This is a genomic window from Rhizobium sp. SSA_523 (assembly GCF_030435705.1).
Lineage (GTDB): Bacteria > Pseudomonadota > Alphaproteobacteria > Rhizobiales > Rhizobiaceae > Neorhizobium.
In genome coordinates, this window is record NZ_CP129381.1 from 1,209,135 (window position 1) to 1,322,872 (window position 113,738).

A 113,738-nucleotide genomic window follows, 5' to 3' on the forward strand; every position below is an offset into this window, starting at 1 on the left:
TCTGCAGGTCCGCAAACTCGATGCCGGTATGGCGATCGTTGAGCCCGGTATCGGCTCGCGAACCGTCCGACTTCAGAAAGTGGCCGACCACTTCGCAGACCGCACCGGCCGCGCGCGCGCCCTCAAGATCGTTCCTGGTAATGCCCGAGGCGTGGAAGAAGCTGCCGCTCTCTTCGCAACTGCCGCAGGAAACGACGTTGAAATCCGTCGAGCTCATTTCTGCCAGGATGGGGCGGATATAGGGATCTGCTTTGAGCGCCGCACAGGTCTGAGGAAGGCCGACAACGAAAGGGACCGGCAGGCTGCGGGCACTGCCGCCGACGGTCTGTGCCATCTCCAGACTGAGAGAATAGGCGCTCGTTCCGTCATCATTGTGCGAGGCCCCCATCAGGGCCACAATCCGCGAATCCGGCTTCGAGAGCATGCGCATGGCCTCGATCGTGCGGCGCACCGTCGTCCCGCCGCCGACACCGACCGATACGTCTTTCGTGTTCAGGATGCGCCGGCTGACGTAATTTGCCGCCGCGATGCCCACCGCATCCTTGCGCTGCGGATCGAGCAGCGGATCATCCGGATTGGCGGCATCGGCAGGCGGCGTGAGGATACAGCGGGCGAGCCCGTAAGTTGCGGCAATCCAGTCCCCCAGGGCCAGCGTTTCCGCCATCTGGTGCTCGAGGCTGATCTTGACGAGCCCGCTTTCGCGGGCGCTGGACAACATGCGCACGACCTTGGTGCGCGACACATCCAAGCGGCGGGCCACCTCCTCCTGTCCGAGCCCATGCACATAATAGAGCCACGCCGCCATCACCTGGAGGTCGTGGTCGTCTGAGCGTAGTCGCGACATCAATTCCAATCTCTCTCATTCATCACGGCCGCACTATGCCCCAACCACTCCGGCTCGGCAAACAAAACGAACATCTGTGCAACCACCGCACACTTGACAGGTGACGTCATCCCGAACATTATGCTCAAGCGCGCACAAAAGTGCATTCAGAGGGGTGAATGCCGGGCGTAGCGCTCGAACACGTAAGGGAGGACAACGTGGACGCAGTTCTAAGTGGCCTGAAGGCCGTCATCGATAGTCTGGGAGCGACTGTTCTGCTTCCCATCATGATCTTCATCATCGGCCTGGCGCTCGGCGCAAAGCCTGGAAAAGCGTTCCGCGCCGGCGTGACGATCGGCGTCGCCTTCATCGGCATCAATCTCGTCATCGGATTGATGTGGACGAATCTGAGTGATGTCGCGCAGGCCATTGCCACCAATACGGGTGTGACAAGAGACGTGGTCGATGTGGGCTGGCCTTCTTCGGCCGCCATCGCCTTCGGCTCGCAGGTCGGACTATGGGTCATCCCGATCGGTATCGCGGTCAATATCGCCTTGCTTCTCGCCGGATGGACCCGCACGCTGAATGTGGATGTCTGGAATTTCTGGCATTTCGCCTTTGTCGGCTCTCTGGTCACGGCGGCAACCGGCTCCCTGCCCTACGGCTTGGCGGCCGCGGCGCTGATGGCAGCATTGTCGCTCTTCTTTGCCGACTGGAGCGCAAAGCCGGTCCAGGAGTTCTACGGCCTGCCGGGCGTCTCAGTGCCGCATCTTCTTTCGGTTCAAATCCTGCCGATCGCCATTCTGGTGAACTGGATCATTGAACGCATTCCGGGCCTGCGCGACATCGATCTCTCAACCGATCACATTCAGAAGCGGCTGGGTGTGGCGGGCGAGCCCGTCATCCTCGGCCTCATAATCGGCATTGTCCTCGGACTGGTCGGCTTCTGGAACCCGGCGGACATTCCGGGCATGACGTCCAAGGTTCTGAAAGCGGGCATCAATCTTGCAGCGGTGATGCTGCTGCTCCCCCGCATGGTCAAGATCCTGATGGAAGGCTTGATTCCGGTGTCCGAGGCAGCGCGCGACTTCGTGCAGAAGCGTGCGGGTGACCGCCAGATCAATATCGGCCTTGATTCGGCAATCCTGATTGGCCATCCCGCAGCGATCTCGTCGGCGCTTCTGCTCGTTCCGATTGCCATCATTCTGTCCATCGTCCTGCCGGGCAACCGGGTCATCCTGTTCGCCGATCTTGCCGTCATTCCCTTTGTGGTGGCCCTGGCGGCGCCCATTGTTCGCGGCAACGTGCTGCGCATGGTGATTATCGGCACGATCACATTGGCCATCGGCTTCTATATCGCCGGCGCCCTGGCACCGCTCTTCACCTCCGCCGCAGGAAGCGCAGGCTTCCAGATGCCCGCCAATGCGACCCTGATCACGGCGATCGGTGACGGCTTCGTGTGGATCGCCTGGGTTACTGTCCAGCTGTTCAGCCAGGTCGGCTGGCTTGCGGCACCTGTCATCGCGCTGGTCGTCGGGATCTGCATGTGGCTCCTGAAAGCACGGCCTGCGGCCATGGAGAGGCTGGCTTCTGCCACGCCTGCCAAGACCTCCCAGACCACAGACGGCCGGGTATCTGCATGACGGACAGCATGAACACAACAAGCTTCCTGTCCAAAGATGATATCTTCGTTCAACTGTCGCTGCAGACATCCCATGACGTGATCGGCCGGTTGGCCGATCACCTTCTCGCAAGGGGCAAGGTTCGTCCGAGCTATCGCGGCGCGGTGGAGCAACGCGAACTGGACATGCCGACCGGCCTTCCCCTGGAAGACGGACTGGCCGTCGCCGTGCCGCATACCGATCCGCACCACGTGCTCGTCTCCAGCGCAGCCGTTGCGACGCTGAAGGAGCCGGTGACCTTCCGCAGCATGGATGATCCGGACAAGGAATTGCCGGTTCGGCTCGTCTTCATGCTCGCCCTGCACAGCAAGGAGGAGCAACTCGAAATGCTGTCGGCCATCGGCGGCCTGATCCAGGACAACAAAACGCTTCAATCTCTGTGCGAAGCGGATGATAGTACTCAGATATACACGGAAATTAACCGTTATCTCAAACTGGGAGGTTGAGACTACTATGGCGAAGAAAACTGTGCTCGTAGCCTGCGGCACCGCCGTTGCGACATCGACAGTCGTGGCCTCTGCAATCACCGAGGCGATGGGAGACCGCGGCATCGACGTGGAGACCCGGCAATGCAAGGCGACCGAGGTCCCCACCATGCTGGACGGCGTGGATCTCATCGTCTCCACCACACCTTTGCCGCCAAACCTGCCGAAGCCGGCCATCGTCACCCTCGCTTTCCTGACCGGGATCGGTCGCGAGGCCGAAATCAACAAGATCGCGGATATTCTGCGTGGCTGAGGCAGAGGGACAGCAGATGGAAATTCGCCGCGCCGTTCGCGTGTCGGTTCCGGGTGGCATCCATGCCCGACCTGCCGCAGAAATCGTGAAACTATCCAAAGCCTATAACAGCGAGCTTTTCCTGGAGCATCAGGGAAAATCGGCCACCACCCGCTCGTCCTTCAAGCTCATTCTGCTGAGCTTGAAGGAAGGCGCCGATGTGACCATCCGCGCCATTGGAGAGGATGCGGACCAGGCTGTGGAACAGATTGCCGGTTATCTGGAAGCGCGCGGGGAAGGAGCGCATCCCGAACCTCCGACACATGCGTACACGGACACTGAACGCTCTGCCGATATACAAAACCGCGCCGCCGATCCGCAGAGAGGCGACGGGGCGCAAGACGCGCTTGCCGGGGGGCTGACAGGCGTAGCCGGCGGTTCCGGGGCAGCCACCGGGCCGGCCTTTCATTTCCGGCAGCCGGTTCTGGAAGCCTTTCCGCCCCTGTGCACAGACATGCAGGGGGACATCATCGCGGCGCGCTCTGCCCGGCATCACGTCCATGAGGCGCTTTGCCGGCAGGCCGCCAGCGCCAGCGGCCAGGGCACGGCGGAGGTTCTGAATGCCATCGCGGAACTGGCGGAGGATGTGGAATGGGCCGCACGCATCGAGGCCCTGATCCGGGAGAACAAGAGCGCCGGTGCCGCCGTCCTGCAAGCGGGAGCCGAATTGGCGGATGAGCTGCGCGCCCTCGACGATGCCTATGCGCGTGCCCGTTCGGAGGATATTGCAAGCCTGACGCGCCTCACCGCATTGCAATTGCAGGGCAAGCGCCCGCTGAGCCTCTCCGACGTGCCGGCGGGAAGCGTTCTGATCGCCGATGAAATCAGCGCCGCCGAAGCCGGTGGAGCCGACCTTACCCGGCTGAGCGGCATTGTCACCCGCCACGGCTCCGCCTCCAGTCACGCCGCTATTCTTGCCCGGGCCGCAGCTGTTCCCGCCGTATTCGGCGTGCAGGATCCTGCGGGTCGCCTTCCTCAGGCGACCGCAATCGCGCTGGATGGAGATAGCGGCCTCGTCTTTCCCGATCCCGATGAGTTAACGAGGACCGCCATCCAGCTGCGGCGCCAGGCGGCCCAGGCAGAGGCCGATGCGCTCAAATCCTGGGTTGCCGTTGCGCCCAGGACAGCCGACGGCATTTCCGTGACGGTCGCCGCCAATCTGGGCTCCGCGGATGAGATCGCCCAGGCACAGGCGGTCGGCGCCATGGGCGTCGGCCTCTTCAGGACCGAGTTTCTCTTCATGAACAGGAAGGATCTTCCGGGCGAAGAGGAGCAGGTCAACATCTACAAGCGCTTGCTGCTGGCCTTTCCGGACCATCCCGTCATCATCCGGACGCTGGATATCGGCGCGGACAAGCCGGTCCGCAGCATTTCCCTGGCGAAGGAGGAGAACCCGTTCTTGGGGTTGAGAGGCATCCGCCTGTGTCTCACGCGGCCGGAACTGTTCAAGCCGCAATTGCGCGCCCTCTTGAGAGCGGCGCCTTACGGCAACCTGCATGTCATGCTGCCAATGGTCGCCACGACAGAGGAGATCGAAGCGGCAGAGCGCCTGATCGATGAGTGCCAGCGGGAGCTGGTGGCCGAAGGCAAGGAGTTCTCCGACTTCATCATGGGCATCATGGTGGAGACGCCCGCAGCCGTCTTTGCCGCGCAAGCGCTTGCCCGGAAGGTCCGCTTCTTCTCGATCGGGACCAATGACCTGACGCAATATGTCATGGCCGCCGACCGGCTCAATCCCGCCGTTGCCCATCTGTGTCGAGGCGATCAACCGGCCGTGCTGGAGGCGATACGCCATGTCTGCGCCGCCGCCCGGTCCGCGGGGATCTGGGTCGGCCTTTGTGGGGAGGCAGCAAGCCATGTCGCGCTCGCCCGCCAATTCGTGGCTACCGGCGTGACGGAACTCAGCATGTCGCCTTCTTCCATCCTGAAGATGAAAAGCGCCATCCCCAGCTTCACGGCAAGCTAGAGCAGGTCCAGCGAAACTCCGTCAGCGGTTTTGCGTCCAGACCGCGTAAAAACAAAGAGACAGAGCATTTCAGGTGATCCCGTTTTTACCGGAAATGCTTGTCTTATGATTTTCTTGCTTCTTGGTGAGATAAAGAAGCGCCGGAGAGGACGGCCCTCCTCTTCCGGCGATGGGGGACGGATCGTGGACATGCAGGCCGCCAGTCTTGCGAATGCCGGGCCGAGCTAGAGTGTGATCGCCCCCATCTTTTCCAATCGTCCTGAACGGATACCCGAGCTTTGGGCTCGGATGACAAGCATGGGAGATCAGAAAAGATGACGGATATTACCATCGGCGCAGACATCTCGAAAGACCATATCGATCTGCACAGCCTGCCGGATGGCCAATCACTGAAGGTTGCCAATGACCGCAAGGGATTTGCCGCCATTGTCAGATGGATCGGCGCAAAGACAGTGGCACGCATTGTCTATGAACCCACCGGCCCTTATCACAAGGCCTTCGAGCGCTTCATGATGGTGCAAGGCTTGGCCCTCTCCAAGGTCAATCCCCGCCTTGCAGGCGCTTCGCGCAAGCCACTGGCAGACTTGCCAAAACAGACCGGATCGATGCTGGACTGCTGGCGCGTTACGGCGCGCTTCTTCAACCGCGCATTCTTGAGACCGACACGCAAATCCGCAATGATCTGAAAGAGTTGCATATCGCTCGTCTGGCCCTGATCAAGGACAGGACCGCCGCGAAGAACAGGTCGAAGACCCTGTCCAACCTGCTCTTGAAGAGACAAAATATCGACAGGCTTCGGCAGATCGAGCGGCAGATCAAGGCCGTGGATGAGGCCATCATGGCCTTGATTATCGAAGATACGACCCTGAAGGCCAGGTTCGATATCCTTGTCTCGATCCCCGGCATATCTCAGGTCACGGCCTTCACGCTTCTTATCGAGATGCCGGAACTGGGCGAATTGGAGGAGAAAACAGCCGCAGCCCTTTGCGGTCTTGCCCCCATGAGCCGCCAGTCCGGACGATGGACCGGACGCGCTTTCATCGCTGGCGGGAGGGCCATCGTTCGGCAGGCACTTTACATGCCAGCCCTCGTTGCCTGTCGTTTCAACCCGGACCTCAGTGCCAAATACGACCAGCTCAAAGCCGCCGGAAAACCACCGAAAGTCGCCATAACAGCAGTCATGCGAAAGCTCATCGTGCTGGCAAACGCTCTCCTGCGGAAAAATCGAAAATGGACGCCAAAACCCACTTGATCAAAACGGATACTCTAGGTTCCTTTTCAAGCTGGCGCTGAAGGGGTCTGCCTGCGGCCCATGCCTGCAGCATGTTGCGGCTTATCGCAAGCGCATATCGCAAGGCGCTTGGCGTTGCTCCGCGACATCCCTCAGGCCTGCGCCCGGAAAACATCCGGCATTGCCCAATTCGGCTCATGGCCGAGAAGCCTTTGCAGAAAACCGGCAGGAAAGCCGCGGCTTTCGGCGGCGTTTTCCTTGAAGGACCACCAGCTTCGAAGGTCGTCGATGCTGGGGCTGATTTCCCGATCCAGGTTGAATTCCTGCTTTACCGTGGCGGCGTGGATCGACAGGCAAAAAAGCGTGCACGCATAACCTTCCGGCCAGAAGGCACCGGCCGACTCCGTTTCGCGGCTGGGTTCGGAGGTCCGCGAGAGCGGCAGGTCAAAGATCAACTCACGCAGCATCAGGCAGGCGGCAAAATCGAAAAAGGCCTGACGTCTGGCCCTGTCGCGCGGCTTCTGCTGATCGATCGCCTGCAACCACCGAACGAAGACTTCCGCCAGACGCGCATCATCGATCAGAAATTGGCATCCGAGGCGCTCGCCCACGGCCTCGACATGGGCCTGGAAGGCCAGCCTGAACCAACGGAAGCGACGGATGGCAAGGCGCAGCGGCTGGTTGGTCGGCGGCATTGCCTCCCGCGGGAGGATGGGACTAGACATGGATCACATACCGTTCAAACAGTCCCGACAGCGCAGCTGTGTCTTGCAGGGCCAAGGCAGGCAGCACAGTTCCCGCCAAAGCCTGGGTGAGGTCGCAAGCCGAGGTCAGGGCGAGATCGTTATCCGCATCGGATCGCTCGGCCAACAGCCATAGAAGCACGGAAAAGCAGGCCAGGGCCTCCATGTCCGCAAGGCTGAAACGCGCCTTCGTCGTCATTGCCTCGACGCGCACGACCCGCAGCCTGACCATTTCGATGAAAAGCATGGCGGCAGCGCTTTCGCTTTCCAGTCCCCGCCCGCCCGAACGGCACACGTGCCGAAAGGCGTTGCGGGCTGCCGTCTCGCTGATGAAGACATGACGGCCTCCCAGGCGCAGGACCGCCTGTTTCAGGGCCTCGTAGGTCAAATGCGCAAACAGCCGATCACCGTGCGGATGCGCAAGAAGCCTCGCAAAGGCCGTGGCCGGCGAGGCCGCGGAGGCGAAGGCCTTGTTCGCCAGCCGCGATGCCAATCCATCCACGCCGCGGGCCAGATCATCGATATTGCCGAAAAGCGATCGCGCAATCCGCGCGGCAGGCTCAGGAAGGCTTTCCGCCGCACTCAGCTCTTGCAGCGCGTCGCGCCCATTGCGCAAGACAAAGCGCACGCTGCGGAGCGCGTCCTTGAGACGAACCGGATCAGGAAGATCAGGCATCAGCATCACCACCACTCTCCTATGTCGCCAGTCCACACTCTCGATAGCCACAACACATGGCTCGTCGCGTACATCCTATCCCAAAGTAGCGGATTGTACAGATGATCCTGGCAGCTGATTCCGGAATACAGCAAATTTGAGCACGTCAGATTGAACTTTATGTTGACAAGACGCACAAATGTACATCATGACTAGCACGTCGAGGAGGAGAGTTTTGGCGCTCAAGAGGACGGGCTGGCCGAGGCATAGGCCTGCAAAGATCCCTGTCTCAGGCCGCAAGCCATTGGCGTTTGACGCAGCCTGCGGCTGCGCCGGTGAGGCTCTGGTTTTCCAGCGCCCGGATGTTCTTCCAGACCCTTGATGAAGATTTCTGCGCTCCGCAGGACGTGATGCTGGAGAGACTGACATGACCTTGCCTGACAACCGCCCCTTCGCCATCCGCACCTATTCGCCGGATCAACTGAAGGAGGCTCTAAAGCGCATGTATCTGATCCGCCGCTTTGAGGAGGGGGCCGAGCAAAGTTACATGCGCGGTCTGATCCACGGCACGATGCATCTTTCGATCGGCCAGGAGGCCAGCGCCGTCGCAAGCTGCATGGAACTCACCGATGCCGACAAGATCACATCCACCCATCGTGGCCACGGCCACTGCATCGCCAAGGGTGCAGATGTCGCGCGGATGTTCGCGGAGTTCTTCGGCAAGGAAACCGGCTATTGCCACGGTCGCGGTGGATCCATGCACATTGCCGACGTCAAGACCGGCAATCTCGGCGCCAATGGCATCGTTGGCGGCGGCTTGCCCATTGCCGTCGGCGCGGCACTCTCTGCCAAGCGCCTGGGACGAGACGATGTCACCCTCTGTTTCTTCGGTGACGGTGCCAATAATGAAGGCGCGTTTCATGAGGCTCTGAATATGGCGGCCATCTGGAAGCTTCCGGTGGTCTTCATCTGCGAGAACAATCGCTACGGCATGTCGACCTCCGTCGAGAGATCAACGGCGGTAGCACTGATCTCCGAACGTGCCGCCGCCTATACGATGCCGGGGATCACCGTCGACGGTAACGATTTCTCCGCCATCGCCGAAGCCGTGCACGATGCCATCGCCCGAGCCCGCAGCGGTGCGGGGCCGAGCCTCATCGAGAACCTCACCTATCGCTGGCGGGGGCATTCCAAATCGGACCGCAACCGGTATCGCACGAAGGAGGAGATCGAGGACTGGATGGCGCGCGATCCCATCATCCGTTTCGAAGCGGAACTCATCGCCCATGGCGTGATCGACAAAGCGCAGGCGACAGCCATTGCCGACGCCGCTGCGAGCCAGGTGGAGCAGGGCATCGAGTTTGCCCGGACGAGCGCCGCCCCGGCAATCACGGAAGTAACCCGCTACGTATATTCAGAGGCTTGATATGGACGTGACCGCACAGGAGAATTCGACCAGGACAATGTCCTATTCCGAGGCCATTCGCGAGGCCATGGTGCTGTCCATGCAGAGCGACCCCACCGTCATCCTCATGGGGGAGGATATCGGGGTCTATGGCGGCGCTTTCCAGGTCACGCTCGACCTGATCGACAAGTTCGGTCCAGAGCGCGTCATCGACACGCCGATTTCGGAACTGGGTGGCGCCGGCGTCGCCGTGGGCGCTGCCCTGACGGGGCTGAAGCCGATCTTTGAATTCCAGTTCTCCGATTTCGCGACACTGGCCATGGAGCAAATCGTCAACCAGGCCGCCAAGCTGCGCTATATGCTGGGTGGCGAGGCTTCGGTGCCGGTCGTCTTCCGCATGCCTGCCGGCTCCGGAACCGGTGCGGCGGCTCAGCACAGCCAAAGTCTTGAGGCCTGGTTCGGGCATGTGCCCGGGCTCAAGGTCGTCCAGCCTTCCACCCCGGCAGATGCCAAAGGCCTGCTCCTGGCGGCGCTTGCCGATCCGGATCCCGTCCTCGTGTTCGAGCACAAGCTGCTCTACAAGATGAAGGGGGAAGTGCCTGGAGGGCATTATGTCACGCCGCTCGGCAAGGCCGCCATTCGCAGGGCCGGCAGCGACGTGACGATCGTGGCCGCGTCCATCATGGTGCATCGCGCCCTCGACGCCGCCCAGCAATTATCGTCTGACGGCATCGATGCGGAAGTCATTGACCTGCGCTCCATCCGTCCTATCGATCAGGAGACCATTCTGGCCTCCGTTCGCAAGACGGGACGACTTCTGATCGTCTATGAGGGTGTGAAGAGCTATGGCATCGGCGCGGAGATCAGCGCCATGATCGCCGAAAGCGACGCTTTCGATTTTCTGGATGCACCCATTCTGCGGCTGGGCGGCGCGGAAGCACCCATTCCCTACAATCCCGACCTGGAGCGGGCGGCCGTCCCGCAGGTCGAGACAATCTATGCTGCCGTGCGTCGCCTGATGAGCCGGGAGGTCTGACATGCCGGTGGAAGTCATCCTGCCCAAGGTCGATATGGATATGACCCACGGGACGCTGGCCATATGGCATGTGAAGCCGGGAGATCTGGTTCAGAAGGGGGCGGCGCTCTTCGATATCGAAACAGACAAGGCCGCCATGGAGGTAGAGGCTCCATCGACCGGCCGCCTTCAGCATGTCTTAGCGCAGGCCGGCGCGAAAGTGCCCGTCGGCTCCGTCATTGCCTGGCTTTACGCGGAGGACGAAACGGTCGGCGCAGTACCGCCGGCTCCGCCCGAGACCGATAGGCGCGACGAGCCCCATCCCGGGACAGGCGATGAATTGGGACAAAGCCCGCCGGAGCCGGTCAAGGAGAGACCTGTTGACGCGCAAGCCGGCGCCATCCCGCAGACGGCGGTGCGCGCCACGCCGGCCGCCCGCCATGCCGCGCGCAATGCCGGGATAGACCTCGCCACGCTGGCCGGCAGCGGTCCCCGCGCAAGGATCCAGAAACAGGACGTGGAAGACCGGATCCTTCGCGATCGCACCATGGAATCGGCCTGCGCCGCGACCGGATGGGTGCCGGATGCCGGTGACCTCGCGGTCACACGTCGACCCGGACGGGGCGAGCCGCTTGTCGTCATCCACGGCTTCGCCGCCGACAGCACGGGCTGGCTCCCCTTCGAAAAAGCACTTGCCACCGATCGAAGCCTTATCCGCATCGACTTGCCGGGGCATGGCAAGTCGCCAAAGCGGAAGATCCGCAATTTCGCCCATCTTGCTCGCATGGTGCTGGATGCCTTTGACGAAGCGGTGCGCGGCGTGGATCGCGTTCACGTTCTGGGTCATTCGCTCGGCGGCGCCGTTGCGGCAAGCATTGCCGATATCCGCGCCCCGCGCATACTGAGCCTCACGGCAATCGCGCCAGCGGGACTCGGCCCGGATATCAACGGGGATGCGCTGCTGGGCATTGCGCGCGCCTCGCGTGCCGAAAGCCTGCTTCCGTGGTTGCAGCAACTGACCGGACACGGCGATCAGGTTACGGAGGATTATGCCAAGGCCGCCATGCGTAGCCGCGCCGATCCTGGCCTGAGGGCCTGCCAGCTGGACATGGCCGATGTGCTTTTTCCGGATGGCGCGCAGGCCTTCGACCTGCGTCCGGCTTTCGGGCGGCTTCCGATGCCAGCGGCGATAATCTGGGGCCGTCAGGACAAGATCGCGCCGTTCCGCCATGCTCTCAATGCCGATGCTGATTTAGCACTTCATTTCTTGCACGGCATCGGGCATATCCCTCACTTCGAATGCCCGGAACGGGTGGCAAGGATCGTAGAAAGACATCTTGCGGCGGCCAAGGCTTCGGGTTGAAACGCGTCACGGGAGTGTTGCGGATGCAGGAGGCGGCGAGACCGATCGGGATGCAGAGCGAGACCGAGCGTCTGCGGGCCAAGGCCGTATGGCTCTATCATGTCGAAGGCAAGACCCAGAACGAAGTTGCCTCCATATTGGGGATCAACCGGATCATGGTGGTGCGTGCGCTTGCCGAAGCGAGGCGGCGCAACGAAGTGCGCGTCACCATATCCTCTCCCCTGGCAGAGTTGACGGCCCTCGAACGCCAGGTTGAAATCCAGTACGGGGTCAACCGGGTCATCATTGCGCCCTTCGATGACCCCCAGGCGGATCCTGTCAAGGTAATTGCGGCCGCGGCAGGCGGCTTTCTCTCCGGCCTGATGAAACCCGGCATGACTGTCGGCGTCGGCTGGGGGCAGACCCTCTACAACACCCTGCCCTTCATTGCCGGCGGTCCGCTCGAGGACTTTCGCGTCGTTTCGCTCCTCGGCGGGATCGCGGCAGCCCGACGCTTCAACCCGGCCGAATTCGCATGGCAGTTTGCGGAACTCTTCCAAGGCGAAGGTTTCCTCATTCCCGCGCCGGCCGTCGTAGACAGCCCGGAGACAAAACACGCCCTTCTCGAACGCTGCGGCCTGGCGGCCATTTTCGAGATGGCGGAAAAGCTTGACGTGGCCCTGCTTTCCGTCGGCGGCATCTCGACTCTGACCACCAGCTATCGAGCCGGTTACATTTCCGAATCCGACAGACGCTCGCTGGTCGAAGCCGGCGCCGTGGGTGATGTCCTTTATAATTTCATCAACGAAAACGGCGAGATCGTTGACCATGAGGTGAATTCACGCGTGGTGTCCGCACGCCTGTCCCGCCTGAGCCGCACGCCGGAACGTATCCTTGTCTCCGGCGGCGCAGAAAAGGTTCTGGCGCTGCGCGGCGCGATCCAGATCCTGCGCCCGACAACCCTGATCACCGATGAGCAAACGGCTCTGCGTCTATTGCCAGGCAAGTGACTGCCGCGGCCTGCCAGCGTCAACCCGGACCGGCTACAGATACGCGTCTGCTGATAAAGATTTCTTATCAGGTTTATCGAAATTCGGGATTGGACACCCCTCCCGTTTTGCCTTGCAATGCAGGCGTTTTCAACGCATGGAAGGCAATTCATGAGCGATCGCAACCTGTACCTCACCTTTGTCGATGCCCAGGTAAGGGGAATAATAACTCTTTATTGGGATGTCGCACCGGAGACCTGCAAGGCAATCTGGGGTGCCCTTGAGAAGCCGATCAGGATCCCGGCGTCGCACGCCATGTTCTCCGGTCCCGAAATCATGATGGGCCTTCCCGAGGAGAACCGCAATTTCGACCCGCGCGCCCTTCCGCCGGAAAACCAGACCATCCTTCCGGAAGTCGGCGAACTCCTGTGGTTTTACCAGCCGAAGAATTTCTTCAAGATCGATCCTGAGGAATTCTGGGAGATCGGTATGTTTTACGGCGTTGGCGGCCGCACTTTCGGCCCGACGGGATGGATCCCCTGCACCTATTTCGGGCGCATGACAGAAGGCCTGGATGCGGTTGCCGACCAGTGCAGACTGATCCGCAAAGAAGGAATGAAGACCGTCGAAATCGGCCGCCTGGCGTAAACCCGGAGCGACCGGTTCTTCTGTGCGGCTGTCGGCGCAGCCTGTAGTCTGTTGATGCGAAAGAGCTGAAAGAGGCGATTCTCCAGCCATCTGGGTGGTGGTCGTCCTTTCGCATCGGCAAAACTGCAATGCATGTCTGAGACAAACGAACCTATAAAAAAGAGGGAACGATCATGACCAAATCCAAGATCTTCGCTGTGACAAGTGCCTTCGTGCTCGTTGCCACCAGCCTTCCAGCGCAACAGACCTCGGTGACAATCAACTCCTTCGGCGGGGCTTACGAGACGGCACACCGCAAATGCGTGATCGATCCTTTCGAAAAGGCGACAGGCGCGAAAGTCAACATCGTCACCGCCTATTCGGCCGATGCTTTCGCACAGTTGCGCGCCCAGAAGGCTGCTCCGCAATATGACGTCATCCACTTCTCCGGCGGGCAGGAAATCGTCGGCGCGAAGGAGGGGCTGCTCGCGCCAATCGATGCCGCCAAAATCCCCAATCTTGTCGATATCTATGATTTCGCCAAAGCCAAGCTCGCCGCCGGCGAAGGGCCCGCCTATTCGATCGCCGCGATCGGCCTTGTCTATGCGGCCGACAAGAGCCCCAAAGCACCCAGCAAATGGACGGATCTTGCGGATCCTGCCTATGCGGAACATCTCGTCCTGACTGACATCTCCAACGGTTACGGCATGCTGAGCTTCTTGATGCTCAACAAGGTCATGGGAGGCGATCTGGCCAATCTGCAACCGGGACTGGATGCGATCAAAGCCATGCTCGATGCAGGCGCTATTGTCGTCAGCAAATCTCCGGAGATCCAGCAGGAATTTGCCCAGAACGATGCCTGGGTCGCGCCCTACGCCTCCGACTATGCCTTTACGCTGAAGAAGGCGGGGCTGGATGCGAAGTTTGTCCAGGGCGCGGAAGGCACGCCGGCGAGCTTCATAACCGCCAATCTGGTCGCCGGTCGTCCAAACACCGATCTGGCGCTGAAGCTCATCGACATGACCATCTCGAAAGAGGCGCAGACCTGCTTTGCCAACGAATTGCGCTACACGCCCACCAATTCCAAAGTGGAGCTCGCGCCGGACGTGGCGGCAGACGTCGTCTATGGGGAAAAAAGCGCTGCCGGCTTGATCCGGTTCGATCCAACCGTGATCGAGGCAAATCGGTCGGCCTGGGTGGAAGCGTGGAACAAGACGATCGGACGCTGAGCGTTCGATTTTTCCTCCGCTTCGCGAGCACAGACAGTCAGCTCCCCTCCCCCTCCGACTTGGGGTCAAGCTCGCCTTGCGCTCCTTCGCTGAAAGCCTGTGCCGCCAACCCGTTTTGCGCCGCGTCCGGAATTGCTTTCCACGGTCGCGTGCCAGCCCTATGATCGGACCTCATGACGGATAGACATGAAAACTTGGCCTTGCTCGTGCCGGGGATAGCGCTTCTCGCACTGGCATTCCTGACACCCATCGCGCAGATGTTGATGCTGGCGTTCACCGATAGCGGCAATGGGCATTTCCAGCACTTCTACCGTTTCCTGTCGGACGGCTACTATCTGGGCATCCTGTGGCGCACGATCCGCCTGTCTCTGACGATCACCGTCATTTCGGCCGCCATCGGTTTTCCATTTGCCTATATCGCGTCGCGGGTGTCTCCATCATTGAGGGTCTGGCTGGTGGTCATGGTGATCTTGCCGCTGATGACCAGCGTCGTGGTGCGCACCTTCGGCTGGATGGTCATTCTCGGCCGCAACGGACCCGTGTCCGACATGCTGCGCGCGCTCGGGCTCGTGCCGCGCAACTTCGCCCTGATGCATACGGAAACGGCGATCATTCTCGGCATGGTGCAGGTTCTGCTCCCCTTCATGGTCCTGTCGCTGATCGGCGTGATCGGCGGCATCGACCGGCGGCTGGAAGAGGCGGCACGCACCATGGGCTGCACCTTCCTCGGCACGATCCGCACGGTGATCCTGCCGCTTTCGATGCCGGGTCTCATTTCGGGATCGCTGCTGGTGTTTACGCTTTCGGCAAGTTCATTCGTGACGCCGAGCCTGCTCGGCGGTGCGCGGATCGAGGTTCTGGCCGGCTCCATTTACAAGTCGGTCACCCATACGCTCGACTGGCCCTTTGCCGCTGCCCAGGCTGTCATCCTGTTCGCCGGGATCGCGCTCCTGCTTGTGCCCTACATGCTGTTGTCGGAGAAGCGCAATGGTTAAGGCCGTACCCGCCGGGCTGCGGATCGCAGCCATCATCTTCGTCGTGCTGACGGCGATCCTGCTGCTGGCACCGCTCGTGGTCGTGATCGGCGTCTCCTTGTCCGAAAGCCAGTTCATCGCCTTTCCGCCGAACGGCGTCTCGCTCGTCTGGTACAAGGCGGCGCTGACCTCGGACGCTTATCTGTCGGCGTTCTGGCTCAGCCTGAAGCTGGCGCTTGCCGTGACGGCCAGCGCGACAATCATCGGTGGCGCTGTCGCAATCGCCCTTTCGCGCCGAAGCCTGCCGTTCTCGATCCAGATGGAGACGGTGTTTCTCGCCCCGCTTATCCTGCCGTCGATCATCTACGCGATCGGCATGCTGATGCTGTGGAGCACCCTGTTCGGCGCCATCTCCTTTGCGGCCCTCTGGGTCAGCCACACCGTTATCTGCCTGCCTTACGTGGTGCGCACCACGCTTGCGGTGCTGGCCGAGAGCGACCCGTTTCTTGAGCAGGCGGCCCGCACCATGGGCGCCAATCGCCTGCAAAGGCTCATCTATGTGGTTTTGCCGCAATGCCGCCCTGGCCTGATAGCCGGCGCCTTTTTCGCCTTCAATATCTCTTTTGATGAAGCCGTTTTGTCGCTTTTCCTGCGCAACCCGCAGACCACCACGCTTCCGGTGCAGATCTATGGTCAGCTCGAATTCAGCCCCGATCCGACGGTGGCTGCCGTATCGACCATCATGATTGCCATAACCGTCATCCTGATCGTCGTCATTGACCGCATTCTCGGTCTCCAACGTTTCGCGAGTTCCTGATCCATGTCGAATGTCCGTCTGTCGTCGATCCGCAAGACCTTTGGTCAGACCCCTGTTCTGCACGGCATCGATCTGCAAATCGCCTCGGGTGAATTCGTCAGCCTGCTCGGCGCATCGGGTTGCGGCAAGACCACGCTCCTGCGCATCGTTGCCGGGCTGGAGGGGGTCTCATCGGGCAGCGTGGAGATCGATGGCCGCGACGTGACCGCGCTTCCTCCGGAACAGCGCGACATCGCAATGATGTTCCAGTCCTATGCGCTTCTGCCGCATTTGTCGGTGATTGAAAACGTCCGCTTTCCATTGCGCATGCGCGGCATCGGCTCCCGCGACGATCAGTATGATCGCGCGCGCGCGGCGCTGGAAACCGTGCAGCTCGCTCACCTTGCCGACCGGCGTCCGCGCCAGCTCTCCGGTGGCCAGCAACAGCGCGTCGCACTGGCACGCGCGGTCGTCTCAAATCCGAAAGTCCTGCTCCTCGACGAACCCTTGTCCAATCTCGATGCCCGGCTGCGCGAAGAGATGCAGCTGGAATTGATCGAGATTCACCGGCGTCTGAAATTGACGACCTTGTTCGTCACCCATGACCAGGAGGAGGCATTGAGCCTGTCGGACCGTGTCGTGCTGATGAATGCCGGTCGTATCGAACAGCAGGCCACGCCGCACGATCTCTATGCCACGCCGGCGACGCGCTTCGCCTCCTCGTTCGTCGGAGCGACCAACCTCTTGGCGGCGACGATTGCCGAGGAAGGAGGCGCCGTCTTCGCCCGTCTTGGAGAGCAACAGCATCTTCCCGTGGCGCCGAGTGTCACGCATCGTGGTCCGGCCACGCTGGCCATACGGCAGGAGGATCTGGTTATTTCGCAGGCCCGAGACACACTGGCGCCCGGCCAGCTTGCAGGCGAGATCGTCACGCGCGTCTATCTGGGATCGCGCTACCGTTACATCGTCGACCTAGGCGAGCATCGTCTCACCATACTCGCACCCAAACATCCGATCTTCGAAACCGGCGAGACGGTCGCCATCTCCGTTGATCAGGCTCATATTCGCCCCCTTGTGGAATAAACTTTTTCTTCAGGAGTCTCTTATGTCCACACCTTCATCGGCGGGGTTCGACACCCGTCTTCTCATCAACGGCTCCTTCATCAGCGGCGAGGCTCGATCTGAGACAGCCTTTGATCCGGCCCGCGGCACAATCCTGGCCGAGGTACCCTCCGCCAGCCTGGCTCAGGTGGAATCAGCTATTGCCGCAGCGTCTCAAGCGTTCACGAGTCATCGCCGCACAACGCCAAAAGAACGCAGCCTGATGCTTCTGGCGATCGCCGACCGTATCCTGCGCGAGGCCGAGGATCTTGCGCGTGTTGAATCGCTGAATGCCGGCAAACCCCTGCGGTATGTCAAGGGCGGCGAACTGGCGAATGTCGCGGATGTCTTCCGCTTCTTCGCGGGCGCCGTGCGCACGATGGAAGGCACGGTGAGCGGAAATTACCGTTCGGCTTCGATGACCAGTCTGATCCGCCGCGATCCGGTGGGCGTCGTGGCATCGATCGCACCCTGGAACTATCCGCTTCTCATGGCTGCCTGGAAACTGGCGCCGGCGATTGCGGCAGGCAATACGGTCGTCATCAAGCCCTCGGAACACACGCCCCTGTCGCTGATCGCCCTCGGCAGGATCCTCAACGACATTCTGCCGCCTGGTGTCGTCAACATTGTCTGCGGCAACGGGCCCGACGTCGGGCAGGCTTTGATCTCTCATCCGGATGTGCGGATGGTCTCGCTCACCGGAGATGTCAGAACCGGCCGCGCCGTCCTTGCCGCAGCCGCTGGCGAACGGATCAAGCGTACGCATCTGGAGCTCGGCGGGAAGGCACCGGTCATCGTGCTGAAAGATGCCGATATCGACAGCCTTGTCTCGACGCTGCGTGAAGCAAGCTTTTACAATGCCGGGCAGGATTGCACCGCTGCCTGCCGCATCCTTGTCGATCGAAGCCTCGCCGGCGATGTCGAGGCCGCGATGGAGGCTATGGTTGCGAGCCTCATCTATGGAGATCCTGAGCGCGACGACGTCGAGTTCGGGCCGGTCATCAGCGCTCGGCATCTGGAACGCGTTTCGGGCTTTGTCGACCGCGCCCGCGATCAGGGGTGCCAGATACTCGCCGGAGGTGAGCGATCCGGCACCACCGGCTTCTTCTACGCGCCCACGCTTGTGCGGGCACCCTTCGATGCCGAGATCGTCCAGAAGGAGGTTTTTGGCCCCGTCGTGACCATCACCGCCGTCGATGGTCCAGAGGACGCCGTGCGGCTGGCCAACAGTTCCGAATATGGCCTTGCATCCTCCGTCTGGTCGGCAGATCAGAAGACAGCTCTGACCGTGGCCAATGCGCTGGAGTATGGAGTGACCTGGGTCAACACGCATGGAGTCTTCGCCACGGAAATGCCCCATGGCGGCATGAAGAACTCCGGCTACGGATCGGATCTTTCGATGCAGTCGCTGCTTGAATACACGCAGACCCGCCATATCATGCTTGCTTCCTAGTGGATTGGATTCGACATTTGATCCCCGAGATCGCGGCACATGGGGATCGAATGTCACGGTCATGCCACGGTTCCTTCGACCCCGGACAGATCTGTCATTTGCAATGCGCATCATCGATATCAAAACCTTCGTGGCCATCGCGCGCAACCGTCATTTCGGACGGACGGCGCGGGAGATGAACATGACGCAGCCGGCGATATCGAGCCGGCTTGCGGCGCTTGAAGCAGAACTGGGCTACCGGCTGGTCAATCGGAACGAACGGGAATTCAGGTTGACGCCGGAAGGCGAGCGGACGCTGCAGTCCTTCGAGATGATCCTCGGTGAACTCGATCGGCTGGAATGTGGTCTGTCGGGCCAAGACGCACCGGTTCTGGTGCCGCTCCGGGTCGGCGCGATCGACTCCATTTCTTCGACCTGGATGCCGCATTTCATCGATGCGCTGCATAAGCGCTTCGTCGGCCTGAAGATCGAACTGACCGTGGACGGGACAGACCACCTGCTGCACGGCTTGCGCAAAGGCCGCTATGATATCGTGTTTGGCATCCAGCCTCTCATCGGGGAGGGTTTTCGCAGCTTTCGATCCTGCACATTACAGATGGTCTGGGCTGGCTCGCCGAAGCTGATCGAAGCGGAGCGCATCTATAGCGTCGCATCCCTTGCCGATATGCCGATCATCTCGTTTCCGAAGGATTCCCCTCCTTATCAGATGATTGCCCCTTATTTTCATGATGAGCAGGTTCTCGCCTCCAAACTGACCAGCTGCAATTCCCTCTACGCCATCATCAACCTGCTGGTCGACGGCTTTGGGATCGGCGCCATACCCACCGTCACGATCATGCGTGAGCTGAAAAGCGGTCTCCTTTGCCCGGTCAAGGTCTCCAAGCGCTTTCCTCCCATGCCCATCATTGCCACCTACCAGTCCTCGACCCATCAGGACCTCATCCGCATCGCCGTCGAGCAGGCCAATCTGAGCGCCGAGCTGTTTTGCGAAAGCGCGGAACCGGGCACGGCCTGGATCGAGTGAGCCGATCAGGATCGGGAAAGGCCCTCTCGCGGATTGCTCATTCCGCCCTGACGCAGGCACAGTGTCCGCCCCTTGCCTCTCATGCCCGAGAGGGCATGATGCGAACGCAGCCAGACCAGCGCGTTCGATACAGCGCTTCTGTTCCTATTCCGGAGAAGGATGCCTTGCGATCGCCTTTGCACCGGACGCGTCCCGGCGCGACACCAGGGTTTCGACCTCGGCCATATGCTGCGTTCCCCAGGCGCAGAGGGGCTTCAAGGCGTTGGAGAGTGTCACCCCGAATGTCGTGAGGGAATATTCCACGCGCGGCGGGATCTCCTTGAAGTCCACGCGATCGACGACCCCATCGGCTTCCAGTTCTTTCAACTGCTGTATCAGCATCTTGTCGCTGACCTTGCCGATCGCCCGGCGAAGGTCGCCGTAACGCCGCGTTTCATGCGCAAGGTGGTACAGGATCAACGGTTTCCACTTGCCGCCGATGACCGCCAGGGCAGCATCGAGGCCGCAAACGAAGCTGGATGCCATCACGAGATCTCCACGATTTAGGTACTTACCAAAACGTACATACTGGAAGAAAGAATAGCAACATCCCATCTCGACGAGATCAGTATTCAAATGGAGATCGAGATGGACAGACTTCGAGGCAAAATCGCCGTCATTACCGGCGGCAATAGCGGCATTGGTCTGGCGACCGCCCAGCGGTTCGTGGCGGAAGGCGCCGAGGTTTTCATCAGCGGGCGGCGGCAGGCGGAATTGGACCGGGCGGTGGCAACGATCGGCGCCGGCGTCACCGCGATACAGGGCGACGTGTCCCGCCTTGAGGATTTGGATCGGCTGTTTCAGACCGTCCAGGCAAAGAGCGGAAGGATCGACATTCTCTTCGCCAATGCCGGCCTTGGTACCTTCGCACCGCTCGGCGCCATCGACGAAGCAGATTTCGATCTGACATTCGGCGTCAACGTCAAGGGAACGCTGTTCACGGTGCAAAAGGCATTGCCGCTGATGCGCAAGGGCGGCTCTATCATTCTCACCGGATCGACAGCCGGCGCCACCGGAACCCCCGCCTTCAGCGTCTACGGCGCAACGAAGGCCGCCATTCGCAACTTCGCGCGAAACTGGGCCCTGGACCTCAAAGGGTCGGGCATCAGGGTCAATGTCCTCTCCCCCGGAGCCACGGAGACGCCGGGCCTCAAAGGCCTGGTCAAGCCGGGAGAAGAAGAGGCCTTTCTCGGCGGCTTTGCCGAGGACATCCCGCTGGGCCGGGTCGGCAGGCCTGAGGAGACAGCGGCCGCGGCGCTGTTTCTCGCTTCGGACGACAGCAGTTTCATGACGGGTAGCGAGATCTTCGTCGACGGTGGTTCGGCGCAGATCTGACACGTGTTCGAGAGTGTGCGGAGGGTCCCGCCATCAGCGGCGCGGAACCTCCGCAAACGCATGATCCCGGTTCCGGCCGGCGCTCCGCGCCTCAGTCTTGCGCGGATTCACTCTTCCGCTTGCGCTGCGGCAGGGCTTCGATAGCGTCGAATTCGTCCCCTGCGCGGTGCCTGTCGACAATTCCGTCGAGCGCGCCGAGTTCGGCAACCGCGAAATCGGTGAATGCCCGGACGATGGAGCTCATGAAGCGCAGCGAGGGATAAGCGAGAAAGGCCTCGGTCGGCTCCACCTCATATTCGGGGAGAATTCGCACGAGACGTCCCGCGGCGAGATCCTCATTGACCATGATCTGCTGAACCGGCCCTGCGGCATGGCCCTCAAGCAAAGTCGCCGAAATGACCGGCGCGCTGTTTGTGCGCAGAACCGGCTGGATCACGACGTCCCTTGCCTGTCCGTCGAGATCGCGAAGCCTTATCGTATCGGCCGAAGTCAGTGACCGGGAGCTGACGACAAGCGGCACCTGGGCCAGCCGCTCGATCGTGGCGACCGCTCCATATGTCTCGATAAAGCGCGGCGCCGCAACCAGGATCCTGCGGATCGAGCCCAGCCTGCGGATGATCAGCTCCTGCTGCAGGGGACGACCATATTTCACGGCGACATCGAAATTTTCGTAGACGAGATCCACGTCGCGATTGTCGAGGATGAGATCCGCCGTCACGGACGGGTGCAGTCGCTGGAAGGCCATGACGATGCGGTGCAGATGTTTGGTGCCGATACAAGACGGCGCATGTACCCGAAGATGACCCTCAACCCGTCCGATATTCTGCCTGACGCCTTCCAACGCGGCATCGATGGAGGACAGCGCCTCCCGGCTCGCCTCATAGAGAGCCTGCCCCTGAAATGTCGGCCTGACCGCGCGTGACGAGCGCTCGAGGAGCCGCGCCCCGACATGCCTCTCCAGGTTCTGGAGGTGTTTCGTCACCCCCGGCTGGGAGAGTTTGAGATCGCGCGCGGCATCGGTGATGGAGCCGCGTTCGACGGTTCGGACAAAGGCCCTCAATGCTGCTGCTATATCCACGACACAACTCCCGCGGCTCGACTTAGAGAGAGGATCAGGACCTGCATGTCAGCCCCTTTCTTGTGACCTCGGTGATGGAAATACGTCATCGAGGTGCGGCACTCCGTGGTCTACCGCCTGGAGGTGGCAAGATTGCGGTCTGAGGGTGGATGAGTCGATCGCTTCTCGATCAGACGGCAGTCGCCGGCGCCTGATGCACGACGATGCGCGCATGGTAGGGAATGCGATCATAAAGATCGACGATGTCGTGATTGGTGAGACGCACGCAGCCCGACGAGACGCTTTTGCCGATCGATTGCCATTCGGGGCTGCCATGGAGGCGGTAGAGCGTATCCTGGCGATTCTTGAAAATGTAGAGGGCGCGCGCGCCGAGCGGGTTCATGATCCCCGGCTCCATGCCGCCATTGGCGACTGAGTAGCGTTCAAGCTCGGGCTGGCGCGCGATCATTTCGGCAGGCGGTTTCCAGCGGGGCCAATGTTGCCGCCAGTGGATCGTGCCCTCGCCTTCCCAGGAAAAACCGTCTCGGCCGATCCCGACACCATACCGCATCGCGGTGCCACCCTCTTCCACGAGATAGAGAAAGCGTTCCGGCGTATCGACGACCACCGTTCCCGCCGGCTCGCCGGTGGGGTCGGAGACCCTCTGCCGGAGATATTTCGGATCCATCCGCCGGTAAGGAATGGCCGGGACCTGATGTCCGCCATCCTGAAAGGCGGCGTATCGGGCTTCAAGCTCCGGATCGGCGCCCAACGCCATGCGAGGATCGTCCGGTTTCGGCACCGGGACCGGTTGGATGGCTGTCGGGGCAGAGGTGGCGCATCCGGAGATCAGCGTGGTGGCAGACAGGGAGCCGAGCAGGAAGCGGCGGCGGGAAAAGATCGTGGGAAGTGGCTGCATATGCAAGGTTCATCGTCCGTCGGGGGCATCAGGGTGACTTGTGTTCTGGCCATCAGACCCGATGCTGCGCAGGAGGTCTATCCCGCGTCGGGCTATGGGTCCCATCACCTTTGGCTATTTGAAGCCTCTGAACCAGTGCGACATTAGGGAGCCGGCCTCAGGAGATAGCCCACACCCCTGACCGTATGGATCTCGACGCCGGCTTGTGCATCGCGCAGCTTTCGCCGAAGGCGCGACACATGCGAATCGAGCGCATTTGACTGGATTTCGTCGTCGAAGCCGTAGACCGCCTCTTCAAGAACCTCGCGCAGGACGGTGCGGCCACGCCGGCGCAACAGCGTGGCCAGAACGCTCACCTCCCGGCGCTGCAGGTTCAGCCGCATGTCCCTCACCCGGGCCTCGCCGAAGCTGGCATCGAACACCAGCTCTCCTACGGCAATTTCCTCGGAGGCGACCTCGCTCGGGCGGCGCTGGACAGCCCGGATGCGGGCGAGCATTTCCGCAAGCTCGAAAGGCTTGACCAGGTAATCATCGGCTCCATCATCAAGGCCTGAAACCCGGTCGGCCACTTCTCCGCGAGCGCTGAGGACAATGACGGGTATGCCGGGCCTGTCGGCGCGGAGCGTGGCAATCAGGCTGAGACCATCGCCATCGGGAAGGCTTCTGTCGAGCAGGACAAGACCGTGCACGCCGGCGCGCGAAGCTTCGCGCGCAAGCGCCAGGCTGTCGACCCAATCGACGACGAAAAGCTCGCGTTCCAGAGCCGCTTGCAATGGCCTGGCGAAACCTGCCTCGTCTTCAACGAGCAATATCCTCATCGTCGGCTTCCTCATCCGCAGGGTTCCGTCACCATGGCCGGCGCGATTTTCCTGCCGTGCAAATGGGTTGGTTCTGGGGCGGCGGCAAGGAAGGCGCCGTAATGTCCCTGCAATGAAGCGCCATAGAATGCCGCGATCGTGCCGGACGGCGTTCCGGCAGATAAGGAGCCCATGATGAAGTACCCAGAGACGAGACGCGAACCGATCATCGATGAGCGGTTTGGCACCTCGGTCGCCGATCCCTATCGCTGGCTTGAGAACGACATCCGTCACGATCCCGAGCTCGCCCGGTGGGTCGAGGCTCAGAACAGTCTCTCCGACGCCTATTTGGCGACACTCCCGGGGCGCGACACTCTTCACGACCGGCTGACCGCACTTTACGCGCACCAGCGCATCTCGACCCCGGAAAAGCGCGGCAACCGCTATTTCTTCACGCGCAGTTCCGGCCTGTCGGCCCAGCCGGTTCTTTATCGGTGCGGGCGGGACGGGGGCGACGAGCAAGTCGTCATCGATCCCAATACATGGTCGGAGAACGGCACGACCGCGCTCTCCGAATGGGAACCTTCCGAGGATGGGCGCCATATCGCCTTCGCCGTCCAGGACGCCGGATCGGACTGGCGCACCCTGCGTGTCCTCGATGTCGACAGCGGCATAGCGCTGGAGGACGAAATCCGCTGGGCCCGCTTCACCAGCATAGCCTGGCTGCAGGACGGATCCGGCTTCTTCTACACACGCAATCCGCAACCGGAAGAGGGCTCGGCCTTTGCGGCGCGGGTGAATGACCACGCCGTCTACTTCCACCGGCTTGGCACGCGCCAGGCTGACGACCGTCTCGTTCACGCGCCGAAAGCGACCCTTCCCCTCATTCATACGGTCGAGGGCACGCCGGACGGTCGCTACCTCCTCATCTACACCTCGGCGCTCCAAGGCGGCACGGCAGTCTCGGTGGTCGAGCTGTCGGATCCGGACTGGACGGTCCGTCCCATCATCAAGGACTTCGACAAGATCTGGACCCTTGCCGGCAACCGCGCAACGACCCTCTATTTCGTGACCCAGCATGAGGCCGAGCGCGGCAGGCTGGTCACGCTCGACCTGGCCGCTGCCGATCTGACCTTGGCGGAACTGGTCGCCGAAAGCGATGTGCGGGTTCTGCGGTTCGCGTCGCTGATCGGCGATCGCCTCATCCTCACCTATGGCGTCGACGCCAAGACCGAGATCGAGCGCTTCCGCCTTGACGGGACGTCCGAAGGACCGGTCGACCTGCCTGGCATTGGCACCGCCGGCCCCTTTCGAGGAAGGCCGGGCGACGACGAGGCCTTCTTCGTGTTTACCAGCCATGACACGCCCTTCAGCATTTACCGTTACGACGTGGCCACGAACAGTCGCAGCCTCTGGGCCGAGCCCGACACGAAACCGGATGTTGACGGTCTTCGCGTCGAACAGCATTTCTTTGCATCGAAGGACGGGACCCGCGTGCCGATTTTCGTCATCCGTTCCGCTAAGGCCAGTGGACCGGCCCCCACTTTGCTCACCGCCTATGGCGGCTTCGGCATCTCCATCGTCCCTTACTACATGCCGGATGCGATGGCCTGGGTCGAGCAGGGCGGCGTCTATGCGATTGCCAATATTCGCGGCGGCGGCGAATATGGCAGTGGCTGGCATGAAGACGGCCGCCTTGCCCGAAAGCAGAACAGCTTCGATGACTTCATCGCAGCGGCCGAATTCCTGCGAAGGGAGGGGATTGCCAAGCCCGACGGGATAGCCATTCACGGCGAATCCAATGGTGGTCTGCTGATGGGGGCGGTGGTGAACCAGCGGCCCGATCTCTTCGCGGCCGCACTTCCCGGCGTGGGTGTCCTCGACATGTTGCGCTTCGAGGAATTCACGGGCGGGTCGCTGTGGTCGCAGGAGTTCGGCAGTCCCGCAGTGGAGGCGGATTTCCGGATCATCGCGGCCTATTCGCCGCTCCACAACATCCGCGATGGCGCCACCTACCCCGCCATTCTGGCGACGACCGCGGATACGGATGATCGGGTCGTACCGGCTCATTCCTTCAAATATATCGCCACGCTCCAGGCTGCGGAGATCGGCGATCGGCCGCATATGCTGCGCATCGAAACGCAGGCCGGGCACGGCATGGGCAAGCCGATCGCCAAGGTGATCGACGAGGCCGCGGACCGGTGGGCATTCGCCGCCTTCTGGACCGGGCTTGAGGTCCATCCTCGCGGCTGAAATGCCGAGCCTTCACGATCAATCCTGCGGCCAAAATCGTTTTGATCGGCCGCAGGTCCGAACTCAAGAGAGGAATCATGTCCATGGCCTCATCAACGGTTGTTCTGGCAGCGGCGGTTGCGCTGTCGCAGGAGATCCTTGCACCGGGTCCGGCTGGAGATCTGAGCGGAACTTTCACGCGTGTGAGAGACCCGTCCGCTCCCGTCGTGCTCATCATTCCGGGTTCCGGCCCGACCGACCGGGACGGCAATAGCAGGCTCGGGATTCAGGCGGGATCCTACCGCCTGCTTGCGGAAGGACTGGCCGCCCGGGGCATTTCCTCGGTTCGGATCGATAAGCGAGGCATGTTCGGGAGTGCCGGCGCTGCCGCCGACGCAAATGCCGTGACGGTCGACGACTATGTCGCCGACGTGCGATCCTGGACAAGGTCCATCGCGGCCGAAACCGGCAGAGACTGTGTCTGGCTTCTCGGCCATAGCGAAGGCGGGCTCGTGGCGCTGGCCGCCGCTCAGGTAGAGCCATCCATCTGCGGCCTCATTCTCATCGCCACGCCAGGCCGTCCCATGGGTGAGGTGCTGAAGGAGCAGCTTGCGGCCAATCCTGCCAATGCCGCTTTCCTCGGACAAGCCAATACCGCCATCGATATGCTGGCTTCGGGAAAGCGGGTCGGGGCCGGCAGTCTGCCGGAGCCTCTGCGCCCTTTGTTCGCACCGGCTCTGCAGGATTTCCTCGCCAGCGTGTTTCGCCTGGATCCTGCCAAGCTGATTGGAAGCCTTGCAAAGCCGATACTGATCCTACAGGGCGACCGCGATCTTCAGGTCGGCGTGGGTGACGCGGAAAGACTGAAGGCCGCTGCCGGAAAGGCGATGCTTGTCCTGCTTCCCGGCGTCAACCATGTCTTGAAAGCCGTTCCGCCGAACGATCCCACGCAGAATCTTACGAGCTATGCCGATCCCGACCTGCCTCTCGCCGCGGGGATCGTCGACGCCATCCGGACATTGATCTCGGCAAAGCCCGAACGCGATGATTTGTGACGGAGCTTTGACCGCCGGCGAAAGCCGGCCCGAGAAAGGGCCGGTCATCCCGCCATGCAAAGGTCCGTCTGATCGGCCTTAGCGATTGCCCATCCGCTGGCGGTGGACGAGTTCCAGCGAGCGATCGTCCCGGATGATATAGGTCTCCTCATAGCGCGTTCCGTCGGCATAGAAACTGTGGGAGAGTGTGCTTCCGATGGGAGACTTCTGCAGCTTCGTCGCCGGCTGGCCGGTGAATGTAATGCTGCCTTGGATGGGGTCGAGCGCCGCTGCCCTGGGGGCGAATACTGCCTGTGATGCCAGGCTTGCCAGCAGCACGGTGGCGGCGACGATGGTTTGCGATGTTCGGGTCATGATATTCTCCTTCGATCTGATAGTGAGCGCGTTTCGCCCGGTGTTTCTGGTTGGGTGAGCGAGCGGAAGACCCTGTCGTCCGGTGCCTTTCAGCCCCTGCGCGCTGGATCACGCTGCCGGCCTCGTCGGTGGCGTCCGCCACCGATCGCCGGCTGAATGTCTGATGGATTGCGGTGTCTTGCAGGGGGGCCGTCCCGAGGACAGGTCGGGGCATTCCCCCCGACCCTTGACGAGACCCTCCAGCCGTAGCGTCAGATCCCCGAGCCGCCGGCGACGTCGATGACGACCTTGCCGCGCAGTCCTCTAGCCGAGCCGTTTTCCAGCAGTTCATGCGCCTCGCTGATTTGGGCAAGGGGCAGCGTCGCACCGACGACCGGCTTGACCAGGCCGCGTTCGACCAGATCGGTCAAGGCATCGAGTTTGCCCCGGTTCTGACGGGTGAACACGAAATGGTAGGCGGCATTCTTGCCCCAGGCCTCGATGAGATTTTGCGGCTTGGAGAGGTCGACAAGGCTCACCACGCGTCCGCCATCGGCGAGGGCGAGAGGGCTCCGTGTCAGCGCGTCGCCGCCAATCGTGTCGAAGATGACATGCACGCCTTCTCCGGCGGTCAGCCGGGCCACGGCTTCCACATAATCTTCCGCTGTGTAGTCGATCGTCTCGTCGGCGCCGAGCGAGCGCACGAAGTCATGGTCGCGGGCACGCGCCGTGGTGATGACGCGCGCACCGAGCGCCTTGGCGACCTGCACGGCGATCGTTCCCACGCCACCGGAGCCACCATGGATGAGGATGGTCTCGCCGGCCTGCAGCTGCGCCCGTTGGACGAAGGCCTCCCAGACGGTACCGCCGACGAGGGTCAGGCTGGCCGCCTCGATATGCGTCAGGTTGCGGGGCTTGCGCCCGACGAGGTCGACGTCGGCGACGTGCTGCTCGGCATAGGAACCCGCACCGCCAAAGATCTTCGGCGTGTAATAGACCTCATCTCCCACAGCGAACTCGTTGACGTCTGGCCCCAGTTCCTCGATCACGCCGGAAATATCATGGCCGATAATGGCAGGCAAAGGCACGTGGTCCACGTAGTCGCCACGACGGATCTGGTAATCCAGGGGATTGATGGCGGTCGCATGAACGCGCACCCGCACCTGCCGTGGCCCGACGGCCGGTACATCCACATTGCGCAACTCAAATGCATCCGGGCCGCCGAACCGGGTCAGGACGGCGGCTTTCATGGTCTTGGTCATCACGATTATCCTTTCAGCAACTTCCGACGGTGTCCGTCACGGCGCCGTCTCGATATGGCCTATGTGGACTCTCTCGATTTCTTTCGGTAGCAGCGCTATTCTTGCATCAGTTTCAAAAAAATTTTGAAAGGGCATCCGATGGATTTGGGCGATTTGAGCCTGTTCGTGCGCATAGCGCAGTTGCACAGCATCAGCGCCGCAGCGCGTGACCTGGGTCTTACGCCGGCCGCGGCAAGCGCCCGTCTGAGTTCACTGGAACGGAAGCTGAGCACGAGGCTCCTGCACCGCACGACCCGCCAAGCGACGCTGACGGAGGACGGGCTGGCTTTTCTTCCGCATGCCGAGCATGTCCTGCTCGCTGCAGATTCTGCCCTGGCGGCCCTTGGGCGGGAGCAGGCGGCGCCACGCGGCATATTGCGGGTGGCGGCACCGGCCTCTTTCGCGCGGATGCATATCGTGCCCGGCCTGCCGGATTGTTTTGCCAGATATCCTGATCTGTCTCTGGACCTGCGCATCTCCGACACGATCGTCGACCTGGTCGAGGGCGCCTTCGATGTGGCGGTCCGCTACACCGAACCGAGCGACTCATCCTTCGTGGCGCGCCGTCTGGCCCCCGACAATCGCGTCCTCGTGGCGTCGCCGGACTATCTCCGGCAGCACGGGCGGCCCGATACGCCGGACGATCTGGCGCACCACACTTGTCTCGTGGTCGGCACTCTGGATCTTTGGACATTCCGGGGCGACAATGGCGAGACGATCGAGCGGCGCGTGACGCCGAGCCTGCGCATCAATGACGGCGGAGCCGTGCGCGACGCCGCATCCGCCGGCCTCGGCATCGCGCTCATGGCGACGTGGTGCGCGGCAGACGAGATCCGATCCGGCCTTCTTGTGCCGGCTCTGCCGCGCTTTCCGCTCATCTCGACCCAGACATTATGGGCGCTTTATCCCAGCAATCGCGAACTCGCTCCCAAGGTCCGGGTTTTCATAGACTGGCTCGTCAAGCGCTTCGGCAACCAGCCTTATTGGGACGAGGGACTGGACGCGATCCTCGGCAAGGCCGGTTGAGGGCTCAGCAAGGTCCCGCCCTCGCCTGGCGCCTCACCCTTGCGGCATCTGCGCGCGCAGACGGGCATTTTCCGCCTCCAGGGATTCCAGCCTGTCCCGGATCGGCTGCAGGGCGGCTGCCATCTGGGCTTCGGTGAACCGCGGCACGATGTGCTGGGGGCAGTTCCAGTCGAAATTCTGCAGTCGCAGGCGGATGATCCTCTCGACCTTTCCCGTTGCACCGGCGAGCACTGCATCCGTCATCGCAGGATCTGCGTCGAGAGCGACGACATCTGCGTAGACATAGATTTTGAGGCGCGCCCGGCGCGGATAATCCATCAGGAAGAGACAGGCCTTGTCGTTCGCCGACAGGTTGCCAAGGCTGATATACTGGAAATTGCCGCGATAATCGGCGAAGGCCAGCGTCTGATCGTCGAGGACCTTCAAAAACCCCTGCGGCCCGCCGCGATGCTGGACATAGGGCCAACCCGTCTCGGACACCGTTGCCATGTAGAAACTGTCCCGGCTGGAAATGAAGGCCGCCTCGGCCTCCGTGAACCGGTCAAACTCCCGGTTGCCTTTGAAGTCGGCCCACATGTCGGCCACGCCAAGTTCTTCCTGCACTGCCCGCACGGCGGGCGTCACAGCAACATCGAGAAAACCGAAAGCCATTTCTTATCTCCAATCCTGCCTGCTCAACGACTATTGGTGCCGGTTGTCTGCGCGCAGAGCTTCCAGATGAAGCAGGGCGGCTCTGCGCAGGCTCGAAATATCCGATCCGGATTGCGACATCACGCGGATACCGGACATGAAGGTGGCCACCATGAGGGCAGCATCGCCCGGCGCCAGACCCTGCCGAAGCGAGCCATCAAGACACCCGGCCGTGACGGCCTCTTCCACCAGCGCAAGCTGGCTCGTCATGTAGCTGTCGAGCAGGCGCTGAATGCGGGGCTCCTTTTTGCCGATTGCCGGCGCCATCCGCGACGCGACGATCATGCAACCCGCTGCATGCCCCTCACCTTGCGCTTGCTCTTCCTCCTGAAGAATGAGCTCGAACAGCGCTGCCAGCCGGGCATGGCCGGAAAGATCGCCCCGCCGGAGGATCGCCTCCTGGTGGTCCATGGCCTCTGCGATCTGCCATTCCAGCGACCGGATGAACAATTCGTCTTTGGATATGAATGTATTGTACAGGCTGCTGCGCCGCACACCCGCCGCCTCGCATAATTGCTCCGTCGACGTATCGGCAAAGCCATGCATCCTGAACTGTTTTGCGCTCGCGGCCAGAACCGCCGTCTCATCGAACTCTCTCGGCCGTGCCATGGTGGTCCCGCATGTATTTTGTATTTTCAAGTACAGAACTACCACGCCGCCTGCCGCGGGTCAAGGATCCGGGGGATGATCGCGGCCGGCCCGCGCGGCGTTCCCCGTTTCGCGAAAGGGCTTCGCAGGATCAAGCACTATCGCAGGCCCGCCTGACATGACAGTGATCGCCGGCGGGCGCCTTTCGTCTCTGGTGAAGGAGGGTCTGCGCGATACAATTGCCAAAGGAGCGGTCATGGAAATCGGGATCGACAGTTTCGCAGCCATCCTCCCCGATCCGGCGACGGGTCGGGTTCCGTCGGCAACCGATCGGATGGCGGAACTGATCGAGGAAATCGAGGTGGCTGATCGTGTCGGACTGGACGTATTCGGCATCGGCGAACATCACCGTGCAGAGTTTCTCGACTCGGCGCCAACGATCATATTGGCGGCTGCAGCCGCCCGGACGAACCGGATCAAGCTGACCAGCGCGGTCACCATCTTGAGCGCCGCCGATCCTGTGCGCATCTTTCAGGAATTTGCAACGCTCGATCTGATCTCGAAAGGTCGTGCTGAAATCGTTGCAGGCCGCGGATCCTTCGTCGAAGCTTACCCGCTCTTCGGCCTGGACACGCGCGACTATGACGCGCTTTTTGCGGAAAAGCTCGATCTTCTGCTTGCGCTGCAAGACGAGACGAATGTGACCTGGGCGGGGCGGTTCCGACCGCCGCTCACCGGGCAAGGCGTCTATCCGCGTCCGCATCAAGAGCGCCTGCCGATATGGATCGGCGTCGGCGGCACCCCGCAATCCTTCGCGCGCGCAGGGGCGCTCGGTCTTCCCTTGATGATCGCCATCATTGGCGGAAGCTTCGATCGCTTCCGTCCCCTCGTCGATCTCTATCGAGAGGCTGGCAAACGCGCGGGACACGGACCCGACATGCTCAAGATCGGCGTTCATGCAATGGGCTTTGTCGGCGAAAGCGATGCCGCAGCAAGGGACGCCTTCTTTCCTGGCTGGGCGCATCTGACAGCGGATATCGGGCGCGAGCGCGGCTGGTCGCCGCCGACCCGGCAACAGTTCGACGTGATGGCAGGACCGGAAGGTGCATTTCTGGTCGGGGAACCGAGGACCGTCGCGGCCAAGATGCTGCAGGCGAGCGAGACCCTGGGCGGGATATCGCGGATCACCTTCCAGATGAGCACGGCTGCTCTCGATATTGCCGCGATGAAGCGGTCAATCGAGTTGCTGGGCACCGAAGTGGCCCCCGTCGTCAGGGCAGCGCAGCGCGGCTGAGACGCTAAGGCTGATGTCGGCGGCAAGATCGAAGTGAACCGGCGGCCTCCGACGCGACGCGGAACAAGCAGACGGCCGCATCGTCAAGGTGGCCGCGAAACAGCCGGGGGAGCTGCTGCTAAAATGCGATATCCGGCTTGGTCAGCATCAGCCAGACAATGCCGATGACGGAGAAGAAGGCGGGAAAACCGCATGCGAACCAGACGCGGTAGAGCCTGACCCATTGCCCGGAAAGCGGCTCGTTGCGCATCTCTGCGAGCCGCGCCAGGTTCCGCAATCGGATTTGTATCCAGATGACCGGGAGCCAGAAAACACCCGTCACGACGTATAAGACGAGGGATAGCACGATCCAGCCTTCCGTCAGGGACCAGCCGACGGCTCGGGCCAGAAGATATCCGGTCACGGGCTGCAGGACGGCAGCCGTCGCCGTGAAGAGGGCGTCGGCAACGACCACAGTGCTGGAAACGTGAGCGATCAAGGTCGGGTTGTTGGTCCGGCGCGCCATGACCATGAAGAAGGCAATACCCGCGCCGGTCCCGAGTAGAACCGTTGCGCCCAGGACGTGGACAAGGCGCAGCCAGGCTTCGAATTCCATCAACGTTCATCCAATATGGCGAGGGCGACAAGGCAGAGGGGCAGGAACGGTATCACCTTCACGAAGGGTCCGAGGGGGTCGAGCCAGAGGTCCGGGCGCAGAACGGTTCCACCCAGAAGATAAGCGACAGCCACGGCCGCCATGCCCATCAGCGCCTTCCTGGCAAAGGGCCGGATCAGCACAAGAAGCCCCAGGGCCATATCGAGCGCGCATGTGGCAAGCGTCAGAGCCAGGGCCAGCGGCGGGCTCATAAACGGCTCGAAATGCGACGCGGCACGCGACGTGTCCAGAAGGGGAATGACTCCGGACAACAGCCAGAAGAGGGACATCAACACCATGACGACCGGCTTCACCAGATATAGACGGGCGAACCAGAGGTCCTGAACCCCGGATGGATTAGCGACGAGCGCATGCTCGGCATTGCGCAGCTCAAGGCCTTCGGGGAGGCTGGCGTGATCATGCTGGCAGGTTACTCCATGGCGCATGACCAACATGGCCGTCGAGCGCAGGGGTGAGCGCCATCCGAGATGACCCGCCAGATCGGCCAGAAGCGTGACCAGGCGGCCGAATATGGGGGGAACCTCGACGACGGATGCCGGCGGAAGGCCAAGCCATCGCCGATGCAGTTGCACGAGCTGCCCCAGCGTCAGCCGCTCCGGCGCAGCCAGTTCAAGATCTGTTCCGCTCGGAAGAGCCCCTTCCACTGCCAAAGCAACGGCCTCGGCCACATCGTCCACATAGACAGTCTGAACAGGGCTATCCGCGTAGAGAAGCGGAAGGGCAAGGGGCGTACTGGCGAGGGCCCTGATCAAAGCGCTGCCGCCATGCGCATTGCGACCGAGGACCAAGGCAGGCCGCAAGATCACATGATCGACTCCGCTTGATGCCAAAGCCTCATCGGCGTGCCGCTTGGTCGCGATGAATGGCAGGTCGTGCGACCCGCCATTGCCTGAAGCGGAAACCTGCACGATACGCTTGCCGCCGGCCAGCCGGGCCCTTTCATACAGGGCCTGCATGGATCTTTCCTGCGCCGCGGCAAGATCATCCGAAAGTCCATCCTGAAGCGCGCCGGCGCAGTTGACGATGACATCATGATTGTCCACCAGGTTTCGCCAGTCATCGCTGCGCACCATGGTGGCAAGGTCGCTCCTGATCCAGGACACCTCGGGCCATTTATGCGCCGCGCGCTCGGGGCGCCTTGCAAGACCGGTGACCGCGTGCCCCTGCGAGATCAGCCGCATGAGGATCGAAGAGCCAATGAAGCCGTTCGCGCCCAGAAGAAGTACCTTCATGCTCAAGCGTCATGTCCCTTGATGAAACCCGCTGGACATAGAGCAAACCCGATCTTCTGCCGCAAGCCGCAAATGCGAGCGTGGCTCCGATCCCCTGGATGCGGACCACAGCAATGCCCGCGCATTCGCCGCCTCGTCTCTGCCAAGGCGCCAGACCGGGGAACCGCCGTCCATCAGGCCGTCATGCGGGCATCCTTCTGCAGCTTGAGCAAGGCACGCAGATCATAACCGGCCGCTTCCAGCACTGCCTTTGGCTGACCGAGAAGGAAACGGCCCGCCATATGGCTTCCCGCCTCGTTCACCGTTTCGACAGCCGCCAGACGCCCTTTCGAAAAACGCAGCACGAGAGGTCCGCTATCCGGCCGGGGCAAGACCACGTCCTCATCCGCATCATGTGCAAAGCCTGCGATTTGCAGCTTCCAATCCGCCTGATCGGACCAGAACCAGGGAACCGCCGCATAATCACCCGCTTCGCCTTTCAGCAGAACCCGGGCGATATGACGGGCATGGTCGACAGCCGCCTGCACCGATTCAAGTCGTGTCCAATTGCCCTGCATGGGAAAGGAACAGACGTCACCGAGCGCCGAAATGGCCGGATCGGAGGTTCTGAGGGAACCGTCCACCCGCACACCATTGCCGATTTGAAGCCCGGCCTCTGCCGCCAGTTCCGTATTCGGAACAACCCCTGCCGCGATCAGAACCAGGTCACCATCCAGCCTCGTGCCATCCGTCAGTCCAACACCGATGGCTCGACCTTGCGTATCGGTGATGACGTCGGAGGCACGGGCATGGAGCCGTACATCCGTGCCCATGGCGATGTGCATGGCAAGGAAGGCATCGGACATGGCAGGCGAAACGGCGCGCGACATCAGGCGACCCGCCGCTTCCAGCACCGTCACCTCCACTCCTGCCTTGCGGGCCATGGCTGCAAATTCCAGGCCGATAAAGCCACCTCCGATAACGATTGCATGGCGTGTGCCGACCATGGCGGAGCGCAAGGCATCCGCATGAGCCAGGGTGCGCAGAGACAGGACGCCGGCCGCATCGATACCGGCAAGGGGTGGCATCAGATTGCGGGTGCCGGTCGCGAGGATCAGGTGGTCGTAGGTCAGAGCCTCACCATCCGCCAGCCATACCAGACGAGCGGCGCGATCGATCCTGGTCGCGCGCATGGTATGCCGAAGCGTGATATTCGACGTTACAAAAAAGCTTGCAGGCTTCAGGGCCAGGGCCGCGGGATCGCCCTTTGCCATATAGGCTTTGGACAGCGGCGGACGCTGATAGGGCAGTCCCGGCTCATCACCGACAAGCGTCAGACGCCCCTGATAGCCCTCTTGCCGAAGGCTGGCTGCCATCTGCAATCCACCCTGCCCTGCGCCAATGATGACGATGTTGTCCATGTTGACACCTCAGATCTGCGCTTCCGGCAGATGAACGACAAGTCCGTCGAGATCCGCGCTCATCTCGATCTGACAGGATAGGCGGCTTGTGGCTTTCACCTCAGATGCCGCGCATTCCAGCATATCGGCCTCACCCTCGCCCCGCCGCCCGGTCTTTCCGATCCAGTCCTCATCCACGTAACAGTGGCAGGTTGCGCACATCATGGAGCCACCGCATTCGCCGATCACGCCATCCACGCCGTTTTGCACCGCCGCTTGCATCACACTTTCGCCCTCGCTTGCCTCGACCTCGGTTCGAGTTCCGTCATGGGCTACGAATATGATTTTCATGAAATCCTCCTGGAAGATCCGGCGTCAGCCAAGCCGCACGGGCAGATTGATGGGGCCGCGGAAACCGAAGCCGCGCCATTTGACCACATCCGGGTCGGGCAGGCTGATATTGGGGAACCGCTCGAACAGCATTTCGGTGAGGATTGCGCCGACCGTTCGCCTTGCCACATGCGTTCCGCCGCAATGGTGGGGGCCGGAGCCGAATGCCTGGTGCGGATTCTTGGACCGGAACACCTGGTACCGTTCCGGATCGTCATAGATCTCTTCGTCGTGATTGGCCGAGGCCTGAATAGTCATCACAGTGTCACCTTTGGGGATCAGGCAGCCGCGGATCTCGACATCTTCCAGCACAAGGCGCGATGAGGCCTGAATGGGAGCGACCCAGCGCACGCCTTCTTCGAAGGCCGCACCCCATTTACCCGTGCGCTTGACCTCTTCCAGCTGCTCCGGCTCGGTCAGAAGCCCGAAGACGATCGTGGAGAACGCATCGCGTGGCTCGTTGATACCGCCGCCAATGGCAATCTTGATGTTGGCAACGATCTGGCTCATGGCGATCGGGTTTTCCGCATGGACCATGACCGACAGCGCGGAATGATCCGGTATGGCCTTCACCCGCTCCACCGCCCGTTCCAGCACGGCATCCATTTCATCATTGGCGCGGTCTGAAACCTCGAAGGGCCCCGGCAGCCAGCCGAAATTGCCCGCCCCATCGATCAGCGCCTGAGACCAGAACATCATCTGCTCGTCGGATGCTTCGGGAATGCCCAGGATATGAGCGAGAATCCGGGCAGAGAGCGGCCCGGAGATCTCCTTGTGCAGATCGACCATCTCGCCCTTCGGCAGCCGATCGAAATAGTCCGCGGCGAATTGACGATAAAGCGGTACCCAGACGTCCTGAATGGTCTTGGGCATGAGGGCGGGTGCCATGGCCATGCGCTCCGCCATATGGTCGCCACCATCCTTGCGCATCAGCGTGTGGGCGCGGAAGGCGCGCTTCATCGGCGTGTTCGGGTCGTTGGACGAGAAGATCCCGGGCGTATCCTTGACGAATTTGGTGTCGGACGCCTTGGTCAGGAAGGTGCGGCCTGCCGCCTTGACGCGCATCACCGGAGCTTCGGCGCGCAGCCGCCGGTAGATCGGATAGGGGTCGAGATGCAGCTGCTGGAGGGTGATGTCCGTATCCTGCGGGGCAAGGGTGAGTTCAGGCATGGGTTTCTGCTCCTGCATAGGCACGATGGCGCTTTGCACTTTTCGCGACGCCGAGATGCGCCTCGATTTGGGTCGGATCGGCCAGAAGATCGGCGCTGGCCGCAGCGTGAACGATGTTTCCGCGGTCGAGAATCACGGCTTTATCGGTCATCGTCAGGATTTTCTGTGCGTGCTGCTCCACGATGATCGTCGCCATTCCTTCTTCGCGAATGAGGCGGCGGATCGCACTCAGCATCTGCTCGATGATGATGGGGGCAAGCCCCTCCGTCGGCTCATCGAGAAGCAGGATCTTCGGGTTCAGCATCAGAGCCCTGCCCACCGCCAGCATTTGCTGCTCGCCGCCGGAAAGCTGGTTCCCCATATTGGCGCGCCGCTCTTCCAGCCGCGGAAAGAGCTTGTAAACGGCGCGCAGATCCCATTTTCCGGGCCGTGCCGTGGCCGTCAGGTTTTCTTCCACGGTCAGGGAGGGGAAGATATCGCGCTGCTGCGGAACCCAGCCAATGCCCGCCATCGCACGTACCTCCGGCCCGGCTTTGGTCAGATCGCGACCGGCCAGCGAAAACGTTCCGGCAAATTGCCGGGTCAGTCCGATGATGCTGTCGAGCAAGGTTGTCTTGCCCACGCCATTGCGACCCAGAACCGTCAGCGCCTCACCCTCGCCGAGCGAGACACTGAGGTCTGAAATGACGACTGCTTCGCCATAGCCTGCGCGCAGGTTCTTCACCTCAAGGAAATCAGCCATGGTCGTCGCTCCCGAGATAGATGTCCTGAACACGGCTGTCGGACATGATCTGTTCCGCAGTGCCATCGGCAAACAGCGCGCCGCCAACGAGCACGGTGATCCTGTCCGCAAAGGAGAAGACCAGATCCATGTCATGCTCGATCAGCAAAATCGAAACATCGCGCGGCAGGTTGGCCAAGGTTTCCAGCAATTCCTCGCGCTCCGCTTCCGGCACACCGGCAGCCGGCTCGTCCAGCAGCAGCACGCGCGGATTGGACGCCAGCGCCAGGGCAATCTCCAGCAGGCGCTGCTTGCCATAAGGCAGGCGCTTTGTTGGCTGGTCCATGACGTCAAGCAACCGGAACCGCTCCAGCAGGCTGATAATGTCGTCGGACATATCCGCCTGCCTGCCGAGGCGATGCCAGAAATTGGCGCCCCTGCCGATGCGTTCCGACACGGCGAGAGCCAGCGTTTCCACCGGTGTCATGTCGGCAAACAACTGGTTGATCTGAAAGGTGCGGCCCAGCCCGAGCCTGGCGCGGGCAATCTGATTGAGGTGGGTAATGTCCTCGCCTTGAAAGAGGATCTTGCCGCCGCTCGCCGGCAGAACGCCCGTTAAAAGATTGACGAATGTCGTCTTTCCGGCCCCGTTCGGGCCGATCAGCGCGTGGCGTGCGCCATGGTCCAGCGTGAAGGAGACACTGTCTGCAGCAATGAGGCCGCCGAAGCGCTTTTCGAGGGCGATGGTCTGGAGGGCGGCCTTCATGCGCGGCTCCCCCGGCGGATGGTCGCCAAGAGACGAGCAGGCCAAGCGTTGAGCCGCTCCCGCCCGATCAGCACCACGATCAGCATGACCAGTCCGACCCAGAACATCCAGTATTGCGGTGTGAAAGCGGAAAACCAGTCCTGCATCAGCTTGAAGGCGATGGCGCCGATCAACCCGCCATAGAGATAGCCGACGCCGCCCAGAACAAGCATGAGCAGCACATCGGCCGAGCGGTGAAAGGCCAGCACGTCGAGCGAAACGAACATGGTGGTCTGCGTGAGCAGCGCACCGGCAATTCCCGCCATGAAGGCGGAGAAGGTGTAGATCCCAAGGATGCGCCGCCCGACCGGAATGCCGATGCTGCGGCTGCGCAGGGTATTTTCACGAATGGCCCGCAGGGACAGACCATAGGGCGAGCTGACCACCATGCGGGCCACCAGGAAAAGACAGATCGCGACCACCAGCGTGTAGCCATAGGCTGTCGTGCCCCAGAGATCGAACTCGAAGTGACCAAAGATCGGCTGAATCTGGACACCGGTCAGGCCATCGGCGCCGCCTGTCAGCCAGGATGCCTTGTTGGCGGCTTCGAAGAGCAGCATGGCAATGCCCAGCGTCATCATCAGCCGGGTCAGGTCAGAGGCTCGCATCAGCAGCAAGGGTCCAGTCACCAGGCCAAGGAATGCGGCAGCAATACCGCCGAGAAACAGTCCGCTCAGCGGTTCCCCCGTCAGATGGATGGCCGTCAACCCGGCTACATAGGCACCAATGCCGAAGAAGGCGCCGTGCCCCAGCGAGACCACGCCGGCATAGCCGATGATGAGATCGAGCGAGACGGCAAACAGGCCGAGAATGGCAATTTCCGACAGCAGCAGATGGCGCTCTGGCAACAGGAAGAAAGTCGCCGCAACCACCAGCCAGAACGCTGCCTCCGGTGGCTTGAAGCCGCTGCGGCTTCGCAAGATGGCGGCTGCGCGATCATGGTGCGTCCTTTCCGGAAGAGCGGCGGGCGGTGCGGTCTCAACGATATCGGCTGGCATGATGGCACACTCCTCAACGGCCGGATGCGATCAGGCCCTGCGGACGCAGGACGAGAAGCACAATCATCATCAGGTAGATCAGGAAGGCGCCGAGCTCCGGCAGGTAATATTTGCCTGCCACATCGGCGACGCCAATGATCAGAGCCGCGATGAAGGGCCCGGTCAGGCTGGACGTTCCGCCGATCGTGACGACGATCATGACATAGACCAGGATCTTCAGGGGAAAGGACGGATCGAGCCCCAGAAGCTCTATCCCCAAAGCTCCGCCAAGCCCTGCAAGTCCCGAACCGACTGCGAATGTTGCGGCGAAGATCGCGCTGACATTAATTCCGAGCCCGCGCGCCACGCGCTGATTATCCACCGCGGCGCGCAGCCGGGCGCCGAACCGGGTACGCGCGAGAATGAGTTGCAGCGCCACGACGAGCGCCGCGCAGACGAGGATCAAGAATAGCCGGTAGCGACCGATTGCGACGCCGGCGATCTCAAGGCGGCCCTGCAGCCATGCCGGCAAGGTGATCAGCTGCTGCTGGGATCCGACCAGCCAATCCGCCGCCGCCATCGACATGAAGACCAGGGCGATGGAAAACAGCACCTGATCCAGATGGCTTCGCCGGTAGAGCCAGACATAAAGTGTCCGCTCCGCGATCGCGCCGAGAGCTGCGGAGGCAAGAAAGGCAAGCGGCAAAGTGGCAAGGAAGGGCAGGCCAAGCCGGTTCATCGCAAGCGCGGTGACATAGCCGCCCAGCATGGCAAAGGCACCATGCGCCAGATTAACGAAATTCATCAGCCCCAGCGTGACGGCAAGGCCGGAAGCCATGACGAAGAGCAGCATGCCATAGGCAATGCCATCGATAAGAATGGTCAACATTTGCGAGTTCCCTGGCGTCAGCCCTCCCGCCCTGGCGGATCACGCCGGGCGGGAACGGCAATACGTGGATGACCGGCCGTGGCCGGCTGGCGCTAACCGGCCTTGCCCGGGTCCTTCACAGCGTCGAATGTCTGGAACTCGACGTTCCAGAGTTTGCCTTCGATGCGTTCCACCCTGCGCATGTAGACGTTCTGGACGATGTCGCGTGTGTTGGGATCGATCGAGATCGGACCGCGGGGACTTTCCCAGGCCTTGCCCTTGATCGCCTCGATCAGCGCTTGGCCGGTGGAATCGCCCTTCGTTGCCTCAAGGCCGGTATAGAGCGCATGCATGCCGTCATAGCCGCCGACCGCCATGAAATTGGGGCGGCTGCCATTGTTGGCGGCACCAAAGGCCTTCACGAATTCCTTGTTGAGGGCACTGTCATGCCCGGCGGAATAATGGAAGCCCGTGATCGCCACCAAGGCCGGGTCACCCATGCTGTCGAGGATATCGTCATCCGTCACGCCGCCATCGGCCAGGAGCTTGATGCCGGACGTGTTCAACCCGCGTTCCACGAACTGCTTCATGAAGGGCGCGCCGACCCCGGACGGCACGAACACGAAGATGGCATCCGGCTTCTGATCCGCCACCTTCTGGAGGAAGGGCGCGAAGTCGGGATTGGCAAGGGGAACGCGCAGGCTCTCCACGACCTGACCGCCGGCTTCTCCGAAGGTCTTGATGAAGGTTTTCTCCGCATCGATCCCCGGCCCGTAATCGGAAACCAGCGTCACGGCCTTGCGCACGCCGTCGCCACTCGCCCACTCCGCGATCTTTGCGGTGACCTGCGGCGTGGTATAGCTGGTGCGGATGATGAAGGGGGATGCTTCCGTGATGGAGGATGTTGCCGCCGCCATGACGATTTGCGGGATCTTGGCCTGGGCCGAAAGGGGCGCTGTGGCCAGCGCCAGCGGCGTGAGGCCGAAACCGGCCAGCGCCTCGACCTTTTCGCGAACGATCAACTCCTGGGCGTGGCGCTTTGTGGCGTCCGCCACGGACGCATCATCACGCAAGACGATCTCGATCTTTCGCCCCGCCACCTCATCGCCATTCTGCGCGATATAGAGGCGGACAGCCGCCTCGATCTGCCGCCCTGTCGATGCAAAAGGGCCGGTCATCGGCAAGATGAGACCGATCTCGAACGGCTTCGCCGCCGCCATGACGCCGCGTGCGGACAGGCTGAAAGCGGCAGCGGAAGCCATGGCCGTTCCCAGGAATACTCGTCTTTTCATGTGGTTCTCCTCCAGATTATTGATCTTGGCGACCTCCCAATCGCCAAGTGTGGCCCCGGCCCGGCTAGCTCCCGGACTGGCGGATCAGTGTTGCCCCCTCCAGACCATCCAGAAGATGGCGCGCATTGAGGGCGCGTGTCAGATTGCGTTGTGACAGACGGGCATGCTCGCGCATGATCTGCTCGGCCCGACCACCCTGCCGGGTGGCAATGGCATCGATGACCGCACGGTGCTGATCATGCCCGATCCAGAGATGCCGCCGCGCCGCCTCGTCCGGCGTATGGATGCCGACGAGCGCGCTGGCGGATCCGAAGGGTCGCGCATTGGCGCGGGCCAGCTCCTGCTGCAGGAGCTGGCTGTTGCACGCCTCGACGAAGATCTTGTGGAATTCGGCGTTCAGGCGGGAATAGGTGATGATCGACTGCTCGTTGAAGACGGGGCTGATCAAGGCGGCTTCAATCCCGTCGCAGACGTGCCCCATGTCCGCCAGAACCTGCGCGTCGACCCCACGCTCGGCCAAAAGCCGGACACAGAGCCCTTCCAGCATGCCGCGGATCTCGATGGCTTCATTGATTTCCGAGGGAAGAAAGCGGCGGACGGTATAGCCGCCAGCAGGCATGGCCTGCAGAACGCCCTCATCGGTCAGCTTCTGCAAGGCTGCGCGGATTGGGGTGCGCGACATGGACAAAAGATCCGCAAGCTGCACCTCCGTATAGCGCGTATCGTCTTGCAGCTGCCCATTGGCAATCATGTCACGCAAGGTAAGCACGGCACGCATTGTCTGCGTGGTGCCTTGCGTCAGATCTGACACGACGGTCTTTCCCATTCCCAATCTCCTCCTCCGTCAATGTATACATGCGTTTTTATTTTCGGAAAGGAAATAATTGTACGGGCCAAATTTTCTGCGTTTCCGCGGCTGTTCTGCTCCGCAATGTATACACGCCAGGGAATCATATCGCGCGATCACGCGCTGCGAATGCTGATGTTCCGAGCGGGCGAGTGATAGGCGTGGGGCCGCCGGAGACGCGGGACAAGGGTTCCTTCACCCCTTGATGCCGCCGCTGACCAGTCCATCGACGATGTGCTTTTGCATGGCGACAAAGAACACGACGACCGGGAACAGCACGATGACGGTGAGGGTCATGAAAGCGGGCCAGTTGACGGAGAATTGCCCGACGGCCGAATAGACCTGCAACACGAGTGTCTTGTTGCTGGCCGAGCTGAGGAACACGGTCGGCGTGATGAAGTCGTTCCAGACCCACATCGTCTGAAACACCGCGACCGTGATCAGGATGGGTCGGATCAGCGGCAGGATGATACGCCAGTAGATGCCAAAGGTGCCACACCCGTCGATCCGTGCCGCCTCGACGATCTCGAAAGGCACGGTCTTCATGTAACCCAGGATCAGGAAATAGCAGAATATCGACCCCGCACTGTACATCACCACCAGACCGTTGAGTGAATCCACCAGATGCACCCGCGCCAGCATTTGATAGAGCGGGATCAGCGTGGACTGGAACGGTACCATGAAGGCAAGCACCAATGCTGCCCCGAAGGTGCGGTTGATCCAGGTCTGCCGCATGATCATGCCGTAGGCCGCCATCGACCCCACCAGCAGCATCAAAAGGACTGAAACCACGGTCAGATACAGCGTGTTCAGGAAGCTCTGCAGGATCGGGATCGACTGGAAGACAGTCACGTAATTGTCCAGGTACAGATGAGACGGCAGGCCAAGCGGTGCTGCGCCGGTTTCCTGCGGGGTCTTCACCGTGTTGACCACGATGTAATAGAAGGGCAGGCCCACGGCGGCTGCCAGCATCAGCATCACGGCGCTCAGACCGCCCGAAATCCACTTGCGCCGACCGGTCATGCCACGTTCCTTTCCAGCCGCCGCGAAATGACAAGTTGCACCATCACAACCACCAGCACCATCAGCATGAACACGACGGCCAGGGCAGAGGCTTCGCCAAACTTTGCCTCGCCCAAGCCGCGCCGGATGATGACCTGGGAAATGGTCGTCGTCGCAAACCCCGGGCCGCCCTTGGTCAGAGTGTAGGGCAGGTCAAACACCTTCAAACCGCCGGTCAACAACAGCATCTGGCTGACCGTGATGGCCGGGACCAGCAGCGGCAGGGTCAGGTAACGAAAGCGCGCGAAGGCATTGGCACCATCGATCCGGGCGGATTCGTAGAAGTCCTTGGGAATGGACTGGATATAGGCCAGATAGAGGACGGCATGCCAGCCCGTCTTCTCCCAGACAGTGACGACCACGGTGGATAGCCGCGCCAGCCAGGCATCGGCCAGCCATGGCACCGGATCGAAACCCACCGACATCAGCGGGGAATTCGCGGCACCCTCGTCAACATCAATTTCTGGAAACTCTGGAGGGACCTGACCATGGCCCTCCACCGCCAGCATCACAACGTGGCCTGCCTGGTGTTGCAGCCGGACGGCCTTCCCCTCCGTCCGATGCAGGTCCTAAACCTTTACAGGCTGGGAAGAGTCGAGCGAATATGTTCGGCAAGAGCCTTCGCAATGACCGAAGGCCGGCTCTCTCCAAACTCGACCGATAGTCCTATGGTGGGAAGCGCGGGCAGTCCGTCCGTGATGACGAAGAGATCCGGCGGAACGGCAGTCCTCGTGAACACGCTAATGGCGTGGCCTGACCGAGCGATCGCTGTCAGACCCGCGAGACTATTGCTTGCAAAGGCGACGCGGTACTGGCGGTTTGACGCCTCCATGACATCGCAGGCTGCCCGGTAATCGAGCGTGGCAGGTGCGGAAAGGGCAAGCGGCAGGATCGGCCGATCCAGAATAGCTGGCTTGGACGAATTTGCCACCCACACGAAATCCTCGCGCCTGATGATCTCTGGACTCGCCAATTCCGAAAGCGAGACGATACCGAGCTCAATCTGTCTTCTTCTCAGCATTGGCCTCAGCTCGGTAGTCGGCGCGCAAACCATTCGCAGTTCGACATCCGGATGCCGTTCGAAGAAGCCGTTCAGGACGGAGGGAAGGAAAGCGATGGAGTAGTCTTCCGGACAGCCCAGACTGACAGAGCCCTGCAAAGTAGAGCCGCTCATCGTCGCCAACAGCTCGTCATGCTGGGCAAGAAGCGCTTCTGCATGCATAAGCAGCTTTTCGCCGGCTGACGTCAGGCGGACACCGGATCCGCTCCTATGGAGCAAAACCTGTCCGATCATTCCTTCAAGGCGCTGCATCTGCATGCTCAATGCCGATTGCGTACGCCCCACTTGCTGGGACGCCACACTTATTGAGCCGGATCGGGCCACCACTGCGAAGTTTCTCAGGACTGAAAGATCAAGAGTCATGGCCATCGATTTGTTTGATATCGGCGTGAAATTATATCAATTTGCCTGCAAGGAGAACACCGCATAGTTTTTTCTTCATTGCAAACGAAGGAGCGATCGGTGTCTCTCAACCGCGAACAAAGTTTCTGGCATCAAGCGAACAGGCACCTCACGCGGTACGGGCCAAGCTTCGAGAGCATCATCGTCGAGCGTGCGAGCGGAAGCTACGTGTATGACGCCGACGACCGTCCCATACTGGACTTTACGTCAGGGCAGATGAGTGCCCTCCTCGGCCATACCCATCCGGACATCGTTGCGACGGTCGATCGACAGATGCGCTCGGTTGCGCATCTCTTTAGCGGCATGCTCTCGCGTCCGGTGGTGGAACTGGCCTCACGTCTTGCGGCGCTCGCGCCTGGTCTCGATCGTGTGCAGTTGCTGACGACGGGAGCGGAATCCAACGAGGCTGCCATTCGCATGGCCAAACTCGTGACCGGCGGACATGAAGTGGTTGCCTTCGCGCAGAGCTGGCATGGCATGACGGGTGCCGCCGCCGCCGCGACCTATAGCGCGGGGCGTCGCGGATACGGGCCGACGGCTGCAGGGTCTCTCGTGATCCCTGCCCCTAACTCTTACCGTCCCCGGTTTACAAAGCCAGACGGCACGAATGATTGGCAAACCGAGCTGGATGATGCGTTCGCACTGATCGACAATCAGTCGACGGGAAATCTTGCGGCCTTCATAGCCGAACCAATTCTGTCGAGTGGTGGAATTCTGGAACTTCCGGTGGGTTATCTTGCTGCTCTCAAGCAAAAGTGCGAGGAGCGCGGCATGCTTCTCATTCTGGATGAGGCCCAGACAGGCGTGGGAAGAACCGGACACATGTTCGCGTTCCAAAGGGACGGCGTTACTCCCGACATCCTGACCCTCTCGAAAACGCTTGGCGCCGGCCTGCCGCTGGCTGCAGTCATGACGACGGAGGCGATCGAGCAAAAAGCCTTCGAAAAAGGATATCTGTTCTACACCACGCACGTCTCCGATCCACTTCTGGCCGCCGTGGGAGTCACTGTTCTGGACGTTGTGGAACGAGAGGGTCTTGTCGCTGCCGCAATCGAGCGTGGCGCGAGGTTGAGAGCCGGACTTGTCTCCCTTCAACAGAGGTTCGAATGCATCGGCGATGTACGCGGACGCGGCCTTTTGATGGGTCTGGAGATCGTAGCAGATCGGCAAACCAAAGCACCCGGATTTGCTCTCGGTGCCAAGATCATGGAAGAGGCGATGCGGCGGGGATTGAGCATGAATATCGTCAAGTTGCCCGGAATGGGTGGCGTGTTCCGCATCGCGCCGCCACTGACAGTCTCAGACGAGGAAATCGACCGCGGTATCGATATTATGACCGATTCAATTCAGGCTGCCTCATGAGCCTGACCGCTCCCTCATGCGATCATTTAGCGACGAATAAATTCTCGCAGTGCGTGAAATGATCATCGCACGGATCGTCCCCATATCGCCGGGCCGTTCGGAGGCGCGCTTTGCAATCAGCGCCCGTAGCGCATGGGAAAGGCCCTGCGGCTCGCATCGGTCAGCGCCAGCAGATCCGCGTCATGCACTGAACTTTATGGGGGGATCGACTTGGCGGACGCGGCGTAGCGCCCCCATTCTCGCTCAGACCTGCAGGGCTGAGTTGATCAAAGGTTTGAGGGTCGCCGGTTCCAGGACCTGGGTGACGAACCTGTCGACGATCGGCTCGTAAGTGCGCCATAGCGCGTGTAGCCGCATGGCCGGGTCGCGCTCGAAATCGACGCGCAGGTCAACCAGCGGCCAGGCATGCTTGTCGACGATGAGCAAAGCCGCCGCCATGGCCGGCTGGGTCTCGCCGCCGGCGGCGACACCGGCATCAAGCGAGGCGAGGAGCCGCTCGGCGAAGATGGTCGACCCGCTTGCCTCATAGCCGCGGACCATTGCTGCCGTGACTTCGGTATTCGCCATGAAATTGCCGACGGAGACGCAAGCGTCGCCCTCATGCGCGGTTGCGATGGACTCGATATCCGGGCCGTTGAAGTAGGCAGTCCGCCCGTCCCTATCCACTGCGGCAAATTGCCGAAGGTTGGGATGCTCGCTTCCGGCCACGAGAATGTCGACCGTCTCCCGCGCCGAAAAACCCTTGCCGAGGAGATCCAGCCCGAGCGGGCCGCAGCGGATATCGGTGCGGTGCTGGGTCGCGATGACGCCGGCGCCCGCTTTGGCCCATGGGCATCTGTTGCCGACGGCGATGCTCGAACTCGCGACGGCGATGCCGAACATGCCGGTCTTGCGGTCGAACGCGGAGAGAGAGAAAGTCATGATGTCTCCTTGATGCCCTCGGCACCTAAACTGTCAGATCTCGCGGCTGTCCCTGAACCGGTACCAGGGCAGGATCAGCCGCGCGGCGCGCGAAACGAAGGCGTGAAACGGCACCTGAGGCGGCGGGCTCGGACGAAGGGCGAGTTCGTCGTCCGAGACGCCCTCGATCGCATCGGCGAGAACCGGAGCCATCGCGCAGGCGAGAGCCAGCCCGCGGCCGTTGCAGCCGATCCAGGCGCAGATCCCGTCGCCGCGCCGGTGAAGGCGTGGCAACCGGTCGGTGGTCATGGCGATGCGGCCGCCCCAGAAAGAGGTCATCGGGTTATCCGGCAAGGCCGGAAACATCTCCTTCAGCCGCCGTCCGACCATTGCCGGCAAGCGCCGCGCCGCGGCAAACTGGATGGCGAGCGCACCCCCGGAGACGAGCCGCCCTTCGCGGTCCTTCCGGAAGTAGCGAAGGTCCATGCGCGTGTCGGACGAGGCCTCGTCATTCGGCAATATCGTCTCGGCCAGATGACCCAGCGGATCGGTCGCCGCCTGATAGGAGGTCACCGGGACGATCGAGCGGCGCAGTTCCGGCCATAGGTCGCCCGTATAGGCGGCCGTCGTCAGGGCCACCTTTGGCGCGCGGACGCGTCCTTTCGGGGTTTCCACGATCCAGCCGTCGCCATCACGCTCAAGCCGCATTGCCGGGCTTTCTTCGTAAACGACGGCACCTTCGGATACGGCGGCGCGGGCAAGACCGCAGGTGAAAGCGTATGGATTGATATGGCCGCCGCCCCGGTGTTCCCATCCCCCGAAATAGACATCCGTCCCCAGCTGCCGCGCGGCGTCCTCGGCGGACAGGGCGGCTGCCGGCGCGCCGGTGGCGGCCCATTGAGCGGCAAGTCCTGCGACCCGTTTCGCACGTCCCGGTGTATGGGCCGGCTGCAGCCAGCCGTTGCGCCTTGCATCGCAATCAATGCCGTATCGGTCCACCAGATCGAACAGCCGGTCGGCCGCGCCCTTCACCAGCTGGATGAAGCGCGTGCCACGCTCTCCCGGCCAGATCTTGCGAACGGCATCCGGCCCGTGGCGGGTCAGCGCCGAGATGACCTGCCCATTGGCTCGTCCTGAAGCGCCGTAGCCGACCCGCGTCGCTTCCAGCACGATCACGCGGCGTCCGCGACGGGCAAGCTCGATGGCTGTCGAAAGACCTGAAACCCCGCCACCGACGATCACCACATCGGCGCGTGCATCGCCCTCGAGCGACGGCGCCTCGAATGTCTCGCGCGAGAGCGACATCCAGAGAGATGAAGGCTTGTCGGACGGCCAGAATGTCATGCGGCGACCACCTCTACCTCGAGGCCGCAGACGTCGCGCAGATCGCTGTACATCGCCCTCGCACCGGAGAGCAGGAGCCTGGCGCCTCCGGGCTTCACCTCCGTCCCTTCCCCGTTGCCAGTCGGGAAACCGGACAGGGATCGCGCTTGCGGCAGGGTGACCGAGACGAGCGATGATGCGCCATTGATGTGTTTCATCGTATCGGGCCGCCAGAGAAGCTCCGCCGTGTGGTGCTGGCAGAGGAGGCATTGCAGTCCGGGCGTTCGGACCGGATCGATGCGGGTGATCGAGAAGCGCAGCTCGCCGTCGTCGGTCATTCGCGAGAAATGTCGAACCGGCTCGGCCGGGATGTCGAGTGACGCGAGTTCTTGAGCCGAGGCATCGATGTCGCTGCTGCGCAGCGCAAATCCCCGGATCCCTGACCCTTCTGACAGCAGCGCACACCAGGTGGCGTTTGCCGCCGTTTCGGCGACGATGCCCATGATTTCGATATAGCTGCCTTGGAGCATCACGCAGCGGTTGGCGGTGCCCATGGCGGCGCTGTGACGGGTTTCCGGCGTCACATGAAAGCCAGCCGCCTCGAAAGCATGACCGGCTGCCCCAAGATCCTGAACCAGGACGACGATGTGATCGATCGGCAGATACAGGCTCATCCCGCCACCGTCATCTTGTCTATCCCGTACACGCGATCGACGATCAACAGCGCGACGACGGCAAGGAGAAGCTGCAGCGTGCTCAGCGCCGCGATCGTCGGGTCGAACTGGTTTTCCAGATAGCTCAGCATTACCACCGGCAGCGTGTTGGTGTCGGCGCTGCCGAAGAAATAGCTGATCGGCAGGTTGTCGAAGGACGTCAGGAAGGAAAACAGCGAGCCCGCCATGATGCCGGGCCGGATCAGCGGCAGCGTCACGTGCCAGAAGGTCAGGAGCGTGTTGGCGCCGAGGATGGCGGCCGCCTCCTCGTAGGATCGCGGTATTCCGGCATAGACACCGGCAACCGTGCGCACGATGTAGGGCAGGCAGACAACCGTATGGGTGATCAGAAGCGCTGTGAAGGAGATGCCGACGCCGAGCCAGGACAGGAAGAACAGCGAGGCAAAGCCGATGACGATCATCGGCATCGACAGCGGCGACAGGAGGAAGGTCATCACCGCATTCGCCCATGCACTGCGGGACCGCGCGAGATAGAGCGAGGCGGGAATGCCGATGAGGCAGGAGAGCACCGTCGCGCCGATGGCGATCTGGATGCTGACGATCATCGCGTCGATGAAGGGCTGGTATTCGAAGATCCTCGCAAACCACTTGGTTGACCAGCCCGGTATCGGAAAGGAAACATAGCCCGCCGACGTAAAGGACACGAGAACGACGATCAGGATCGGCGCCAGCATGAACACGAAGAAGAGGACGACGAAGGCGGCGAGCGCGATGTTGATCCAGTCCCGTTTCATCGCTCAGGCTCCCTTGCGGCGCACGAGGCGCAATTGCAGGAAAAGGCAGAAGACCGCGATGACCAGCAGGATCGTGCTCATGGCGCTCGCCGTGCCGAAATCGCGCGTCGTGTTGAATTGCTGGTAGATCATCAGCGGCAGCGTCTGCAGGCCGCCGCCGAGAAGCACCAGCGTGACGAAGCTGCCATTGGCGATCATGAAGACGAGGATGGCGCCGGTGCCGATCCCGTCGAGCGACAGCGGCAGCGTCACCTCCCAGAAGGTTCGAAGCCGGTTGGCGCCGAGGATCTTGGCCGACTCCTCGAGCCGCGCGTCTATGCCTTGCAACACGGTCGCGATCGACAGCACCATGAAGGGCACGAGCACATGGACAAGCGCGGCAACGGCGATCTCCGGCGAGTTCGTCAGGCGCAGCGGCGCTGACAGCAGCCCTAGCTGATCGACAAGCAGGTTGTTGACCAGCCCGCGCCGGGCAAACAGCACCTGCCAGCCGAAGGTGCGCATGATGATCGAGGTGAGGAGCGGTGCAATCAGCAGAAAGATGATCAGCCCGGCAAAGCGCCCCGCCTTTCGGACGAGGAAGTAGGCGACGGGGTAGCCGATGATGATCGAGATGATCGTGACGCCCGCCGAGAGCGCCACGGTCTGCCCGATGATGCCGAGATAGAAGCCATCCGCCAGCAGCGAGACATAGCGCGAAAGCGTGACGCCCCCGTCTTCCGACAGGACGCTGCGCATGCCGTTGTCGAAGAGCGGGAGGACGAAGAACACGGCCAGAAAGAGGACCGCCGGAAGTGCAAGGAGATGCGGCGTCAGCAGCCGCTTGCGCCGGCTCGGCGGGATCTGTTGCAGGCTGGTATCGCTCATCGCTTGCATCCGTTGAGGGGAAGGCAGGCTGCCCTCTTCCAAGGGCAGCCTCAGGTCGGTTATCGGCCGATCTCGCGGTTCCAGCGGTCGACCCATTCGTTGCGGACCTCCGCGATCTGCTCGTAAGGCGGGAAGGCGGTCTTTTGCCAGGGCGTGATGCGCGGCTTCAGCTTTTCGCTGTAGACCACGTCGGTATTCGTCACCCCGTAGTTCATGATGTCGGCGAACTTGGTCTGGTTCTGCGCGTCGAGGATTTCGTTGATGTAATCCCAGGCCAGCGGATCGGCATTCTTCGGCTTCTGCACGGCGACGCCGTTCAGCGAGCCGCCCTCTTCCGGGTTGATGAAGTCGATCCAGGTCGCGCCGCTGTCATAGTGGTTCCAGGTGCGGCCGTCGAAATAGATACCGACATCGGCCTCGCCGGAAGAGAGGTGGTTGAAGAAGTCGTTCGGGCCGCCCCAATAGACGAGGTTGTCCTTCATCTTCTCCATAGCCTTGAAGAACGGATCGACGTTTTCAACGCCGCCGCCGAGCGCCTTGGCCATGGCCCAGATCAGCATGATCGGCGTGACGGCGTAGCTGATCGAAGGCACGGAAGCGACGAGTTCGCCGGACGCGACGCGATCGACGAATTCCGCGAAGGACTTCGGCGGGTTCGAAACGCGTTCCTTGTGAAAGGTGATGCCGCCGACGCCGTAGTCGAACAGCGTGCCCTTGCCCATGACGGAATCCGTCAGTTCTTGCGGGATCTTTGCAAGGTTCGGGAGCTTGTCGACCGTGAACGTGTCGACCAGATCAGCCTTGGCGGCGCTGAGTGCGAGGTCGGGCGTCATGATCAGGACATCGACCGGAGGCTTGGCCTGATTGGCCTCAACCTGCGCCAGCCATTGCGGCGGGCCACCGAGGGAAACATTGGCTTTCGCCTTGGTCTTGGCCTCGAAGGGCGCAACGAAGCAGGTGCGGACCGCCTCTTCCCATACGCCGCCAAAGGCGGTGACGGTGATTTCCTTGGACTGGGCATTGGCCAGCCGCGGCAAGCCTCCGGCCATCAGCCCGGCACCTACCATGGCGCTACCACCGAGGAAGTGTCTTCTCTTCATTATCGTCATCCGAGTTCTCCAAAGCTGGAACGAGGTGGTGTCAGTCGTCTTGGTTCATGCGCGGAGACTGCCTGCAGCAGCCTCCAACCGCTGGCGCGCTGCGTCAACGGCACTCTGGCTGGCCGCCACCCGCGGAAAGCCTTCCGGCAGTTCCGCAAGGACGGCATCGAAGATTTCACGGCGTCGGCGCTGCCGCATGGACCCCGGCAGCATCACCAGCGACCGGTTGAGACTGTCCATCACGCCGGCCGGGAAAGCCTGGTCCCAGCGTTCGCGCTCGACGCCTTGGGCATTTTCGGATGTGCTGGCGGCGATATCTCTGCGCAGGTCTTTGGTCTTCGCCGCATCGACGTCGCCGCCGGCGATCGCGACGCCGTAGTCGCGGGCGGCAGCCTCGGCGGTGACGAACCCGTTGGCGACGTCCTTCAGGACAGCCTGCGGATCTCGCTCCGAGGGATCGCCCCAACCGCCCGCTCCGGGCGTCAGAAACGTCACCGTGTCACCGGCATTGACGGTCAGCACGTCGATCTTGCCGAGATGCCGCTCCTGCGGCGTGCCGCGGTTGACGATGAGCTGCCCGGGCATGCCGGGCTTGCCGCCGTTCGAGCCCCACGGCCGGAACATCAGCCGTTCGAGACCGCGGCCGAGGACGTTGGAATCGTCGGTCAGGACCCGGAAGGTCAGCTCCATGCCGCAGCCGCCGCGCCACTGTCCGGCGCCGCCGGAATCGGGCCGCAGGGCGTAGCTGACGATCTCGATGCCGAGCTCGGCTTCGACCGTCTCGACAGGATTGTTGGCGAGGTTGGAGATGCCGCTGTCGCGGCCGTCGATGCCGTCCCGGCCCTTGCGGGCGCCGGTGCCGCCGATCATCGGCTCGATCACCTGCACACGCCGGCCGCCATGACCGTCCGGCTCCGCCATCACGACCGGGATCACGGTCCCGGAAGACGCGGCCGGCATCACGTCCGGCAAGGCCTTGCCGAACGCGCCGTTCAGCACATCGTTGACGCGAATGGCGGCGGCATGGCGAACGCCGGTCGCAGCCGGTTCCTGCGGGTTCACGAGGCTGCCGAGCGGCGCAGTGATCCGCACCGGTGCCAGCATGCCGACATTGAGCGGCGTGGTCGGATCAAGCGTGTTGACGAGCGCCAGAACGCGCAGCGTCAGCCAGGCATGCGGACGGCCGCGTGAGGGAATGTTCATCGCGGTGGCGACTTGCGGATCGGTGCCGGTGAAATCGAGATGGACTTCGCCATTCTCAAACGTCGCCGAAAGCGCGATACGAACCGGCAGGCGGCTGGCGGCATCGTCGTCCAGGTAATCCGAGAAGCTGTAGGTGCCGGAGGGCACGCGCTTCAAAACGGTGCGCGCCTTTTCGGCGGAATAGGCGACCAGATCGACCGCTGCGGTCGCGACCGTCTCAGCACCGTGCTGGACGATCGTCTGCTCCAGCCGTCGGCGACCGGCTGCCAACGCTGCCAGCATGGCACGGATATCGCCCATATTGGCGTCCGGCGTCCGGCTGTTGGCGTTCAGGAACAGCGCGACGTCGGGGTTCATCTCGCCCTTCTTCATCAGCTTGACCGGCGGAATGCGCAGGCCCTCCTGGAAGATTTCCGTGTTGACGGGCGAAATGCTGGACGGCACGCGCCCGCCGACATCCGAGCAATGAACGAAACACCAGCCGTAGGCGACGATCGCCCCCTCATGGAAATAGGGCTCGATCATGTGCAGGTCGGGCAGATGCGTCGCCAGCCCTTCGGAGCGATAGGGATCGTTGGTCAGGATGACGTCGCCCGGCTCGAGTGCGCCGACGGCAGCGATCGCGGGGGCGCATTCCAGGCCGACGAAGCCAGACACGCCGATCGACCGCGGATAGGCGAAGAAGCGGCCGTCGAGCCCGGCGAGCGCGCAGGCGAAATCCGCTGTTTCCTTGACATAGAGCGTCCGGCCGGTGCGCTGCAGCGTCAGGCACATTTCCTCGCTGACGGCGGCGAGCTTGTTGCCGAGAATGGCGAGCGTGACGGGATCAAGCTTCATGACGCATGTCTTTCAAGATGAAGATTTCCAAAAGCATCGGCGCGGGCCGACCAGCCGGGCAGAAGCACCGTCGTGGTATCGTCCTGCTCGATGATCGCCGGGCCGCTGATCCGGTCGCCGGCGCCGAGCGCGCTGCGGTCATAGACGCCCGCCAGCACCCATTGCCCGGAGCGGAAGATTTTGCGCTCGCCCTTGCGAGCCGGATTGCCGGTGCCTGCGGGGATCTCAGGTTGGGCGATATCCTCGCTGACGCCGACGACGGCAAGCCGCACGGTCCCGAGCTCGACCTCCGTCTCGGTATCGCGGAAGCCATAGATGCGCTCGTGCTCGGAATGGAATGCTTCCGCGATCGAGGCGGCGTCGCGGCAGTTTTCGTCCAGCTTGACGCGCAGCTCATAGGCCTGGCCGGCATAACGCATATCCGCACCGCGTTCGAACCTGCGCACCTGGCTGGACTCTCCTTCACGGTCGAGCCAGGCATTTCCTTCCGCTTCCAATTCCCTCAGCACGTCCAGCATCAGCGCCGCGCTGGCGTCGTTGACGGCTCGTCTGAGGCTGCGAACGAAATCGCGGCGAAGATCGGCAGCGGCGGCTCCCAACGCACAGAAGGTTCCGGCAGCCGGCGGAATGACGATACGGCCTATCCCGGTTTCCTCGGCGAGAAGATTGGCCTGCGTCGGACCCGCACCGCCGAAGGGAACCAAGGCGAACGAGGCCGGATCGAGGCCGCGGGCAGCGAGTGTCTTGTAGAGTTCCGTCGCCATGCCGGCGGTTGTGACCGCGAGAGCGCCTTCGGCGGCGAGTGCTGCACCGTCTTCGCCCGACAGTCCGATGCGCTGGCCGACTTCGGCGAGTGCCGCGCGTGCTGCATCGACATTGAGCTTCATGCGGCCGCCAAGGAAGCCTGCCGGGTCGATGTAGCCGAGCGCCAGGTAGCAGTCGGTCACTGCCGGCTGGGCTCCGCCCCTGCCATAGGAAACCGGGCCGGGCATGGCGCCGGCGCTCTGCGGGCCAACCTTCAGCAGGCCATGGGCGTCGACCCAGACGATCGATCCGCCGCCGGCGCCGATCGCCGAAACGTCGACGACGGGGAGAACAAGCGGCAGGCCGCCAATATCGGTGCGCGTCGCGAGTTCGGCCGAGCCCGCCTGGGCCACGGCGATATCGGAGGACGTGCCGCCCATGTCGAAGGTGATGATGGAGGTGACGTCCGCGGCTTCTGCGAGCCGGGCTGCGGCCATGACGCCGGAGGCCGGACCGGACAGGATGGTTTCGACCGGACGTTCATCGGCCGACATCAGACTGAGCGAGCCGCCGTTGGAGGCCGTCACCAGGATCGGTGCCACGACCCCGTCCCGCTCCAGCCCCTTTTTGAGGCCGGCGAAATACCGCTGCATCAGCGGCTGGATATAGGCGTTGAGGCAGGCGACCAGCGTGCGCTCATATTCGCGGATTTCGGGCCAGATTGCCGCGGCGGAGGTGATTGAAAGACCCCCGGCCTTTTCGGAAAGACGTTTGGCCATGTCAATCTCGACCGATGGCGTCGTATAGCCGTTGATGAGGACAAGCGCGGCGGCATCGACGCCAAGCGCTTTCAGTTCGGATGCGACCCGATCGAGTTCCGCCTCGTCGGCGGCCTTCGTCACCTCGCCCGAAGCCGACAGGCGCGCATCGATTTCGACGATGCGCAGCCGCGGCACGAGGGGTTTTTCCTTGCTGGCGTGGAAATCGAAGGAGGACGGCATGCGACTGCGGGCGATCTCCAGGATGTCGCGATAGCCCTTGCTGACGACCAGCGCGATCGTCGCGCCGCGGCGCTGGATGATCGCATTGAGACCGATCGTCGTGCCGTGCATCAGCGTGCCGACGTCACCAGATGTCAGGCCGGCCTTCTGGAGCAGGGACTGCAGGCCCTCGATCAGTGCGCGTGACGGGTCGTCCGGCGTCGAAGGCTCCTTGTAATAGGTCAGGCTGCCGTCATGGGGATTGGACAGCACGAAATCCGTGAACGTGCCGCCGACGTCGATCCCGATGCGCGCTCCGCTCTTCTGCATGATCGTCACTTTTCATTTACTCCGCGCTTACGATGACGCCGTCCTGCGGCGCCCAGTCGAGCGTCACGGCCTGGCCGAGATGATAGGTTGTCGAACCGAGCGGGCCATCGGCCTGGCGGTAGACGAAGAGCGTGCGGCCGAGTGCCGGCACGTCGACCTGATAAGCGGCATAGTTTCCGCGAAAGACCGCGCCGACGACACGCGCCGCAAAGCCGCCGGATGTTTCCGTGGGCTTCAGCGCCATCCGCTCCGGCCGGACAGACAGGACAAGCGGTTGACCGGGCGTGTTCGGCTCGGGCAGGTGAAAGCTCATCGGCCCCTGCGGGCCGGCGACTATCAGGTTTGATCCGTCGTCGCTGGCGTGGCCCTCGAATATGTTGGAAGCGCCGAGGAATTCCGCCACGAAGCGGCTGTCGGGCCTGTCATAGATGCTTGCCGGCGCGCCGATCTGCAGGATGCGGCCGCCGTTCATCACGGCGACCTTGTCGGCCATCGACATGGCTTCTTCCTGGTCATGGGTGACCAGGAGCGCGGTGATGCCGAGGCGCTGCTGCATGCCGCGGATCTCGAACTGCATGCTTTCGCGCAGCGACTTGTCGAGGGCGCCAAGAGGCTCGTCGAGAAGCAGGACCTTTGGATTGACCACCAGCGAGCGCGCGAGTGCCACGCGCTGCTGCTGTCCGCCGGAGAGTTTCGAGGGAAAGACATCGCCCCTGCCCTGCAATTGCACGAGATCGAGCATCTCGTCGATCTTGGCATCGCGGGCGGCCTTCCCCATTCCCGCCATGCGCAGGCCAAAGCCTATATTCTCGGCGACAGTGCGATGGGGGAAAAGGCTGTAGTTCTGGAACACCATGCCGAGCCGGCGCTTGTGCGGCGGAAGCCGAGAAATGTCGTCGTCACCGATCCGTACTGTGCCGGCATCCGGCGCCTCGAAGCCTGCGACGATGCGCAGGGTCGTGGTCTTGCCGCAACCGGATGGTCCCAGGAGAGCCACGAGTTCGCCGCCCTTCACCTGCAGATCGAGGTTCTTGACGGCTGCAACCTTACCGTAGGATTTGTGGATCCCGGTCAGCACCAGCGCACTCCCGGCCTCACGCCCGGCTACTGTCATGGAGGGTTCCCAATTCTGCATCTGAGGAAGAAGACCATCAGGATGCGTTCCCATTTCTCTTTTGTAGCGCTACAATATTCCCCATCTATCTTCTGTCAAGGATAGCTTTGCTCAATTTACCGCCATCCGTAGAAGTGCATATTTCCTGGACATAACGCAGTAGGACGTGGGTAAGGACACCTCATGACAAAGCTTCGACGGGATGAGACGGTCACCATGCAATCGGTCGCAGCAGCCGCCGGCGTTTCGCCCATGACGGTGTCGAACACGTTCCGGTATCCGCAGCGGGTCCAGCAGGAAACGCGTGAACGCGTACTTCAGATCGCGGCTGAACTGGGGTATGTACCAAATCACGCCGCCGGCAACCTGGCATCCGGGCAAAGCCGCGTCATCGGCGCAGTCATCCCCTCGATCAAGAATTCGAGCTTCTACAACTACGTCCGCGGCATGCAGGATCACGTAGCCGAATGTGGATATCAGCTCGTCCTGAAGCTGGCCGACACAATGGAGCAGGAAGCAGCTGCGATACGCACTTTCGTCGGCCTGCGTGTCGCCGGCATCGCGCTGGTGGGGGATGAACACGAAGAAGGCGCGCGTATCTTACTGAGCAAGGCGGGCATTCCTGTCGTCGAATCGTGGGTGTATCGAGACCCTTTCGACATGGGTGTAGGATACTCGACTGCCGATGCGACCCGCGCCATTACTCAACTCCTGATCTCGCAAGGCTATTCCAGGATTGGCTTGGTCGGCTACGAGAGCACCGTGTCCCATCGCTTTACCGAGCGCGTCCCCGCCTTCACGCACTGCATGGAAGGCGCCGGTTTGAGCAGCAACAGGATCTTCCTGATTGATGAAGCGGATGGTTTCGGTGCCGGTCCCAAGGCGCTTGACGGACTTTGCAGGATCGACCCGGATCTGGAAGCGATCATCTGCCCGACAGACATCGTCGCTGCCGGGGTTCTGTTCGAATGCGGCCGGCGCGGTTGGAAGATCCCCGAGCGTCTCGCGGTCGCCGGATGGGGCGACTACGAAATCGCCTCCGAAATCACCCCCGGCATCACCACCGTGCACCCTCACGCCTATGAGATGGGCCAGCAGGCGATGTCGCTGATCATCAACCGCACCTCCGGCACCGGTGGACAGGGAACCCTGATCGACACCGGCTTCCATATCGAGAAACGTGTCAGCGCCTGAAGCCAATGCCAGGTTTGTTTCGTGCGGCCGAGATCCACAGGGCGATTGTTGACGATCGCCTCATGGCATTGCCGGATGACACAAGGCTGTTCACCAACCAGCACTACCGCAGGGGCGGTTGCCACGTACAACGGAAATCCACCGTCGCTCACCCGCCTGCCAGCACATTGCGATCCCCAATCCTCGTTATCATAAAGCGGCTTTGCTCGCCCGCCGCGATCCATGTCTGCATCTCGAAGGGTAGAAGCTGCGCAAGATCGAACAAGATGCTCAGCCCGGATACTCAGAATATGGTGCGTCTGGCCCGAGTGTCCTTGCCTCCGCCTTGAAAGGAGACCGACCATTGGTCGTAGTTCGAACGCCGTGAGGGCCATGGTTTGGGGCAATTGACCACCATCCCACGAGCAGTCCCCGTCAGCGCTGACGACGGTCAGCCTACGCCCTGCGCCTGTCGGGCCCCCAAACCGACAAGGCAAAGGCAGCCACGGCCCCCGCACCGGCAGTGAGGAAGGTCAGCCGCATCCCCGATGCTATCGCCGACGCCGAAGCCTGCGTCACATCCGTGGTGCCGACGCCAAGGGCAAAGACGAGGCCCATGGCCGAAGCGCCGGCGATCAGTCCGATATTGCGCGACAGGCCCAAGAGCCCCGAAACCGTGCCACGCCGGTCCTTGCCCACATCCGAAAGCGCTAACGTGTTGTTGGCCGCCTGGAACAGCTGATAGCCCGGTGTAAGGACGAGAATCGACAGCACATAGCCAGCGACCCCGATCACGCCCGGCACGATAGCCAGCATCAGCGCTCCGACGCTCAGCAAGGCCAGACCGATCACCAGCATGCGGGGGCTGCCCCATGCCTCCACGAGCCGACCGGATGGCACGCCGCTGACGATCGAAATCACCGGGCCGATTGCCATCACCGCGCCGACCTCCGGCACCGTCAATCCCAGCCCGAGGCCGAGATAGAAGGGGCCCACCACCAGCGTCGTCATCATGATGCCGGCAACCAGCACATTCACAAGGAGACTGCCGGCGAGGCTGCGATTCATCACCGACCACAGGCTCGGCACCTTGGTATCGGCGCTGTACGCGTCACGTGGCAGATACGAAACTGCCAGAACGAGCGCCAGAGCTGCTATCGGCAGTTGCACCCAGAATATCGCCCGCCAGCCCGACAGGGGGATCAGCAGCCCGCCGAGCGACGGGCCTAGGGCAGTGCCGATGGCCGAGACCGTACCGAGCAGGCCCATGGCCCGCCCGATCTGTCCCTCGCCCGCAGTCTGGCGCATCAGCGCCATGGCCAGCGTGATAAGAATTGCCGCGCCGGCACCCTGAAACGTTCTTGCAGCGATCAGTACCGACAAGGTCGGCGCGGCGGCGCACAGCCCGGTGGCCAAAGCAAACAGCACCAGACCCAGCACGAGCATGGCCTTGGCACCGAAGCGATCCGCGAGGCGGCCGGCGGCAAGGACGCAGACCGTCAGGCTGGCGAGATAGGCCACCGTGACGGCCTGCACCTGCGGAAGCGGTGCGGCAAAGGCCCTGGCGAGATCCGGCAGGGCGATGTTGGCAATGCTGGTGCCGAGCGAGGCCAGGCCGGTGGCTAGCGACAGGGCGATCGTGATGCCGGCTCGAACTGTCAGCAATCGGGGTGAATTGATGGTGTCCAATGTCGTTTCCTCTTGTCGAATGATCAACTGAAGAGCATGCTGACACTTCAAGCCAACTTGAGGTCAACCATGAAATTCCTGGATATTGGGGAGGTCGCCGCGCGCACAGGGATCAAGCCGTCGGCGCTCCGCTATTACGAGGAGGCGGGGCTCATCGCCTCGGTATCGCGTCACGGCCTGCGCCGGCAGTTTCCGCCCGAGGTGCTGCTGCAACTCAAGTTGATCGCCATGGGGAAATCGGCGGGTTTCTCGCTGGACGAGATCGCCGGCATGTTCGGCAGCAATGGCTTGCCGGATCTGCCCCGCGACCTGCTGCGTCGAAAAGGGGAGCACATCGATCGACAGATCGCGGAGCTGACGGCGCTGCGCGAGACATTGCGGCATATCGCCGATTGCCCGGCGCCATCGCATATGGAATGCCCCACGTTCCGAAGGCTGATCCATGGGGCCATCAAACGCGAAGGCCAGACGAGCGGTTGGTCAAAGCGGTCATTGAAAGCAGAGGAAGTTTAACCACGACAGCCCGCCTGTCTGCGCTCTGAGCGTGGCAATCTGCGCCGACGAGGTGGTTCGTCAGGTTGTATAAAGGAGGTGAAGGTGTGGCTCTTGATAGGATGGGAACTTAAAGCCCGTTGAACCGGCCCCTAAACCTTTGGCTCATAAAGAATCCGCGGCGGGCGGGTCCGATGGCGAAAGTGCCCCGCACTGCCGTCACTGAAATTATCGGCCCGTGCGCAAATTCTTAAGAAGGCGGACTCTCGGCTGCGTCCAAGGAAGCAGAGTAGGCTATTCACGAAGCTGCGCTGCAGACCCAGTGCCCATCGGCGGCTACAACGATGAGTGGAACCTGCTCCTTCGCGCGGCGCACTAGGAACTAATTCGCAGCTGCGGATGTTCCACCTCCTGCTTTCGGAACGATATCATGCTCACTCCACTCGAACTCCTCTCCGTCCTTCTTCTACTGACCGCCGTCTTTAGCTGGTTAAACGAGCGATATGTCGGCCTGCCGGAAACGGTAGGTGTGCTGATCATGGGACTCGTTTCCTCTATCCTGCTTCTCCTGGCCGAAATCGCGTTCCAAAACGTCTCCCTCTATGAAGAAGTCACGGGCATCGTACGACAGATCGATTTCCAACATTCGGTGCTCGACGGGATGTTGGCTTTCCTGCTGTTTGCAGGCGCTCTTCACGTCGATTTCAGCGCTCTGCGTAGACGGGCTGTCGTGGTCGCTGCTATGGCAACTGTTGGCGTGGCGATTTCCACACTCGTAATTGCTATCTCCTTTTGGTATCTCGGCGGCCTCCTCGGCACACCGGTTTCGTTCGTTTGGGCACTGGTTTTCGGGGCACTGATCAGCCCCACCGATCCTGTCGCGGTGCTGGCAACGCTGAAGTCCGTTCAAGTTCCGATTTCGCTCGAGGCTGACATGAGCGGCGAGTCGCTCTTCAACGACGGTGTGGGCGTCGTGCTCTTCACCGTGATGCTGACCCTGGCCGTCGGTGATGGCCACAGTGCCGCAGGTTTCAGCGGTGCAGCCAACTTGCTGGCGCTGGAAGCACTCGGCGGCGCAGCGCTCGGCCTCGCTGGCGGTTATCTTGCTTATGCGGCAATGCGGCAGGTTGATAATTATTCGGTCGAGGTGCTGATCTCGATCGCGCTCGTTACAGCGCTTTATGCCTTCGCCACACGGGTCGGCACCAGCGGTCCAATCGCCGTTGTCGTTGCTGGTCTCTTCGTGGGCAACCGGGGGCCGCACCGAGCCATGAGCGATCTGACGCAGCGCTACCTTTTCGGCTTCTGGACGCTCGTTGACGAAATCCTGAACGCCATTCTTTTCCTGCTGATCGGACTCGAAGTCCTTGTGCTGCGGCTCGATCCATCGTTGGGATGGCTGCCGCTCGCAGCCATCCCGATCGTGCTGCTGGCCCGCTTTGCGGCGGTCGGAGTGCCGTTCCTGGCGCTCTCCCGCTGGACCCCCTTTGTCAAGGGCACCGTGGCAACGTTGACTTGGGGAGGCTTGCGCGGCGGCATCTCTGTGGCGCTGGCGCTTTCCATTCCTGAGATCGCAGAAAAGTCGCTGATCCTTGCCGCCACCTATGTGGTGGTGATTTTCACCATCATCATTCAGGGTCTCACCCTGAAGCGGCTGGTGAAGGCGGTGGTGCAATAACGAAACTCAGCCTTCCGCCGCCTGCCTCGAACCGGCAAGAAGGTGCGCGCCACGACCTCTTGCCGGTTCCGCCTGCTGGGAGCCAATTTCACTCACCCAGGACGGACATTCGTTACGTTGTGTTCGTCAAGATCAGCACACGGGCCGCCTGCATTCTGGCTATCGTGCGGGGGCCTCGGAAGCCGGCAGCTTCACGTTTACGTCGATATCTCCGCCTGCTCCCAAATTGCCACCAAACAGAATGAATCCCACGGCAATCACTGCCATAAGGATGACAACAGCAACAGCCCAGCCAGCACTACCGCTACGGCCGTTGTTGTTAATAACGGTGGGCTCACGATCAGACATGTTTATTACCTTCGCTACATAAATTCTAAGGTGGACACTGGGAATGACGGGCAGACGATTGCGTTCCTCACTCGGGACTTCAGTCCTAAGACCGGACCTTCGTCCCGCCTGTGCCATCTCTGTCGACCGGCGTGTGCGTAAGCCTGAGCCGCGGGTCGAGGCTCGAACTTATGATCGCTACGAACTTTTCGGCGCATCACGCGTTTGATTTTTTGCAGCACAGGGAGGGTTTTCAAGATGAGATACACCCGGTATGCGGCGATGGTGGCTGCGTCCAGCGGCACGATGTTGGGCTTGATGTACCTAAACACGTACTCGTTCCAGCATATCACGTTCACCCAGACCCGTATCTGGATGGCGCTCCTTATGGGGGCCACGATGACCTTTCTCATGCTCATCTTCATGTGGCACATGTACAAGAGCAAAATCGCGAACTTTGCGATTATTGCGACTGCCCTGATGGCTTATTCCACGTTTTCCTGGCTGGTGCGCAGTCAGGCGACTGTCTCAGATGCTGATTATATGAAAGCGATGATACCCCACCACTCAATAGCGGTCCTAACCAGCACCGGGGCCGACAGCAAAGACCCGCGCGTAAGAGACCTCGCCAATCGGATCATTCAGGCTCAAGTGGAAGAATTTGCAGAAACGAAGCGGCTCATCAACAGCCTGGAAGAGAACCCTCCTGCACCAGATGCGGCGGCTCTTCCACCACTCGACGCCGACAATTCGGCCCCACTTACCGTTGCTGGGTAGTGAGTTAGGAGAAGCGAATGGATTGGCAGAGCATGCTCTTCCAGAACTGGTCCGGGATCATCCGCACCATCCTCGTTGGCTCCATGGCTTACGCAACCCTCGTTATATTCTTGCGCATCTCGGGCAAACGGACGCTGTCGAAGCTAAACGCCTTTGACCTGGTGGTCACAGTCGCACTTGGCTCAACCCTTTCGGCAATCATCCTTCAGGAGTCGGTGGCACTAGCCGAAGGCGCAACTGCGCTGGCTTTGCTTATCTCATTGCAGTTCATCGTCACTTTCTGGTCCGTTAGATCACAAAAATTTGCCAAAACTGTACGAGCAGAACCGACGCTTCTAATTCACGATGGTGAGTTGTGCATCGAGGCCATGCGGCGGCAGCGTGTTACCGCTGACGAAGCAAGGAGCGCTGTTCGCGCAGCTGGAGGAAATGATCTCGATGGCGTCAAAGCTCTGATTCTTGAAAGCGACGGCACTTTGAGCGTGATTCTCAACTCGCGCAGCTGAAGGCGGTCTCCTGACCGTCCTCCTTATTCCACTCTTGGATCGATCTGCATCAAGTGTCTAATACGAGCACAAGCTCATTTCGAGAAAAGGACCCTTTCGTCCAGACTAGGCGGGGTGAACCAGCATATGCACTCCGAATTTCCGTGGGTATTTGGTTGCCGGTTTGCCCTCATCGTGGGCGACCATCCTTATCTCTGCCGAAATCGCCTTCGGTGCCGAATGCTTGAGCCGGGGATGAAGGCGCAGGTTTGCCGCCCTGTATAGCCAATGCGGCGAGATAGCCTGCCTCGAAGGCCTCGCGGGTTCGCGCAGGGTCCCGATTGCAGCGACTGACATGCCCTAAATGCTCCCACCATTCGTTCCAAGCTTCATTCAACGACATAGGCGCCTCCCTGCATTCTCGTCGTTTGCTTAAGGCCACGGTTTGCCATCACGCACAGACCGCCTCCTCATCGAAACGTCCGTGAACCCCGGCATCATCCGCGCACATCTTGCATCAACCTTGATACAGGCTTCTGCCGGTCACTTCTCAGTCTGCGAGCGACGAACTTTCCGCACATCGGCGGCTGAAACCACGCCCGCATCGTTCGACCAGGCTTGCCATACAAAGATCGCCAATTCTGCGACTTCCTAATCTGACAGTCTCTCGCCAAAGTCCGGTATTCGCAAGCTGTAAAGCCGTTGAAGGCGGTGGCGGTTCTCCTGCGGCATGCGAGAAGTCTTTGAACTCAAGGCACGTCTTCTGGATCATCTTCCGCGACCGACGGTACCGGCCGCGTCAAGAGCCACATTGGCGGAAGCAAGCTGCGCCTCAGCTGAAGCTCGGCGTCGCAGTACCACCGTCAGAACTCTTCCCAAGTTTCGGACGTCGCGACAGCCGATGAGCCGCGCGTCTGGAAAGCCTTGGAGATTTTGCCGAGCATGCCCCTGGCGGGCGATTGCGCCTGCCCGAAGCTGCTGCTTGCAGCCGTAACCAACCGTGGTGCAGCGTGCCCTGTCGATCCCCGACCTAGGTCGAACTGGCTGATGAGTTCTCGCAGGCGGCCGGCTTCCTGAGCAAGCGTGGCGCCGGCCGCATTGGCTTCCTCGACCATGGCCGCGTTCTGCTGGGTTACCTGGTCCATCTGATTAACGGCGGTATTGACCTCGGACAGGCCGACTGATTGCTCGCGCGCGGAGGTGGCAATTGCATCCATGTGCTGGTTGATCGTGACGATATAGGCCTCGATCGTTTTCAATGCCTCGCCGGTATCGCTGACCAGCTTCACGCCGCTGGCAACCTCTCCAGAAGAGTTCTTGATCAACCCCTTGATTTCCTTGGCAGCCGTCGCGGAGCGCTGGGCAAGCTCACGGACTTCTTGCGCGACGACAGCAAAGCCTTTGCCCGCTTCGCCGGCCCGTGCCGCCTCGACGCCAGCATTCAATGCCAGCAGGTTCGTCTGGAAGGCAATCTCGTCGATGACGCCAATGATGCTGGAGATCTGGTTGGAAGACTGCTCAATCTTGCCCATGGCGCTGACCGCATTTGCGACGACGTCGCCGGAGTGGCGGGCGCTCTCATTGGCCTGGATCGCAACCGAGCGTGCTTCCTCGGCCCGCTTAGTGGAATTGGAGACATTGGTGGTGATCTGGTCAAGGGCTGCAGCCGTCTCTTCCAACGACGCCGCCTGCTGTTCCGTGCGCTTCGAGAGATCGTCAGCGCTATTGCTGATCTCACGCGAACCGCTGTCGATCGAGCCGGTGGCATCCGATACCGCGGCCATGGTTTCCCGAAGCTGCGTGACAGCTTGGTTGAAGTCGGTGCGAAGGCTTTCAAATTCCGGCGAAAAGGCCTGCTGCAACTGGAAGGAAAGATTGCCGCCCGCAAGTTGTTTCAAACCGCCTGCCAGGCCATCAGTCGCCTCAGCCATCGCCTGAGCCCGCTCCCGCTCCTGCTCTGCGCTGCGGCGTCGCTGCTCCTCAGCTTCGGTCCGCTGCTGGGCGCTCTCTTGCTCGAGCGCGCGGGTCTTCAGGCCGTTTTCTTTGAAAACCGCCACGGCGCGCGCCATGGCGCCGACCTCATCCGGGCGCGATCCGCCTTCAACGTCGGCTGACAGGTCTCCGGACGCGAGACGCGACATGGTACTGGTCAGACGTCCAAGAACACCTGCGAGCGATCTTGCGAAGAGATAGAAGCCGAGCAGAGACAACAGCGCGATGGTGATCGAACCAACGACTATCAGCATCATCGCATAGCGGCTGTCGTCAACGATCGTGGTTACGTCCGAGGCAATTTCCAGGATACCAATGCGGCTACCTGAGAAGTTGTTGAACGGGACCGCCTTCACGACAAGATGTCGATCACCGACCGACATCTCAACCTGCACGGGATTTCCGTCGTAAGCGGCCTTAAGATCATCTGCGGAAAGATAGCTTTCTGCCGAAGTCGATGCCTGTTTCTCGAATTTTCCGTCGATCAGGATGTGGACGGCAACGTTGCCGCCGATCCGCGCTGCAAGCGGCTTGAAATAATCATTCGTGAGACTGGTCCCGACGTCAACGACACCCACCGGTGTGCCGTCGCGCAGAACCGGTGCACTGGCGAACATGCTGACCGCAGTGCGTCCCGGCTCGACGCCGCTGACAAGCTTGCCCGTCGCAAGTGCTTGCACGACAGTCTTGCGTCGGCCTTTCATATCGTCGTCGAACTTGTCGGGCGTGTGGATACGGCCGACGGCCATGCCCTTGGCATCAACAAAGGTGATGAGCTGGAGCCCGCCATCCGAGACGATCGACGGCATTGCCGATTCATAGCGGGCGATGATCGCGTCGCGCGACCTGCTTTCGATCAGACCGGCTATGTCGGGTTCGCCGGCGAGCGCCAGAGCGACAGCCGAGGCTGTCTTCTTCTGGGCGGCCATGTCGGTCTCAATCAGCGACAGGTCGGCAGCGACCTCGCGCTGCAGCGCATCGCTGCTTGCGCTCGACTGGCTGTACCAGGCGCTCCCGCCGATTGCGATGCTAGAGAAGAGGACGGCTGCAAAACCACTAGCGGTGATTGTCATCCAAAGAGGACGCTTTACGGCAACATGAGACATGAAATTGAAGGGCCCCTAAATTAGCTCAGATCAGCATCATTGAAATCCGTCAATTTTTGTTAAATGCTTTCCAAATCTTCTGGGTGCTGGTCACACAGCGCCATCACGATTCAGTCTGGTCTGATCAAAAGCTGCTTTTCAGGAGGCAGCGATCACACTAGCGATCTAGGTGACTTGGAATGACGGATCGTGGAGCTTGTTTTAGCTTGGCCGGAATTAAGCCAACCGCGCCTGGTATCAAAGGGGATTTCTGTCGGAAGACCCGGGCGCAGAAATCAGGGTGTCGGGGCCGATTTATGCGACGGTCAATGACCTCTTCGGACAGACTGCGGACGATCGCTTGCCTCCTCAACCAGCAGATATACGGAAAGAGAGCTTGATCTCAGCCCACTAAGCGAAGAAGCGCCGGCTTTCCCCAGGAACACGGCAGGCGGCAAGGCCGGCTTCCTTCTTCGCAACATCAAGGAAAACATTTGCACCCCTGCCCGTGGCATAGAGCGGAACGAGTTTGCGGGTGTGGGCGTCACTGTTCCAGCACACAAGCGGCAGAGCGCCGGCGCCTACTCCACTTTTGCTGGACTTGCTTTAGCCGAGCCTCAGCGTGTGGACGATCTTCCAGTCCTCAATCGGCACGGACTGTGCGGAACTGATGACGGCGATGGTGTCAAAGCGAATGATTTTTCCTGAAAATTCCTGTTCGAGAGCGGCAAGCATGCTCGCGCGCTGCTCTGCCGTCACGCCATAAGCGAGCGAGATATGCGGCATGAAGGAATCTATAGAACCGGAACCGAAAGCCTCGACCGCACGGGTTTTGAAATGCCTGAGCCGACCGACCGGTTCGAAGCCCGCATAGAGCGAGCGGAAGAACTGCGGCAGTCCGTGGATGATCGTGATGGGGGCCGAGAAGGCGATCTCTCCGGCAAAATTCGCGTCCAGAACGCCGGCTAGATATTTCGCTGGTCGTTGCATGTCCTCGACCAACGTCAGATGCGGCATGAAGCGCGGCGTACCGAGCTGGTCGGCAATGCGGTTGACGGTTGCCTGGAGGTGTTCAAGATCGGCGTCTGCGGGTTGCAGCCAAATGGAATGCCAGTCGCTCATGATGTGATGTCTTTCGTCCTTCACGGGGTGGGCACTGTCCGGTCCACCTTCATCGACCGCACCGTGTCGCGCATGATGAGCGGCACATCGAGCTGTGTAACGATAGGCGGAGCGGAGGGACTGGCCAGCCGCAGATCGAGAATGTGCAGGATTTCGCGGGCCTGCCTTTCGACGCTTTGCTGGAAGGTCGTCAATCGGTATGCGCCCCAGCCAGCTTCCGGAATATCGTCGAAACCTACGACCGAGAGATCTTCGGGGATCCGCAAACCCAGCATGTTGCGGGCATAATCCATGAGCCCGAGCGCCATCAGGTCGTTCACACAGAACACGCCCTCGACGCGTCGTGCGGGAGAGAGCAACAGTGAGGCTGCCAGGCTACCACCCTCGTAATCCGTTCGCTCGGCACGCTCCACGAAGACGTCTAGCCCTGCTGCGCGGGCGGCTTCGACATAGGCCTGCTCGCGCTCGAGGAGGTTGGGGCTGCCCACGGCCGAGGTGACCATGCCAATGCGCTGCATTCCCCGCGCCGCAAAGACCTGCACGGCCGTGGCGGCGGCCAGTTTGTTATTGACGCGGATGTGGTCAGGACCTTCTTCATTTCGACCGATGGCAATGAGCGGCTGACCGTTGCGCTGGGCAAGCTCGATAAAGGCGCGCGATGGCATGCCCGATAGAACCACCGTGGCCTGGGCCCGATAGCGCAGGAGTTTGGCGTGAGACGCCTGCCCGCTCGCAGTGCTATCTGTGGTAATGAGAACCGGCACGCGACCGCTTTCAATGAGCAGACGCGAGAGCGTCGCGATCTGCAACGAGCGGAAAGGCGTTTCGGTATCAGACGCGATCATGCCGACCAACTGGCTGCGGTTGGCGAGAAGCCCGCGCGCCAGATCGTTGACCTGATAACCCAGTTCCTCAGCGGCGCGCATGACTTTTGCGCGCGTTGCCACAGACACGCTGGCGCCGTGGGTGAAGGTGCGCGACACAGCGGAACGGGAGACGCCAGCGCGCTCGGCCACTTCATGCGCGCTGATATAACGTGGCAGGCCTGGGATTTCCGTATCTTCTTTATCCCCCATCAGCGGCCCACCTTAGAAAGCACATCCGCCTTGAGAAAACGTTCAATGACGATCATGAAGGCGATGGACGGAACCAGCAGGATGAGCGCGGTGATCGAGGCAATCTGGTAATTTCCACCCGAGCCTGCGGTGTAGAGCAGCAGCGGCAAGGTGGAAATATCGGGCGCACCGACGAAATAGGTGCCGGTAAACTCGTCGAGCGATTCCAGAAAGACGAAGATGGCGCTTGCCAGCAGGCCCGGCGCTGCGATCGGCAGCGTGACATCGCAAAAGGTCTTGAACGCCGTGGCACCCATGGAGCGCGCCGCTTCCTCAAGCTCGCGGTCGATCGCAGAAAAAGCAGCCGTTGCGATCCACACCGCATAAACGAGGCCATGCGTGACATGGACGAGGACGACGCCGACGACAGTGCCATTCAGCCCCAACTGATAAAAAAGACGCGCGATATTTACATAAACCGGCAGGTTCGGAAATGCCTGCGGGATCAGAAGGACAAGCAGGATGGCACCGCGGAACGGCAGTTTTAGCCGCGCCAATGCATAGCCCGCAGGGATGGCAAGACCAATCGAGAAGATGACGGTAAGGCAGGCAATCATCACGCTCATGGTCAGCGACGTCGTGGCATTGCCGCGTGGGGAAAAAACGCTCACCCAGTAGGAAAAGCCGTATTGCAGAGGCAGCGCATGGGGGAAATACCATTTCTCCGCCACCGCCCAAAGCACGAGATTGGTCAATGGGCCGAAGATGGCGAAGGCAAGGAGCCCGAGGCCGAGCGCGCGGGGTATCCACTTGAGGTCAATCATGGTCGTTTTCATCGATGTTCCCTCATCGTCTGGCGCAGATAGACCCATCCCACAAGGCTGGTCGTCAAGAGCGAGATGACACCGAGCGCATTGGCAACGCCGTAATCTCCATAGGCGTTGATGCGGAAAGCCATGCTGGCCGTGATCATGGTCGGTGATTGCGCGTTGATCATCAGCGGCACGGAGAGAACCGACATCATCGTGACAAAACTCAGGATGAGACCCACGAGCAAGGTGGGAAGCACCTGCGGCAGGATGATTTCGATCAAGATGCGCAAACGGCTTGCGCCCAGATTGCGAGCAGACTCAATCATGGAGCGGTCAAGCGAGGCCATCGCGCCAGCCAGCAGCAAGGTCACAAAGGGCGTCTGCTTCCAGACGAACGCGATCACAATGCCGCGCCAATCGAGAAAGCTGGTTGTCTGCATGGGTGTTAGAATATCAGCCTGCGTGAGAATGCTGTTCATCAAGCCGTTCTTGGCAAGAAAGGTTCTTAGGATCTGGCCGACGACGATGAACGGCACGAAAAGTGGCCAGCGGTAGAGCCAACGCAGGATTGCCACTGCGCGTGGGTTGGAGCCCAGTGTCAGGTATCCACCAATTGAGATCGACAGAAGCCCGATCAACACCGCAGACAGGCTGACGATCACAATCGTGAAGACAATATCGCTGCTGTAGAGTTCGAATGCCTTTCGAAAATTGGCAAAGCCGAACAGGCCGTCCACCGCAAAAGCCCCGGTGATGGAACTCACCAGAGGCACGATGAAAAGAAGCAGCACGATGACCAGCGCTGGCATGACCAGCAAAAGGCCGAGAAGCGGGATCGGCATGGCATTCACCGAATTCGTGTTTCGATCAGGTTTTGCCATTTCTGGCAGCAAGAGTACCGGGCGGCGATTGTCACGCCGCCCGGCGGGTCTTCGATCAGTTTCCGACCTGGCGCTCGTACGCTTCGAGGATCGCTTTGTTATAGGGGGCAATTGGGAAGGCCTTGCCGTTCTTGGCAAGATCGGCCGGGCTGATATCGGTAAACAGCTTTTCCCAGGTTGCCTTGTCGAGCTTGGCCTGCACGTGCTGCGCGTCGATGCCCGGATACCAGTTGAAGCGCTCAACAATGCCCTTGGCCTGCACTTCGGGGCTGGTGGCCAGGTTGACGAACTTTTCAGCCAGTTCCTTGTGCGGCGCCTTTTCCGGGATGGTATAATGCATTGGCTGGCCGGGCATGCCGGGGGCGGGAAGAACCAGCTTCATATCCGGCGGCAGCTTTCCAGTGGCCTTCCAGCTGTAGAACATGTCCACCCAGACCGGGCCGATTGCGATTTCTCCGCGGCTCAGCATATCCAGCGTCCCGGCATTGCCGGGCGTCAACGTGGCATTGGTGGTGAAGTCTTTGAGCTTGGCGAAGGCAGGTCCCCACTTTTCGGCTTCACTTTCCTCGAATGGCCCCTGCTGCAGCTTATCGCCGTCACCGGCAAAAGCGTAGATCCAGCCCATGACGAAGCTGACGCCGGAGGCGCCGCCCTTGATGCCGTTATAGCCGAACTGCTTGGGGTTTGCCTTGGCCCAGGCAACAAGCTCCTCGTAGCTCTTCGGCGGCGTTGGAACCAGCGCCGGATTGTAGGCAAGGGCCGTCTGGCTGTTGAACATCGGCATCACATAGCCATCGACATTCGTGCCGAGCGCCATTTTGGCATTCTCGCGCGTCACCAGCTTGCCGCTCTCGATCTGGTCGCGGTACTTTGCAAGATACTCTTTCTCTACCATAGGGCCAACGAACTTTTCGTGCACCACGGCAACATCGGCGTCCCAGGTTGCAACGTTGGCGCCAGCCTGCGCGTCAAAGCGCTCTAGGATTTTTTGCGATCCGGCATCGCCGGGGCCCGTGCCGACGGCGCGAACCTTCACGCCGGGATTCTGCTTTTCAAACAGTGGACCCAGGTAGTCGTTGATATAGTCGACCATGTTCTGGTCACCAGCCGTCATGACGGTCAGATCTTCAGCCATGAGCGGCGAGGTTGTCAGCCCGAGGGCCAGCAGAGAATAGGCGAGAGGTTTCATGTCATCAGTCCTTTTCGAGGTGATTACAGGCAGTTGAAGCGTATGCGAGGCATGGAAAGGGCGTTGCAGGAGCCAGTACGGCTCCCGCGGCCCGCACTTACGGGCGCGGAAAAATGTAGAGCGCAGGTTCGGGCACTGTGATTTCTACGGGCGCGCCCTCTTCGAAGCGCGTGACGCAATCCACAATGAGGCTGGTGTCGCCAAGATGGACGATATGGCGCCAGAGCCCGCCGGGATAGCTGACCTGCGCAACCTGACCCGTCAGCACAAGACCATCCCGCTCTGAGCCAGGCGCAGCGTCCGCCGCGGTCATCTGCAACGATTCGCTGCGGAATCGGGCAATCGCCGGCCCCGACGCAAGCTGTTGATCGCCGCGCTTGATCACGGTTTTGCGGTTGTTTTGGCCTTCGGAGATGCCAATGCTGTTGCCAGAAACCTCGACGTTGATCTCGACGATGTTTTCTGCGCCCATGAACGCTGCCACAAAATCCGAATTCGGCTGGCTATAGACCTCCTGCGGGGTGCCGGCCTGAGCGATCTCGCCACCATTCATGATGACGATGCGGTCGGCCATGACCATGGCTTCCTCACGGTCGTGGGTAACGTGCACGGCGGTGATGCCCAGCCGGCGCTGCAATGCACTGATTTCGTGACGAACAGTCAGGCGGATGCGTGCGTCGAGGTTGGAGAGCGGCTCGTCGAGCAGCAGGATGTCGGGATTGATGGCAAGTGCACGACCAAGCGCTACGCGCTGGCGCTGGCCGCCGGAGAGTTCGGCGGGCTTGCGGTTGCCCAACGCCTGCAGTCCGAGAAGCGCCTTCATCTCGTCGATGCGCTGGCGAGCCGATTCCCGCTCAATGCGACGCAATTTCAGACCATAGCCAATATTCTGATCGACCGTCATATGCGGCCAGAGCGCATAGGACTGAAACACCAGCGCCATGCCGCGCTTGTCAGGAGGCTGGCGCGTAACGTCGCGGCCGCCAATGGAAATTGTGCCCTCAGTGGGTGTGTTGAAACCCGCAACGGTTCGCAACAACGTTGTTTTGCCACAACCGGACGAGCCGAGCAGAGCGACGAACTCGCCCTTGCGCACGGACAGATCGATCCCCTTTAGAATCTCGTTGTCGCCGTAGCGCACGCGGGCGTGCGATATATTCAGGTAGCCTTCCATCGGTCCCTCCAATACCAATGAACATTGCACAGCTGTGCAACGAATTTATGACACCTCGCCCTGAAGCGGCAAAAGGTGACTTACCGCGTCTCCTCCCGAGACGCGGCAAGTGGTATGCCCATGATATCGCTGATCGGTTCGGCAAGGTCGGGAACGCATGCCAGCACAGGACCACCGCGCAGGATCTTTTCGCGACCTTCGAATGAGCAGACCCTCCCGCCTGCCTCTTCGACCATCAGCAATCCAGCCATGCAATCCCAGGAATTCATGTGGCGCTCGACATAGGCTTCATTGCGTCCGTCGGCGACGTAAGCCAGTCCCAGCGCGCCGGAGCCTGCTCGGCGAACGTTGAAGCCAAACTCGAGCAAACCATTCATCACGCCAAGATAGTCGTGCTTTTCGATGCGTGAAGACCACCCAAGCTCCACCGTTGCGGCCTCCGCGGCGGTGACGTCGGATATGTGAATCGGCTGCTCATTAAGCGTTGCACCGTGGCCACGCTGCGCGAAGTGCAGTTCACGCAGCACCGGATTGTAGATCGCGCCGAATTCGGCCCGCCCGTTTTCGACATAGGCGATCGCGATGCAGAAATGTGGGATATTGCGGGCAAAGTTGGCCGTGCCATCGATCGGATCGACGACCCACAGTGTCGCCGCGTCGCTGCCGCCCCCCTCCTCGCCAAAGAAACCATCGTTTGGATAGGCTTCGGAAATGGCTTGGCGCAGGAACGTTTCGCAGCGCCCGTCGAACTCGGTTAGATAGTCTTGGCGGCCCTTCATCTGCACAGCTCGGACTTGCCCAAAGCCCTGCATCACCAGTTCGCCCGCGCGAATGATGATTTGTCTGCAGAAATCCACTTTGTCGTTGAGCATTCGCGTCATCCAGCAATGCGATGCCACGATATTTGCACAGCCGTGCATTCTTGTAAACCGCTCCGCCTGCGAGGAGTGCGTGCCCTTGGTGATTTGAGGAGGCAAGTCTCCTTGCGTTGCGCCGCATTGAGCAGTCACGTCTCCTTGGGCTCACCGCCAGCAGGCCAATCGGTGAACGTGGCAACGCATTTCTCAGTGCCTATGCCGATCTCGACTGCGGCGACGCCTTCGGCATCTTTGCTGATCTGAGCCGGTTCTTCGGCAACAATGGCGTGGTTGCGACCGGCGTCCAGACTGATTCACAAGGCACAAGCCTGATGGCGGAAGCGTCCGGCCGGCGTTCCTTCATCGATTCCGATTTGGATTGGCTGGCAGCGACAGCGAAGGCAGCCGTCGGCGCCGGGGTGCGGGCGTTACCTACAGTGGGACCGTCGCGCGACTAGAGGCACATGCGGAGCAAGTGGAGGATGCTCTCTATGTCCGAGGCCAGGTGGAAGGCGCTGTGATCCTGGCAGGCGGCGATATCTTCCTGAGCAAACGGATCAATGACGCTTTCGCAGTGGTCGACGCTGGCGCACCGCGAGATGCAGTTTGAGAACCGCCCGATCGGCAAGACGAACCGGAACGGGAAGAAGCTCGTGCCCAATTTTCGGGCTAACGAAACCAACAGGCCTCCAGGCGGTCGAGGAGGCAGGCAAGATCATGAGGTAAAATCCATAGAGATGCTGATCAGGCTCCCTGTTTCGGTCCCGGCACGCTTTCTGGAGAGCGATGGTACGATCATTGATATCAAGAAGTCCTGACGCAATTGACCTGTCGGAGCGGCTCGTCATGGGCGCGCTCAACCGCCTCGCTCGGCGGAGGCCAAGGTCGACGGTAAAGCCAGGTCTGGAGCCGCCGGGTGTAAGTGCTCACCCACCGAGCTTGGAGAGCACGAAAGCGGCAAGAAATCCGACGACTGTGATTAGGCCAGCATATTCGTGCGTCTCCTCGAATGCCTCCGGCATCATAGTGTCGGCAATCATCGCTAGGATGGCACCCGCTGCGAGGGCTGTGGTTGCGGCGATAACATCGGGACTGGCATCAACGAGCGCAACGTTACCCAGCAGGGCGGCAACACCTGAGGCAACTGCTATCACCCCCCACACGCTAAAGATGTACAGGGCCGACCGTCCGGCCTTTCGCATACCTGCCGCACTGGCGAGGCCCTCTGGAACATTGGACAGGAAGATGGCGGCAACCGTCACGAGGCTGACACCAGACCCGCCCAGGAGGCTGACGCCGATCACAACCGATTCTGGTATGCCATCGAGCAACGCTCCGACTGCGATCGCCATGCCCGAACCTTCTGAAGCGTCCTGCTGCTTCTGGTGCGGATTAGAGCCAGAGCGTTTGCGGTGCTTGGCGCCGCGACTAGAGAGATAGATGTTGGCGAAAGTATAGGCAGCGGCACCGCTTAGGAAACCGAGGGCGGTGGAGTCAAACCCGCCTTTGGCGAAGGCCTTGTCCATAAGCTCGAACGCCACGGCGGAGATGAGGACGCCAGAGCCGATCGCCATCACCGCTGCGATCAGCCGTTGCGGCAACCTTGCAAAAAAAGGAACAGCCGCGCCCACTATGAGAGCGGATCCGCCCAAAAGACCCCAAGCCCCCGCCTGTAGCCATGATGGCATCGTTCCTCCGCCCGTTATCAAGAGACCTCCCTCAACCAGCACATGACCTTTGAGTTCCGCGTCAGAGACCAAGAATGGGTCTAAACCGTCAGCTCACGGTTTGCAGGCCCAAATCATCGACCGGCCAGTTGGAAGCTTGAAGCAATCTAATGCTGGGTTGCCAAGCCTCCCCACGTTATCCCGGCCGATCGCAACGAGGTCGCCTTCAGCGACCATGCCGACGACCTCCATTTTCATCCCCGCCACAAGAGAGGCATGCATATTGAGATTGATGCGCTCGAACTTAGCCTTGGTGATTACTCCTAAAACCGGGAATACCGCTGGTCGCCGTTGACCCACCAGCGAACATCCTCGGTCATGAAGGAAAGCATCGCGTCAACGCGGGAATATCCAAGCAAAGCCATTTCCTGATCAACTCGAGCTTCATCTTGAGGATCCGATACTACTACAAGGTCGATTTCTGGCTCTGCAGCGAGACCAGGAACCGCCGTACTTCCGACATGCTCTATTTCCACCACATTCGGTAGAAACGGCTTCAGCAGGCGGATCTTTTCAGCATCGAACAAGCTTGGCCATCGATCATCGTAGAGGGTAATTTGACTGGTCAGCGCCATTGCAGCCTCCCTCAGCCGGTAGGAAACTACCGCATGTAAGCGTGGCCTCGAAGGCCGCTTCTGGCGCTTTTGCCTTATGACGGCCGCCGGCTCAAAGCCGACGAATAAGGTTAGTCCGCCGCAAGATCGAGCCATCAAGGCTACAGCTTAGCACCTGGCAAACTGGCTGCTTGAGCAAGCCAATTCCTCAACAACGTTTCATTGACGGGTTCGTCTTCATGAAGATGAACATAGCGTATCTCATCTTGCTTGGAGGCGACTGGCGGCGGCGGAGACAGCGACGCCCCCTTGAAGAAGGTCACTTTGACGTACTTGTCGAAACAGTGGAAGGCCACGAACCAACCGTTATCAGGAACACCGTAGAAGGGTGTGTTCCATTTCACGGCCTTTTGGACATGAGGAACGACAGCGTTGATCAAGGCGTCAAGCTGTCTTCCTACTTCATGCTTCCAACCGGGCATTGCTTGGATATAAGCCTGAACTGGACCATCACCTTCGCCCTTGGGAATTTGTGGGTTCCCTCCCGACAACAGTTTCGGCGTGCCCATTGTAAACCCTCCATTTAAGCAAAGACAACTACCACATCCATAGCAAGGCGGCTCTTGGCGCTTCTGTGCCGTGACGGCGTCCGGCCCGAAGCAGACCAGCCTAAACAGGTTCACGCGTCCACCTTCCGGTGTTGGCGCACCGTTCAAAAAAGCTCAGTCTGCTAGCGCCGGGCGAGTTCACGCACTTCCTGCGCGAGGATGGCAAAGCCTTGCCTGCTTCTCCGGCACGGGCAGCCTCCACGCCGGCATTCAGCGCCAACCAGGAAATCCTTCTCGAGGACGTGTCAAGTCGGGAACAACTGGACGCCCGCTGAAGTTGACAGATGCCTGTATATTGATCGCGGGCATCCGAGCATCTGTCGGCGTCGATGGAAAACGTGCCCGTCGGTTTTATATCTCCAAGTGAGCGTCCGATGATGGTCGCCATCGCGATCTGGATGCTTGCAAAGTAACAAGGAGAGCCCCGTGTCCTATGGCCGCTTTGTCGCGATGATTGTCACGTCGACAGTGATCATGTTCGGTCTGATGTACCTGAACACCTATGTTCTCGATCACGTCACCTATAGCCAGACCCGAACCTGGATGGCACTCCTGATGGGCGCCGTGATGGCGGTCGTGATGATTGGCTTCATGTGGTCGATGTACAAGAACAGGATCGCGAATGCGATCATCGTCGCCGCGAGTGTCGTCGTCTTCGCCGGATCGCTCTGGCTCGTGCGCAGCCAGGAGACGGTCTCCGACGTCAGTTACATGAAGGCGATGATCCCACATCACTCGATCGCGATCATGACAAGTGAACGGGCGCACATCAGAGACCCGCGCGTCCGGAAGCTGGCGGATGGGATTATCGAAGCGCAAGTGCGCGAAATCGGCGAGATGAAATCGTTGATCGCAGATCTGGAGGCTCATCCCGTCTCCGACAATGCGCCCGACCTTCCATCCTATCGCGAGCGAGGCGCCCCGCCGCCGACACAGTGAAGTGTCACACTGGCGAAACCTGATCCAAGTGGTGCTCTAGGCGAGGGTCAGCGCCCGCTTGACCTCATCAAGGGGAATTGTCCCTGGCTGCAGTTTCTCCCGCACCATGCGCGCGGCGAGTTCACAGAACCAGGCATTGGCCGGCGCTGAGATGCCGTGCAGCCGTCCCAGCAGAACAACTTCGCCGTTGAGATAATCGGTCTCGATGGATCCCGTGGACCGCGCAAGGCTTTGCGTCGATGAGCTTCCTGCCCGGCTGAAACCCGGGACGGACGCAACGTTCATCAGCTTCCCGCGGTTGGGATCGGAGTCACCGACACCCTGCCACTTGATGCCCGCAGCAGTGAAAACCATTTCCGCCTCTTTACGGAGAATGTCGGTAATGGGCGCGGTATCGCCCTGGCCCCCGCATGCAGCTTCAACGATATTCCCGAGGTTCAAAAGGAGCTTTCCATATTTGGCCTTCATCACGTCTGGCGACACAAAGGCTGGGAGGCCCGCCGCAGTGAGCGTCTTCGCGACGGCTTCATCGACACTGTCGCTCCCATGCGGATATCGACCAAGGTAGAAATATCCCGAGTGCGGTGACCCGAAGGCGACGACCTCACCAGGCGTGACAAAGTCGGTCGGCATCATGACGCTCACACCATGCACGTTCGCGAAATGCCGCAGTGCCCTGCGCTCGTTCTCGACCCCGTTCTGAAAACAGAAGACCGCCTGGTCCCGAAGGCCGGCTGCCGAGAGTTGTTCGATGACCGCGCCCATATGCTGGGTCTTCGTACAGACCATCACCACATCGTCGGGGCGAAGCGTGATCGCATTCGGCGTTTCCACGCATTCGAAGCGACGGATCTCGGTTCCCGCGGGCGTGCGCAATGTCAGCCCGTTCGCCTGGATCGCCTTCAGCTGCTCGCCGCGGGCAATCCCGACGACCTCCTCCCCGGCAGCAGCAAGTGTGACGGCAATTGTGCCGCCGATTGCACCCACGCCATGGATAATGAAACGCATGTTGGAAACCTCATATGGGCGATATGGAGAGCCCCAATCCCAGTTTGCATGCTAAATGCCGCGGACAGTCTGTGTAAAGCAGCCATGAACGATGTGATTTTCGAGGTGATCCATCCAAGGGGTGTCACTGCGGACGATCTTGAGACAGGCGATGAAGTCTCCAGCTATCCGTCATGACGTTTCCGACGTCGTCTTTGAGGGCTCGGGCAGCCTCTAGCAAGGCAAGCGATCATCCTCCTCATTCACGTGTCAGGCGATGAGAACTTGGGAGTTCTCAACCTGAGCCCTCGCCGCGCGGCTCCATCCTTGCCCCGCTGGAGCATTGCGCCATGAAGTTTGCAGGGCGTGATCGATATTTCAATGTTCTCTCGTGTCCAATAGACGATCAGCGCGCCCCCCTTGTTGCTGATCGATCCAGAGAGTTGCGCACTGGTTCTCGGGGCTTGAGCTTTCCTGCCTGTCTAACCTGGCAGGGGAGTTTTTCGGAAGCTGGCGATGAGCGTCTTCACCCCAAGCCCCGCGACCTCGGCCAGGTCGTATTTCTGTCCCGTCAGGAGCCATTCCCAGCAGGCGCCCTTCATCAGCCATTTGAGCCCAAGGGCCGCTGATGTGGCGGTCCATTGCGGGTTGAGCAGATTGGCACTCTCGGCCTTTCCAAAGATCTCGATCAATGTCTGCGTCTGCTCAGCGTCGAGGGCGTCGAAAGCCGCCTGCACGCGCTCCATCTCGCCTGTAAAATTGGTTCGGAGAAGAATGGTGAGCATGCGCTGCCGCTGCTTGTCCCTGGCAAGGAGCTCCAGCCAATCCTGGGCGACGAACTCGATGAACGACAAGGGATCGCAGCCTTTTTCCTTCGCCTGTTCCAGGTCCAGCATGCTGATCAGCGGAAGCTGGACGGCGTTGTAGACCTCAAGGAAAAGGTCCGTCTTGCTGGCAAAGTGCCAGTAGACCGCGCCGCGCGTCACGCCGGCGGCCGAAGCGATGTCCTCCAGCCGGGAGCTGGTAACCCCCTTTTCGAAGAACATCTTCTCGGCCGCCGCCAGAACGGCGGCGCGGGTTTCAGCGGCCTCTGCCTTGGTGCGTCTCATTCCCTGCTCCCATCCGCTTCTGTCCGATGGACCGGCTGTGCCGCCGGGACATCCGTCTTCTTATCAAACATCCTCATGATGAAGACAAAGAAGACGGGAACGAAGAAGATGGCGAGAACAGTTGCCGAAATCATACCACCGAGAACGCCGGTGCCAATCGCGTTCTGGCTTGCCGCGCTGGCGCCCGTTGCGATCGCAAGCGGAACAACGCCAAGCGTGAAGGCCAAAGAGGTCATCAGGATCGGCCGGAAGCGCAGCTGGCAGGCTTCCAGCGTTGCCTCCAAAAGCGACTTGCCCTCGGCCCGCAGGTCCTTCGCAAATTCGACGATCAGGATCGCGTTCTTGGCCGACAGTCCGATAATGGTGATCAGGCCGACCTTGAAGTAGACGTCGTTCGGCATGTCGCGCAGCATGACGGCAAGCACCGAGCCGATAATCCCCAAAGGCACAACCAGCATGACCGAGAGCGGGATGGACCAGCTTTCGTAAAGGGCCGCAAGCAGCAGGAAGATGAACACCACGGTCAGCCCCATCAGGAAGGGAGCCTGCGAACCCGATTGGATCTCCTGCAGTGACTGGCCGGACCATTCATAGCCGAAACCTTCCGGAAGCTGCTGCATGAGTTGCTCCATCTCGGCAATGGCGGCGCCGGACGAATAGCCAGGAGCCGCATTGCCGCTGATGCGAACGGCGGGATAGCCGTTATAGCCGACAACCTGGGCCGGACCCTTCGTCCATTGCACGGTTGCGAAGGACCGCAGCGGGACCATCCCGTCCCGCCCGTTCGGCACGTTCAGATCGAGAATGTCCTCCGGAGTCATCCGCTGGCTCTGCTCGGCCTGAATGGTGACGCGCTGCATGCGCCCGGCATTGGGAAAATCGTTGATGTAAGCGGAGCCGAGATTGGCCGAGATCGTCGAGTTGATGCTTTCGAAGGTCACGCCGAACGTATTGGCCTTTTCCCGATCGATATCGACAATGAGCTGCGCGGCGCTGGGCATGCCTTCCACACGTATGCCGGTCAGAACAGGGCTCTTGCCAGCAATCGAGAGAAGCTGTTCGGTTGCCGCCCCCAGGGCTGTCTGACCCGCACCGGCCCGGTCCTGCAGCCGGAAGCTGAAACCACCGGCATTGCCGAGGCCCTGGATGGGCGGAGGCGACAAGGCGAATGCGATGGCATCGCGGATCTGGAACAATTGCCCGTTGATCCTTTGCGCCAGCGACTGCGCCGAATCCTCCGCTCCGCGCTCGCTCCAATCCTTGAGGGTGATGAAGGCAAGCCCGGCATTGTCACCGAAGCCGGAAAAGCTGAAGCCACTGATGAGGGTTCTGTCGGCGACGGCCGGTTCCGCGGTGAAGATGGCATCCACGGCGTCCGTGACGGACGCCGTGCGGTTCGCACTGGCCTCCGCCGGTGCCTGCATATCGACGATCAGGAAGCCCTGGTCTTCGTTCGGCAGGAACGAGGATGGCAGGCTGAGGAAGAGATAGGCCAGGCCGCCCACGAGAACCAGATAGATGATCATGAAGCGCCCTGCCCGGCGGATCGTCCACCCCACGGCACCGGCATATTTGCGCGTTCCGGCGTCAAATCTCCGGTTGAACCACCCGAAGAAGCCTTTCTTCTCGTGATGTCCCTTGATCGGCTTGAGGAAGGTCGCGCAGAGCGCCGGCGTCAAGGACAGAGCCAGCATGCCGGAGAACAAGATCGAGACGACCATTGTCAGGCTGAACTGCTGGTAGATGATGCCGACGGCCCCGGGAAAGAAGGCCATCGGGATGAAGACTGCGGTGAGAACCAGGGTGATCCCGATGATCGCGCCCGAGATCTGGCTCATCGCCTTGCGCGTCGCCTCCTTCGGAGGCAGACCCTCCTCTGCCATGATGCGTTCAACATTCTCAACGACCACGATCGCATCATCGACGAGAATTCCGATCGCCAGCACCATGGCGAACATTGTCAGCACGTTGATGGAAAAGCCGCTCGCAAACATCACGGCACAGGTGCCAAGCAAGGCCACCGGGACGACCAGAGTCGGAATGATCGTGTAGCGAATGTTCTGCAGGAACAGAAACATGACGACGAAGACGAGAACCATCGCCTCGATCAGCGTGTGAATCACCTTCTCGATCGAAACAGCGACGAAGGGCGATGTGTCATAGGGGATCTGATATTCCAGGCTTGCCGGGAAAAACTGTGCCAGCTCCTCCATCCTTTCCCGGACGGCCGTCGCCGTCTCCATCGCATTGCCGGACGGCGACAGCTGGATGCCGATGGCGGCAGCGGGCTTGCCGTTGATCTTGGTGGAGAAATCATAGCTTTCCGCACCGACCTCGACACGCGCCACATCCCGCAGGCGCACCGATGATCCGTCGGGATTGGCGCGCAGCACGATCGCGCCGAACTCCTCCGGCGAGGCCAACTGGCCTTTCACGAGCACGGTGGCTGCAATCTGCTGGTTGATCGGGTTCGGACGCGCGCCGATGCGGCCCGCCGCGACCTGGGCATTCTGCGAGGAGATCGCTTGGCTGATATCGGCGGACGACAGGTTCAGCCCAAGCATCTTGTCCGGGTCGATCCAGATCCGCATCGCCCGCTGGCTGGCGAAGACCTGGGCGCGGCCAACGCCATCGACGCGCTGGATTTCACCGAGGACATTGCGGTTGATGTAATCGCCGAGCCCGACGGCGTCCAATTGGCCGTCGGTCGAGATCAGCGCGACCATCATCAGAAAGCTGCTTCCGGCCTCCTGAACCTGGACTCCTTGCTGGCGAACAACCTGAGGCAGGCGCGCCTCGACGCGACGCACCGCGTTCTGGACATCGATGGATGCCTTGGCGGAATCCGTGCCGGGTTCGAAGGTCGCCGTGATCTGCAACAGGCCGGTCGAGTTCGAGGTGGATTCGAAATAGATCAGGCCATCGACACTGTTGAGCTCCTGTTCGATCGGCGACGTCACGCTCTGGTAAACATCTTCCGGCGCAGCGCCGGCATAGGTGGCGTAGATGGAGATCTGCGGCGGCGCGACATTCGGATATTGCGCCACCGGAAGCATGGGAATTGCAAGCCCGCCGGCGATCATGATGAAAATCGCCACGACCCAAGCGAAGATCGGCCTGCCGATGAAAAACTGTGCCATCAGACGATCCCCTTCTATCGCTGCGCCGAGGATGCGTCACCATTGGCGGGTGTCGCTTCTGCATCTGGAGAGGGATCAGGAGAGGCATCTGGGGCGGCTTCAGGAGAGGCGTCAGGCGCATTGGGCGAAGCCTGCGTCTGCCATGGTTCGGGCACCACGGTTGCTCCGGGAGCTGTCTTCTGGAAGCCCTCGGCAACCACGCGGTCGCCCTCCTGCAGACCCTTGCTGATGACCGACCGATCACCGACCGCGCGCCCCACGGTGACCCGCCGCTGCTCCACCTTGTTCTCGCTATTGACGATGAGAAGGCTTGCCTGGCCGCCTGCGTCGCGCTGCACCGCCTGCTGCGGAACCGCAAAGGCGGACTTTTCGATGCCCTGCTCGATCAGCACCCGGACATACATTCCGGGAAGAAGATCGCCATCGGGGTTGGGAAATTCGCCGCGCAGGGTAACCTGGCCCGTGCTCTCATCGACGGCGGCCTCGGAGAACAGGAGGCGGCCGGCATGGGGATAACGCGTTCCGTCATCCAGCAGAAGCTGAACCTCCGCCTCGTTCGGCCCCGTCATCAGCTGCCCTTCCTGAAGCGCACGGCGCAGCCGGATGAGTTCGGCGGCAGGCTGGGTGAAGTCGGCATAGATTGGATCGAGCTGCTGGATGGTCGCGAGCTTTTCGGAACTGCTGGAGCTGACCAGAGCGCCCTCCGTGATCAGCGCACGGCCGATGCGGCCGCTGATCGGCGCCGTCACGCTTGCATATTGCAGATTGAGCCGCGCTTCGGCCACGCCGGCCTCCGCGACCGCCACCTGTGCATCCGCCTGAGCAAGCTGGGAGGCGGCTTCGTCGAAGGACTGCTGCGAGGCGACCTGTGATTTCCGCAGCTGTTCTTGCCGCTCGGCATTCTGGCGCGCCTGCAATAGAGCAGCCTGCGCCACGCGCAGGGTCGCCTCGGCGCTATCCACCCTCACCTGAAACGGGCCTGGATCAATCTGGTAAAGAAGATCTCCCTCGGACACCTGCGATCCCTGCTCGAAGACCCGCCCGACGATGATTCCGGAGACACGGGGACGAACCTCGGCAATGCGGGTCGGCGCGATACGCCCGGGCAATTCGTTGGTGATGGGCAGTGCCTCGGCGGCGACCGTCACGATCCCGACCGCGGCGGGAGGGGGTACTTGCGGAGAAGCTTGCTGCTCCGCCTCCTGGCAACCCGCCAGCAGGACCAGCAGGGGAAGAATGACAGCGTAGCGGGCTGTGATCATCGACATCGGAACTCCGCGAAATTTTCGGCTCAATATACATACATGTTGGAACGTATATATGAGGACTGCGGAAATTGTGCAATGCGGAATCGTTTCGCTGCGATCACATAAAAGCTGGGGCCGCCGTGGCGCTGAATTGGCGTCACGCCGCAGGGGCATCGGCACACGGAAATTGAGGTGGAAACCGGCACGTCTGCGCGATGCCGTCCTCACTCACGAGGCGGGCCGTGAATGTACGATTGCAGGCTTGAGGTCGAAATCCGAGAGCGCCGTTGCGGGTCTAGCCCAGCAGATCGTCGACTTTGCGCGATAGATCACCGACATAGGCGGCGATGGAAAGGTCCGAGCCGGTCGCATCCACCAGCAGCTGGCTTGCGGACTTCGATCGCCCGAAGCAATGGACATTGTCGGTCAGCCAGATTTTCAGCGGCAGGTAATCGCCGCTCTCCAGCCCCTGCTCGACCGATCCTTCTTTGAGAGCCGCAGCAAAGAACTGCGAGGACATGATATTGCCGAGCGTGTAGGTGGGGAAGGATCCGACCATGCCCGAAGACCAGTGCACGTCCTGGAGAACACCCAGCCGGTCACTTGGCACGTCGAGACCCAGCGACGCCTTCATCTTGTCGCGCCAAACCTCCCGCAGATCGGCAACCTTTATCTCGCCGGCCATCAGTCCGGCCTCGATTTCCGAGCGCAGCATGATGTGCAGGTCATAGGTCAGCTCGTCCGCCTCCACCCGGATCAGGCCGGGCTGCGCGGCATTCACCGCCCGCCAGAAGTCATCGGCGGTGACGTCCGACAGCTGTTCGGGAAACTCCGCGCGAAGTGCTGAAAAATGCAACTCCCAGAATTGCCGCGAACGCCCGACCCGGTTCTCCCAGAGGCGCGACTGCGATTCATGAACGCCGAAACTCGTGCCACCGACCGCGTAGAGATTGATGAAATCCGTGGTGAAGGTGGAGCGGGCCAGAGCGGGTGCCACGCCCTGCTCATACATGCCGTGCCCCGCCTCGTGCCAAACGGCAAAGAGCCCACCCGGCAGCCACGTATCGCGGAACCGGCCGGTGATGCGGACATCGGAGCGAGTGAAGGAAATCTCGAACGGGTGAACGGCGTCGTCGAGCCGGCCGCGCTCGAAATCATATCCGAACCGCGAGGCGATCAGCATGGAAAATGCGCGCTGACGCTCCACCGGATAGGCGCGCTCGAGGATCTCGGGTCGCACTTTGGCTCCCTTGGCCCGATCAAGAAGAGGAAGAAGCGCTGCTCGCAACTCGCCATAAAGCTTTTGCAGTTGCGACCAGGTCATGCCCGGCTCATAGGTCGCGATCAGCGCATCATAGGGATGATCCCGATAGCCAATGGCGGAAGCAATCTCGCGCTGCATATCGAGCGTTTGCTCCAGGTACGGTGCGAAGGCAGCAAAATCGTCGGCGGCCCTCGCCCGGCTCCAGGCACCCTGCGCCACGGTCTTGAGCTCGGCAGACGCACTGACGAGCGATGCGGGAATGCGCGCCAGAACCGCCGTCGCCGCCGCGGCCTGTTCCACGGCCTGAAGACGCACATCGCTGGGATCACTTCCTGCAAGGTCCGCCCGCGCATCCTCGATCGACCGCTGCAGCGCGTCACCCGTGGCCATGTCGCGCGCGATTGCGACGAGGGTGGCGATCTGTTTGCTGCGTGCATCCAGCCCGCCGGGCGGCATCATCGTGCGACTGTCCCATGTCAGAAGGTTGACGGCGCAGAGGACGTCGTTGAGTTCGGCAATCTGCTGCTCGAAGATTTCGAAATGCATCGTTGAGGATCCTGTCGCTCACAGTGGCGGCGGCGGGCCATTCAAGGTGCCGGCTTGCTGCCAAGCCCCATGCGCACCCACTCCCGGCAACAGCTCACGCACTGTTCTATTCAACAAATACGTTTTCACGCAGTCGGCGGAGTGTCAACCGCTTTACCAGAGGCAATCTTGACCCGAGCCAATCCAGATGAAATGATCGTATCATTCAGTTAGGACAGAATTTGGCATTTGCCATGCAACTCGTCATCGATCGTACATTGCCGGTTTCGTTGCGCAGCCAGCTCCACGGCCTGATCGAGTATGGGATCAGTTGCGGCGACCTGTCGCCCGGCGAGACGCTCCCATCCGTGCGGGAGCTGGCGGAAACGCTCGGCGTTGCCCCGATGACGGTCGCTCAGGTCTATGCCGATCTGAAGGCCGCCGGCCTCGTCGAGACGCGCCCCGGCGCGGGCACCTTTGTCAGCCATCGCCAGCAGGTGCACGCAGTGCCCGGAGGCGAGCTGTCGACACTTTATGGACAGATCGATGCCCTGATCGAGCAGAGCCGCAGGCTCGGCATGCGCTCGGTCGATCTCATGGCGCTGATTAGCGGGCGCGTCTCCCATGGAATCGGCCGGGATCAAAGGCGCCGCCTCCTGATGGTTGGCCTGTTCGGCGAAGCGACGGAAAGCTATGCGCGTTTCCTTGCCGACCGGCTGGGGCCGGAGGTGATCGTCGAACCGGTGACCGTGCCCGAGTTGGAAAGCGACCCGGCGATCCGGGCGCGTGCCGGCACGGCAGATCTTGTGGTGACCCTCGTCAACAAGCAACAGCAGGTCGAGGCGCTCCTGCCGGAGACCCGCGTGGTGGCGATCCGCTTTACCCCCTCGCAGGAAACCCGGCGATCTCTCGCCTCGCTGGAATCGCTGGAGCGCATTGCTGCCGTCTCCCGCTTTCCCGAATTCCTGCCGATCCTCAAGAGCGGCGTGACAAAGTTCGCTCCGCATGTCGCCGACGTGGCCGCCGACACCATCGGCAGTCCCGGCCTGGCGGAGGCGATTTCCAGGGCCACTGTCCTCGTCTATGCCACAGGTGCGGAAGCCATTCTGGCGGAGATCGCGCCGGACATGCCGCGCATCGAATATCGCCACGCCCCCGATACCGCAGATATCGAGCGGGTCGTCGTACCAGCTTTGCGTCTTGCCGGCCGAGAGCCGGGACCGGACGTGAACGACCAGTCCCATTCAGATCTCTTGCAGAAGGAAGCAACATGATGAGCCAGCCGATCGTGATCTGGGGAGCGGGCGCCATCGGCGGCACGCTGGGGGCCGCTTTCCTGCGCGCCGGGGAAGACGTGCTCTTCGTGGATACCGCGAAGGACCATGTGGATGCCATTAACACTGGCGGGCTGCGCATCGCCGGGCCCATCTTCGAGGGCGTATTCCAGGCGAAAGCCTGCCTGCCTCAGGACCTTCGCGGAGAGTTCTCGCGTATTTATCTCTGCGTCAAGGCTCATCACACCGAAGATGCCACGAAGGCGCTGGTGCAGCATCTGTCATCGGACGGCTATGTGGTCTCGGCCCAGAACGGATTGAACGAGCAGGTGATCGCGCGGATCGTCGGCGAAAACCGGGTCGTCGGATGCTTCGTCAATTTTGGCGCGGATTACCTTGAGCCGGGGCTGGTCCATTATAGCGGCCATGGAGCGGTCGTCATCGGCGAGCTCGACGGTCGGTTCTCCGACCGCGCCGAGGAAATCTACGCCCTGCTCAAGCAGTTCGAGCCGAAGGCGCTGATCACCAACAATATCTGGGGCTTCCTCTGGGGCAAGATGATCTACGGCGCGCTGCTGTTCGGGACGGCACTGACCAATGACAGCATTGCCGATGTTCTGGACAGACCGGCTGCGCGTCCCGTGCTGCGAAAGCTCGCGCTGGAGGTGGCGACTGTGGCGGCGATCAACAATATCAAGCCGGAAGCCTTTGATGGTTTCGATCCCTCGGCCTTCGGTCCGCTTGCAGAACAGCAGCAGACCGACCGCTCCTTCGACGACATGGTGGCGCATAATCGTCGCTCGCTGAAGTCTCATTCCGGCATCTGGCGCGACCTGGCGGTGCGCAAGCGCAAGACGGAAGTGGACGCCCAGGTCCTGCCTGTCGTCTCCATCGGTCAGGACTCCAGGGTTCCGACACCCATGGTGGCGAAACTGGTCGAGATGATCCACGAGATCGAAGATGGCCGGCGTCCGCTCGATTTCGCCAATCTGGAAGAGCTCGGAAAGGCCGGCGCATGAACATTTCGTTTGAGGACAAGATCGTCGTGGTGACCGGAGCGGCCCACGGCTTCGGTCGGGCGATCGCCTACGGATTTGCAAGCCGCGGCGCCCGCGTCCATGCATGCGATGTGAACGAGGCCGGGCTCGAAGAGACGATCGCATTGTGCGGCGACCGGACCACCGCCCATAGTCTCGATGTCGGCAATCGTGCCGAGGTCCAGGCTCTCGTCCCCTCCTTCGGCGCCGTCGACATTCTCGTCAACAATGCCGGTGGCGTGCGCGGCCAGATCGGCCGCCCTATCGAGGACATCAGCGAGAGCGACTGGCAGGGCATTCTCGACGTCAACCTGTCTGGCGCCTTCTTCATGGCGCAGGCGGTTGCCCCTGCCATGAAGAAGAAGCGGTGCGGCCGCATCATCAACATCTCCAGCGGCGCAGGGCTTGGCATCTCGCTGACCGGCATCCAATCCTATGCCAGCGCCAAAGCCGGCCAGATCGGCCTCACCCGCCAGCTCGCCCATGAACTCGGGCCCTGGAACATCACCGTCAACAATGTCGCCCCCGGCTTCGTGCGGTCCAACCCCGCGACGGAACGGCAATGGGAGGCGATGGGCGAGGACGGGCAACAGCGGCTCTTGAACAACATCGCGCTGAAGCGCCTCGGCAGCGCGGAGGATATTGCTGCCATGGTGATGTTTTTCGCCAGCGAGCAGGCAGGCTGGATCTCCGGCCAGGTCATCAGCGTCGATGGCGGCAAATGACGCAACCGAGGTCGCCCGAACTGGTGACCTCGGTCTCGCGGCCCGCAAGCGTCAGTCGGGGTGGAGCCGCATCACGTCCGAATGGGTGCCGACATAGAATTCGCCCTCGGGCGTCACCCAGCCGCGGAACATGCCATCGGTATTGTAGGGTGCGGTGATCGATCCGTCGGCCCCTACGGCGACGAGGCCCGCGCCGATATCGTGTTGCTTCAGGTCCTGCTGGACGAGCTTGGCGGCCGCAGCTTCCAGGCTTTCGCCGAGATAGGCGACGCGGCTGGCAATCTCGTGACCGACGGCATAGCGCATGAAGAATTCGCCCTTGCCCGTCCCCGAGACAGCGCAGGCGCCGTCCCGTGCATAGGTTCCCGCACCAATGATCGGCGTATCGCCGATGCGTCCATCCGGCTTGTTGTTGTAGCCCCCGGTGGACGTCGCGGCCGCGAGGTGCCCTTGGCCGTCCAGCGCCACCGCACCCACGGTGCCGTGCTTTTCCGCTTCGCTTGCCTTTGCTGCCGTGCCCGCGGCTGCATGAGCCTTCATCGCGGCAAGCGCCTTCGTCCGCCGTTCGGTGGTAAAATAATCCGGCTCCACCATGGCCAGTCCGGCCTGTTCGGCGAAGGCATCTGCTGCCGGCCCACCCAGGAGAAGCGCATCGCCATGCTCCATCAGCTTGCGCGCCGCCTTCACCGGATTGCGGATGCGCCGCACGAGGGTCACGGCGCCGGCTTCCAGCGTCCTGCCGTCCATGATCGATGCATCGAGCTCGTGCCGCCCTTCCGTGTTGAGCGCCGCACCATAGCCTGCGTTGAAATGCGGGCTATCCTCCATGACGACCACGGCCGCCTCGACCGCATCGAGCGATGAACCGCCCGCCGCCAGGATCTGCCAGCCAGCCTTCAATGCCCGCCCCAGATCGACCCGCGCAGCGGCCCACTCGTCCTCGCTGAGGTCGAGCTTTGCCATGACCCCGCAGCCGCCATGAATGGCCAGAGCAAGAGTTCCCATCTGTGTCCTCCCGATTGAATCCGTCAGTAAACGAGAAAAAGGCCGGGCAAAGCGCCCGGCCAATCGATGCCGTCAGGTCTCTGCCTATTGTGCCGGGCGGATGTTCATCGCCAGCGTGTCCTCATCGGAGCGCGCGACAATGGTGATGTTCTTCTTCATGCCCCAGGCGGAAATGGTCGAGGCGATCGCCAGATAGGGGCGATCTGTCGCGACGAGCGCATTGGCATCCATCAGGAACTTCTCGCGCTTTGCCGTGTCCATCTCGACGGCGGCGTCCTCGATCAGCTTGTCCATCGTCGGATTGACATAGCCCCGCAGATTGAAGGCACCCAGCTTCTTTTCCGGATCGTTCGAATGCGTCAGCGACGACAGCGTGTAGTTCGCCTCGCCGGTCAGGGTTCCCCAGCCGGACATGGTCATGGAATAGTCGCCCCGTGTATTGGCGGGGAAGAAGACGGCGCCCGGCTGCGCATTGGCCTCGACCTGGATGCCGACTGCCGTCAGCATCTGGGCGATAGTCGTGCCGACATCCTTGTCGCCCGGCAGGCGGTCATTGGTGAACGAGAAGGTCACCTTGAAACCGTCCGGATAGCCGGCCTCGGCCAGCAAAGCCTTGGCCTTGGCAGGATCAGCCTGTGTCGGCTTCACATCCGGGTTCCAGCCGAAGATGTTCGGGGTAACAAGCTGCGACTGAACGGCGCCCATGCCTTCCATGGCGATCTCGGTCAGGGCTTCCCGATCAATGGCAAGATCGAAGGCCTCGCGGACCTTGGGGTCCTGGAAGGGGTTCTTGGGCAGAGGCGACCCGTCCTTGGCACTGACCTGCGGAGGCTTGTCGCGGAAATCGAAGGCGATATTGAACAGGTAGACGCTTTCCTGGCGGACGATGGAGAGCTTGCTGTCCTGCTCCAGCGTCGGCACGTCGGACGAGGGGATGCGGGCGATCAGATCGACCTGCCCGGCCTTCAACTGCGCGACGCGCGCCGCATCATTGGGAATTTCCTTGCGGGTTACCTTGTCCCAGGGCTCCTTTTCGCCCCAGTAACCGTCGAACTTCTCGACGACCAGCTGCTCCTTCGGCGTCCAGGACACGAACTTGTAGGGGCCTGTGCCGATTGCAGCCTTGCCGGAATTGAAGCCTTCGGCGGCCTTGTCGGCGCTGGCGGAATAGTCCTTCGCCGCCGTGTGCGAGACCACGAACAGACGGATGAAGTCGTTGGGCAGGGTCGGTGCGGGACCGTCGGTCTTGATGCGGATCGTATAGGGATCGACGATTTCGATGCCACGCACGCGACGGACATAGATGGTCGTCGGGTTGGGCCCGGTGACCGCCGGGATCCGTTCGATGGAGAATTTCACGTCTTCCGCGGTGAAATCCGAACCGTCATGGAATTTGACGCCCTGCCGCAGCTTGAACTCCCAGGTCGTGTCGTCGATGGCCGTCCAGCTGGTGGCAAGCCCCGGCTCCAGTTCCAGATTGTTGCCGGATTTTACAAGGGAATCGAAAATATGCTTCATGGCCTCGGCATGCGTGCCGGCGGCCGTGAAATGCGGATCGACCGAAAGCGGACCGGCTCTCACGCCGACTGTGAGATCTGCGGCAAGCGCCGCCGACGATACGCCGCCCAGTAAGGCAGACACCAGCGCGACGCTGCGCAACACGTTATGAATGCTCATTCTTCGTTCTCCTCTATATTTATCATTGGTGGCGAGACAGGTGAATTCACGACGACCTTTGCCAGAAGCTCGGAGAGCATCAGCATTTCCGCCGGCGTCAGGGCGGAGAGCATGGCTCTTTCGCGCTCGACCATGGGCTGCATGGCAGCATCAACGATGCGCCTGCCCTCGTCCGTAATGTAGAGGACGAAGCTGCGCAGATCCGCGGGATCGACCTCGCGGCGAATAATGTCCTTGTCGATCAGCTTCTGGATGGCCCGGCTGATGGTGTTCTTGGGAAAGCCCGACGAGACGCAGATGGCGCTTGCCGTGAGCCCGTCGGCCAGCCCGAGGGAATAGAGCACGACGAATTCCGGCCGCGGCAGGCCGAACTCTTTCTCCGTCCAGCGATAGATCGGCACGTTGAACTGCAGGGCGAGGAAATTGATGCGAAACGACAGCCAGCACGGATTGTCCCACAGTTTCACCCCGACCAGCGCATCGACCGGCTCTCCCGTCGACACGGTTTTTCCGCCTTGACGAAGAAGCGTTTCGAGCGACGCCTGTTCCAGCTGCACCGTCATATCTCCGCCTGTCTGGCTCACTTTTTTGTACCGTATGGAACTTGACCGTCTGATAATTGCCTGTCAATCTCTTTTTTTAGTTCCGTATGGGACTGTATCCTTGGCGAGTGCAGTGCACTTCAGGGCTTAAATTTTGTGCGTATGCGAAAAATATCATGGACGCTGCGCGGTCAGGACGGGAGTTGCGCATGAAGATTGCCGATATGAACTGGATGCAGGTTGAAGAGCGCGCCGCCAAGGACGACCGCTGCATTCTTCCGATCGGCAGCGTCGAGCAGCATGCCTATCTCAGCCTAGCCACCGACATGATCCTGGCAGAGAAAGTCTCCGTGGATGCCGCCGAACCGCTTGGCGTTCCGGTCTTCCCGGTCCTGCCCTATGGCCTGGCATCGTCCTTCGCGACCTTCCCCGGCACGCTGACGCTCTCGCTGTCCAGCTATATCGGCATTATCCGCGACCTGATGGACAGTATCCACCGCTCGGGCTTTCGCCGCATCCTGATCGTCAATGGTCACGGCGGCAACACGCCGGCAACGGCCGTCATATCAGAGTGGCTGAATGCGCATCCGGACAGTTCGGTAAAATTCCATGACTGGTGGCGGGCGCCGCGGACCCTGGCGAAAGTGCAGGCCATCGATCCCGCTGCCTCGCATGCCTCATGGATGGAGAACTTCCCATGGACGCGGACGAATGATCCGCGACAGCCGTCAGGCGCGAAACCGCAGGTGGATTATGCCCGCCTTGCGCGCATCGATGCCGGACGCAAGCGGGAGATGCTGGGAGATGGCAATTATCACGGCCTCTATCAGCGTCCCGATGAAGACATGCTGGCGATTTGGGAGGTCGCTGTCGCGGAAACGCGGGATCTCCTGGAGGGTGACTGGCACTGAAGCATGCCGCGCGAGGAGCGTATGTCGGCATTGCAATGCCGATGAACGCGAAAGCGAAGTTCACGCTTGAAGAGCGAATCCGGAAGATCTCGATGCGCTTTGGCATGACCTGAGCGCATCCAATGCCAAACCAAGCCCGCGCAAGACGGGACGAATCATAAGGACGGGGATCCAGTGTTCGGTTTTATCCTGCAGCGCCTGTGGCAGGCATTCATCGTTGTCATTGCCATGTCGGCGCTGGTTTTCACCGGCGTCTATGCGGTGGGCAATCCCATCGACGTTCTGATTTCACCCGACGCGACACAGGATATCAGGGCCGCCGTCATTGCCCAATACGGCCTCGACCAGCCGTTATGGCGGCAGTATTTCGCCTTTGTCGGGCGTGTCTTCGAGGGCGATTTCGGGCGCTCGCTCGTCTACAACATGCCGGTCAGCGAACTGATCCTGTCCCGATTGCCGGCCACGCTCGAACTGACCCTGGCAGCCGTCATTTTTGCCAGCCTGGTCGGCATTCCGATCGGCATGTATGCCGGTTACAAGCCGTATAGCCCGGTATCGCGCGCCATCATGGCCATTTCCATTCTCGGCTTTTCGGTGCCCACCTTCTGGTTCGGCCTGATGCTGATCATGGTCTTCGCCGTCCAGTTCGGCATCATGCCGGCGGGCGGACGCGGCGAAACGGTCAGCCTGTTCGGTGTCGACTTCTCCTTCCTGACGGCGGACGGGCTGCGGCATCTCGTCCTGCCTGCTCTCAATCTGGCTCTGTTCAAGTTCTCCCTGATGATCCGGCTTGCGCGGGCCGGCACACGGGAACTGATGCTGAGCGACACCGTGAAATTCGCCCGCGCTGCCGGTCTGTCGGAATTTACGGTCCTCAGCCGCCATGTGCTTCGGCTGATCTCGATTCCGCTCGTTACCGTGTTCGGGCTGGAACTGGGCTCGACGCTGGCCTTTGCCGTCGTGACGGAAACGATCTTTTCCTGGCCGGGCCTCGGCAAGCTGATCATCGACAGCATCACCTCCCTCGATCGACCGGTCATGGTCGCCTACCTGATGCTGGTTGCCCTCCTTTTCATCGTCATCAACCTTGTGGTCGATCTCACCTATGCGCTGCTCGATCCGCGCCTGAGAAAGGGACGTGCCTGACATGCGCGACACTCTGTTTGGCCGTTTCCTCGAAGAATATACCCGCAACAAGGTCGCAACCGGTGCAGCGATCATCGTCTTTCTCATCGTCCTGATCGCCTTGATCGCACCACTGGTCACGCCGCAGGACCCCTACGATCTCGGGAGCCTTGTCCTGCGCGATGCGCGCCGCCCGCCGGGCTATGTCGGCACCGGCGGCTATACACACTGGCTCGGCACCGATTCCCAGGGACGCGACCTGCTCTCGGCGATCATTTACGGTTTGCGGATCTCGCTGCAGATGGGCGTCATCGCCGGCAGCATTGCTTTCGTCATCGGCGCGATGGTCGGATGCTCGGCGGCCTATATCGGCGGGCGCTATGAAAGCCTGGTGATGCGCATCGTCGATCTGCAGCTGTCCTTCCCGGCGATCCTGCTCGCCTTCGTCATCGCCGCATTGCTGGGACAGGGCCGCTACCAGCTCATCATGGCGCTGATTTTCGCGCAATATGCCTATTTCGCCCGGACCGCCCATGGCGCGGCCTCAGCGGAGCGGCAGAAGGACTATGTCGAGGCGGCGCTATCCATTCCCCTTTCACCATTGCGGGTGGTGGTGAAGCATATCCTTCCCAATTCCCTGCCGCCGCTCATCGTGGTCGCGACGGTTCAGGTCGCAAGCGCCATTTCGCTCGAGGCCACCCTCTCCTTCCTCGGCGTCGGCCTGCCGCCCACAGAACCCTCGCTCGGAATGCTGATCTCCAACGGCTTCCAATATCTGCTGTCAGGCCGCTACTGGATCTCCATCTATCCCGGCGTGGCGCTCATCCTCTTCATCGTGTCGCTGAACCTCGTTGGCGACCAGATCCGCGATCAGCTCAACCCGAGGCTCCGCCGATGACCGACACGCAGCCGCAGACCATCACGACGCCCTTGCTCGAGGTCGCCAATCTCGTCACATGGTTCCCGACCGCACGGGGCGAGATCAAGGCCGTCGACGGTGTGTCCTTCTCTCTGGCGCCGGGCGAGGTTCTGGGCCTGGTCGGCGAATCCGGCTCCGGGAAATCGATCACCGGCTTTTCCATCATCGGCTTGATCGACGAGCCGGGGCGCATCCGCGAAGGCTCCATCAAGCTGGAGGGACGCGAACTGATCGGACTGTCGTCCAGCGAATTGCGCGCCATCCGCGGCAAGACCATCTCGATGGTCTTCCAGGACCCGATGATGACGCTGAACCCGGTGCTCAGCATCGGCACGCAGATCAAGCTGGCGCTCGAAGCGCATGAGACGATCCGCGCAAGCGATGCCCGCGCGCGGGCCATCAAGGCGCTGGCGCAGGTTCGCATTTCCGAGCCCGAGCGCAAGGTGGATTTCTTCCCGCACCAGTTCTCCGGCGGCATGCGCCAGCGCGTCGCCATTGCCATTGCCCTCCTGCACCGCCCGAAACTGATCATCTGCGACGAGCCGACCACCGCGCTTGACGTCTCGATCCAGGCGGAGATCCTTGCCGAGATGAAGGAACTGGTCGCCGAACTCGGCACGGCGCTGATCTGGATCAGCCATGATCTGGCGATCGTATCATCCATCGCAGATCGCGTGGCGGTCATGAAGACGGGCAAAATCGTCGAAATCGGTCCGGCCCTCGGCGTCTTGACCAGGCCACAGCATGATTACACCCGCGCATTGCTGGATGCCCTGCCATCCAGGGCCAAACCCGGGCAGCTTCTTCTGCGCGGCACCGGCATTGCCGATGCCGCACCTCCGCCGCGGAAGGCCGCAACCGCCAATCTGCCGCCGCTCGGCAGTCCCTATCTGGTGATCGATCAGGCGGTGAAACGGTTCGAAAAACCTGCGGGCATCATGCGCCGGCTGGCGATGAAGTCGGGCATTGCCCAACCGGTAACGGCTGTCCAGGCAGTCGACGGCGTCAGTCTCGTCCTCAAGCGCGGCGAGGTGCTGGGTCTCGTCGGCGAATCCGGATCCGGCAAATCTACCCTTGGCCGCATGGCCGCCGGCATCACCGTTCCGACCGCCGGCACCATTCGTCTCAATGGACAGCCGGTGATGAGCGGCGGCCGCAGCCCCGCGAAGATCACCACCCGCATCCAGACGATTTTCCAGGATCCCTTCGCCTCTCTCAACGGCCGCATGCGCATTGGCGATATCGTGGCGGAAGGACCGCTCGCCCACAGGCTCGTGACCCGCGCAGAAGCCGCGCGCTATGTGGCGGACTGGCTCGCGGCCGTGGGGCTTGATCCCGCCTTTGCCAATCGCTTCCCGCATCAGTTTTCCGGCGGGCAGAGGCAGCGGATCGCGATTGCCCGCGCGCTTGCCATGCAACCGGATGTCGTCGTCTGCGATGAGCCGGTGGCGTCGCTTGACGTGTCGATCCAGGCGCAGATCATCAATCTGCTGATCCGTTTGCGATCGGAACTGGACCTGTCGCTGATCTTCATCAGCCATGACCTGTCGGTCGTGCGCCATCTGTGCGACCGCGTTGCCATCATGTATCGCGGGCGGATCGTCGAAGAGGGCGATGCCGGCACGATCTATGCCGATCCACAGCACGATTACACCAAGCGCCTGCTGGCGGCGGTACCGGTACTGCCGCAGGCTGCCGAATAACGAGAGGGAGAGTTGAATGGAACCTTGGGAATGGGATGAGGCGACCTGGCGCGGCAAGGTCGAAAAGGTACGCGCCGGCCGGTCGCTGAAGCCGAAGGCCTGGCAAAATGGCGCCCGCTGCGCCGTTGCGCTCTCCTTCGACAGCGACCACGAGACGAACGAGCTGCGCGATGGCGGCGAATCCATCGGCCGCCTGTCGCAGGGCCAGTATGGCAACAGGGTCGGCATCCCGCGTATCCTCCAGACGCTGCGGGCAGCAGAGATTCCTGCAACCTTTTTCGTGCCGGCCGTTGCCGCTCTCCTCTACCCGGATGAACAACGACAGGTCATCGCCGAGGGCCATGAAATCGGCCTGCATGGCTGGATCCACGAGGTCAATACCAAGGTGCCGCCGGAGAAAGAGCGCGAACTGCATCTACGCGCCGCCGACACGCTGGAAAAGATCACCGGCGTGCGCGCCGTCGGCATGCGGACCCCGTCCTGGGACTTCTCATCGGTGACGCTCGAGATCGAGCGCGAACTCGGCCTGCTCTACGATAGCTCGCTGATGGCCGACGACGATCCGTATGAGCTGGTTGAGGATGGCGAGCCGACGGGCATGGTGGAATTGCCCGTCGAATGGATTCGCGATGACGCCGTCTATTTCAACATGAACCGGTTTACCGCGCACAGGCCCTATACGCCGCCCCCCGCAGTGCTCGACATCTTCAAGCGCGAATTCGACCGCGCCTATGAGGAAGGCGGTCTCTTTCTGCTCACCATGCACCCGCATGTGACCGGCTATCGTTCGCGCATCTTCATCCTTGAAGAGCTGATCCGTCATATTCAGGGTCATGACGATGTCTGGTTCGCCACGCATGCCGATATTGCCCGCTTCGTGAAACAGGGCCATTAGGCGCAGGAGGTCAACGATCCCGGTCCGGAAGCCGAGCTCCGAGAGCAAGCGCTCAAGGATCAGGGCCGCCTTGCGAACCGGTCAGCCTTCTTTGCGTGCGGTGAACAATAGTCCTGCACCGGGCACCTGTATGGCGTGTCCGCGCGTGACACATTTCGGCGGGTCAGCCTCTGCCGCCTGTCCTTCTCCAGTCCGGGGGAACTTCCGGATGTGACGCCTGTTAGAGCGCCGCCCCTTAAGATGGAGATAACCATGAACCGCCGACATATCATGAAGGCAGCTGTTGCGATCGCCGCCGTCCCCGCACTGCTGTCCTCAACATCCGCCTCAGCGCAATCGGCCAGTGCGCCGGGCGAGGCCGAAAAGAAGCATGCAATGGCGACCAAACCGGTCGGCGCGCTCTCGCTGGCGACAAGCCGACTTGCCACGAGCAAGGCAACCGATCCTATGGTCAAGGCCTTCGCCAAATGGGAGGTCGCCGAGCAGGAAACCATTGCCGACATTCTGAAAACGATGGAAGCGGCCGGAAAGGCCGAAGGGGCGCTGAAGCCGCCATCCGATCAGGAGGTGGAAGCCATGCTCGATGCCGAGGGCAAGGCCGCGCTCGACAAGCTGAAAGCCGCAAGCGGCGCCGAATTCGACAAGGCTTACGTCACGGCGCAACTCGATGGACACCGCAAGCTCCTGACGATCCAGGAAGATTACCTGAAGGTCGGGCAGAACCGCGAGCATCTGAGCGTCACCAAACTGGCACGCGGACAGATCCAGGAACATATCGATCATCTGGACATGCTGAAATCCAGCCTGGGCTGACGATTTCAGGCGATCGACAGACGGAGGCCAGGGCGCCTGGCCTTTGTCGAAGCTTCCGTGTCTTGTTGCCGTATCTGCGGACGATCTTGAACCGGAAGGCGTGCAGCCGACTGAAGATCACGTTTCCCTGGATGCGGACTGGCGCCGCCTGAGCATCGAGATCAGGGGCGATATCCAGATCAGAAGGGTGATGGCGCCCAGCGATGCCGCGATCGGCCGGTCGAAGAAGGCGAGCAGCGATCCGCCGGACTTCATCATAGAGGTGAGGAAATTCTGCTCAACGAGCGGCCCGAGGACGATGCCGAGAACGAAGGGCGCAATCGGAATGCCGTTCTCTTCCATGAAATAGCCGACGACACCGAAAGCCAGAGCCACGCCGACGGCCGTGATCGTGTTCTCCACGGCGAAGGAGCCCACCATGCAGAACACCAGGATGATCGGCATCAGAATGGGAAGCTTCACCTTCAGGATCATCCGGCCGCAGCGGATCGCCGCCCAGCCGAGGGGAATCATCAGCAGGTTGGCCAAGATGAAGGCCATGAAGATGCCGTAGACGGTGACCGGATTGTTGAGGAAGATGGTCGGCCCTGGATTGACGCCCTTCATGAACAGCACGCCGATGACGATCGCAGTGATCGCATCGCCTGGAATGCCGAAGACAAGTGCCGGCACATATGCACCGCTGACGGCGGCATTGTTCGCCGCACCTGCGGCGGCAAGGCCCTCCTGCGAACCGCGCCCATATTCCTGAGGGTTCTTCGAGAATTTCTTGGCAAGCGAATAGGATACCCAGGCCGCGATATCCGCTCCAGCGCCGGGCACGATCCCGATGATCGTTCCGAGAACATTGCCTTGCGCGATCGCCCTGCGCTGGCGCCACAGGATGCGGGTCTGGCCTGAAAACACGCCCTTGAGCTCCACCTGTTCGAGCGGCAGCTGCGGATTGCGGCGGGCATAGAAGCGGAAGATTTCGGCAACGGCAAAGACACCGATCATGACCGGGACAAGCGAAACGCCGCCGATCAGGGCTGAACTGCCGAAGGTGAAGCGCGGCACGCCGCTGACGGGATCGATGCCGATGGTGGAGACCAGCAGACCGAGGGAAAGCGAGATGATGCCCTTGATCGGCGATCCCTGCATGATGAAGGCGGATGTCGTCAGGCCGAGCAGGCAGAGCCAGAAATATTCGAAGCTGCTGAACTTGAGGGCGATTGCCGCGAGAGGCGGCGCGAAAACGGAGAGCACGAGGGCGCCGAAAATGCCGCCGATCGCCGAGGTGAGCAGGCAAATGCCGAGCGAGACATGGGCAAGCCCCTTCTTGGTAAGAGAATATGCATCATCCGTGTAGGCGGCCGAGGCCGGGGTCCCCGGCATGCGGAGCAAAGCCGAGGGAATGTCTCCCGCAAACATCGCCATGGCGGACGCGGTCACCATCGCCGCCACTGCCGGTACCGGGTCCATGTAGAATGTCACAGGGACAAGCAGTGCCGTCGCCATTGTCGCGGTCAGCCCCGGCACGGCGCCCAAGAACAGGCCGAACACGGCGCTGCCGAGGATTACCGCCAGCACATAAGGAGAGAAGAGTTCGGCAGCTGCCGCAAGGATATTCGCCATCATAGCCAGAGCGCCCAGGGTTGGAGCAGACCGCGCGGCAGAGGCACGAGCAGGCCCTTCGAAAACATCAGATAGATGATGATGCTGGCGAGCAGGGAGAGCGCGATGGCCTTGGGAAACCGCATACCGCCGAAGATCAGCAGGATTGTGAGTGTCGCGGTCGCGAGCGGAATGAAGCCGATCAGGTCGCTGAGATAGATATAGGAAAGCATCGCCAGGAGGACCAGAACGGGTCCGCCGAGCCTTGGGGCCTCGGCAGGCGCGGCTGCGTCCTCATCCTCGTTTTGCCCTGCATCCGGCTTCACGACGGCGAGTGTCACGCCCGCCGCCACAGCCGCAACGCCAAGCAGAGCCGGGAAAAATCCCGGGCCGTAAGTGATGTGCGTGCCCGACATCGGCTCCGGGAGCTGCAGAGACATGTAGATGATGACGATGCCGACCACCGCCACGAGAAGGCCAAGCCTTCTGTCCCCAAGATTGGTCATGAAATCTCTCCCGACTGAAGAGGTGAAGCCACCGGCCTCACCTCTTCAGTCTCCTTCGACGTCACTTGGTTTTCAGCGCATTGATGACCTTCGTCGTCTCTTCGAAATGCTCGCCGAGAAAGCTCGTGAAGTCCGCATGATTGCGCCAGGCGACGCCGAAGCCGCGGGCTTCCATGCCCTTCTTGAACGTCTCGCTTTCGACCACCTTCTGGACCGCCGCTTCGATGCGCGAGACGAGTGCCGGGTCCATCTGGGCCGGCCCGCCTATGCCGCGCCAGGTGCCGCCGACATAGGACTTGCCGAGCTGTTCCTTCACCGTCGGCACGTTGGGATCTATGGCGATGCGTTCCTCGCTCATGACCGCCACCGTGCGCACGACCCCGGCCTGTGCAAGGGCCGTCGTTTCCGGAATGGAGCAGAGAACGACATCGACACCGCCGGCCGCCAGCTCTTGCAGCGCAGCCGAAGAGCCGGCTCCGGGAATGAGGTTCAGCTTGGTGACGTCAACCCCCTGATCGAGCAGCATTGCGACGAAGGGAATGTCCCAGCTCGCATTGCAGGCACCGCCGCAATGGATCTTCAACTTGCCCGGATCGGCCTTGATGGCCGCGATCAGTTCCTTGGTGTCCTTGAAGGGGGAGTCCTTGGCAACATGGATCGCGGAAGGATCGGCATTGAACTGGGCAATGGCCGTGAAAGTCTCAGGCGTGAAATTGGCCTGCCCCAGCAGCTTGAACTGCGCAATCGGCGAGAGCTGACCGAGCGTGTGGCCGTCCTTGGCCGCATTTGCATAGGTCGTGTAACCCACGATGCCGGAGGCCTGGGCCTGGTTGACGATGGTGAAAGGCTTGCCGAGTTCGGCCTCGAGGCCCGCGCCGAGAAGGCGCATCGTGTAGTCGCTGCCGCCACCGGCACCGGCAACGACGATCATCTGAACCGGCCGTTCGGGCCATTCCGCCAGGGCGACGGAGGCGGACAGAATGCCGCCGGCAGCAGCCAGGCTGCCGAGAAGGCGCGAAAATGTTCTGGAAACGTTGTTCAAGATTTCCTCCCTTGAAACGGTTGTGGGCTTCATGCCCGGATACTTCTCCATCTGCAAGCCGGCGGCATACCTCCCTGCCGCCGGTTTCGGCGTCAGCGCTTATGCGGCGGCCTTGAAGGGCACGTCGAGGCCTTCGAAGGCTGCGGCGATGCGGCGCTTGCGGGCTTCGTCCGGCATGCGCATGGGCGCACGCGGCAAAGCGAGCGGCACGCCCTGGAGCGACTGGGCATATTTGATGCAGGCCGGCAGGTCGTCGCAGATCAGCGCGTTCCAGAAGGTCAGCAGCTTGCGGTGCAGGGCGAGCGCGGCCACATGATCGCCGGCCTGGACGAGATCCCACAGCTTGACCACGGCGGCGGGCGCTGCCGCCGGATTGGCGGCGATCGTGCCATGCGCACCGAGCGCGAAACTCGGATAGAGAAGCGCATCCACGGCCGTGAAGACGAGCTTGCCCTCCGGCACCTCCTGGAGAAGATCGGCAAGCAGCTTCAGGTCGCCATTGCTCTGCTTGACGCCGATGACACCCGGCACTTCCTTCATGATGCGGATCAGCAGGGCGGGGCTCAGATAGCACCACGGCACGACGTTATAGATGAGAACCGGCAGGCCGCTTTCCCCGGCGATCGCCTTGAAGTGATCGACGATGGCGTCGTCGGACGGGCGGAAGACATAATGCGGCGGCGTCACCTGCAGGGCGACCGAACCGGCCCTTGCGGCCATCTTGCAGCGGTCGACGGCCTGGCGGGTGGAGTTGATGATGACGCCGGCGATCAGCGGCGCCTTTCCGGCAAGCGTTTCGGCCGCCGTCTCCAGAAGAGCCTGAAGCTCGGACATTTCCAGCGTGTGACCCTCCGCCGACGAACCGCCGACGCAGATACCGTGGACGCCGGACTCCAGCATGAAGCGGATCTGCGTCTTGAACTGGTCGAAGATGATGTCGCCATTGGCGTCGAAAGGGGTGGTGGTTGGCGGAATTATGCCAAACAATTGCGGTGCGGACGCCATGCTTTCCTCCATTATGCGAACATAATGTCTGAATAGTGGACATATTCTTCATCGTCAAGCGCCGGCATGCAATTGCGGCCTTTTATCTGACCAATTTTTCGTGAGAGCGCAGGCACCAGACGATAGCGCGGCAAAAGCAGGTAAGCATCGCTATGATTTTGTTCTCATTGATGAATTTCGGCAGAGCAGGCATGCGCCATCGACGTCGGAACGGTTTAACGAGACCGGACCGAGCGATGGGCTATCGGTGGACCGTGCGGCGACGTCTTGGGGTTCACTCTCCGTTGCGCTCGTATCCGAGGCGGCGCGAGATTTTGTCCGCCTGTGCGACAACCAGGCTGGCATATTCCGGGATCGTCTTGTCGGTGAAATTCTCTTTCTTGCCGGTCACGCTGATCGCCGCGAAAACCCGTCCGCTGGCGTTTCGAATGGGAGCCGCGACGCAGCGGCGCCAATCCTCGTATTCGGCATCGTCGATGGAATATCCCCGTTCACGGATCGCGGCGAGATCGTCCATCAACTGTTTGCCGGAGGTGATCGTGTTCGGTGTCAGCGCGGTGAACCCATGCGATATGATCCGGTCCACGACCGATTGCGGCTGGAAGGCGAGGGCTGCCTTGCCGGTGGCACTGCAATAGGCGGCCGCGCTTTCGAGCGTGACGACCCGGTTCACCTGCCCGACCTTCGAATCGGCGCGTTCGACCATCACGATCTCAAAGCCGTCGAAGACCCCAAGATGCACCGACTGGCCGGTCTTGTTGACGAGCGTCGCAATGCTCTCGCTCGCCTCCCTCTGCACATCCATATTTGCAAGAACCGTATTGCCGAGCTCGAAAAGCTTGAGGCCGAGGCGGTATTTCTCGCGGTCGCGATCCTGGTCGATCAGACCGAGCGAACGCAGAGAACCGACGATGCGATGAACCGTCGTGCGCGGCAGTTTGGTGCGCCTGGCGATTTCCAGAACGGAGAGCGAGCGGTCGTCACGCGAGAAGCAGTCCAGCACCGCCAGCATCTTCGAAAAGGAAAGCATCTGGCTGGAACTGCGTTCGTTTTCCGCTTCGGATTGTTCGATCTGCTTAGACATTCCCGCTCCTGATCAGCATCCTCTTGAACGTGGGTTATCACGCTTTGCCGATCGTTGAAATGTTGCCGGAGGCGACCGCATCAACCCATCATGCCACCGCTTTGCACAGCTCTGCGAAGGCAAGCATGCCCGGATCGTCCAGCCCGATGGTCTGGTCGGCAAACATGCGGGCGCGGCCGATCTTGTTCGGCCTGCCGCGAAATTCCAGAAGAGCGGCCTGCGTCGCCTCGACGGCCAGCCGCTTCGCCTCCTGCGGATCGCCGACCCCTTCAAGGGCCCGCGCCACGGCATCGATCGCGTCGAGAACTGTCTTGTCGCCGAGCGTTGCCCCGCCCCGCGCCATCATCGCGTCACGCGCTTTGGCAAGCAGCGGCGCCAGCTCGGAAAGCGGCACGGCTTCCTGACCTTTGGTGCTCTTGGCGAAGGTCATCAGCGCCGTGGCAAACAGGGTGCCAAGGCTCGATCCGGTCGCGACGGCCGCCGCTTTTGCGTAGGCTGAGAAGCAGGCGCCAACATCCTCGTCGGACGCTGCGGCCGCCGTGTCGATCGCGGAAATGACGCGCGCCAGCATGCCGCCAGTATCGCCATCGCCGAGCTTGGCATCGGCGGCATTCAGTTCCTGCTCCAGCTCCACCATGGCGGCGGCTGCCTTGCTGACGATGGCCTTGACGTCTTTGACTGCGAAAGTGCTCATCCGACCCTCCAGAACGGGCAATAGGCGGGTGCCGCCAACAGTGATTTCAGCTCCTCGTCGAGGAAGCAGAGGCTGATGGAGGCTCCTGCCATTTCCATCGAAGTGACGAAGTTGCCAACCAGCGGCTGGACAATGGTCAGATCGGCCGCGGCCAGCTTCCGGGAGGCGTGCCGGTAGAGAATGAAGAGTTCCTCCAGCGGTGTTGCGCCGAGACCGTTGACCAGGATCGAGACCTCGGAGCCGGCATTTTGCGGCGCCTCCGCGAGAAGCCGATCCAGCATTTCGTCGGCAATTTCGTCGGCGGACGTCAAAGTGTTGCGCCAGATGCCGGGCTCGCCATGAATGCCCATGCCCATCTCGATCTCGTTCTCGCCAAGCGTGAATGTCGGCTTGGCCGAACCCGGGACCTGGCACGGAGCAAGCGCGACGCCGATGGTGCGGGTGGCGGCGACCGCCTTTGCGGCCGTAGCCGTCACCTCGTCGAGGTCGGCGCCGGTCTCAGCCTTCGCACCGGCGATCTTGTAGGCATAGACAATTCCCGCCACGCCGCGGCGCTTGGCGCTTTCCTCGGGCGAGGCGCTGGCAATGTCGTCGGTGCCGAGCACCGTCGTGGTGCGGATCTCGTCCTCCAGCATTTCGCCGGCCATGTCGAAATTCATGCGGTCGCCGCCGTAATTGCCGTAGAGCCGAAGCACGCCGCGGCCGCCATCGGCAAGCTTGATCGCATCCATGCAGGAACCGACATTCGGGCCTTCGAAGACGTTGCCGATCGAGCAGGTGTCGAGCAGTCCCTGGCCGACATAGCCCGTGAACAGCGGCAGATGGCCGGATCCGCCGCCGGAGGCAATGCCGACCTTGCCCTTGCGCGCGCCTTCCGCCCGCCGGATGACCCGACCATTCTCGCCATCGCGGACGATGGAGGGATTGGCCATTGTCAGGCCATCCAAAGCCTCATCGACGAAATTGCCGGGTGCATTCATCAGTTTCTTCATATCAGTGGTCTCCCATGCCTGAAGGCAACATCTTGCCGGGATTCATGATCCCATTGGGATCGAGTGCAGTCTTGATCGTGCGCATGACGTCGAGCGCCACGCCGTGTTCGGTCTCCATGTAGCGAATTTTCCCGATGCCTATGCCGTGTTCCCCGCTGCAGGTCCCGCCGAACTGGATGGCGCGCAGGCTGACACGGCTCGCAAGCGCCTCGGCCCTTCTGCGGTCCTCCGGATCTTCGGGGTCAAACAGGATCGCGAGGTGGAAATTGCCATCGCCGACATGACCGACCAGCGGTGCCGTCATGCCGCTTTCTTCAATGTCCTTCTTTGTCGCCTCGATGCAGGCGGCCAGTTCCGAAATCGGCACGCAGGCGTCGGTGCCGATCAACCGGTGGCCAGGGATCAGCGCCACATTGGCGAAATAGGTATTGTGCCTTGCCGTCCATAGGCGGGAGCGCTCTTCCGGGCGGTTGGCGAACTGGAAGCCATTGCCGCCGAATTCTTCCGCAAGCGCCTGCATGGTTTCCGTCTGCTCGGCAACAACCGCGGGTGTGCCATGGAACTCAAAGAAGAGGGTCGGCTGCTCCTGAAATTCGTCGAGTTTCGAATACCGGATGCAGGCGCGCATCTGCATTTCGTCGGCAAGTTCGATCCGCGCCACATTGATGCCGATCTGTAAGGCGGCGATGACGGTGCCGACTGCGCTCTGCATATCCGGAAACTGGCAGACGGCTGACGAGATCGTTTCGGGAATGCCGCTCAGCTTCAGCGCGACTTCCGTGATGACGCCGAGCGTGCCTTCGCTGCCGACATAGAGCCGGGTCAAGTCCAATCCGGCTGCGGATTTGCGCGCCCGGCCACCGGTGCGGATGATGCGGCCGTCGGGCGTCACGACGGTGAGGCCGAGCGTCACTTCGCGCATGGTGCCGTAGCGAACGGCATTGGTACCGGAGGCGCGCGTGGCGGCCATTCCGCCGAGCGTCGCATGGGCGCCCGGATCGACGGGGAAGAACAGGCCGCTGGCGCGCAGCTCGGTATTGAGCTGCTCTTTCGTGACGCCCGCCTCGACCCGGCAGTCCATGCTTTCGGCATTGACCGCAATGATCCGCGTCATGCCGGACAAGTCGAGGGCCACGCCGCCGAAAAGCGGGACGACGTGGCCCTCCAGGGAGGATCCGGCTCCGAAGGGAATGAGGGGCGTGCGGGTGTCGTTGCAGATCGCGGCGATCGCGGCAACCTCCTCCGTCGTGTGCGCAAATGCGACCGCATCGGGCATGGCGCTGTCCGGCAGGCCCTCGCCATGGCCATGCTGTTCACGCAGGACCCTGGAGATCGAGATCCGGTCACCGAGAAGAGCGGCAAGCCTGGGCAGGACTCTGGCTTCGAAATCCGACGATGGTTCTGTCATTGGCTGCATGGCACGACCTCAGCGCAGGTATTGGAGCGGCACGGTGACAAGCTCCGGAAACAGGACGAGCAGAAAGAGCACGGCAATCTCGGCGAGGAGGAAAGGCGTCACCCCGCGGATCACCAATCCGAGCGGAACCCGTGCGACGCCCGCCGCAACATTCAGCACCGTGCCGACCGGCGGCGTGATCAGGCCGATCGCATTGTTCATGATGAACAGCACGCCGAAATAGACCGGATCTATGCCCGCCATCTTGATGACCGGCACAAGGACCGGCGTCAGGATGAGGATGGTCGGCACGAAATCGAGCGCGGTTCCGATGATCACGACAAGCACCATGATGACGAACATCAGCATGATCTTATTGTCCATGAAAGGCTCAAGAAGGCGTCCGACCTCGGCGGGGACGTTGGCGATCGTGATGAGCCATGCTGAGACAACGGCAGTCGCGGCAAGGAACATCACCACCGACGTGGTTTTCGCCGCCGACAGGAAGACTTGGTAGAGGTCGGCGATCTTCAGTTCGCGATAGATGAACAGGCCGACGAAAAGGGCGTAGACCGCCGCCACGACGGCGGCTTCCGTCGGCGTGAACACGCCAAGCTTCAGTCCGCCGATGATGACGACCGGCAGCAGGAAAGCCCAGAAACCGTCAATGACCGTCTTGCGGCGCTTGGCCCAGCTTGCCTTGGGCGTGGTGGCGACCTGGTCACGGCGCGCGACCGTCCACCACGTCGCCATCAGCGCAATGCCCATCAGGATGCCCGGCACGATGCCGGCGAGGAACAATTGACGGATCGAGACATTGCCGGACACGCCGTACAGCACAAGGCCGATCGACGGCGGGATGATCGGCGCGATGACGCCACCGGCCGAGATCAGGCCTGCCGAGCGGGGAATGTTGTAATTGGCCTTGCGCATCATCGGGATGAGAAGCGCGGCAATGGCCGCCGTATCGGCCACGGCCGAACCCGACAGCGATGCCATGATCACCGAGGCGATGATTGCGACATAACCCAGACCGCCGCGCCAGTGGCCGACCCAGGCCATGGCCGCCTCGACGATCCGGCGCGACAGGCCGCCGGCATTCATGAGTTCGCCGGCCAGCATGAAGAAGGGCACGGCCATCAGCGGAAAACTGTCGGCGCCGGTGAACAGGTTCTGGGCAATGATCTGCGCATCGAAATTGTTGAGGTAGACCATCAGCGCAATGCCGGTGACCAGCAAGGCGAAGGCAATGGGCAGCCCGATCGCCATGGCGCCGAGCAGAGCGGATACGAAGACGACGACGGTCATGGATTTTTCTCTTGCGAATGCATGCCGCCGGAGGTCGACCCGGTTTTGCCGGCTGCCGCGGCCTCGATCGCCAGCGCTTCTTCGGCGTCGATGGCGCCAAACAGATCCTCGTTGCGGATCCTGCCTTTGGCGAATTCGTAAAGGCGCGCCACGGTCAGCGCGATGATGCCGATGCTGAGAACATAGGCCGAGGCGTAGATGTATTCCATCGGGAGGCCCATGACGGGCGAATAGTTCTGCATATTGATCGAGTGACCCCGCAATGTGCCGATGAAGATCAGCGAGCAGCTCCAGATGATCAGCAGCGAGCAGATGACGAAGCAGATCTTTCTGCCGAGCGGCGGCAGCGCGCTGACCAGGAAATCGGCGCCGAGATGAGCGCGGTCGCGAAAGCCGACCACCGTGCCGAGAAAGGCCAGCCAGATGAAGGCGAACCGGGAAAGCTCTTCGGAAACGGTGATGCCGGAATTGAAGCCGTACCGCAGCACGACATTGCCGAACACCATCACGACCATGCAGCCGAGCAGGATGACGAGGGCGATTTCAAACAGGCGGAAAAGCCAGTCGACGTAGCGCATGGATCGATCTCCCGGGAGGTGGAGCCGGAGGCGTGCCCCGGCCCCGCCACATCCTCAATTGCCGCTGCGCGATGCTTCGATCGCCTTGATGTAGCGGTCCGCGAAATCCTTGCCGGCAAGCTCCGAATGTTTGGCGATCACCGGTTTCATCTGCTCGGCCATGCGGGCCAGCTCGGCATTGTCGACCGGATTGGACGTCATGCCGCCCTCCTCGATCGTCTTCAGGAGGCCTGCTTCCATTTCGGCGAACTGCTTGCGTTTCCATTCGACCGCATCCTTCCCGGCGGCAACGATCAGCTGCTGGTTCTCCGGCGTCATCGCGTCATAGGTCTTGCGGCTCATGACGATGATTTCCGAGTTGACGGAATGCCCCGTCAAGCTGATGAATTTCTGGACCTCGTAAACGCGCATCGCGTTGATTTGCGCAAGCGGCGCTTCCTGCGCGTCCACCGTGCCGGTCTCCAGCGCGGCGTAGACTTCCGAGACCGGCATCGGCGTCGGATTGGCTCCCAGTGCGGAGAACATATCGATATACATGGCGTTCGGGATGACGCGGACTTTCAGGCCCTTGAAGTCCTCCCATTTGGTAATCGGTTGCTTGCTGTTGGTCGCATGGCGGAAACCGTTATGCGAAAAGCCGAGAGCCACCCACCCCTTCTCATACAGCTTGGCGGCCAGTTCCTTGCCCATTTCGCCGCCCAGCACACCGTAAAACTCGTCAGAATTGCGATAGAGGAACGGGAATTCGACGACGGCCATCTCCTTGACCTGTGCGGCGAGGCCGGCGGCATTGGCCGTCGAGATATCTTGCGTGCCCGACTGCACCTGCTGCTGCATCTGCCCGTCATTGCCGAGCGTGCCGTCGGTATAGACGTTGATGTTAAGCGCGCCGGCGCTTCTTTCCTTCACAAGTTCGGAAAGCTTCTTGAGCACCATCGCCGATGGATGGGTCGCCGCCATGCTGGTGCCGGCGCGAAGATCGGCAGCAAAAGCGCTCGCGGCGAGGAGCGTCACAAGGGCTGCGGCGGATGCGATGACATGTAGTTTGCGAAACTGGAACATTGTTTCCCTCCCAGAAAAACAAGAATTGAGACAGAGCAGGCGTCGTCATTGCCCCCGCCGCGGTGGACGGGGGGCAGTCATGCATTTGTGCCGCCAGGTCCGGCAACCTCCCTGCCGCCGGTTTCGGCGTCAGCGCTTACGCGGCGGCCTTGAAGGGCACGTCGAGGCCTTCGAAGGCTGCGGCGATCCGGCGCTTGCGGGCTTCGTCCGGCATGCGCATGGGCGCACGCGGCAAAGCGAGCGGCACGCCCTGGAGCGACTGGGCATATTTAATGCAGGCCGGCAGGTCGTCGCAGATCAGCGCGTTCCAGAAGGTCAGCAGCTTGCGGTGCAGGGCGAGCGCGGCCACATGATCGCCGGCCTGGACGAGATCCCACAGCTTGACCACGGCGGCGGGCGCCGCCGCCGGATTGGCGGCGATCGTGCCATGCGCACCAAGCGCGAAACTCGGATAGAGAAGCGCATCCACGGCCGTGAAGACGAGCTTGCCCTCCGGCACCTCCTGGAGAAGATCGGCGAGCAGCTTCAGGTCGCCATTGCTCTGCTTGACGCCGATGACGCCCGGCACTTCCTTCATGATGCGGATCAGCAGGGCGGGGCTCAGATAGCACCACGGCACGACGTTATAGATGAGAACCGGCAGGCCGCTTTCCCCGGCGATCGCCTTGAAGTGATCGACGATGGCGTCATCGGACGGGCGGAAGACATAATGCGGCGGCGTCACCTGCAGGGCGACCGAGCCGGCCCTTGCGGCCATCTTGCAGCGGTCGACGGCCTGGCGGGTGGAGTTGATGATGACGCCGGCGATCAGCGGCGCCTTTCCGGCAAGCGTTTCGGCCGCCGTCTCCAGAAGAGCCTGAAGCTCGGACATTTCCAGCGTGTGACCCTCCGCCGACGAACCGCCGACGCAGATACCGTGGACGCCGGACTCCAGCATGAAGCGGATCTGCGTCTTGAACTGGTCGAAGATGATGTCGCCATTGGCGTCGAAAGGGGTGGTGGTTGGCGGGATGATGCCAAACAATTGCGGTGCGGACGCCATGCTTTCCTCCATTATGCGAACATAATGTCTGAATAGTGGACATATTGCGTGCCGTCAACTGCTCATCGCAACGGGGCATAGAAACGCGCTTACTTTCTGCTGTCTTCGAGCGGGAGAAACTTGCACCGCGCTCAGTCTTCCCGCATCGGCACGTCCCGGATTGGTGCCGGAGGGATGATCGTCGCTGGATCGGGCATGGGCGTGTAGGCGTAGGCGTAGGACACACGCGCAGACGCCTACAGGTCGAGTTGCAACTCCGTGTCTTGCTCTGCAGGAACGGAGCAGCAGATCAGCGCCTCGCCGCCTGCTCTTGGATAGCCTGGCTCTGTGCGATAGCTCACATCACCCTTGACGATCCCTGTCCGGCAATCGCCGCAAGTGCCGGCCCTGCAGCCATAAGGCGGAGCGAGGCCGCATTGTTCTGCAAGTTCCAGCAGGGAGCCACTGCCCGGCGTCCAGCGCGCCTCTTTTCCCGATCGGGTGAAGACGACGCGGGTCGGAGCCTGCGCCGGGGGCTTGGCCGGCAGCGCAGACGCGCCGGGCTCAGGATCACGCCTCAGGCCGGACGGGCCAAAGGCCTCTGCACGTATACGCTCATCCGCGACATCCAGCCCCCGCAGTCCGTCATACAGGGACTGCATGAAGGATGCCGGCCCGCAAATGTAAAAATCATAGTTTCCAAACGGCAGATGCGCCTGCAACAGCGGCACATCGATCCGGCCGGCCGATTCGAAAAGGCCCTGGCTATGGACATCGGGTGCTTTGAGCACCCTGATATCGTGAACCGTCCCTTCGCTTCGCGCGACCAGGTCGCCGATTTCTCGATCAAAGGCTCTTTCCGCCAGGTGCCGCGAGGACCGGAACAGCCATACCGGCCGGCGATAGCCGGTCCGGTCACCCGTTTCAACGACGTGGCGCAGCATAGACAACAAGGGCGTAATGCCGATGCCAGCCGCCAGGAGGACGGCCGGGCGGGCGCGTTCCATTGCGTCTAGGGTAAAGGCTCCGGCCGGCGCCATCGCCTCGATCTCTTCGCCTTCCCGGATCGTGTGCAGCAGGCTGGATGCCAGTCCCTCACGCTTCACGCTCAGTCGGTAGAAGCGATCCGATGGCGCACTGGAAATCGTATAGCTGCGGCGGAGAATGTCCTTGCCGTTCTTGATGCTGACCGACAGATGCTGGCCCGCCACGTGCGGGATGAGTGCCCCGTCATCCACAGGCGCCAGGTGCAGCGAACGGATCGTCTCGCTTTCCTCGACCGTTCGCTCGATGCGAAAGCGCCTCCATGTCCCGGTCTTTGCCTGGTCCTTGGCCGCGTCAGGACGGCGGCTTGCCGCTTCCCGCCAGTCGCCCGTCGTCAGACTGCTCGGAGACATGCCGTCTTCGAGAAAGCGCCAGCGCAGCGGCAGGGCATCCTTCCGCAGCACCACCGTCTCCGGCATCACACGCCAGAGACGCTCGGCGCCCTGAAAGGCCGCAATCTCGTCCGACTCCAGTATGACGTCGACACGGCCGGCAATCTGCAGCATGTCACCCGTTTCGTAATCAACGAAGAGGAGACCGGCGCGTGGATTGATGACGAAGTTGCCGAGTGTGTTGAAGAAGAGGTTTCCATTGAAATCCGGCACGGTCAGGCCACCATCGGCATCGACGCGAACGAAACCGGGCCGGCCTCCCCGATGAGACACGTCGACCTGCCGTCCCTGATCGCCGCGATCCACATAGGAGGCAACGAAGAAGGTATCGGCCGCTTCGATGATGCTCCGTTCCTGTGCGTTGATCCGATCCGAAACCAGCACTTCGGACGGCGTCGGCCTTGCCGGATCGCGGACAAAGCTGAATTGCCGGTTCTGGATGTAGCGCGGACAATTGCCGAAGCTCTGCCCGACCGCGACGGAAAAGCGATCGCTGCTGCTGCGGATGACAGTCCCGTTCATCCGATTGCGGCGGCGCGTGATGAGATCGACGCCGACCAGACCGATCGGATCGCCGTCGTTCATCCCGGCTTCGGCGGGATCATCAGCATCCCTGGCGGCACGAATATCCAGTCTGTGGGGATCGGGCGCCTGGAGGAAGCCGGGCTCTCCGCTGCGGATCGTCGCCCATGGCGTGCCATCGCCATCGACAGATCCGATGACGATGAACGGCAGCAGCGGGTAAAATTCCCGGTGCTGGTCGAGCAGGAATGTCCGCAAGACCTTGCGTCCCACCGGGTCCATCTGCTCGGCCACGCCGGCATGGCGCTGCAATCGCAGTTCGCCTGCATGCCAGGGCGACGAGGATTTCAAGTCTTCAGCAGGCATTGGAAATTCCTTTCAGGACGCGCGACCGCAACA

Annotated in this window: 106 protein-coding genes and 1 pseudogene (1 of these 107 only partly in view); 39 read left to right on the plus strand and 68 right to left on the minus strand. The window is 61.5% G+C overall.

Features of this window, described 5'->3' with window-relative positions:
• Positions 1–844: the 5' portion of a sugar-binding transcriptional regulator gene (locus QTJ18_RS06725; protein ID WP_252754905.1), read on the minus strand. The gene continues 158 nt to the left of window position 1, outside the view; the window shows 844 of its 1,002 coding nt (coding positions 1–844); it begins with the start codon at positions 842–844; the stop codon falls past the left edge of the window.
• A gap of 197 nt (positions 845–1,041) precedes the next feature.
• Here QTJ18_RS06725 and QTJ18_RS06730 point away from each other — a divergent pair, with 197 nt between their 5' ends.
• The 5 genes and pseudogenes from QTJ18_RS06730 (at position 1,042) to QTJ18_RS06750 (ending at position 6,500) form a co-directional block, all read left to right on the plus strand.
• The gene (locus QTJ18_RS06730) at positions 1,042–2,466 is read left to right on the plus strand and encodes a PTS galactitol transporter subunit IIC (RefSeq protein WP_252754904.1); all 1,425 of its coding nucleotides are present in this window, start codon (positions 1,042–1,044) and stop codon (positions 2,464–2,466) included.
• A gap of 8 nt (positions 2,467–2,474) precedes the next feature.
• Positions 2,475–2,951 carry a PTS sugar transporter subunit IIA gene (locus QTJ18_RS06735; RefSeq protein ID WP_252754903.1) on the plus strand — a complete coding sequence of 159 codons (477 nt, stop codon included), beginning with the start codon at positions 2,475–2,477 and terminating at the stop codon, positions 2,949–2,951.
• A gap of 7 nt (positions 2,952–2,958) precedes the next feature.
• The gene (locus tag QTJ18_RS06740) at positions 2,959–3,243 is read left to right on the plus strand and encodes a PTS sugar transporter subunit IIB (RefSeq protein WP_252754902.1); all 285 of its coding nucleotides are present in this window, start codon (positions 2,959–2,961) and stop codon (positions 3,241–3,243) included.
• On the plus strand, positions 3,236–5,248 hold the full coding sequence (gene ptsP / locus QTJ18_RS06745) for a phosphoenolpyruvate--protein phosphotransferase (protein WP_252754901.1): 2,013 nt from the start codon (positions 3,236–3,238) through the stop codon (positions 5,246–5,248). Before QTJ18_RS06740 ends, ptsP begins: the two co-directional genes overlap by 8 nt.
• Before the next feature lie 314 nt (positions 5,249–5,562).
• Positions 5,563–6,500: pseudogene (locus QTJ18_RS06750) on the plus strand (IS110 family transposase).
• A 131-nt stretch (positions 6,501–6,631) separates the two neighbouring features.
• Here the strand turns inward: QTJ18_RS06750 and QTJ18_RS06755 are convergent.
• The gene (locus tag QTJ18_RS06755) at positions 6,632–7,174 is read right to left on the minus strand and encodes a hypothetical protein (protein ID WP_252754210.1); all 543 of its coding nucleotides are present in this window, start codon (positions 7,172–7,174) and stop codon (positions 6,632–6,634) included.
• Between the two features lie 22 nt (positions 7,175–7,196).
• Entirely contained in the window at positions 7,197–7,904 is a 708-nt protein-coding gene (locus QTJ18_RS06760; RefSeq protein ID WP_252754209.1) for a hypothetical protein, read from the minus strand.
• 400 nt (positions 7,905–8,304) lie between these two features.
• On the opposite strand from QTJ18_RS06760, the gene QTJ18_RS06765 reads away from it, so the two are divergent.
• The 11 genes from QTJ18_RS06765 (at position 8,305) to QTJ18_RS06815 (ending at position 19,832) form a co-directional block, all read left to right on the plus strand.
• Positions 8,305–9,303 (plus strand): thiamine pyrophosphate-dependent dehydrogenase E1 component subunit alpha, encoded by a 999-nt coding sequence (locus QTJ18_RS06765; protein WP_252754208.1) that lies wholly within the window; start codon positions 8,305–8,307, stop codon positions 9,301–9,303.
• 1 nt (position 9,304) lies between these two features.
• Positions 9,305–10,318, plus strand: a complete 1,014-nt coding sequence (locus QTJ18_RS06770) for an alpha-ketoacid dehydrogenase subunit beta (protein ID WP_252754207.1) — start codon at positions 9,305–9,307, stop codon at positions 10,316–10,318.
• Between the two features lies 1 nt (position 10,319).
• Positions 10,320–11,660: an acetoin dehydrogenase dihydrolipoyllysine-residue acetyltransferase subunit gene (locus QTJ18_RS06775; protein WP_252754206.1), complete on the plus strand. Its 1,341-nt coding sequence runs from the start codon at positions 10,320–10,322 to the stop codon at positions 11,658–11,660.
• 50 nt (positions 11,661–11,710) lie between these two features.
• Positions 11,711–12,649: a sugar-binding transcriptional regulator gene (locus tag QTJ18_RS06780; protein ID WP_252754205.1), complete on the plus strand. Its 939-nt coding sequence runs from the start codon at positions 11,711–11,713 to the stop codon at positions 12,647–12,649.
• 150 nt (positions 12,650–12,799) lie between these two features.
• Positions 12,800–13,276: a DUF3830 family protein gene (locus QTJ18_RS06785; RefSeq protein WP_252754204.1), complete on the plus strand. Its 477-nt coding sequence runs from the start codon at positions 12,800–12,802 to the stop codon at positions 13,274–13,276.
• A 173-nt stretch (positions 13,277–13,449) separates the two neighbouring features.
• Positions 13,450–14,484, plus strand: a complete 1,035-nt coding sequence (locus tag QTJ18_RS06790; RefSeq protein ID WP_252754203.1) for an ABC transporter substrate-binding protein — start codon at positions 13,450–13,452, stop codon at positions 14,482–14,484.
• A gap of 173 nt (positions 14,485–14,657) precedes the next feature.
• Positions 14,658–15,479 (plus strand): ABC transporter permease, encoded by an 822-nt coding sequence (locus QTJ18_RS06795; protein ID WP_252754202.1) that lies wholly within the window; start codon positions 14,658–14,660, stop codon positions 15,477–15,479.
• Positions 15,472–16,275, plus strand: a complete 804-nt coding sequence (locus tag QTJ18_RS06800; protein WP_252754201.1) for an ABC transporter permease — start codon at positions 15,472–15,474, stop codon at positions 16,273–16,275. Before QTJ18_RS06795 ends, QTJ18_RS06800 begins: the two co-directional genes overlap by 8 nt.
• Positions 16,276–16,278: 3 nt before the next feature.
• Positions 16,279–17,337, plus strand: coding sequence for an ABC transporter ATP-binding protein (locus tag QTJ18_RS06805; protein WP_252754200.1), 1,059 nt, complete (start codon positions 16,279–16,281; stop codon positions 17,335–17,337).
• A gap of 22 nt (positions 17,338–17,359) precedes the next feature.
• Positions 17,360–18,808, plus strand: coding sequence for an aminobutyraldehyde dehydrogenase (locus tag QTJ18_RS06810; RefSeq protein ID WP_252754199.1), 1,449 nt, complete (start codon positions 17,360–17,362; stop codon positions 18,806–18,808).
• Between the two features lie 103 nt (positions 18,809–18,911).
• Positions 18,912–19,832 (plus strand): LysR family transcriptional regulator, encoded by a 921-nt coding sequence (locus QTJ18_RS06815; protein WP_252754198.1) that lies wholly within the window; start codon positions 18,912–18,914, stop codon positions 19,830–19,832.
• Positions 19,833–19,976: 144 nt separating this feature from the next.
• Here QTJ18_RS06815 and QTJ18_RS06820 read toward each other — a convergent pair whose 3' ends face one another.
• Positions 19,977–20,357 carry a winged helix-turn-helix transcriptional regulator gene (locus tag QTJ18_RS06820; protein ID WP_252754197.1) on the minus strand — a complete coding sequence of 127 codons (381 nt, stop codon included), beginning with the start codon at positions 20,355–20,357 and terminating at the stop codon, positions 19,977–19,979.
• A gap of 102 nt (positions 20,358–20,459) precedes the next feature.
• Between QTJ18_RS06820 and QTJ18_RS06825 the strand changes: the two genes are divergently transcribed.
• Positions 20,460–21,206 carry an SDR family NAD(P)-dependent oxidoreductase gene (locus QTJ18_RS06825; RefSeq protein ID WP_252754196.1) on the plus strand — a complete coding sequence of 249 codons (747 nt, stop codon included), beginning with the start codon at positions 20,460–20,462 and terminating at the stop codon, positions 21,204–21,206.
• A 91-nt stretch (positions 21,207–21,297) separates the two neighbouring features.
• On the opposite strand, the gene QTJ18_RS06830 is transcribed toward QTJ18_RS06825, so the two are convergent.
• The 3 genes from QTJ18_RS06830 to QTJ18_RS06840 all read right to left on the minus strand — a co-directional run bounded on the left by QTJ18_RS06830 (position 21,298) and on the right by QTJ18_RS06840 (position 24,000).
• Positions 21,298–22,284 carry a LysR family transcriptional regulator gene (locus tag QTJ18_RS06830; protein WP_252754195.1) on the minus strand — a complete coding sequence of 329 codons (987 nt, stop codon included), beginning with the start codon at positions 22,282–22,284 and terminating at the stop codon, positions 21,298–21,300.
• 169 nt (positions 22,285–22,453) lie between these two features.
• Positions 22,454–23,182: a L,D-transpeptidase gene (locus QTJ18_RS06835; RefSeq protein WP_252754194.1), complete on the minus strand. Its 729-nt coding sequence runs from the start codon at positions 23,180–23,182 to the stop codon at positions 22,454–22,456.
• Positions 23,183–23,325: 143 nt separating this feature from the next.
• Positions 23,326–24,000 (minus strand): response regulator, encoded by a 675-nt coding sequence (locus tag QTJ18_RS06840; protein ID WP_252754193.1) that lies wholly within the window; start codon positions 23,998–24,000, stop codon positions 23,326–23,328.
• A 171-nt stretch (positions 24,001–24,171) separates the two neighbouring features.
• Here QTJ18_RS06840 and QTJ18_RS06845 point away from each other — a divergent pair, with 171 nt between their 5' ends.
• Positions 24,172–26,232: a prolyl oligopeptidase family serine peptidase gene (locus tag QTJ18_RS06845; protein ID WP_252754192.1), complete on the plus strand. Its 2,061-nt coding sequence runs from the start codon at positions 24,172–24,174 to the stop codon at positions 26,230–26,232.
• 83 nt (positions 26,233–26,315) lie between these two features.
• Positions 26,316–27,266: an alpha/beta hydrolase gene (locus tag QTJ18_RS06850; RefSeq protein WP_252754191.1), complete on the plus strand. Its 951-nt coding sequence runs from the start codon at positions 26,316–26,318 to the stop codon at positions 27,264–27,266.
• A 78-nt stretch (positions 27,267–27,344) separates the two neighbouring features.
• On the opposite strand, the gene QTJ18_RS06855 is transcribed toward QTJ18_RS06850, so the two are convergent.
• Positions 27,345–27,620, minus strand: coding sequence for a hypothetical protein (locus tag QTJ18_RS06855; protein ID WP_252754190.1), 276 nt, complete (start codon positions 27,618–27,620; stop codon positions 27,345–27,347).
• Between the two features lie 251 nt (positions 27,621–27,871).
• The gene (locus QTJ18_RS06860; RefSeq protein WP_252754189.1) at positions 27,872–28,861 is read right to left on the minus strand and encodes a zinc-dependent alcohol dehydrogenase family protein; all 990 of its coding nucleotides are present in this window, start codon (positions 28,859–28,861) and stop codon (positions 27,872–27,874) included.
• A gap of 138 nt (positions 28,862–28,999) precedes the next feature.
• Here QTJ18_RS06860 and QTJ18_RS06865 point away from each other — a divergent pair, with 138 nt between their 5' ends.
• Positions 29,000–29,926, plus strand: coding sequence for a LysR family transcriptional regulator (locus QTJ18_RS06865; RefSeq protein ID WP_252754188.1), 927 nt, complete (start codon positions 29,000–29,002; stop codon positions 29,924–29,926).
• Between the two features lie 33 nt (positions 29,927–29,959).
• Here QTJ18_RS06865 and QTJ18_RS06870 read toward each other — a convergent pair whose 3' ends face one another.
• Positions 29,960–30,577, minus strand: coding sequence for a pyridoxamine 5'-phosphate oxidase family protein (locus QTJ18_RS06870; RefSeq protein ID WP_252754187.1), 618 nt, complete (start codon positions 30,575–30,577; stop codon positions 29,960–29,962).
• Positions 30,578–30,607: 30 nt separating this feature from the next.
• Positions 30,608–31,225, minus strand: coding sequence for a TetR/AcrR family transcriptional regulator (locus QTJ18_RS06875; RefSeq protein ID WP_252754186.1), 618 nt, complete (start codon positions 31,223–31,225; stop codon positions 30,608–30,610).
• Positions 31,226–31,460: 235 nt separating this feature from the next.
• Between QTJ18_RS06875 and QTJ18_RS06880 the strand changes: the two genes are divergently transcribed.
• Entirely contained in the window at positions 31,461–32,498 is a 1,038-nt protein-coding gene (locus QTJ18_RS06880) for an LLM class flavin-dependent oxidoreductase (protein ID WP_252754230.1), read from the plus strand.
• 118 nt (positions 32,499–32,616) lie between these two features.
• Here the strand turns inward: QTJ18_RS06880 and QTJ18_RS06885 are convergent, their stop codons facing one another.
• From QTJ18_RS06885 to QTJ18_RS06950, 14 genes are all read right to left on the minus strand, one after another.
• The gene (locus QTJ18_RS06885) at positions 32,617–33,093 is read right to left on the minus strand and encodes a DUF2269 family protein (RefSeq protein ID WP_252754185.1); all 477 of its coding nucleotides are present in this window, start codon (positions 33,091–33,093) and stop codon (positions 32,617–32,619) included.
• Entirely contained in the window at positions 33,093–34,385 is a 1,293-nt protein-coding gene (locus QTJ18_RS06890) for an SDR family oxidoreductase (protein ID WP_252754229.1), read from the minus strand. The genes QTJ18_RS06885 and QTJ18_RS06890 overlap by 1 nt, the downstream gene beginning before the upstream one ends.
• A 173-nt stretch (positions 34,386–34,558) precedes the next feature.
• Positions 34,559–35,785, minus strand: a complete 1,227-nt coding sequence (locus QTJ18_RS06895; RefSeq protein ID WP_252754184.1) for an NAD(P)/FAD-dependent oxidoreductase — start codon at positions 35,783–35,785, stop codon at positions 34,559–34,561.
• A gap of 9 nt (positions 35,786–35,794) precedes the next feature.
• Positions 35,795–36,115: a 2Fe-2S iron-sulfur cluster-binding protein gene (locus QTJ18_RS06900; RefSeq protein ID WP_252754183.1), complete on the minus strand. Its 321-nt coding sequence runs from the start codon at positions 36,113–36,115 to the stop codon at positions 35,795–35,797.
• Positions 36,116–36,139: 24 nt separating this feature from the next.
• Complete coding sequence (locus QTJ18_RS06905; RefSeq protein ID WP_252754182.1) at positions 36,140–37,324, minus strand: cytochrome P450; 1,185 nt, start codon at positions 37,322–37,324, stop codon at positions 36,140–36,142.
• Positions 37,317–38,066, minus strand: a complete 750-nt coding sequence (locus QTJ18_RS06910; RefSeq protein ID WP_252754181.1) for an ABC transporter ATP-binding protein — start codon at positions 38,064–38,066, stop codon at positions 37,317–37,319. Before QTJ18_RS06910 ends, QTJ18_RS06905 begins: the two co-directional genes overlap by 8 nt.
• Positions 38,059–38,811 carry an ABC transporter ATP-binding protein gene (locus QTJ18_RS06915; protein WP_252754180.1) on the minus strand — a complete coding sequence of 251 codons (753 nt, stop codon included), beginning with the start codon at positions 38,809–38,811 and terminating at the stop codon, positions 38,059–38,061. The genes QTJ18_RS06910 and QTJ18_RS06915 overlap by 8 nt, the downstream gene beginning before the upstream one ends.
• Positions 38,808–39,848, minus strand: coding sequence for a branched-chain amino acid ABC transporter permease (locus QTJ18_RS06920; protein WP_252754179.1), 1,041 nt, complete (start codon positions 39,846–39,848; stop codon positions 38,808–38,810). Before QTJ18_RS06920 ends, QTJ18_RS06915 begins: the two co-directional genes overlap by 4 nt.
• A gap of 13 nt (positions 39,849–39,861) precedes the next feature.
• The gene (locus tag QTJ18_RS06925) at positions 39,862–40,716 is read right to left on the minus strand and encodes a branched-chain amino acid ABC transporter permease (protein WP_252754178.1); all 855 of its coding nucleotides are present in this window, start codon (positions 40,714–40,716) and stop codon (positions 39,862–39,864) included.
• Between the two features lie 92 nt (positions 40,717–40,808).
• Positions 40,809–41,987: an ABC transporter substrate-binding protein gene (locus QTJ18_RS06930; protein ID WP_301557747.1), complete on the minus strand. Its 1,179-nt coding sequence runs from the start codon at positions 41,985–41,987 to the stop codon at positions 40,809–40,811.
• A gap of 64 nt (positions 41,988–42,051) precedes the next feature.
• Positions 42,052–42,813, minus strand: a complete 762-nt coding sequence (locus QTJ18_RS06935; protein WP_252754177.1) for a GntR family transcriptional regulator — start codon at positions 42,811–42,813, stop codon at positions 42,052–42,054.
• 216 nt (positions 42,814–43,029) lie between these two features.
• Positions 43,030–43,857, minus strand: coding sequence for a carbohydrate ABC transporter permease (locus QTJ18_RS06940; RefSeq protein ID WP_252754176.1), 828 nt, complete (start codon positions 43,855–43,857; stop codon positions 43,030–43,032).
• Complete coding sequence (locus QTJ18_RS06945; RefSeq protein ID WP_252754175.1) at positions 43,854–44,405, minus strand: carbohydrate ABC transporter permease; 552 nt, start codon at positions 44,403–44,405, stop codon at positions 43,854–43,856. The genes QTJ18_RS06940 and QTJ18_RS06945 overlap by 4 nt, the downstream gene beginning before the upstream one ends.
• Before the next feature lie 68 nt (positions 44,406–44,473).
• Positions 44,474–45,319, minus strand: a complete 846-nt coding sequence (locus QTJ18_RS06950; RefSeq protein WP_252754227.1) for a LysR substrate-binding domain-containing protein — start codon at positions 45,317–45,319, stop codon at positions 44,474–44,476.
• 99 nt (positions 45,320–45,418) lie between these two features.
• Here QTJ18_RS06950 and QTJ18_RS06955 point away from each other — a divergent pair, with 99 nt between their 5' ends.
• Positions 45,419–46,720, plus strand: a complete 1,302-nt coding sequence (locus QTJ18_RS06955; RefSeq protein ID WP_252754174.1) for an aspartate aminotransferase family protein — start codon at positions 45,419–45,421, stop codon at positions 46,718–46,720.
• Positions 46,721–46,963: 243 nt separating this feature from the next.
• Here the strand turns inward: QTJ18_RS06955 and QTJ18_RS06960 are convergent, their stop codons facing one another.
• From QTJ18_RS06960 to QTJ18_RS07000, 9 genes are read right to left on the minus strand one after another with little or no spacing between them, the layout of a single operon-like run.
• Positions 46,964–47,641: a DUF1028 domain-containing protein gene (locus QTJ18_RS06960; RefSeq protein WP_252754173.1), complete on the minus strand. Its 678-nt coding sequence runs from the start codon at positions 47,639–47,641 to the stop codon at positions 46,964–46,966.
• Positions 47,642–47,674: 33 nt separating this feature from the next.
• The gene (locus tag QTJ18_RS06965) at positions 47,675–48,964 is read right to left on the minus strand and encodes an NAD(P)/FAD-dependent oxidoreductase (protein WP_252754172.1); all 1,290 of its coding nucleotides are present in this window, start codon (positions 48,962–48,964) and stop codon (positions 47,675–47,677) included.
• Positions 48,961–49,617 (minus strand): VOC family protein, encoded by a 657-nt coding sequence (locus QTJ18_RS06970; RefSeq protein ID WP_252754171.1) that lies wholly within the window; start codon positions 49,615–49,617, stop codon positions 48,961–48,963. Before QTJ18_RS06970 ends, QTJ18_RS06965 begins: the two co-directional genes overlap by 4 nt.
• Positions 49,614–50,411 (minus strand): ABC transporter permease, encoded by a 798-nt coding sequence (locus tag QTJ18_RS06975; RefSeq protein WP_252754170.1) that lies wholly within the window; start codon positions 50,409–50,411, stop codon positions 49,614–49,616. Before QTJ18_RS06975 ends, QTJ18_RS06970 begins: the two co-directional genes overlap by 4 nt.
• A 3-nt stretch (positions 50,412–50,414) precedes the next feature.
• Positions 50,415–51,278, minus strand: a complete 864-nt coding sequence (locus QTJ18_RS06980) for an ABC transporter permease (protein ID WP_252754169.1) — start codon at positions 51,276–51,278, stop codon at positions 50,415–50,417.
• Between the two features lie 59 nt (positions 51,279–51,337).
• Entirely contained in the window at positions 51,338–52,378 is a 1,041-nt protein-coding gene (locus QTJ18_RS06985; RefSeq protein WP_252754168.1) for an ABC transporter substrate-binding protein, read from the minus strand.
• A 54-nt stretch (positions 52,379–52,432) separates the two neighbouring features.
• Positions 52,433–54,418: a hydantoinase B/oxoprolinase family protein gene (locus tag QTJ18_RS06990; RefSeq protein WP_252754167.1), complete on the minus strand. Its 1,986-nt coding sequence runs from the start codon at positions 54,416–54,418 to the stop codon at positions 52,433–52,435.
• Positions 54,415–56,472, minus strand: coding sequence for a hydantoinase/oxoprolinase family protein (locus QTJ18_RS06995; RefSeq protein ID WP_252754226.1), 2,058 nt, complete (start codon positions 56,470–56,472; stop codon positions 54,415–54,417). The genes QTJ18_RS06990 and QTJ18_RS06995 overlap by 4 nt, the downstream gene beginning before the upstream one ends.
• Before the next feature lie 16 nt (positions 56,473–56,488).
• Positions 56,489–57,586 (minus strand): ABC transporter ATP-binding protein, encoded by a 1,098-nt coding sequence (locus QTJ18_RS07000; protein WP_252754166.1) that lies wholly within the window; start codon positions 57,584–57,586, stop codon positions 56,489–56,491.
• Between the two features lie 183 nt (positions 57,587–57,769).
• Here QTJ18_RS07000 and QTJ18_RS07005 point away from each other — a divergent pair, with 183 nt between their 5' ends.
• The gene (locus QTJ18_RS07005; protein WP_252754165.1) at positions 57,770–58,780 is read left to right on the plus strand and encodes a LacI family DNA-binding transcriptional regulator; all 1,011 of its coding nucleotides are present in this window, start codon (positions 57,770–57,772) and stop codon (positions 58,778–58,780) included.
• Positions 58,781–59,215: 435 nt separating this feature from the next.
• Here the strand turns inward: QTJ18_RS07005 and QTJ18_RS07010 are convergent, their stop codons facing one another.
• On the minus strand, positions 59,216–60,448 hold the full coding sequence (locus QTJ18_RS07010) for an MFS transporter (protein ID WP_252754164.1): 1,233 nt from the start codon (positions 60,446–60,448) through the stop codon (positions 59,216–59,218).
• 69 nt (positions 60,449–60,517) lie between these two features.
• Here QTJ18_RS07010 and QTJ18_RS07015 point away from each other — a divergent pair, with 69 nt between their 5' ends.
• Together QTJ18_RS07015 and QTJ18_RS07020 are read left to right on the plus strand one after the other, a co-directional pair.
• Positions 60,518–60,961, plus strand: a complete 444-nt coding sequence (locus QTJ18_RS07015; protein WP_252754163.1) for a helix-turn-helix domain-containing protein — start codon at positions 60,518–60,520, stop codon at positions 60,959–60,961.
• 409 nt (positions 60,962–61,370) lie between these two features.
• Positions 61,371–62,618 (plus strand): cation:proton antiporter, encoded by a 1,248-nt coding sequence (locus tag QTJ18_RS07020; RefSeq protein ID WP_252754162.1) that lies wholly within the window; start codon positions 61,371–61,373, stop codon positions 62,616–62,618.
• 159 nt (positions 62,619–62,777) lie between these two features.
• Here QTJ18_RS07020 and QTJ18_RS07025 read toward each other — a convergent pair whose 3' ends face one another.
• Entirely contained in the window at positions 62,778–62,966 is a 189-nt protein-coding gene (locus QTJ18_RS07025) for a hypothetical protein (protein WP_252754161.1), read from the minus strand.
• Between the two features lie 237 nt (positions 62,967–63,203).
• Here QTJ18_RS07025 and QTJ18_RS07030 point away from each other — a divergent pair, with 237 nt between their 5' ends.
• Together QTJ18_RS07030 and QTJ18_RS07035 are read left to right on the plus strand one after the other, a co-directional pair.
• On the plus strand, positions 63,204–63,722 hold the full coding sequence (locus QTJ18_RS07030; RefSeq protein WP_252754160.1) for a DUF305 domain-containing protein: 519 nt from the start codon (positions 63,204–63,206) through the stop codon (positions 63,720–63,722).
• A 17-nt stretch (positions 63,723–63,739) separates the two neighbouring features.
• Positions 63,740–64,228, plus strand: a complete 489-nt coding sequence (locus QTJ18_RS07035; RefSeq protein ID WP_252754159.1) for a DUF421 domain-containing protein — start codon at positions 63,740–63,742, stop codon at positions 64,226–64,228.
• Between the two features lie 842 nt (positions 64,229–65,070).
• Here the strand turns inward: QTJ18_RS07035 and QTJ18_RS07040 are convergent.
• The 8 genes from QTJ18_RS07040 to QTJ18_RS07075 form a co-directional block, all read right to left on the minus strand.
• Positions 65,071–67,272, minus strand: a complete 2,202-nt coding sequence (locus tag QTJ18_RS07040; protein ID WP_252754158.1) for a methyl-accepting chemotaxis protein — start codon at positions 67,270–67,272, stop codon at positions 65,071–65,073.
• Positions 67,273–67,890: 618 nt separating this feature from the next.
• Positions 67,891–68,406: a hypothetical protein gene (locus tag QTJ18_RS07045; protein WP_252754157.1), complete on the minus strand. Its 516-nt coding sequence runs from the start codon at positions 68,404–68,406 to the stop codon at positions 67,891–67,893.
• Positions 68,407–68,426: 20 nt separating this feature from the next.
• The gene (locus tag QTJ18_RS07050; RefSeq protein WP_252754156.1) at positions 68,427–69,482 is read right to left on the minus strand and encodes a LacI family DNA-binding transcriptional regulator; all 1,056 of its coding nucleotides are present in this window, start codon (positions 69,480–69,482) and stop codon (positions 68,427–68,429) included.
• Positions 69,482–70,297: an ABC transporter permease gene (locus QTJ18_RS07055; protein ID WP_252754155.1), complete on the minus strand. Its 816-nt coding sequence runs from the start codon at positions 70,295–70,297 to the stop codon at positions 69,482–69,484. Before QTJ18_RS07055 ends, QTJ18_RS07050 begins: the two co-directional genes overlap by 1 nt.
• Positions 70,294–71,115: an ABC transporter permease gene (locus QTJ18_RS07060; protein ID WP_252754154.1), complete on the minus strand. Its 822-nt coding sequence runs from the start codon at positions 71,113–71,115 to the stop codon at positions 70,294–70,296. Before QTJ18_RS07060 ends, QTJ18_RS07055 begins: the two co-directional genes overlap by 4 nt.
• Before the next feature lie 94 nt (positions 71,116–71,209).
• Positions 71,210–72,343, minus strand: a complete 1,134-nt coding sequence (locus tag QTJ18_RS07065; protein WP_252754153.1) for an ABC transporter substrate-binding protein — start codon at positions 72,341–72,343, stop codon at positions 71,210–71,212.
• Positions 72,344–72,440: 97 nt separating this feature from the next.
• Complete coding sequence (locus tag QTJ18_RS07070; RefSeq protein ID WP_252754152.1) at positions 72,441–73,517, minus strand: ABC transporter ATP-binding protein; 1,077 nt, start codon at positions 73,515–73,517, stop codon at positions 72,441–72,443.
• Between the two features lie 80 nt (positions 73,518–73,597).
• A complete protein-coding gene (locus tag QTJ18_RS07075) occupies positions 73,598–74,389 on the minus strand; it encodes an inositol monophosphatase family protein (protein WP_252754151.1) in 792 nt (263 codons plus the stop codon).
• 116 nt (positions 74,390–74,505) lie between these two features.
• Between QTJ18_RS07075 and QTJ18_RS07080 the strand changes: the two genes are divergently transcribed.
• A complete protein-coding gene (locus tag QTJ18_RS07080; protein ID WP_252754150.1) occupies positions 74,506–74,832 on the plus strand; it encodes a hypothetical protein in 327 nt (108 codons plus the stop codon).
• Positions 74,833–74,934: 102 nt separating this feature from the next.
• A complete protein-coding gene (locus QTJ18_RS07085; protein ID WP_252754149.1) occupies positions 74,935–75,192 on the plus strand; it encodes a hypothetical protein in 258 nt (85 codons plus the stop codon).
• A gap of 108 nt (positions 75,193–75,300) precedes the next feature.
• Here the strand turns inward: QTJ18_RS07085 and QTJ18_RS07090 are convergent, their stop codons facing one another.
• From QTJ18_RS07090 to QTJ18_RS07100, 3 genes are all read right to left on the minus strand, one after another.
• Complete coding sequence (locus QTJ18_RS07090) at positions 75,301–76,062, minus strand: ZIP family metal transporter (RefSeq protein WP_252754148.1); 762 nt, start codon at positions 76,060–76,062, stop codon at positions 75,301–75,303.
• A gap of 302 nt (positions 76,063–76,364) precedes the next feature.
• The gene (locus QTJ18_RS07095; protein ID WP_252754147.1) at positions 76,365–76,676 is read right to left on the minus strand and encodes a GrpB family protein; all 312 of its coding nucleotides are present in this window, start codon (positions 76,674–76,676) and stop codon (positions 76,365–76,367) included.
• 140 nt (positions 76,677–76,816) lie between these two features.
• Positions 76,817–77,224, minus strand: coding sequence for a DUF1801 domain-containing protein (locus tag QTJ18_RS07100; RefSeq protein ID WP_252754146.1), 408 nt, complete (start codon positions 77,222–77,224; stop codon positions 76,817–76,819).
• A gap of 465 nt (positions 77,225–77,689) precedes the next feature.
• Here QTJ18_RS07100 and QTJ18_RS07105 point away from each other — a divergent pair, with 465 nt between their 5' ends.
• Entirely contained in the window at positions 77,690–78,202 is a 513-nt protein-coding gene (locus QTJ18_RS07105; RefSeq protein WP_252754145.1) for a DUF305 domain-containing protein, read from the plus strand.
• Positions 78,203–78,238: 36 nt separating this feature from the next.
• Here the strand turns inward: QTJ18_RS07105 and QTJ18_RS07110 are convergent, their stop codons facing one another.
• The 5 genes from QTJ18_RS07110 to QTJ18_RS07130 all read right to left on the minus strand — a co-directional run bounded on the left by QTJ18_RS07110 (position 78,239) and on the right by QTJ18_RS07130 (position 86,495).
• A complete protein-coding gene (locus QTJ18_RS07110; RefSeq protein WP_252754144.1) occupies positions 78,239–79,210 on the minus strand; it encodes a ketopantoate reductase family protein in 972 nt (323 codons plus the stop codon).
• A gap of 461 nt (positions 79,211–79,671) precedes the next feature.
• Entirely contained in the window at positions 79,672–80,298 is a 627-nt protein-coding gene (locus QTJ18_RS07115) for a TetR family transcriptional regulator (RefSeq protein ID WP_252754143.1), read from the minus strand.
• Positions 80,295–83,438 (minus strand): efflux RND transporter permease subunit, encoded by a 3,144-nt coding sequence (locus QTJ18_RS07120; protein ID WP_252754142.1) that lies wholly within the window; start codon positions 83,436–83,438, stop codon positions 80,295–80,297. The genes QTJ18_RS07115 and QTJ18_RS07120 overlap by 4 nt, the downstream gene beginning before the upstream one ends.
• Positions 83,439–83,452: 14 nt before the next feature.
• On the minus strand, positions 83,453–84,706 hold the full coding sequence (locus QTJ18_RS07125) for an efflux RND transporter periplasmic adaptor subunit (protein ID WP_252754141.1): 1,254 nt from the start codon (positions 84,704–84,706) through the stop codon (positions 83,453–83,455).
• A 274-nt stretch (positions 84,707–84,980) separates the two neighbouring features.
• Positions 84,981–86,495: a carboxypeptidase M32 gene (locus tag QTJ18_RS07130; protein WP_252754140.1), complete on the minus strand. Its 1,515-nt coding sequence runs from the start codon at positions 86,493–86,495 to the stop codon at positions 84,981–84,983.
• A 221-nt stretch (positions 86,496–86,716) separates the two neighbouring features.
• Here QTJ18_RS07130 and QTJ18_RS07135 point away from each other — a divergent pair, with 221 nt between their 5' ends.
• From QTJ18_RS07135 to QTJ18_RS07145, 3 genes are read left to right on the plus strand one after another with little or no spacing between them, the layout of a single operon-like run.
• Entirely contained in the window at positions 86,717–87,748 is a 1,032-nt protein-coding gene (locus QTJ18_RS07135) for a GntR family transcriptional regulator (protein WP_252754139.1), read from the plus strand.
• A complete protein-coding gene (locus QTJ18_RS07140; RefSeq protein ID WP_301557777.1) occupies positions 87,748–88,767 on the plus strand; it encodes a ketopantoate reductase family protein in 1,020 nt (339 codons plus the stop codon). Before QTJ18_RS07135 ends, QTJ18_RS07140 begins: the two co-directional genes overlap by 1 nt.
• Positions 88,764–89,510: an SDR family NAD(P)-dependent oxidoreductase gene (locus tag QTJ18_RS07145; protein ID WP_252754137.1), complete on the plus strand. Its 747-nt coding sequence runs from the start codon at positions 88,764–88,766 to the stop codon at positions 89,508–89,510. Before QTJ18_RS07140 ends, QTJ18_RS07145 begins: the two co-directional genes overlap by 4 nt.
• A gap of 51 nt (positions 89,511–89,561) precedes the next feature.
• Here QTJ18_RS07145 and QTJ18_RS07150 read toward each other — a convergent pair whose 3' ends face one another.
• From QTJ18_RS07150 to QTJ18_RS07160, 3 genes are all read right to left on the minus strand, one after another.
• Complete coding sequence (locus QTJ18_RS07150; RefSeq protein ID WP_252754136.1) at positions 89,562–90,515, minus strand: isoaspartyl peptidase/L-asparaginase family protein; 954 nt, start codon at positions 90,513–90,515, stop codon at positions 89,562–89,564.
• Positions 90,516–90,599: 84 nt separating this feature from the next.
• The gene (locus QTJ18_RS07155; RefSeq protein ID WP_252754135.1) at positions 90,600–92,192 is read right to left on the minus strand and encodes an ABC transporter substrate-binding protein; all 1,593 of its coding nucleotides are present in this window, start codon (positions 92,190–92,192) and stop codon (positions 90,600–90,602) included.
• A complete protein-coding gene (locus tag QTJ18_RS07160) occupies positions 92,189–92,755 on the minus strand; it encodes a MarR family winged helix-turn-helix transcriptional regulator (RefSeq protein WP_252754134.1) in 567 nt (188 codons plus the stop codon). Before QTJ18_RS07160 ends, QTJ18_RS07155 begins: the two co-directional genes overlap by 4 nt.
• A gap of 188 nt (positions 92,756–92,943) precedes the next feature.
• On the opposite strand from QTJ18_RS07160, the gene QTJ18_RS07165 reads away from it, so the two are divergent.
• From QTJ18_RS07165 to QTJ18_RS07190, 6 genes are all read left to right on the plus strand, one after another.
• Complete coding sequence (locus QTJ18_RS07165; RefSeq protein ID WP_252754133.1) at positions 92,944–93,645, plus strand: creatininase family protein; 702 nt, start codon at positions 92,944–92,946, stop codon at positions 93,643–93,645.
• 174 nt (positions 93,646–93,819) lie between these two features.
• Positions 93,820–94,791, plus strand: a complete 972-nt coding sequence (locus tag QTJ18_RS07170; RefSeq protein ID WP_252754132.1) for an ABC transporter permease — start codon at positions 93,820–93,822, stop codon at positions 94,789–94,791.
• Between the two features lies 1 nt (position 94,792).
• Entirely contained in the window at positions 94,793–95,668 is an 876-nt protein-coding gene (locus QTJ18_RS07175; protein WP_252754131.1) for an ABC transporter permease, read from the plus strand.
• Positions 95,665–97,392, plus strand: a complete 1,728-nt coding sequence (locus tag QTJ18_RS07180) for a dipeptide ABC transporter ATP-binding protein (RefSeq protein WP_252754130.1) — start codon at positions 95,665–95,667, stop codon at positions 97,390–97,392. Before QTJ18_RS07175 ends, QTJ18_RS07180 begins: the two co-directional genes overlap by 4 nt.
• A gap of 16 nt (positions 97,393–97,408) precedes the next feature.
• A complete protein-coding gene (locus QTJ18_RS07185; protein ID WP_252754129.1) occupies positions 97,409–98,287 on the plus strand; it encodes a polysaccharide deacetylase family protein in 879 nt (292 codons plus the stop codon).
• A gap of 252 nt (positions 98,288–98,539) precedes the next feature.
• On the plus strand, positions 98,540–99,100 hold the full coding sequence (locus QTJ18_RS07190) for a DUF4142 domain-containing protein (RefSeq protein WP_252754128.1): 561 nt from the start codon (positions 98,540–98,542) through the stop codon (positions 99,098–99,100).
• Positions 99,101–99,217: 117 nt separating this feature from the next.
• Here QTJ18_RS07190 and QTJ18_RS07195 read toward each other — a convergent pair whose 3' ends face one another.
• The 13 genes from QTJ18_RS07195 to QTJ18_RS07255 all read right to left on the minus strand — a co-directional run bounded on the left by QTJ18_RS07195 (position 99,218) and on the right by QTJ18_RS07255 (position 113,705).
• Positions 99,218–100,717, minus strand: a complete 1,500-nt coding sequence (locus QTJ18_RS07195) for a tripartite tricarboxylate transporter permease (protein WP_252754127.1) — start codon at positions 100,715–100,717, stop codon at positions 99,218–99,220.
• Positions 100,714–101,199 (minus strand): tripartite tricarboxylate transporter TctB family protein, encoded by a 486-nt coding sequence (locus QTJ18_RS07200; RefSeq protein WP_252754126.1) that lies wholly within the window; start codon positions 101,197–101,199, stop codon positions 100,714–100,716. Before QTJ18_RS07200 ends, QTJ18_RS07195 begins: the two co-directional genes overlap by 4 nt.
• Positions 101,200–101,260: 61 nt before the next feature.
• Positions 101,261–102,241, minus strand: coding sequence for a Bug family tripartite tricarboxylate transporter substrate binding protein (locus QTJ18_RS07205; RefSeq protein WP_252754125.1), 981 nt, complete (start codon positions 102,239–102,241; stop codon positions 101,261–101,263).
• A gap of 99 nt (positions 102,242–102,340) precedes the next feature.
• A complete protein-coding gene (locus QTJ18_RS07210) occupies positions 102,341–103,246 on the minus strand; it encodes a dihydrodipicolinate synthase family protein (protein WP_252754117.1) in 906 nt (301 codons plus the stop codon).
• Positions 103,247–103,520: 274 nt separating this feature from the next.
• Positions 103,521–104,330, minus strand: a complete 810-nt coding sequence (locus tag QTJ18_RS07215) for an IclR family transcriptional regulator (protein WP_252754124.1) — start codon at positions 104,328–104,330, stop codon at positions 103,521–103,523.
• A gap of 88 nt (positions 104,331–104,418) precedes the next feature.
• The gene (locus QTJ18_RS07220) at positions 104,419–105,024 is read right to left on the minus strand and encodes a dihydroxyacetone kinase subunit L (RefSeq protein ID WP_252754123.1); all 606 of its coding nucleotides are present in this window, start codon (positions 105,022–105,024) and stop codon (positions 104,419–104,421) included.
• The gene (locus QTJ18_RS07225; protein WP_252754122.1) at positions 105,021–106,016 is read right to left on the minus strand and encodes a dihydroxyacetone kinase subunit DhaK; all 996 of its coding nucleotides are present in this window, start codon (positions 106,014–106,016) and stop codon (positions 105,021–105,023) included. Before QTJ18_RS07225 ends, QTJ18_RS07220 begins: the two co-directional genes overlap by 4 nt.
• 1 nt (position 106,017) lies before the next feature.
• Entirely contained in the window at positions 106,018–107,433 is a 1,416-nt protein-coding gene (locus QTJ18_RS07230; RefSeq protein ID WP_252754121.1) for an FAD-binding oxidoreductase, read from the minus strand.
• Between the two features lie 9 nt (positions 107,434–107,442).
• On the minus strand, positions 107,443–108,720 hold the full coding sequence (locus QTJ18_RS07235) for a TRAP transporter large permease (protein ID WP_252754120.1): 1,278 nt from the start codon (positions 108,718–108,720) through the stop codon (positions 107,443–107,445).
• Positions 108,717–109,298 carry a TRAP transporter small permease gene (locus QTJ18_RS07240; RefSeq protein ID WP_252754119.1) on the minus strand — a complete coding sequence of 194 codons (582 nt, stop codon included), beginning with the start codon at positions 109,296–109,298 and terminating at the stop codon, positions 108,717–108,719. The genes QTJ18_RS07235 and QTJ18_RS07240 overlap by 4 nt, the downstream gene beginning before the upstream one ends.
• Before the next feature lie 54 nt (positions 109,299–109,352).
• Complete coding sequence (locus QTJ18_RS07245) at positions 109,353–110,360, minus strand: DctP family TRAP transporter solute-binding subunit (RefSeq protein WP_252754118.1); 1,008 nt, start codon at positions 110,358–110,360, stop codon at positions 109,353–109,355.
• Between the two features lie 136 nt (positions 110,361–110,496).
• Entirely contained in the window at positions 110,497–111,402 is a 906-nt protein-coding gene (locus QTJ18_RS07250; RefSeq protein WP_252754117.1) for a dihydrodipicolinate synthase family protein, read from the minus strand.
• Between the two features lie 236 nt (positions 111,403–111,638).
• Positions 111,639–113,705, minus strand: coding sequence for a 2Fe-2S iron-sulfur cluster-binding protein (locus QTJ18_RS07255; protein WP_252754116.1), 2,067 nt, complete (start codon positions 113,703–113,705; stop codon positions 111,639–111,641).
• Between the last annotated feature and the right edge of the window lie 33 nt (positions 113,706–113,738).

Bases quoted from the DNA above. Each gene is read 5' to 3' on its own strand.
- QTJ18_RS06735 (WP_252754903.1), top strand. From the start codon at position 2,475: ATGAACACAACAAGCTTCCTGTCCAAAGATGATATCTTCGTTCAACTG.
- QTJ18_RS06740 (WP_252754902.1), top strand. From the start codon at position 2,959: ATGGCGAAGAAAACTGTGCTCGTAGCCTGCGGCACCGCCGTTGCGACA.
- QTJ18_RS06755 (WP_252754210.1), bottom strand. From the start codon at position 7,174: ATGCCGCCGACCAACCAGCCGCTGCGCCTTGCCATCCGTCGCTTCCGT.
- QTJ18_RS06760 (WP_252754209.1), bottom strand. From the start codon at position 7,904: ATGCTGATGCCTGATCTTCCTGATCCGGTTCGTCTCAAGGACGCGCTC.
- QTJ18_RS06765 (WP_252754208.1), top strand. From the start codon at position 8,305: ATGACCTTGCCTGACAACCGCCCCTTCGCCATCCGCACCTATTCGCCG.
- QTJ18_RS06770 (WP_252754207.1), top strand. From the start codon at position 9,305: ATGGACGTGACCGCACAGGAGAATTCGACCAGGACAATGTCCTATTCC.
- QTJ18_RS06775 (WP_252754206.1), top strand. From the start codon at position 10,320: ATGCCGGTGGAAGTCATCCTGCCCAAGGTCGATATGGATATGACCCAC.
- QTJ18_RS06780 (WP_252754205.1), top strand. From the start codon at position 11,711: ATGCAGAGCGAGACCGAGCGTCTGCGGGCCAAGGCCGTATGGCTCTAT.
- QTJ18_RS06785 (WP_252754204.1), top strand. From the start codon at position 12,800: ATGAGCGATCGCAACCTGTACCTCACCTTTGTCGATGCCCAGGTAAGG.
- QTJ18_RS06790 (WP_252754203.1), top strand. From the start codon at position 13,450: ATGACCAAATCCAAGATCTTCGCTGTGACAAGTGCCTTCGTGCTCGTT.
- QTJ18_RS06795 (WP_252754202.1), top strand. From the start codon at position 14,658: ATGACGGATAGACATGAAAACTTGGCCTTGCTCGTGCCGGGGATAGCG.
- QTJ18_RS06800 (WP_252754201.1), top strand. From the start codon at position 15,472: ATGGTTAAGGCCGTACCCGCCGGGCTGCGGATCGCAGCCATCATCTTC.
- QTJ18_RS06805 (WP_252754200.1), top strand. From the start codon at position 16,279: ATGTCGAATGTCCGTCTGTCGTCGATCCGCAAGACCTTTGGTCAGACC.
- QTJ18_RS06810 (WP_252754199.1), top strand. From the start codon at position 17,360: ATGTCCACACCTTCATCGGCGGGGTTCGACACCCGTCTTCTCATCAAC.
- QTJ18_RS06815 (WP_252754198.1), top strand. From the start codon at position 18,912: ATGCGCATCATCGATATCAAAACCTTCGTGGCCATCGCGCGCAACCGT.
- QTJ18_RS06820 (WP_252754197.1), bottom strand. From the start codon at position 20,357: ATGGCATCCAGCTTCGTTTGCGGCCTCGATGCTGCCCTGGCGGTCATC.
- QTJ18_RS06825 (WP_252754196.1), top strand. From the start codon at position 20,460: ATGGACAGACTTCGAGGCAAAATCGCCGTCATTACCGGCGGCAATAGC.
- QTJ18_RS06835 (WP_252754194.1), bottom strand. From the start codon at position 23,182: ATGCAGCCACTTCCCACGATCTTTTCCCGCCGCCGCTTCCTGCTCGGC.
- QTJ18_RS06840 (WP_252754193.1), bottom strand. From the start codon at position 24,000: ATGAGGATATTGCTCGTTGAAGACGAGGCAGGTTTCGCCAGGCCATTG.
- QTJ18_RS06845 (WP_252754192.1), top strand. From the start codon at position 24,172: ATGATGAAGTACCCAGAGACGAGACGCGAACCGATCATCGATGAGCGG.
- QTJ18_RS06850 (WP_252754191.1), top strand. From the start codon at position 26,316: ATGGCCTCATCAACGGTTGTTCTGGCAGCGGCGGTTGCGCTGTCGCAG.
- QTJ18_RS06855 (WP_252754190.1), bottom strand. From the start codon at position 27,620: ATGACCCGAACATCGCAAACCATCGTCGCCGCCACCGTGCTGCTGGCA.
- QTJ18_RS06860 (WP_252754189.1), bottom strand. From the start codon at position 28,861: ATGACCAAGACCATGAAAGCCGCCGTCCTGACCCGGTTCGGCGGCCCG.
- QTJ18_RS06865 (WP_252754188.1), top strand. From the start codon at position 29,000: ATGGATTTGGGCGATTTGAGCCTGTTCGTGCGCATAGCGCAGTTGCAC.
- QTJ18_RS06870 (WP_252754187.1), bottom strand. From the start codon at position 30,577: ATGGCTTTCGGTTTTCTCGATGTTGCTGTGACGCCCGCCGTGCGGGCA.
- QTJ18_RS06875 (WP_252754186.1), bottom strand. From the start codon at position 31,225: ATGGCACGGCCGAGAGAGTTCGATGAGACGGCGGTTCTGGCCGCGAGC.
- QTJ18_RS06880 (WP_252754230.1), top strand. From the start codon at position 31,461: ATGGAAATCGGGATCGACAGTTTCGCAGCCATCCTCCCCGATCCGGCG.
- QTJ18_RS06885 (WP_252754185.1), bottom strand. From the start codon at position 33,093: ATGGAATTCGAAGCCTGGCTGCGCCTTGTCCACGTCCTGGGCGCAACG.
- QTJ18_RS06890 (WP_252754229.1), bottom strand. From the start codon at position 34,385: ATGAAGGTACTTCTTCTGGGCGCGAACGGCTTCATTGGCTCTTCGATC.
- QTJ18_RS06895 (WP_252754184.1), bottom strand. From the start codon at position 35,785: ATGGACAACATCGTCATCATTGGCGCAGGGCAGGGTGGATTGCAGATG.
- QTJ18_RS06900 (WP_252754183.1), bottom strand. From the start codon at position 36,115: ATGAAAATCATATTCGTAGCCCATGACGGAACTCGAACCGAGGTCGAG.
- QTJ18_RS06905 (WP_252754182.1), bottom strand. From the start codon at position 37,324: ATGCCTGAACTCACCCTTGCCCCGCAGGATACGGACATCACCCTCCAG.
- QTJ18_RS06910 (WP_252754181.1), bottom strand. From the start codon at position 38,066: ATGGCTGATTTCCTTGAGGTGAAGAACCTGCGCGCAGGCTATGGCGAA.
- QTJ18_RS06915 (WP_252754180.1), bottom strand. From the start codon at position 38,811: ATGAAGGCCGCCCTCCAGACCATCGCCCTCGAAAAGCGCTTCGGCGGC.
- QTJ18_RS06920 (WP_252754179.1), bottom strand. From the start codon at position 39,848: ATGCCAGCCGATATCGTTGAGACCGCACCGCCCGCCGCTCTTCCGGAA.
- QTJ18_RS06925 (WP_252754178.1), bottom strand. From the start codon at position 40,716: ATGTTGACCATTCTTATCGATGGCATTGCCTATGGCATGCTGCTCTTC.
- QTJ18_RS06930 (WP_301557747.1), bottom strand. From the start codon at position 41,987: ATGAAAAGACGAGTATTCCTGGGAACGGCCATGGCTTCCGCTGCCGCT.
- QTJ18_RS06935 (WP_252754177.1), bottom strand. From the start codon at position 42,813: ATGGGAAAGACCGTCGTGTCAGATCTGACGCAAGGCACCACGCAGACA.
- QTJ18_RS06940 (WP_252754176.1), bottom strand. From the start codon at position 43,857: ATGACCGGTCGGCGCAAGTGGATTTCGGGCGGTCTGAGCGCCGTGATG.
- QTJ18_RS06945 (WP_252754175.1), bottom strand. From the start codon at position 44,405: ATGCTGGCGGTGGAGGGCCATGGTCAGGTCCCTCCAGAGTTTCCAGAA.
- QTJ18_RS06950 (WP_252754227.1), bottom strand. From the start codon at position 45,319: ATGACTCTTGATCTTTCAGTCCTGAGAAACTTCGCAGTGGTGGCCCGA.
- QTJ18_RS06960 (WP_252754173.1), bottom strand. From the start codon at position 47,641: ATGACTTTCTCTCTCTCCGCGTTCGACCGCAAGACCGGCATGTTCGGC.
- QTJ18_RS06965 (WP_252754172.1), bottom strand. From the start codon at position 48,964: ATGACATTCTGGCCGTCCGACAAGCCTTCATCTCTCTGGATGTCGCTC.
- QTJ18_RS06970 (WP_252754171.1), bottom strand. From the start codon at position 49,617: ATGAGCCTGTATCTGCCGATCGATCACATCGTCGTCCTGGTTCAGGAT.
- QTJ18_RS06975 (WP_252754170.1), bottom strand. From the start codon at position 50,411: ATGAAACGGGACTGGATCAACATCGCGCTCGCCGCCTTCGTCGTCCTC.
- QTJ18_RS06980 (WP_252754169.1), bottom strand. From the start codon at position 51,278: ATGAGCGATACCAGCCTGCAACAGATCCCGCCGAGCCGGCGCAAGCGG.
- QTJ18_RS06985 (WP_252754168.1), bottom strand. From the start codon at position 52,378: ATGAAGAGAAGACACTTCCTCGGTGGTAGCGCCATGGTAGGTGCCGGG.
- QTJ18_RS06990 (WP_252754167.1), bottom strand. From the start codon at position 54,418: ATGAAGCTTGATCCCGTCACGCTCGCCATTCTCGGCAACAAGCTCGCC.
- QTJ18_RS06995 (WP_252754226.1), bottom strand. From the start codon at position 56,472: ATGCAGAAGAGCGGAGCGCGCATCGGGATCGACGTCGGCGGCACGTTC.
- QTJ18_RS07000 (WP_252754166.1), bottom strand. From the start codon at position 57,586: ATGACAGTAGCCGGGCGTGAGGCCGGGAGTGCGCTGGTGCTGACCGGG.
- QTJ18_RS07005 (WP_252754165.1), top strand. From the start codon at position 57,770: ATGACAAAGCTTCGACGGGATGAGACGGTCACCATGCAATCGGTCGCA.
- QTJ18_RS07015 (WP_252754163.1), top strand. From the start codon at position 60,518: ATGAAATTCCTGGATATTGGGGAGGTCGCCGCGCGCACAGGGATCAAG.
- QTJ18_RS07020 (WP_252754162.1), top strand. From the start codon at position 61,371: ATGCTCACTCCACTCGAACTCCTCTCCGTCCTTCTTCTACTGACCGCC.
- QTJ18_RS07025 (WP_252754161.1), bottom strand. From the start codon at position 62,966: ATGTCTGATCGTGAGCCCACCGTTATTAACAACAACGGCCGTAGCGGT.
- QTJ18_RS07030 (WP_252754160.1), top strand. From the start codon at position 63,204: ATGAGATACACCCGGTATGCGGCGATGGTGGCTGCGTCCAGCGGCACG.
- QTJ18_RS07035 (WP_252754159.1), top strand. From the start codon at position 63,740: ATGGATTGGCAGAGCATGCTCTTCCAGAACTGGTCCGGGATCATCCGC.
- QTJ18_RS07040 (WP_252754158.1), bottom strand. From the start codon at position 67,272: ATGACAATCACCGCTAGTGGTTTTGCAGCCGTCCTCTTCTCTAGCATC.
- QTJ18_RS07045 (WP_252754157.1), bottom strand. From the start codon at position 68,406: ATGAGCGACTGGCATTCCATTTGGCTGCAACCCGCAGACGCCGATCTT.
- QTJ18_RS07050 (WP_252754156.1), bottom strand. From the start codon at position 69,482: ATGGGGGATAAAGAAGATACGGAAATCCCAGGCCTGCCACGTTATATC.
- QTJ18_RS07055 (WP_252754155.1), bottom strand. From the start codon at position 70,297: ATGAAAACGACCATGATTGACCTCAAGTGGATACCCCGCGCGCTCGGC.
- QTJ18_RS07060 (WP_252754154.1), bottom strand. From the start codon at position 71,115: ATGCCGATCCCGCTTCTCGGCCTTTTGCTGGTCATGCCAGCGCTGGTC.
- QTJ18_RS07065 (WP_252754153.1), bottom strand. From the start codon at position 72,343: ATGAAACCTCTCGCCTATTCTCTGCTGGCCCTCGGGCTGACAACCTCG.
- QTJ18_RS07070 (WP_252754152.1), bottom strand. From the start codon at position 73,517: ATGGAAGGCTACCTGAATATATCGCACGCCCGCGTGCGCTACGGCGAC.
- QTJ18_RS07075 (WP_252754151.1), bottom strand. From the start codon at position 74,389: ATGCTCAACGACAAAGTGGATTTCTGCAGACAAATCATCATTCGCGCG.
- QTJ18_RS07085 (WP_252754149.1), top strand. From the start codon at position 74,935: ATGACGCTTTCGCAGTGGTCGACGCTGGCGCACCGCGAGATGCAGTTT.
- QTJ18_RS07090 (WP_252754148.1), bottom strand. From the start codon at position 76,062: ATGCCATCATGGCTACAGGCGGGGGCTTGGGGTCTTTTGGGCGGATCC.
- QTJ18_RS07095 (WP_252754147.1), bottom strand. From the start codon at position 76,676: ATGGCGCTGACCAGTCAAATTACCCTCTACGATGATCGATGGCCAAGC.
- QTJ18_RS07100 (WP_252754146.1), bottom strand. From the start codon at position 77,224: ATGGGCACGCCGAAACTGTTGTCGGGAGGGAACCCACAAATTCCCAAG.
- QTJ18_RS07110 (WP_252754144.1), bottom strand. From the start codon at position 79,210: ATGCGTTTCATTATCCATGGCGTGGGTGCAATCGGCGGCACAATTGCC.
- QTJ18_RS07115 (WP_252754143.1), bottom strand. From the start codon at position 80,298: ATGAGACGCACCAAGGCAGAGGCCGCTGAAACCCGCGCCGCCGTTCTG.
- QTJ18_RS07120 (WP_252754142.1), bottom strand. From the start codon at position 83,438: ATGGCACAGTTTTTCATCGGCAGGCCGATCTTCGCTTGGGTCGTGGCG.
- QTJ18_RS07125 (WP_252754141.1), bottom strand. From the start codon at position 84,706: ATGTCGATGATCACAGCCCGCTACGCTGTCATTCTTCCCCTGCTGGTC.
- QTJ18_RS07130 (WP_252754140.1), bottom strand. From the start codon at position 86,495: ATGCATTTCGAAATCTTCGAGCAGCAGATTGCCGAACTCAACGACGTC.
- QTJ18_RS07140 (WP_301557777.1), top strand. From the start codon at position 87,748: ATGAGCCAGCCGATCGTGATCTGGGGAGCGGGCGCCATCGGCGGCACG.
- QTJ18_RS07145 (WP_252754137.1), top strand. From the start codon at position 88,764: ATGAACATTTCGTTTGAGGACAAGATCGTCGTGGTGACCGGAGCGGCC.
- QTJ18_RS07150 (WP_252754136.1), bottom strand. From the start codon at position 90,515: ATGGGAACTCTTGCTCTGGCCATTCATGGCGGCTGCGGGGTCATGGCA.
- QTJ18_RS07155 (WP_252754135.1), bottom strand. From the start codon at position 92,192: ATGAGCATTCATAACGTGTTGCGCAGCGTCGCGCTGGTGTCTGCCTTA.
- QTJ18_RS07160 (WP_252754134.1), bottom strand. From the start codon at position 92,755: ATGACGGTGCAGCTGGAACAGGCGTCGCTCGAAACGCTTCTTCGTCAA.
- QTJ18_RS07165 (WP_252754133.1), top strand. From the start codon at position 92,944: ATGAAGATTGCCGATATGAACTGGATGCAGGTTGAAGAGCGCGCCGCC.
- QTJ18_RS07175 (WP_252754131.1), top strand. From the start codon at position 94,793: ATGCGCGACACTCTGTTTGGCCGTTTCCTCGAAGAATATACCCGCAAC.
- QTJ18_RS07180 (WP_252754130.1), top strand. From the start codon at position 95,665: ATGACCGACACGCAGCCGCAGACCATCACGACGCCCTTGCTCGAGGTC.
- QTJ18_RS07185 (WP_252754129.1), top strand. From the start codon at position 97,409: ATGGAACCTTGGGAATGGGATGAGGCGACCTGGCGCGGCAAGGTCGAA.
- QTJ18_RS07190 (WP_252754128.1), top strand. From the start codon at position 98,540: ATGAACCGCCGACATATCATGAAGGCAGCTGTTGCGATCGCCGCCGTC.
- QTJ18_RS07195 (WP_252754127.1), bottom strand. From the start codon at position 100,717: ATGATGGCGAATATCCTTGCGGCAGCTGCCGAACTCTTCTCTCCTTAT.
- QTJ18_RS07200 (WP_252754126.1), bottom strand. From the start codon at position 101,199: ATGACCAATCTTGGGGACAGAAGGCTTGGCCTTCTCGTGGCGGTGGTC.
- QTJ18_RS07210 (WP_252754117.1), bottom strand. From the start codon at position 103,246: ATGGCGTCCGCACCGCAATTGTTTGGCATAATTCCGCCAACCACCACC.
- QTJ18_RS07215 (WP_252754124.1), bottom strand. From the start codon at position 104,330: ATGTCTAAGCAGATCGAACAATCCGAAGCGGAAAACGAACGCAGTTCC.
- QTJ18_RS07220 (WP_252754123.1), bottom strand. From the start codon at position 105,024: ATGAGCACTTTCGCAGTCAAAGACGTCAAGGCCATCGTCAGCAAGGCA.
- QTJ18_RS07225 (WP_252754122.1), bottom strand. From the start codon at position 106,016: ATGAAGAAACTGATGAATGCACCCGGCAATTTCGTCGATGAGGCTTTG.
- QTJ18_RS07230 (WP_252754121.1), bottom strand. From the start codon at position 107,433: ATGCAGCCAATGACAGAACCATCGTCGGATTTCGAAGCCAGAGTCCTG.
- QTJ18_RS07235 (WP_252754120.1), bottom strand. From the start codon at position 108,720: ATGACCGTCGTCGTCTTCGTATCCGCTCTGCTCGGCGCCATGGCGATC.
- QTJ18_RS07240 (WP_252754119.1), bottom strand. From the start codon at position 109,298: ATGCGCTACGTCGACTGGCTTTTCCGCCTGTTTGAAATCGCCCTCGTC.
- QTJ18_RS07245 (WP_252754118.1), bottom strand. From the start codon at position 110,360: ATGTTCCAGTTTCGCAAACTACATGTCATCGCATCCGCCGCAGCCCTT.
- QTJ18_RS07250 (WP_252754117.1), bottom strand. From the start codon at position 111,402: ATGGCGTCCGCACCGCAATTGTTTGGCATCATCCCGCCAACCACCACC.
- QTJ18_RS07255 (WP_252754116.1), bottom strand. From the start codon at position 113,705: ATGCCTGCTGAAGACTTGAAATCCTCGTCGCCCTGGCATGCAGGCGAA.